This is a genomic window from Dongia sp. (assembly GCF_041905885.1).
GTDB lineage: Bacteria > Pseudomonadota > Alphaproteobacteria > Dongiales > Dongiaceae > Dongia.
Map to the genome: position 1 here is coordinate 1 of NZ_JAYRKD010000025.1, position 86,831 is coordinate 86,831.

At 65.8% G+C, this 86,831-nt stretch carries 81 protein-coding genes and 1 tRNA gene; 60 read left to right on the forward strand and 22 right to left on the reverse strand.

Annotation, left to right across the window (positions count from 1 at the left end):
* Positions 1 to 123: 123 nt before the first annotated feature.
* From ACH2CY_RS21270 to ACH2CY_RS21280, 3 genes are all read right to left on the reverse strand, one after another.
* Positions 124 to 336 carry a hypothetical protein gene (locus tag ACH2CY_RS21270; RefSeq protein WP_395021523.1) on the reverse strand — a complete coding sequence of 71 codons (213 nt, stop codon included), beginning with the start codon at positions 334 to 336 and terminating at the stop codon, positions 124 to 126.
* Positions 337 to 358: 22 nt separating this feature from the next.
* The gene (locus tag ACH2CY_RS21275; RefSeq protein WP_395021524.1) at positions 359 to 949 is read right to left on the reverse strand and encodes a tetratricopeptide repeat protein; all 591 of its coding nucleotides are present in this window, start codon (positions 947 to 949) and stop codon (positions 359 to 361) included.
* 192 nt (positions 950 to 1,141) lie between these two features.
* Complete coding sequence (locus ACH2CY_RS21280) at positions 1,142 to 1,435, reverse strand: hypothetical protein (RefSeq protein WP_395021526.1); 294 nt, start codon at positions 1,433 to 1,435, stop codon at positions 1,142 to 1,144.
* A 53-nt stretch (positions 1,436 to 1,488) separates the two neighbouring features.
* Between ACH2CY_RS21280 and ACH2CY_RS21285 the strand changes: the two genes are divergently transcribed.
* The 21 genes from ACH2CY_RS21285 (at position 1,489) to ACH2CY_RS21385 (ending at position 21,278) form a co-directional block, all read left to right on the forward strand.
* Positions 1,489 to 1,821 carry a hypothetical protein gene (locus tag ACH2CY_RS21285; RefSeq protein ID WP_395021528.1) on the forward strand — a complete coding sequence of 111 codons (333 nt, stop codon included), beginning with the start codon at positions 1,489 to 1,491 and terminating at the stop codon, positions 1,819 to 1,821.
* A 137-nt stretch (positions 1,822 to 1,958) separates the two neighbouring features.
* Positions 1,959 to 2,035: transfer RNA gene (locus ACH2CY_RS21290), tRNA-Asp, on the forward strand.
* Positions 2,036 to 2,294: 259 nt separating this feature from the next.
* Entirely contained in the window at positions 2,295 to 2,660 is a 366-nt protein-coding gene (locus ACH2CY_RS21295; protein ID WP_395021531.1) for an NADH-quinone oxidoreductase subunit A, read from the forward strand.
* Positions 2,630 to 3,202, forward strand: a complete 573-nt coding sequence (locus ACH2CY_RS21300; protein WP_395021532.1) for a NuoB/complex I 20 kDa subunit family protein — start codon at positions 2,630 to 2,632, stop codon at positions 3,200 to 3,202. The genes ACH2CY_RS21295 and ACH2CY_RS21300 overlap by 31 nt, the downstream gene beginning before the upstream one ends.
* Positions 3,203 to 3,387: 185 nt before the next feature.
* The gene (locus ACH2CY_RS21305; protein WP_395021534.1) at positions 3,388 to 4,104 is read left to right on the forward strand and encodes an NADH-quinone oxidoreductase subunit C; all 717 of its coding nucleotides are present in this window, start codon (positions 3,388 to 3,390) and stop codon (positions 4,102 to 4,104) included.
* A 3-nt stretch (positions 4,105 to 4,107) separates the two neighbouring features.
* Positions 4,108 to 5,286, forward strand: a complete 1,179-nt coding sequence (locus ACH2CY_RS21310) for an NADH-quinone oxidoreductase subunit D (RefSeq protein ID WP_395021535.1) — start codon at positions 4,108 to 4,110, stop codon at positions 5,284 to 5,286.
* A complete protein-coding gene (gene nuoE, locus ACH2CY_RS21315; RefSeq protein WP_395021536.1) occupies positions 5,283 to 5,903 on the forward strand; it encodes an NADH-quinone oxidoreductase subunit NuoE in 621 nt (206 codons plus the stop codon). Before ACH2CY_RS21310 ends, nuoE begins: the two co-directional genes overlap by 4 nt.
* A gap of 2 nt (positions 5,904 to 5,905) precedes the next feature.
* On the forward strand, positions 5,906 to 7,207 hold the full coding sequence (nuoF, locus tag ACH2CY_RS21320; protein ID WP_395021537.1) for an NADH-quinone oxidoreductase subunit NuoF: 1,302 nt from the start codon (positions 5,906 to 5,908) through the stop codon (positions 7,205 to 7,207).
* A 4-nt stretch (positions 7,208 to 7,211) separates the two neighbouring features.
* Positions 7,212 to 9,272, forward strand: coding sequence for an NADH-quinone oxidoreductase subunit NuoG (gene nuoG, locus ACH2CY_RS21325; protein WP_395021538.1), 2,061 nt, complete (start codon positions 7,212 to 7,214; stop codon positions 9,270 to 9,272).
* On the forward strand, positions 9,265 to 10,347 hold the full coding sequence (nuoH, locus tag ACH2CY_RS21330) for an NADH-quinone oxidoreductase subunit NuoH (RefSeq protein WP_395021540.1): 1,083 nt from the start codon (positions 9,265 to 9,267) through the stop codon (positions 10,345 to 10,347). The genes nuoG and nuoH overlap by 8 nt, the downstream gene beginning before the upstream one ends.
* A complete protein-coding gene (gene nuoI, locus ACH2CY_RS21335; protein WP_395021542.1) occupies positions 10,344 to 10,832 on the forward strand; it encodes an NADH-quinone oxidoreductase subunit NuoI in 489 nt (162 codons plus the stop codon). Before nuoH ends, nuoI begins: the two co-directional genes overlap by 4 nt.
* 10 nt (positions 10,833 to 10,842) lie before the next feature.
* Positions 10,843 to 11,454, forward strand: a complete 612-nt coding sequence (locus ACH2CY_RS21340; RefSeq protein WP_395021543.1) for an NADH-quinone oxidoreductase subunit J — start codon at positions 10,843 to 10,845, stop codon at positions 11,452 to 11,454.
* 4 nt (positions 11,455 to 11,458) lie between these two features.
* Positions 11,459 to 11,767, forward strand: a complete 309-nt coding sequence (nuoK, locus tag ACH2CY_RS21345; RefSeq protein WP_395021544.1) for an NADH-quinone oxidoreductase subunit NuoK — start codon at positions 11,459 to 11,461, stop codon at positions 11,765 to 11,767.
* Between the two features lie 7 nt (positions 11,768 to 11,774).
* A complete protein-coding gene (gene nuoL, locus ACH2CY_RS21350) occupies positions 11,775 to 13,712 on the forward strand; it encodes an NADH-quinone oxidoreductase subunit L (RefSeq protein ID WP_395021545.1) in 1,938 nt (645 codons plus the stop codon).
* 7 nt (positions 13,713 to 13,719) lie between these two features.
* Positions 13,720 to 15,240, forward strand: coding sequence for an NADH-quinone oxidoreductase subunit M (locus tag ACH2CY_RS21355; protein ID WP_395021546.1), 1,521 nt, complete (start codon positions 13,720 to 13,722; stop codon positions 15,238 to 15,240).
* Position 15,241: 1 nt separating this feature from the next.
* The gene (gene nuoN / locus ACH2CY_RS21360; protein WP_395021547.1) at positions 15,242 to 16,693 is read left to right on the forward strand and encodes an NADH-quinone oxidoreductase subunit NuoN; all 1,452 of its coding nucleotides are present in this window, start codon (positions 15,242 to 15,244) and stop codon (positions 16,691 to 16,693) included.
* Entirely contained in the window at positions 16,690 to 17,484 is a 795-nt protein-coding gene (locus ACH2CY_RS21365) for a biotin--[acetyl-CoA-carboxylase] ligase (RefSeq protein ID WP_395021548.1), read from the forward strand. Before nuoN ends, ACH2CY_RS21365 begins: the two co-directional genes overlap by 4 nt.
* A gap of 12 nt (positions 17,485 to 17,496) precedes the next feature.
* Positions 17,497 to 18,270, forward strand: coding sequence for a type III pantothenate kinase (locus tag ACH2CY_RS21370; protein WP_395021549.1), 774 nt, complete (start codon positions 17,497 to 17,499; stop codon positions 18,268 to 18,270).
* 256 nt (positions 18,271 to 18,526) lie between these two features.
* On the forward strand, positions 18,527 to 20,122 hold the full coding sequence (locus tag ACH2CY_RS21375; protein ID WP_395021631.1) for a ribonuclease J: 1,596 nt from the start codon (positions 18,527 to 18,529) through the stop codon (positions 20,120 to 20,122).
* 16 nt (positions 20,123 to 20,138) lie between these two features.
* Positions 20,139 to 20,828 (forward strand): hypothetical protein, encoded by a 690-nt coding sequence (locus tag ACH2CY_RS21380; protein WP_395021550.1) that lies wholly within the window; start codon positions 20,139 to 20,141, stop codon positions 20,826 to 20,828.
* A 54-nt stretch (positions 20,829 to 20,882) separates the two neighbouring features.
* Positions 20,883 to 21,278 carry a hypothetical protein gene (locus ACH2CY_RS21385; RefSeq protein WP_395021552.1) on the forward strand — a complete coding sequence of 132 codons (396 nt, stop codon included), beginning with the start codon at positions 20,883 to 20,885 and terminating at the stop codon, positions 21,276 to 21,278.
* Here ACH2CY_RS21385 and pgaD read toward each other — a convergent pair.
* The 4 genes from pgaD to pgaA are packed head-to-tail and all read right to left on the reverse strand — an operon-like array spanning position 21,217 to position 26,851.
* Complete coding sequence (gene pgaD, locus ACH2CY_RS21390; protein ID WP_395021554.1) at positions 21,217 to 21,696, reverse strand: poly-beta-1,6-N-acetyl-D-glucosamine biosynthesis protein PgaD; 480 nt, start codon at positions 21,694 to 21,696, stop codon at positions 21,217 to 21,219. The two genes, ACH2CY_RS21385 and pgaD, sit on opposite strands and share 62 nt — an antisense overlap.
* Positions 21,693 to 22,955 (reverse strand): poly-beta-1,6-N-acetyl-D-glucosamine synthase, encoded by a 1,263-nt coding sequence (pgaC, locus tag ACH2CY_RS21395; RefSeq protein ID WP_395021555.1) that lies wholly within the window; start codon positions 22,953 to 22,955, stop codon positions 21,693 to 21,695. Before pgaC ends, pgaD begins: the two co-directional genes overlap by 4 nt.
* On the reverse strand, positions 22,952 to 24,646 hold the full coding sequence (gene pgaB / locus ACH2CY_RS21400; protein WP_395021556.1) for a poly-beta-1,6-N-acetyl-D-glucosamine N-deacetylase PgaB: 1,695 nt from the start codon (positions 24,644 to 24,646) through the stop codon (positions 22,952 to 22,954). The genes pgaC and pgaB overlap by 4 nt, the downstream gene beginning before the upstream one ends.
* A 3-nt stretch (positions 24,647 to 24,649) precedes the next feature.
* Positions 24,650 to 26,851, reverse strand: a complete 2,202-nt coding sequence (gene pgaA / locus ACH2CY_RS21405) for a poly-beta-1,6 N-acetyl-D-glucosamine export porin PgaA (protein ID WP_395021557.1) — start codon at positions 26,849 to 26,851, stop codon at positions 24,650 to 24,652.
* Positions 26,852 to 27,120: 269 nt separating this feature from the next.
* Between pgaA and proS the strand changes: the two genes are divergently transcribed.
* The 7 genes from proS (at position 27,121) to ACH2CY_RS21440 (ending at position 36,692) form a co-directional block, all read left to right on the forward strand.
* Positions 27,121 to 28,440 (forward strand): proline--tRNA ligase, encoded by a 1,320-nt coding sequence (proS, locus tag ACH2CY_RS21410; protein WP_395021559.1) that lies wholly within the window; start codon positions 27,121 to 27,123, stop codon positions 28,438 to 28,440.
* Complete coding sequence (locus ACH2CY_RS21415; protein ID WP_395021560.1) at positions 28,437 to 29,747, forward strand: lipoprotein-releasing ABC transporter permease subunit; 1,311 nt, start codon at positions 28,437 to 28,439, stop codon at positions 29,745 to 29,747. The genes proS and ACH2CY_RS21415 overlap by 4 nt, the downstream gene beginning before the upstream one ends.
* Positions 29,740 to 30,447 carry an ABC transporter ATP-binding protein gene (locus ACH2CY_RS21420; RefSeq protein WP_395021561.1) on the forward strand — a complete coding sequence of 236 codons (708 nt, stop codon included), beginning with the start codon at positions 29,740 to 29,742 and terminating at the stop codon, positions 30,445 to 30,447. The genes ACH2CY_RS21415 and ACH2CY_RS21420 overlap by 8 nt, the downstream gene beginning before the upstream one ends.
* Before the next feature lie 105 nt (positions 30,448 to 30,552).
* Positions 30,553 to 32,421, forward strand: a complete 1,869-nt coding sequence (locus ACH2CY_RS21425) for a PhoX family protein (RefSeq protein ID WP_395021563.1) — start codon at positions 30,553 to 30,555, stop codon at positions 32,419 to 32,421.
* A gap of 140 nt (positions 32,422 to 32,561) precedes the next feature.
* Complete coding sequence (locus ACH2CY_RS21430) at positions 32,562 to 34,505, forward strand: PhoX family protein (RefSeq protein WP_395021565.1); 1,944 nt, start codon at positions 32,562 to 32,564, stop codon at positions 34,503 to 34,505.
* Positions 34,506 to 34,796: 291 nt separating this feature from the next.
* The gene (locus ACH2CY_RS21435) at positions 34,797 to 35,951 is read left to right on the forward strand and encodes a DUF3047 domain-containing protein (protein ID WP_395021566.1); all 1,155 of its coding nucleotides are present in this window, start codon (positions 34,797 to 34,799) and stop codon (positions 35,949 to 35,951) included.
* 285 nt (positions 35,952 to 36,236) lie between these two features.
* Positions 36,237 to 36,692, forward strand: coding sequence for a DUF411 domain-containing protein (locus tag ACH2CY_RS21440; RefSeq protein ID WP_395021567.1), 456 nt, complete (start codon positions 36,237 to 36,239; stop codon positions 36,690 to 36,692).
* Between the two features lie 183 nt (positions 36,693 to 36,875).
* Here ACH2CY_RS21440 and ACH2CY_RS21445 read toward each other — a convergent pair whose 3' ends face one another.
* The 3 genes from ACH2CY_RS21445 to ACH2CY_RS21455 form a co-directional block, all read right to left on the reverse strand.
* Positions 36,876 to 37,100, reverse strand: a complete 225-nt coding sequence (locus tag ACH2CY_RS21445; protein ID WP_395021568.1) for a DUF2158 domain-containing protein — start codon at positions 37,098 to 37,100, stop codon at positions 36,876 to 36,878.
* 75 nt (positions 37,101 to 37,175) lie between these two features.
* Complete coding sequence (locus ACH2CY_RS21450) at positions 37,176 to 37,634, reverse strand: LexA family protein (protein WP_395021569.1); 459 nt, start codon at positions 37,632 to 37,634, stop codon at positions 37,176 to 37,178.
* Positions 37,631 to 38,563, reverse strand: coding sequence for an AAA family ATPase (locus ACH2CY_RS21455; RefSeq protein ID WP_395021570.1), 933 nt, complete (start codon positions 38,561 to 38,563; stop codon positions 37,631 to 37,633). The genes ACH2CY_RS21450 and ACH2CY_RS21455 overlap by 4 nt, the downstream gene beginning before the upstream one ends.
* A gap of 239 nt (positions 38,564 to 38,802) precedes the next feature.
* Here ACH2CY_RS21455 and ACH2CY_RS21460 point away from each other — a divergent pair, with 239 nt between their 5' ends.
* Genes ACH2CY_RS21460 through ACH2CY_RS21475 form a run of 4 tightly spaced genes read left to right on the forward strand, consistent with a single transcriptional unit; the run spans position 38,803 to position 42,770 of the window.
* Positions 38,803 to 40,257 (forward strand): circularly permuted type 2 ATP-grasp protein, encoded by a 1,455-nt coding sequence (locus ACH2CY_RS21460; RefSeq protein ID WP_395021571.1) that lies wholly within the window; start codon positions 38,803 to 38,805, stop codon positions 40,255 to 40,257.
* A complete protein-coding gene (locus ACH2CY_RS21465; protein ID WP_395021572.1) occupies positions 40,251 to 41,192 on the forward strand; it encodes an alpha-E domain-containing protein in 942 nt (313 codons plus the stop codon). The genes ACH2CY_RS21460 and ACH2CY_RS21465 overlap by 7 nt, the downstream gene beginning before the upstream one ends.
* Positions 41,189 to 42,019 carry a transglutaminase N-terminal domain-containing protein gene (locus tag ACH2CY_RS21470; protein WP_395021574.1) on the forward strand — a complete coding sequence of 277 codons (831 nt, stop codon included), beginning with the start codon at positions 41,189 to 41,191 and terminating at the stop codon, positions 42,017 to 42,019. Before ACH2CY_RS21465 ends, ACH2CY_RS21470 begins: the two co-directional genes overlap by 4 nt.
* A 13-nt stretch (positions 42,020 to 42,032) precedes the next feature.
* Positions 42,033 to 42,770, forward strand: coding sequence for a peptidase (locus ACH2CY_RS21475; RefSeq protein ID WP_395021576.1), 738 nt, complete (start codon positions 42,033 to 42,035; stop codon positions 42,768 to 42,770).
* On the opposite strand, the gene ACH2CY_RS21480 is transcribed toward ACH2CY_RS21475, so the two are convergent.
* Positions 42,767 to 43,525, reverse strand: a complete 759-nt coding sequence (locus tag ACH2CY_RS21480; RefSeq protein ID WP_395021577.1) for a sulfite exporter TauE/SafE family protein — start codon at positions 43,523 to 43,525, stop codon at positions 42,767 to 42,769. The genes ACH2CY_RS21475 and ACH2CY_RS21480 overlap by 4 nt on opposite strands.
* A gap of 76 nt (positions 43,526 to 43,601) precedes the next feature.
* On the opposite strand from ACH2CY_RS21480, the gene dnaE reads away from it, so the two are divergent.
* From dnaE to gloA, 15 genes are all read left to right on the forward strand, one after another.
* A complete protein-coding gene (dnaE, locus tag ACH2CY_RS21485) occupies positions 43,602 to 47,027 on the forward strand; it encodes a DNA polymerase III subunit alpha (protein WP_395021578.1) in 3,426 nt (1,141 codons plus the stop codon).
* 65 nt (positions 47,028 to 47,092) lie between these two features.
* On the forward strand, positions 47,093 to 48,448 hold the full coding sequence (locus ACH2CY_RS21490; protein WP_395021580.1) for a DUF4910 domain-containing protein: 1,356 nt from the start codon (positions 47,093 to 47,095) through the stop codon (positions 48,446 to 48,448).
* Positions 48,438 to 49,328: a class I SAM-dependent methyltransferase gene (locus ACH2CY_RS21495; protein ID WP_395021581.1), complete on the forward strand. Its 891-nt coding sequence runs from the start codon at positions 48,438 to 48,440 to the stop codon at positions 49,326 to 49,328. Before ACH2CY_RS21490 ends, ACH2CY_RS21495 begins: the two co-directional genes overlap by 11 nt.
* A gap of 250 nt (positions 49,329 to 49,578) precedes the next feature.
* Positions 49,579 to 50,370 carry a 30S ribosomal protein S2 gene (gene rpsB / locus ACH2CY_RS21500; protein WP_395021584.1) on the forward strand — a complete coding sequence of 264 codons (792 nt, stop codon included), beginning with the start codon at positions 49,579 to 49,581 and terminating at the stop codon, positions 50,368 to 50,370.
* Between the two features lie 94 nt (positions 50,371 to 50,464).
* Positions 50,465 to 51,358 (forward strand): translation elongation factor Ts, encoded by an 894-nt coding sequence (gene tsf, locus ACH2CY_RS21505; protein WP_395021586.1) that lies wholly within the window; start codon positions 50,465 to 50,467, stop codon positions 51,356 to 51,358.
* A 119-nt stretch (positions 51,359 to 51,477) separates the two neighbouring features.
* Positions 51,478 to 52,230 (forward strand): UMP kinase, encoded by a 753-nt coding sequence (gene pyrH, locus ACH2CY_RS21510; protein ID WP_395021587.1) that lies wholly within the window; start codon positions 51,478 to 51,480, stop codon positions 52,228 to 52,230.
* A gap of 45 nt (positions 52,231 to 52,275) precedes the next feature.
* The gene (gene frr, locus ACH2CY_RS21515) at positions 52,276 to 52,833 is read left to right on the forward strand and encodes a ribosome recycling factor (protein WP_395021589.1); all 558 of its coding nucleotides are present in this window, start codon (positions 52,276 to 52,278) and stop codon (positions 52,831 to 52,833) included.
* Between the two features lie 100 nt (positions 52,834 to 52,933).
* Complete coding sequence (gene uppS, locus ACH2CY_RS21520) at positions 52,934 to 53,605, forward strand: polyprenyl diphosphate synthase (RefSeq protein ID WP_395021633.1); 672 nt, start codon at positions 52,934 to 52,936, stop codon at positions 53,603 to 53,605.
* Positions 53,589 to 54,287 (forward strand): phosphatidate cytidylyltransferase, encoded by a 699-nt coding sequence (locus ACH2CY_RS21525; protein ID WP_395021590.1) that lies wholly within the window; start codon positions 53,589 to 53,591, stop codon positions 54,285 to 54,287. The genes uppS and ACH2CY_RS21525 overlap by 17 nt, the downstream gene beginning before the upstream one ends.
* Positions 54,278 to 55,492, forward strand: a complete 1,215-nt coding sequence (locus tag ACH2CY_RS21530) for a 1-deoxy-D-xylulose-5-phosphate reductoisomerase (RefSeq protein ID WP_395021592.1) — start codon at positions 54,278 to 54,280, stop codon at positions 55,490 to 55,492. The genes ACH2CY_RS21525 and ACH2CY_RS21530 overlap by 10 nt, the downstream gene beginning before the upstream one ends.
* A gap of 139 nt (positions 55,493 to 55,631) precedes the next feature.
* Positions 55,632 to 57,038, forward strand: coding sequence for an RIP metalloprotease RseP (gene rseP / locus ACH2CY_RS21535; protein ID WP_395021594.1), 1,407 nt, complete (start codon positions 55,632 to 55,634; stop codon positions 57,036 to 57,038).
* Between the two features lie 73 nt (positions 57,039 to 57,111).
* Positions 57,112 to 59,364, forward strand: a complete 2,253-nt coding sequence (bamA, locus tag ACH2CY_RS21540) for an outer membrane protein assembly factor BamA (protein ID WP_395021595.1) — start codon at positions 57,112 to 57,114, stop codon at positions 59,362 to 59,364.
* Between the two features lie 58 nt (positions 59,365 to 59,422).
* Positions 59,423 to 60,055, forward strand: coding sequence for an OmpH family outer membrane protein (locus tag ACH2CY_RS21545; protein ID WP_395021596.1), 633 nt, complete (start codon positions 59,423 to 59,425; stop codon positions 60,053 to 60,055).
* Between the two features lie 27 nt (positions 60,056 to 60,082).
* Positions 60,083 to 60,583, forward strand: a complete 501-nt coding sequence (gene fabZ / locus ACH2CY_RS21550; RefSeq protein WP_395021597.1) for a 3-hydroxyacyl-ACP dehydratase FabZ — start codon at positions 60,083 to 60,085, stop codon at positions 60,581 to 60,583.
* A gap of 2 nt (positions 60,584 to 60,585) precedes the next feature.
* Positions 60,586 to 60,975 carry a lactoylglutathione lyase gene (gloA, locus tag ACH2CY_RS21555; RefSeq protein WP_395021599.1) on the forward strand — a complete coding sequence of 130 codons (390 nt, stop codon included), beginning with the start codon at positions 60,586 to 60,588 and terminating at the stop codon, positions 60,973 to 60,975.
* Between the two features lie 2 nt (positions 60,976 to 60,977).
* Here gloA and ACH2CY_RS21560 read toward each other — a convergent pair whose 3' ends face one another.
* The 3 genes from ACH2CY_RS21560 to gltX form a co-directional block, all read right to left on the reverse strand.
* Positions 60,978 to 61,448 carry a hypothetical protein gene (locus ACH2CY_RS21560; protein ID WP_395021600.1) on the reverse strand — a complete coding sequence of 157 codons (471 nt, stop codon included), beginning with the start codon at positions 61,446 to 61,448 and terminating at the stop codon, positions 60,978 to 60,980.
* A 79-nt stretch (positions 61,449 to 61,527) separates the two neighbouring features.
* Positions 61,528 to 62,964, reverse strand: a complete 1,437-nt coding sequence (gene gltA, locus ACH2CY_RS21565; protein ID WP_395021601.1) for a citrate synthase — start codon at positions 62,962 to 62,964, stop codon at positions 61,528 to 61,530.
* A gap of 160 nt (positions 62,965 to 63,124) precedes the next feature.
* Positions 63,125 to 64,507 (reverse strand): glutamate--tRNA ligase, encoded by a 1,383-nt coding sequence (gltX, locus tag ACH2CY_RS21570; protein ID WP_395021602.1) that lies wholly within the window; start codon positions 64,505 to 64,507, stop codon positions 63,125 to 63,127.
* 121 nt (positions 64,508 to 64,628) lie between these two features.
* Here gltX and ACH2CY_RS21575 point away from each other — a divergent pair, with 121 nt between their 5' ends.
* Positions 64,629 to 66,845: a ComEC/Rec2 family competence protein gene (locus ACH2CY_RS21575; RefSeq protein WP_395021603.1), complete on the forward strand. Its 2,217-nt coding sequence runs from the start codon at positions 64,629 to 64,631 to the stop codon at positions 66,843 to 66,845.
* A 142-nt stretch (positions 66,846 to 66,987) separates the two neighbouring features.
* On the opposite strand, the gene lexA is transcribed toward ACH2CY_RS21575, so the two are convergent.
* The 6 genes from lexA to ACH2CY_RS21605 form a co-directional block, all read right to left on the reverse strand.
* Complete coding sequence (lexA, locus tag ACH2CY_RS21580) at positions 66,988 to 67,719, reverse strand: transcriptional repressor LexA (protein WP_395021604.1); 732 nt, start codon at positions 67,717 to 67,719, stop codon at positions 66,988 to 66,990.
* A gap of 179 nt (positions 67,720 to 67,898) precedes the next feature.
* A complete protein-coding gene (gene glp, locus ACH2CY_RS21585) occupies positions 67,899 to 69,110 on the reverse strand; it encodes a gephyrin-like molybdotransferase Glp (RefSeq protein WP_395021605.1) in 1,212 nt (403 codons plus the stop codon).
* The gene (gene moaC, locus ACH2CY_RS21590) at positions 69,110 to 69,586 is read right to left on the reverse strand and encodes a cyclic pyranopterin monophosphate synthase MoaC (RefSeq protein WP_395021606.1); all 477 of its coding nucleotides are present in this window, start codon (positions 69,584 to 69,586) and stop codon (positions 69,110 to 69,112) included. Before moaC ends, glp begins: the two co-directional genes overlap by 1 nt.
* Positions 69,587 to 69,703: 117 nt before the next feature.
* On the reverse strand, positions 69,704 to 70,528 hold the full coding sequence (trpC, locus tag ACH2CY_RS21595) for an indole-3-glycerol phosphate synthase TrpC (protein WP_395021608.1): 825 nt from the start codon (positions 70,526 to 70,528) through the stop codon (positions 69,704 to 69,706).
* Entirely contained in the window at positions 70,525 to 71,580 is a 1,056-nt protein-coding gene (trpD, locus tag ACH2CY_RS21600; RefSeq protein ID WP_395021609.1) for an anthranilate phosphoribosyltransferase, read from the reverse strand. The genes trpC and trpD overlap by 4 nt, the downstream gene beginning before the upstream one ends.
* 1 nt (position 71,581) lies before the next feature.
* Entirely contained in the window at positions 71,582 to 72,196 is a 615-nt protein-coding gene (locus ACH2CY_RS21605) for an anthranilate synthase component II (protein ID WP_395021610.1), read from the reverse strand.
* 46 nt (positions 72,197 to 72,242) lie between these two features.
* On the opposite strand from ACH2CY_RS21605, the gene ACH2CY_RS21610 reads away from it, so the two are divergent.
* The 4 genes from ACH2CY_RS21610 to ACH2CY_RS21625 all read left to right on the forward strand — a co-directional run bounded on the left by ACH2CY_RS21610 (position 72,243) and on the right by ACH2CY_RS21625 (position 76,416).
* Positions 72,243 to 74,207: a hypothetical protein gene (locus ACH2CY_RS21610; RefSeq protein ID WP_395021611.1), complete on the forward strand. Its 1,965-nt coding sequence runs from the start codon at positions 72,243 to 72,245 to the stop codon at positions 74,205 to 74,207.
* The gene (locus ACH2CY_RS21615) at positions 74,208 to 75,383 is read left to right on the forward strand and encodes a divergent polysaccharide deacetylase family protein (protein ID WP_395021613.1); all 1,176 of its coding nucleotides are present in this window, start codon (positions 74,208 to 74,210) and stop codon (positions 75,381 to 75,383) included.
* A complete protein-coding gene (locus tag ACH2CY_RS21620) occupies positions 75,380 to 75,799 on the forward strand; it encodes a hypothetical protein (RefSeq protein ID WP_395021614.1) in 420 nt (139 codons plus the stop codon). Before ACH2CY_RS21615 ends, ACH2CY_RS21620 begins: the two co-directional genes overlap by 4 nt.
* A gap of 77 nt (positions 75,800 to 75,876) precedes the next feature.
* Positions 75,877 to 76,416, forward strand: coding sequence for a PAS domain-containing protein (locus ACH2CY_RS21625; RefSeq protein ID WP_395021616.1), 540 nt, complete (start codon positions 75,877 to 75,879; stop codon positions 76,414 to 76,416).
* Between the two features lie 6 nt (positions 76,417 to 76,422).
* Here the strand turns inward: ACH2CY_RS21625 and trpE are convergent, their stop codons facing one another.
* Entirely contained in the window at positions 76,423 to 77,937 is a 1,515-nt protein-coding gene (gene trpE, locus ACH2CY_RS21630) for an anthranilate synthase component I (protein ID WP_395021617.1), read from the reverse strand.
* 1 nt (position 77,938) lies between these two features.
* On the reverse strand, positions 77,939 to 79,813 hold the full coding sequence (locus tag ACH2CY_RS21635) for a peptidyl-prolyl cis-trans isomerase (protein ID WP_395021618.1): 1,875 nt from the start codon (positions 79,811 to 79,813) through the stop codon (positions 77,939 to 77,941).
* Between the two features lie 157 nt (positions 79,814 to 79,970).
* Here ACH2CY_RS21635 and ACH2CY_RS21640 point away from each other — a divergent pair, with 157 nt between their 5' ends.
* The 8 genes from ACH2CY_RS21640 (at position 79,971) to ACH2CY_RS21675 (ending at position 86,708) form a co-directional block, all read left to right on the forward strand.
* Entirely contained in the window at positions 79,971 to 80,384 is a 414-nt protein-coding gene (locus tag ACH2CY_RS21640) for an MAPEG family protein (protein WP_395021620.1), read from the forward strand.
* A gap of 30 nt (positions 80,385 to 80,414) precedes the next feature.
* Positions 80,415 to 81,152, forward strand: coding sequence for a triose-phosphate isomerase (gene tpiA / locus ACH2CY_RS21645; RefSeq protein ID WP_395021635.1), 738 nt, complete (start codon positions 80,415 to 80,417; stop codon positions 81,150 to 81,152).
* A gap of 240 nt (positions 81,153 to 81,392) precedes the next feature.
* Positions 81,393 to 81,848 (forward strand): preprotein translocase subunit SecG, encoded by a 456-nt coding sequence (gene secG, locus ACH2CY_RS21650; RefSeq protein ID WP_395021622.1) that lies wholly within the window; start codon positions 81,393 to 81,395, stop codon positions 81,846 to 81,848.
* Positions 81,849 to 81,929: 81 nt separating this feature from the next.
* Positions 81,930 to 83,555, forward strand: coding sequence for a CTP synthase (locus tag ACH2CY_RS21655; RefSeq protein ID WP_395021624.1), 1,626 nt, complete (start codon positions 81,930 to 81,932; stop codon positions 83,553 to 83,555).
* A gap of 122 nt (positions 83,556 to 83,677) precedes the next feature.
* The gene (kdsA, locus tag ACH2CY_RS21660; protein ID WP_395021625.1) at positions 83,678 to 84,529 is read left to right on the forward strand and encodes a 3-deoxy-8-phosphooctulonate synthase; all 852 of its coding nucleotides are present in this window, start codon (positions 83,678 to 83,680) and stop codon (positions 84,527 to 84,529) included.
* A 17-nt stretch (positions 84,530 to 84,546) separates the two neighbouring features.
* Positions 84,547 to 84,912: a VOC family protein gene (locus ACH2CY_RS21665; protein WP_395021636.1), complete on the forward strand. Its 366-nt coding sequence runs from the start codon at positions 84,547 to 84,549 to the stop codon at positions 84,910 to 84,912.
* A gap of 9 nt (positions 84,913 to 84,921) precedes the next feature.
* Positions 84,922 to 85,824, forward strand: a complete 903-nt coding sequence (locus tag ACH2CY_RS21670; protein ID WP_395021627.1) for a glycosyltransferase family 2 protein — start codon at positions 84,922 to 84,924, stop codon at positions 85,822 to 85,824.
* 26 nt (positions 85,825 to 85,850) lie between these two features.
* A complete protein-coding gene (locus ACH2CY_RS21675) occupies positions 85,851 to 86,708 on the forward strand; it encodes a glycosyltransferase family 2 protein (protein ID WP_395021629.1) in 858 nt (285 codons plus the stop codon).
* Positions 86,709 to 86,831: the final 123 nt, after the last annotated feature.

The following is an 86,831-nucleotide window of genomic DNA, read 5'->3' on the forward strand; positions in this document are numbered from 1 at the left end:
GACGTACGAGAATAGTGATCCTGCCTGATCGTCCGATCCACGCATCTGATCCCCCAGAAGCTTTCTTCACTTCGAGTGAATCATCTCCAAAGATCGACCGCTATAGGCTTTTTCAACAGCCTGCTAGCGCAGGAACAGGGCGAGGCAGACGCCGGCGAGACCCGCGATGCCGAGGAGCCCGAATGTCTGTTCCTGGCTCAGTCCCGGGATCCGCGGAACTGCGACGTCAAAATGCGTCGCCAGTTCCCGCGCCCGCATGAGGGCAAACATCCCCAGCAGGAAACCGCCGATGCCGGCGGCAAAGACCAGGGTCGCCACCAGCCAGATCTCGTCCATGTCCCATCCACTCATTGCTCTCTCACTCCGGGCAAGTGAAGACGTAGACCTGCTTCTTCGGCGTCAGCGCGCAGTTCCGGGCGAGCCTGGTGGCGCTTTGGATGTCCCCTTGGGCGCGGCCCTCGTCGCGCCTTGCGAGATAGATGCTGGCCCGGAGCGCATAGGCCTGGGCGCTGTTGGGATTGTCGGCGATGATCCGGTCCAACGCGGCGAGGGCGCCGGCGTCGTCGCCGCGATCCCACGATGCCTGGGCTGCCTTCAGCGATTGTTGAAGCGCGCCTTTGGCCGTCGCCCGCTGCGTTTCCGTGGCTTGGAAGGCGGCGGCGCTGTCGGGGTCGAGCCGCTGTGCTTCCGCCGCGTCGGCGGCCGCGCGATCCGGGTCGCCGGTTTCCCGATAGGCCTTGGCCCGGCCGAGCAGGATCCGCGCCTTGGTCTGCGGCGAAGCATCGGCCGGCAGCATTTCCGGCGCGCAGAGATCGATCGCCAGGTCCCAGACCCCGCGCGCGACCGCGTCGTCGCAGCCGGCACCCAGCGGTCGATCTTCGGCCAAGGCCGGGTTAGCCGCCACCCACCCCGCCAGAACCGCCAGTGCCGCAACGGACAACGCCCGCATGGATCCCCCCGAACCGCTCGCCGGGAGAGATTACCGGCGCTCAAGGGCGCCGAACAGCGTCCTTAGGCTTCGGAGCGGAAACGGATCGACGGCTTGTCCCCGTTATCCACCGCTTTGCGCCCCGGAATCGACCGAGGCCGCGGAACGCCAGGGAATTTCACGGTTTGTCGCGCGTTGCGCCGGGCGCTCGGGTCAAAGCGCCTGCCAGGGAATCATCATCAGCACATTGCCGATGATGAAGCCGGCGGCGGCGATCGGGACGATGACGACCGGGGTCAGGTACCAGGCGGGCAGGGGACGCGCCTTCGGTTGCACGGCGGCAACAGGCATGGGCGCGGCGGCCACAGGATCGGCCACCGAAACCAGGTTCGGGGCATCCTGGAATGCCGAGGGATCGATTTGGAGGAGCTGCGCCATGCAGCATGAAAGCAGCGAGTCGGGGTGTTGGTTGCAGCGCTGCGGCAGATTTTCCGCGCGCATCTTCACCGCCACAACCGCCGGTGTTAGGTTGCGGAATCGGCGACGGGGCGTGGGCGGGGATGATTGTAAAAGCGTTGATCGGCGTGCTGGCGGCGACCGTGCTGGTCCTGCTCTACCGCGGCATGCAGCAGGAGCGGGCCTCGGTCGATCCGCTCGCGCCGCTCGACAACAAGAAGATCCATGCCACGCTCCGCGGGCAGAAATATCACTGCGATGCCGTGGACGCCTATACGCCGCTCGGCGAGACCGAGAACGGCAAATGGGACAGCTACCTGGTCCGCTGCCACGACGGCGGGCGCTACATCTACTTCGAGAGCCGGCCCAAGGGCTATGTGGATGCGATGAGCTGCCAGGAGCAGTCGTTCAAATACGCCTACCGCTGCCCGGAGTAGACGGGCCCTCCCCGCGGCCCGATCGGGGGCTGCTGATACATTTGTTGACACCACACCCGGGGACGGGTACATGGGCGCCGCTGCCGGATCGACCCGCTCTGCCGGATCACCGATCTCGTTGTTTAGGCAGGAAATGCGCGGGCGTAGCTCAGTTGGTTAGAGCGCCGGCCTGTCACGCCGGAGGCCGCGGGTTCAAGTCCCGTCGCTCGCGCCATTCTTGATTCCGTAACCGGGAATCATCTTTGATAAACAGAGTCTTGGAAGACGTTCTTCACGGCCGAGTCGGGCCGGATTTGGCGTTTTTGCGCTTTGACGGTGTAAAGCCCGGCTCTATAGTAGCGCGGCTTTTGAGTCGGGGGCTCCGGCGGCGATTTTGCTGGAGTTTCAATTGGCGCGATGCCAGAGAGTGCGGCGCACAAAAGCCTCTCGCGAGCGGGTCCAGGGGGTGGATCACGGCGGGAGAGGGAGTGAGTATGGACGGACTGCTTCGGGAATACCTGCCTATCCTGATCTTTCTGGTGATCGCCGTCGGCCTGACGGTGGTCATGCTCTCGGCCTCGCTGCTTCTGGCCAAGCAGAATCCGGATTCCGAGAAGCTCTCCCCCTATGAATGCGGTTTCGAAGCCTTCGACGACGCGCGGCGCCAGTTCGACGTGCGCTTCTATTTGGTCTCGATCCTGTTCATCATTTTCGACCTTGAAGTGGCGTTCCTGTTCCCCTGGGCGGTGACCTTGGGCGAGATCGGCGTGTTCGGCTTCTGGTCGATGATGATCTTCCTCGGCGTCCTGACCGTCGGCTTCATCTACGAATGGAAGAAGGGAGCGCTCGAATGGGAGTGAGCACCAACCTCCAGCCCCACGGTCAACCACTGGCGCCCGGCGCTGCGCAGGACCAGGCGATTCGCCAGGTGACCGACGAGCTCCAGGACAAGGGCTTCGTCGTCGCGCAAATGGACAAGCTGGTCAATTGGGCGCGCACCGGGTCGCTCTGGCCGATGACCTTCGGGCTGGCCTGCTGCGCCGTCGAGATGATGCATGCCTATATGGCGCGCTACGACCTCGACCGATTCGGCGTGGTCCCGCGCGGCAGCCCGCGCCAGTCCGACGTGATGATCGTGGCCGGCACGCTCACCAACAAGATGGCCCCCGCCTTGCGCAAGGTCTACGACCAGATGGCCGAGCCGCGCTGGGTGATCTCGATGGGCTCCTGTGCCAATGGCGGCGGCTACTATCACTATTCCTATTCCGTGGTGCGTGGTTGCGACCGCATCGTGCCGGTCGATATCTACGTGCCGGGCTGCCCGCCGACCGCCGAGGCGCTGGTCTACGGCATCCTGCAGCTTCAGAAGAAGATCAAGCGCACCTCCACCATCGCGCGCTAAAGCGAGTTCTCTGATGATCCCGACTTGCGTGGCCCCAACCCCAAGCCTCGTCATGGTCCGCGAAGGCGGACCATCCACGAGTTTGTCTCCGCGCAAAGAAACTCGTGGATCTTCCGCCTTCGCGGAGGATGACGACCGAGTGGGTGGCGCGGTCGTGCCACTCCAGCAGCAGTAAGGCAGTATCGATGAGCGACAGCCTGCGCGAACTGGGCGATTACATCGCGGGCGCTTTGGGCCAAGCGGTGATCGGCACGAGCGTGACGCTCGGCGAGCTGACCGTCGAGGTCCGTCCCGCGGACATCGTGAAGGTTTCGAAGTTCCTGCGCGACGATCCGAACTTGTTGTTCAAGATGCTGATCGACGTCGCCGGCGTCGACTATCCGGAGCGCGAGAAGCGCTTCGACGTCGTCTATCACCTGCTGAGTTTGAAGAAGAACATCCGCGTCCGCGTCCGCGCCAAGCTGGGCGAGGAGGAGGCGATCGCCTCGGTCAACGACATCTGGCCGGCCGCGCAATGGTTCGAGCGCGAAGCCTATGACATGTACGGCATCTTCTTCAGCGACAACCCGGATCTGCGGCGCATCCTCACCGACTACGGTTTCGAGGGGCATCCGTTCCGCAAGGACTTCCCGCTGACCGGCTATATCGAGGTCCGCTACGACGAAGCGCAGAAGCGCGTCATCTACGAGCCGGTCGAGCTGCGCCAGGAATTCCGTTCCTTCGATTTCCTATCGCCCTGGGAAGGCATGCTGCAGCCGCGCGTGCTCCCGGGTGACGAAAAGGCGACCCCAGGTCCGAAGGATCCGGCGCCGGCCAATCCGGCGCCGGGTGCGGCGTCGCCCAGCCCGACCGCAAATTCCACCAACAATCCCGGCGCCTCCGGTGCGCCGAAGGCGCCGTAAATCATGGCCGAGACCCAGATCAAGCCGATGACCATGAACTTCGGGCCGCAGCATCCTGCGGCGCACGGGGTTCTGCGCATGGTCATGGAGATGGACGGCGAGGTGGTGCGCCGCGTCGATCCGCATATCGGGTTGCTCCATCGCGGCACCGAGAAGCTGATCGAGTACAAGACCTATCTCCAGGCGATACCGTATTTCGACCGCCTCGATTACGTCAGCCCGATGTGCCAGGAGCATGCCTTCGTGCTCGCCGTCGAGAAGCTGATGGGCATCGAAGTGCCGGAGCGCGGCCTCTACATCCGGACGATGTTCGACGAGATTACCCGCATCCTCAACCACCTGTTGAACGTCCCGGCCTATGCCATGGATGTCGGTGCGGTAACGCCCTTCCTCTGGTCCTTCGAGGAGCGCGAGCTGCTGATGGAGTTTTACGAGCGCGTCTCCGGTGCCCGTCTCCATGCGGCTTACTATCGTCCCGGCGGCGTCCACCAGGATCTCCCGGCCGGCATCCTCGACGACATCTGGGCCTGGAGCGAGAAATTCCCCAAGGTGCTGCAGGATGTCGAGGGCCTGCTGACCGAGAACCGCATCTTCAAGCAGCGCCTGGTCGATATCGCGCCGGTCTCGGCCGAGGACGCGATCGCCTGGGGCTTCACCGGCCCGGTGATCCGCGCGTCGGGCGTGCCCTGGGATCTCCGCAAGTCGCAGCCCTACGCGGCCTATGACAAGGTGCAGTTCGGCATTCCGGTCGGCAAGAACGGCGACTGCTACGACCGCTATCTCATCCGCGTCGAGGAGATGAAGCAGTCGAACGAGATCATCCGCCAATGCATCAAGGCGATGCCGGGCGGACCGGCGAGCTCGATCGACCGCAAGGTCGCCCCGCCCAAGCGCGGCGAGATGAAGCATTCGATGGAAGCGCTGATCCATCATTTCAAGCTCTACACCGAAGGCTTCCATGTGCCCGAGGGCGAGGCCTACGCCGCCGTCGAAGCGCCCAAGGGCGAGTTCGGCGTCTATCTCGTCTCCGACGGCACCAATCGCCCGTATCGCTGCAAGATCCGCGCGCCGGGCTTCCCGCATCTCGCGGCCATGGATTTCCTCTGCAAGGGCTACATGCTCGCGGATTCGGTGGCGATCCTCGGCTCCCTCGACATCGTTTTCGGTGAGATCGACCGATGAGCGCTGCTCCTGCCAACACCGACTTCGTGCAACCGACGAGCTTCGCCTTCAGCGAAGCCAATCTCGCGGAAGCCAAGAAGCATATCGCCAAGTACCCGAAGGGCCGCCAGGCCTCGGCCGTCATGCCGCTGCTCTGGCTCGCGCAATACCAGGAGGGCTGGGTCTCCCGCGCCGCCATGGACGTGATCGCAGGCATGCTCGAGATGGCGCCGATCCGCGTCTACGAGGTCGCGACCTTCTACACGATGTACAACCTGAAGCCGGTCGGGAAGCACCTGGTGCAGATCTGCCGGACGACGCCCTGCTGGCTGCGCGGCTCGGATGGCTTGACCGAGATGTGCAAGAAGAAGCTCGGCGTCGATCTGCACGGCACCAGCGCCGACGGCAAGTTCACCATCATGGAAGTCGAATGCCTCGGCGCCTGCGTGAACGCGCCAATGGTGCAGATCAACGACGATTTCTACGAGGACCTGACGCCGGCGAGCCTGGAGAGGATCCTCGACGAGCTGGCCGCCGGGAAGCAGCCGAAGATCGGCCCGCAGGTTGATCGCCTGAACTCGGCGCCGGAAGGCGGCATGACGACGCTCAAAGACTTGGGCAAGGGAGCGGGGCAGTAATCATGGCGCTCCAGGACAAAGACCGCATCTTCACCAACCTCTACGGCCAGGACGACTGGAAGCTTGCCGGCGCCAAGCGCCGCGGCATCTGGGACAACACCAAGGCAATCCTCGAGAAGGGCCGCGACGCCATCGTCAACGAGATCAAGGCCTCGGACCTGCGCGGCCGCGGCGGCGCCGGATTCCCGACCGGCCTGAAGTGGTCCTTCATGCCGAAGGCCTCCGATGGACGCCCGGCTTATCTCGTGGTCAATGCCGACGAATCCGAGCCGGGCACCTGCAAGGACCGCGAGATCATGCGCTTCGACCCGCACACGCTGGTCGAAGGCTGCCTGGTCGCCGGTTTCGCCATGGGCTGCACCGCCGCCTATATCTACATCCGTGGCGAGTTCCCGCTCGAGTGCAAGAACCTGCAGACCGCGATCGACGAAGCCTATGCGGCGGGTCTGATCGGCAAGAATGCCTGCGGCTCGGGCTATGACTATGACGTCTTCCTGCATCGCGGCGCCGGCGCCTATATCTGCGGCGAAGAAACCGCGCTGATCGAGAGCCTCGAAGGTAAGAAGGGCCAGCCGCGCCTGAAGCCGCCATTCCCGGCGGCCTGCGGCCTCTATGGCTGCCCCTCGACCGTCAACAATGTCGAGACCATCGCGGTCACGCCGACCATCATGCGCCGCGGCGCCGCCTGGTTCGGCGCGCTCGGCCGGCCGAAGAATACCGGCACCAAGCTCTTCTGCATCTCGGGGCATGTGAACAAGCCCTGCAATGTCGAAGAGGAAATGGGCATTCCGCTGAAGGAGCTGATCGAGCGCCATTGCGGCGGGGTGCGCGGCGGCTGGGACAACCTGCTCGCGGTCATTCCGGGCGGCGCTTCGGTGCCGCTGCTGCCGAAGTCGATCTGCGACGAGGTCCTGATGGACTTCGACAGCCTGCGCGCCGTGCAGTCCGGCCTCGGCACCGCGGCGGTCATCGTCATGGACAAGAGCACCGATCTCATCGAGGCGATCGCCCGGCTCTCGCATTTCTACCAGCATGAGAGCTGCGGCCAGTGCACGCCCTGCCGCGAGGGCACGGGCTGGATGTACCGCATCATGCAGCGTTTTGTGCGCGGCGAGGGCAAGCCCGCCGAGATCGACATGCTGCAGGACATCACCAAGCAGGTCGAAGGCCATACCATCTGCGCGCTCGGCGACGCGGCGGCCTGGCCGATCCAGGGTCTGATCCGGCATTTCCGCCCGGTGATCGAGGAACGCATGTTGCAGTACAACTCCCGCCCAATGGCATCCACTCGGGCGGCGGAGTAATCCCATGCCGAAGATGACGATCGACGGCATCGAGATCGAAGTCCCCGCCGGGATTACCGTGCTGCAGGCCTGCGAGCTGGCCGGCAAGGAGATCCCGCGCTTCTGCTACCACGAGCGCCTGTCGGTGGCGGGCAACTGCCGCATGTGCCTGGTCGAGCAGGAGAAGGCGCCGAAGCCGATTGCGAGCTGCGCCATGCCGGTCGCCGAAGGCATGGTGATCAAGACCGACACGCCCGCCGTCAAGAAGGCACGCAACGGCGTGATGGAATTCCTGCTGATCAACCATCCGCTCGACTGCCCGATCTGCGACCAGGGCGGCGAATGCGACCTGCAGGACCAGGCCATGGCCTATGGCCGCGGCTTCTCGCGCTATGCCGAAGAGAAGCGCGCCGTCACCGACAAGGATTTCGGGCCGCTGGTGAAGACCGTGATGACGCGCTGCATCCAGTGCACGCGCTGCATCCGCTTCTCGACCGAGATCGGCGGCGTCGAAGTGCTGGGCGGCACCAGCCGCGGCGAGCATCTCGAGATCACGACCTATGTCGAAAAGACCATCGACAGCGAGCTCTCCGGCAACCTTATCGACGTCTGTCCCGTCGGCGCGCTGACCTCGAAGCCCTATGCCTTCACCGCGCGGCCCTGGGAGCTGACCAAGACCGACAGCATCGACGTCTCGGATGCGTGCGGGACGAACACCCGCCTCGACACCCGCGGCCGCGAAGTGCTGCGCGTGCTGCCGCGCCTCAATGAGGACGTGAACGAGGAGTGGATGGCCGACAAGGGCCGTTTCAATGTCGATGGCCTGATGCGCCAGCGCCTCGACCGCCCGTATATCCGGGTCGATGGCAAGCTGAAGCCGGCCAGCTGGTCTGAGGCGCTCGATGCCATTGCGGCGAAGCTCAAGAGCCTCGACGCCAAGAAGATCGCGGCTCTGGCCGGCGACCTCTGCGACGCGGAATCCATGTTCGCGCTGAAGGAGGTGATGACCTCGCTCGGCTCCGGCAACCTCGACTGCCGCCAGGACGGCGCCGCGGTCGATCCGAAGGTGCGCGCCTCCTATCTCTTCAACACCACGATCGCCGGAATCGAGAAGGCGGACGCGATCCTTTTGATCGGCACCAACCCGCGCTGGGAAGCGCCGATGGTGAATGCCCGGATCCGCAAGCGCTACCTGAAGGGCGGCCTGAAGGTCGCGGCGATCGGCGCGAAATACGATCTGACCTATCCGGTGGATGTGCTCGGCGCCGGCGCCGACACGCTCGGCCAGATTGCCAGCGGCAGCCATGCCTTCGCGCAGGTCTTGAAGGATGCCAAGGCCCCGATGCTGATCCTCGGCATGGGTGCGCTGGCCCGTCCCGACGGCGCCGCGATCCTGGCGCAGGCCAAGGCCGTGGCGGATTCCTGCGGCCTGATCAAGGACGGCTGGAACGGCTTCAACGTGCTGCAGACGGCTGCAGGGCGTGTGGCCGGGCTCGAACTCGGCTTCGTGCCGGGGCAGGGCGGCCGCGACATCACCGGCATCCTCGACGGCGCATCCAAGGGCGAGATCGACTTCGTCTATCTGCTGGGCGCCGACGAGATCGACCCCAGCCATCTCGGCAAGGCCTTCGTGGTCTATCAGGGCCATCACGGCGACCGCGGCGCGCACCGCGCCGATGTCGTGCTGCCTGGCGCCGCCTATACCGAGAAGGACGGCACCTACATGAACCTGGAGGGCAGGGCGCAGCTCGCCATGCTGGCGATCTTCCCGCCGGGCGAAGCCAAGGAAGACTGGGCGATCCTGCGCGCCTTGTCCGAGAAGCTCGGCAAGCCGCTCGCCTATGACAATCTCGACCAGCTCCGGGCCAAGCTCTATCAGGCGAACAAGCGCTTCCAGCGTCTGAACGCGATCGAGCCCGCCGCCTGGGAGGCTTTCGGCAAGGCCGGCGCGACCGATGCGAAACCCTTCGCCTCGCCGATCGCCAACTACTACATGACCGACCCGATCAGCCGCGCCTCTGCGACCATGGCGGAATGCACCGAGGCCTTCGTCAGCCCCAAGAAGAAGACCGGCACCCATGGCTAGCAACTGGTTCATCGAGCAGATGGGGCCGTATCTCGGCACGGCGGTGTTCACGATCATCATGATCGTCTGCATCATCCTGCCGCTGCTGCTGGCGGTCGCTTATCTCACCTATGCCGAGCGCAAGGTGATGGCGGCGATGCAGATCCGCCGCGGCCCCAACGTGGTCGGCCCGTTCGGCCTGCTGCAGCCGATCGCCGACGGCGTGAAGCTGCTGTTCAAGGAAACCATCATCCCCAGCGGCGCCAGCCGCGTCACTTTCATCGTCGCGCCGATGATCACCTTCGTGCTGAGCCTGGTGGCTTGGGCGGTGATCCCGTTTGCCGACGGTTTCGTGCTCGCCAACATCAATGTCGGCATCCTCTATCTCTTCGCGATCTCCTCGCTCGGCGTCTACGGCATCATCCTGGCCGGCTGGGCCTCGAACTCGAAATACCCGTTCCTCGGCGCGCTGCGCTCGGCGGCGCAGATGGTCTCCTACGAAGTCTCGATCGGCTTCGTCATGGTGACGGTGCTGATGTGCGTCGGCTCGCTCAACATCAACGACATCGTCAAGGCGCAGGCCTCGATCTGGTTCTGCATCCCGCTGCTGCCGATGTTCGTGGTCTTCTTCATCTCGGCCTTGGCCGAGACCAACCGGCCGCCCTTCGATCTGCCGGAAGCGGAATCCGAGCTGGTCGCCGGTTATTTCTCGGAATACTCGGCCTTCACCTTCGCGCTGTTCTTCCTCGGCGAATACGCCAACATCTGGCTGATGAGCTCGATGACGGCGATCCTGTTCCTCGGCGGCTGGCAGCCGATCCTGGGCTGGGAGCCGTTCGATTCCGCGATCCTGACCGGCATCTGGCAGGCGCTCTGGTTCGCCGCCAAGGTCGCCTTCGTCGCCTTCTGCTTCCTCTGGGTGCGCGCCACCTTCCCGCGCTACCGCTATGACCAGCTGATGCGCTTGGGGTGGAAGGTGTTCCTGCCGCTCAGCCTTGCCATGGTCGTGTTCTATTCCGCGGTGCTGGTCTACGGACCCTTCGACTGGCTGCCGAACGCCGCGGCCTCTGCTGTCACCACGGGAGCGTCCCAATGAGCGCGATCGACCGCACGATCCGCAGCTTCTTCCTGAAGGAGCTGGTCAAAGGCATGGCCCTGACCTTCTCCTATGTCTTCAAGGAAAAAGTGACCATCAACTACCCCTATCAAAAGGGACCGCTCTCGCCCCGTTTCCGCGGCGAGCATGCCTTGCGCCGCTATCCGAACGGCGAAGAGCGCTGCATCGCCTGCAAGCTCTGCGAGGCGATCTGCCCAGCCCAGGCCATCACCATCGAGGCCGAGCCGCGCGCCGACGGCAGCCGCCGCACCACGCGCTACGACATCGACATGACCAAGTGCATCTATTGCGGCTTCTGCCAGGAAGCCTGCCCGGTCGATGCCATCGTCGAGGGGCCGAATTTCGAGTTCGCGACCGAGACCCGCGAGGAGTTGTTCTACAACAAGGACAAACTGCTCGAGAACGGCGAGCGCTGGGAAGCCGAGCTTGCCGGCAACATCAACGCCGACGCGCCGTACCGGTGAGGGTTAGGGGATGATCATCCAAGCCATCGCCTTCTGGATCTTCGCCGTCGTCGCCGTGATTTCCGGCGTGCTGGTGGTCGCGAACCGCAACCCGGTCTATTCGGTGCTGTTCCTGATTCTGACCTTCTTCAACGCCGCCGGCCTGTTCGTGCTGATGGGCGCCGAGTTCCTGGCGATGATGCTGGTCGTCGTCTATGTCGGCGCGGTCGCCGTGCTGTTCCTGTTCGTCGTCATGATGCTGGACATCAACTTCGTGGCGCTGCGGCAGGGCTTCGTGCGCTACCTGCCGATCGGCGCCGTCATCGGCGTGATCCTGGTGGCCGAGCTGGTCTTCATCTTCGGCGGCTGGGTGGCCCCGACCGCCACCAGCGGCGTCCTGGGCGCGCCCACGCCGGCCCTGGAGCAGGCCAGCAATACCAAGGCGCTCGGGCAGCTGCTCTACACCCAGTATTTCTACCTGTTCCAGGCGGCCGGCATGGTGCTGCTGGTGGCGATGATCGGCGCCATCGTGCTGACCCATCGCGAGCGCGCCGGGGTGAAGCGCCAGCGGATCGCGACCCAGCTCGAGCGCAATGCGAGCTCGGTGGAAATCAAGAACGTGCCGACCGGGAGCGGGGTGTAACGCCATGGAAATCACCCTGACGCATTACCTGACCGTCGCGGCGATCCTGTTCACCATCGGGATCTTCGGCATCTTCCTGAACCGCAAGAACGTCATCATCATCCTGATGTCGGTCGAATTGATGCTGCTCGCGGTCAACATCAACCTGGTCGCCTTCTCGCATTTCCTGGGCGACATGGTGGGGCAGGTCTTCGCCATGTTCGTGCTCACCGTTGCGGCGGCCGAGGCCGCGATCGGTCTCGCGATCCTGGTGGTCTATTTCCGCAACCGCGGCTCGATCGCGGTCGAAGACATCAACATGATGAACGGCTGAGGCAGAGATGGACGCCTGGATCGTATTGCTGCCTCTGATCGGCGCGCTCATCGCGGGCCTCGGCAACCGCATGATCGGCGACAAGCCGGCCATGTACATCACCTCCGGCCTGCTGCTGCTCTGCGCCGTCATGTCCTGGATCGTGTTCCTGGACGTCAATTTCGGCGGCACGCCGCGCACCACCACCTTGCTCACCTGGTTCAACACCGGCTCGTTCAAGGCCGACTGGGCGGTCAGGGTCGACCAGCTCTCCGCCGTCATGCTGGTGGTGGTGACCACGGTCTCGGCGATGGTCCACGTCTATTCGATCGGCTACATGGGCCACGACCATTCGAAGCCGCGCTTCTTCGCCTATCTCTCGCTGTTCACCTTCTGCATGCTGATGCTGGTGACTGCCGACAACTTCATCCAGATGTTCTTCGGCTGGGAAGGCGTCGGCTTGTGCTCCTACCTGCTGATCGGTTTCTGGTTCCACCGCCCGAGCGCCAATGCCGCGGCGATCAAGGCCTTCGTGGTCAACCGGGTCGGCGACTTCGGCTTCGCGCTCGGCATCATGGGCGTGTTCCTGATCTTCGGCTCGGTGCATTTCGAGACCGTGTTCCAGCTGGTGCCGGACCAGGTCGGCAAGACCTTCCATTTCCTCTCCTGGAACCCGGACGTCCTGACCACGCTCTGCATCCTTCTGTTCATCGGCGCCATGGGCAAGTCGGCCCAGGTGCCGCTGCACACCTGGCTGCCGGACGCGATGGAAGGCCCGACCCCGGTCTCGGCGCTGATCCATGCCGCGACCATGGTGACCGCCGGCGTCTTCATGGTCTGCCGGCTCTCGCCGATGTTCGAGTTCGCCCCCGACGCCAAGATGGTGGTGACCGTGGTCGGCGCCTCGACCGCCTTCTTCGCGGCGACGATCGGCCTCACCCAATACGACATCAAGCGGGTGATCGCCTATTCGACCTGCTCGCAGCTCGGCTACATGTTCTTCGCGGCCGGCGTCGGCGCCTATGGCGCGGCCATGTTCCACCTCTTCACCCATGCCTTCTTCAAGGCGCTGCTGTTCCTCTGCTCGGGCTCGGTGATCCACGCCATGTCCGATGAGCAGGACATGCGCAAGATGGGCGGCATCTACAAGCTCATCCCCTGGACCTATGCCTTGATGTGGATCGGCAGCCTGGCGCTGGCCGGCATTCCGATCTTCGCCGGCTATTATTCCAAGGACGCGATCCTAGAATCCGCCTTCGCCGCGCATAGCGGGGTGGGGCAGTATGCCTTCTGGCTCGGCATCGCCGCCGCGGTGATGACGGCGTTCTATTCCTGGCGCCTGCTGTTCATGACCTTCCACGGCAAGCCGCGCGCCGACCATCACACGATGGAACATGTGCACGAGAGTCCCTGGGTCATGCTGGCGCCGCTGGTGGTGCTGGCGGTGGGCGCCGTCGGCGCCGGCATCGTCTTCGCGCCGTATTTCGTCGGCGAGCGTATGGAGGAGTTCTGGGGCTCGGCGATCTTCTTCGCGCCGGACAACCATGTGCCGCAGGAGGCGCACGAGGTCGCCGCCTGGGTCAAGCTCCTGCCGCTGGTGATGGGCATCATCGGCATCGGTTTCGCCTTCATCGCCTATATGAAGCGCACCGACCTGCCGGCGAAGATCTCGGCCGCCTTCGGCCCGATCTACACCTTCGTCTACAGGAAGTGGATGTTCGACGAGCTGTTCGACGCCATCCTGGTGCGCCCGGCGCTGAAGCTCGGCCGGATCTTCTGGAAGGGCGGGGACGGGGCAATCATCGACGGGCTCGGGCCGGACGGCATCTCCAAGCTCACCGTCAAGCTGGCCGGCCGCGCCAGCAAGCTGCAGACCGGTTACGTCTACCACTATGCCTTTGTCATGATGATCGGCGTGGTCGCGCTGGTCACCTGGTACTGGTACCAGTTCGTGTTCCGAGGCTGAGGCTCCTATGACCGCTTTCCCGATCCTCTCCCTCACCACCTTCCTGCCGCTGGTCGGTGCGCTGCTGATCTTCATCACCCGCGGCGACGAGGCTTTCGTGGCCAAGAGCGCGCGCTGGCTGGCGCTGATCACCTCCAGCGTGGTCTTCCTGCTGTCGCTGGCCATCTGGTTCAATTTCGACCGCACCAACCCGGGCTTCCAGTTCGAGGAAAACGCGGCGTGGATGCCGAGCCTGAAGATCGGCTACCGGATGGGCGTCGACGGCATCTCCATGACCTTCGTGCTGCTCTCGACCCTGCTGACGCCGATCTGCATCCTGGCGAGCTGGGAAGCGATCCAGATGCGGGTCAAGGAATACATGATCGCCTTCCTGGTGCTCGAGACCCTGATGGTCGGCACCTTCTGCGCGCTCGACTTCCTGGCCTTCTACGTCTTCTTCGAGGGCGTGCTGATCCCGATGTACCTGATCATCGGCGTCTGGGGCGGCGCGCGCCGGGTCTATTCGGCCTTCAAGTTCTTCCTCTACACCTTGCTCGGCTCGGTGCTGATGCTGCTGGCGATCCTCTACATGTATCGCCAGGCCGGCACCACCGACATCCCGACCCTGATGCAGACCGCCTTCGACAAGGATGCGCAGAAGTGGCTCTGGCTCGCCTTCCTCGCGTCCTTCGCGGTCAAGGTGCCGATGTGGCCGGTCCATACCTGGCTGCCCGACGCCCACGTCGAGGCGCCGACCGCGGGCTCGGTGATCCTGGCCGGCGTGCTGCTGAAGATCGGCGGCTACGGCTTCCTGCGCTTCTCGCTGCCGATGCTGCCCGACGCCTCGGTCTATTTCACGCCGCTGATCTACACCTTGAGCATCGTGGCGGTGATCTACACCTCGCTGGTGGCGCTCGCCCAGGAGGACATGAAGAAGCTGATCGCCTATTCCTCGGTCGCGCATATGGGTTTCGTGACCGCCGGCATCTTCAGCCTGAACCAGCAGGGCATCGAGGGCGCGCTGTTCCAGATGCTGAGCCATGGCGTCGTCTCCGGCGCGCTCTTCCTCTGCGTCGGCGTGGTCTATGACCGGCTGCACACCCGCGAGATCGGCCGCTACGGCGGGCTGGTCAACAACATGCCGCGCTATGCCTTCGCCTTCATGATCTTCACCATGGCCTCGGTCGGCCTGCCGGGCACCAGCGGCTTCATCGGCGAATTCCTGGTCATGGTGGGCGTGTTCAAGGACAACACCTGGGCGGCCTTCTTCATCGCCTTCGGCGTGATCCTGGGTGCGGCCTACATGCTCTGGCTCTACCGCCGGGTGATCTTCGGCGAGTTGACCAAGCCGGACCTCAAGGGTTTGCTGGATCTCTCGCCCCGCGAGATCGCGCTGTTCGTGCCGCTGATCGCGATCGTGATGTGGATGGGCATCTATCCCAGCTCCTTCACCGCGATCTTCGGCCCCTCGGTCGATAACCTGATCAAAACGCACCAGACCGCTTTGCTGCACAGCCAGCAGCAGAGCGTGGCGGACGCGGGAGAGTAAGATGAGCTTCGCCGAACTCAACCTCGCCGCCGCGACGCCGGAGATCTTCCTGGCGGTCGCCTCCATGGTGCTGCTGATCCTGGGCGTGTTCCAGGGCGACAAGTCCACGCGCCTGGTGTCCTGGCTGGCCGCCGCCGCGCTCTGCGTCGCGGCTTATCTCGCGGCCTATGTGGCGCCGGCGACCGGCGCGGAGCCCGCCTTCGGCGGCCAGTTCATCGTCGATGGCTTCGCCGGCTTCATGAAGGTGCTGAGCCTGGTCGCGACCGCGGCCGCGATCCTGATCTCTTTGGGCTACGCGTCGCGCAACGACATGATGCGCTTCGAGTTTCCGGTCCTGATGACCATCGCCGCGCTCGGCATGAGCCTGATGATCTCGGCCAACAACCTGATCTCGCTCTATGTCGGCCTGGAACTGCAGAGCCTCGCGCTCTACGTCACCGCCGCCTTCCGCCGCGACACGCTGAAATCGACCGAGGCGGGCCTCAAATACTTCGTTCTCGGCGCGCTCAGCTCGGGCATGCTGCTCTACGGCGCCTCGATGATCTACGGCTTCACCGGCTCGACCGACTTCACCGTGCTGGCCAAGTCGCTCGGCTCCGACGGCCAGCCCAGCGTCGGCCTGATCGTCGGCCTGGTGTTCCTGAGTGCGGGTCTCGCCTTCAAGATCTCGGCCGTGCCGTTCCATATGTGGACCCCAGACGTTTATGAGGGCGCGCCGACGCCGGTCACCGCCTTCTTCGCGGCGGCGCCGAAAGTCGCGGCGATCGCGCTGTTCACCCGGGTGCTGATCGGCCCGTTCGGCCCGCTGCTCAATCAGTGGCAGCAGATCATCGTGGTGATCGCGGTGCTCTCGATGGTGCTGGGCGCCGTCGCGGCGATCAACCAGCACAACATCAAGCGCCTGATGGCCTACAGCTCGATCGGCAATATCGGCTACGCCCTGGTCGGCCTCGCCTCGGGCACCGAGCTCGGCGTGCAGAGCGTGCTGATCTTCATGGCGATCTACATCGTCACCACGATCGGCGCCTTCGGGGTCATCCTCGCCATGCGCCGCAAGGGCGAGATGGTGGAGGAGATCGCCGACCTGACCGGTCTGGCCAAGAGCCAGCCGCTGCTGGCTTATTCCTTCATTGTCTTCCTGTTCTCGATGGCGGGCATCCCGCCCTTCGCCGGATTCTTCGGCAAGCTCTTCGTCTTCAACGCCGCGATCGACGCGCATCTCTACGTGCTGGCGGTGATCGGCGTGGTCGCCTCGGTGGTCTCCTGCTTCTATTACATCCGGGTCATCAAGGTGATGTGCTTCGACAAGGGCGAGGGCGTGTTCGACCGACCCGACCCGACCTTGCGCGTCGTGCTGCTGGTCTGCGCGGTCTTCGTGCTGCTCGGCGTCTTCGTGCCCGGCCCGGTGGCCGAGGCCGCGACCAGCGCCGCGGCGAGCCTGTTCCCTGGATGACGATCGCCTTCCGGATCACGGAAGTCCCGTCCATCGACAGCACCAACGCGGCCCTGCGTGAGGAAGCCGCCGCGGGCGCATTGGAAGGCCTGGTGCTGCGCGCCGACGAGCAGACCTCGGGGCGCGGCAGGCGGGGCCGGGGCTGGGATTCGCCCGCCGGCAATCTCTATGTCTCGCTGCTGCTGCGCCCGGACTGCAAGCCGGCGGAGGGGGCCACGGTCGGCTTCGTCGCCGCGGTGGCACTCGGCCGGGTGCTGCGCGACCTGACGCCCGCCGACGTGCTGCACAAATGGCCGAACGACCTGCTGATCGACGGCAGGAAAATGACCGGCGTGCTGCTCGAAGCCGGCACCAAGCCGGACGGCCGGCTCGACTGGCTGGTGCTGGGCATGGGTGTCAACATCCGCTCGCATCCGGAGACCGGGCTCTATCCGACCACCGACCTCGTCGCCTCAGGCGGACCGTCGATCGCGCCGCAGGACTTGCTGAAGCGCTTCCTGGCGGTCTTCGGCCCGTATTACGACGCCTGGGCGGAGGGTGGGTTTCAGGCGATCCGCGCCGACTGGCTGGCTTTTGCCGCCGGGATCGGCGAGCGCGTCGTGGCCCGCCTGGAACGCGAGGAAGTCACCGGCAGCTTCGCCGACCTCGACCCCGACGGCGCGCTGATCATGCAATTGGATTCCGGCCAGCAGCGCCGCATCGCGGCCGGCGACATCTTTTTCCCGCACCTTTTCCCTCCCCCGTCTGCGGGGGAGGGTAGGGTGGGGGTGCCCCACAATAGTTCTCTCTGAGCGGACCGGCTCATGCTCCTCTGCATCAACGCCAACAACACCAATGTGAAATTCGCGGTCTACGACGGCGAGAAGCCGGTCGGCGACTGGCGGCTGAAGACCGAAGCCGGCCGCACCGCCGACCAGTATATCGTCTGGCTCGACCAGCTGATGCGCATGGCCGGTCTGGAGCTCAAGGCCATCACCGGCGCGATCATCGCCAGCGTGGTGCCGGCCTCGGTGTTCCACCTGACGATGCTCTGCGAGCAGCACCTGAAGACCAAGCCGCTGGTGGTCGGCGACCCGGCGGTAAAGCTCGGCATCAGCGTGAAGATGGACATCCCGACCGCGACCGTCGGCGCCGACCGCCTGGCCAACGCGGTCGGCGGGCATATCACCTATCGGAGGCCGCTGATCATCGTCGATTTCGGCACCGCCACCACCTTCGACGTGGCGGACGGGGAGGGCAACTACCTCGGCGGCGCGATCTCGCCCGGCATCAACCTCTCGGTCGAGATCCTGCACAGCGCCACCGCCATGCTGCCGCGCATCGCCGTCGAACGCCCGGCGCGGGTCATCGGGAAGAGCACCACCGAGGCGATGCAGTCCGGCATCTTCTGGGGCTATGTCGGGTTGGTAGAGGGCATGGTCCAGCGCATCACCACCGAGTTCGGGTCCGACCTCGCCGTCGTCGCCACCGGCGGCCTGGCGCCGCTCTTCGTCGGCGTAACTCCCGTGATTCATCACCTCGATCCCGACATCACCATGCGCGGGCTGGTCGAGATCTATCGACGGAACAGAGCGTAGTGATGACTTCCGCCTATTTTAGCTCGTCATGGTACGCGAAGGCGTACCATCCACGAGTTTGCATCCGTCACTCGAAAGGAACTCGTAGATGGTCCGCCCCGCCGACGAAGGTCGGCATTCGCCTCCGGGCGGACCATGACGATTCAGTATATTGAAGTCACCCAGCACCACAACCGACAACATCACCAGCGACTTCCATAAGCCGACGGCCGATGAGCTGCTGTTCCTGCCCTTGGGCGGAGCGGGAGAGATCGGGATGAATCTCAATCTCTACGGCCATGCCGGGAAGTGGCTGATGGTCGATCTCGGCGTCACCTTCGGCGGCGACGAGACGCCCTCGATCGAAGTCATCATGCCGGACCCGAGCTTCATCACCGAGCGGGTGCAGGACCTGGCCGGCCTGGTGCTGACTCATGCGCACGAGGACCATATCGGCGCGGTGCCCTATCTCTGGCCGAAGCTCCGCTGCCCGATGTATGCGACGCCGTTCACCGCTTCGGTGCTGCGCCGCAAGCTCAAAGAGGCGGGGCTCGAGGGCAAGGCCAAGATCACCGAGATCCCGATGTCGGGGACGTTCAAGATCGGCCCCTTCGAGCTGGAGCTGATCACGCTGACCCATTCGATCCCGGAGCCGAATGCCGTCGTGGTGCGGACCAGGCTCGGCACCGTGCTGCACACCGGCGACTGGAAGCTCGACCCGGACCCGGTGATCGGCGAGACCACCGACGAGCAGGCCCTGCGCCGGCTCGGCGACGGCAATGTCCTGGCCATGGTCTGCGATTCCACCAATGTCTTCGTCCCCGGCACCTCCGGCTCGGAGGCTGACATCCTCCCGTCGATGACCAAGATCATCGGCGAGCATAAGGGCCGGGTGGCGGTCGGCTGCTTCGCCAGCAATGTCGCGCGGCTGGAGACCATCACCCGCGCCGCCATGGCCAACGACCGCCAGGTGGCGCTGGTCGGGCGTTCCTTGTGGCGAATGACCGAGGCGGCGCGCGAGAACGGCTATCTGACTGATCTTCCGGAATTCATCGAGGAGCATGACGTCGGCTTCTTCCCCAAGGACAAGATCGTGATGATCTGCACCGGGAGCCAGGGCGAGGCCCGCGCGGCGCTGGCGCGCATCGCCAAGGGCGAGCATCCGCATGTGCACTTGGAAGCCGGCGACGCGGTGATCTTCTCGTCGCGGGTCATTCCCGGCAACGAGAAGTCGATCTCGCTCTTGCAGAACAACCTCATCCACCGCGACGTCGAGGTCATCACCGACCATGACGAGATGATCCATGTCTCCGGGCACCCTGCCAGGGCAGAGCTGACCGAAATGTATCAATGGGTCCGCCCGCAGATCGCGATCCCGGTCCATGGCGAGGCACGCCATATCCGCGCCCACGCCGAGCTGGCGCGCGAATGCCAGGTGCCGCAGGCGGTCGAGGCGGCGAACGGCGCGGTGATCCGCTTGGCGCCCGGCCCGGCCGAGATCGTCGCCCGGGTGACCCACGGCCGCTGGGGCCTCGACGGCAAGGCGCTGGTGCCGATGACCAGCGAGGTGGTCCGCCACCGGCACCGGCTCGGCTTCAACGGTGTGATCTTGATCTCCCTGGTGATGAACTGGCGCGGCGACCTGATCACCGATCCCCAGGTCACCCTGGAAGGCCTGCTCGACGGCGACCCGGAAGCGGACGCCAAGGAAGACATCGCCGACGCCGTGGCCGACGCGATCGAGGATCTTTCCGCCGGCAAGCTGGAGAATGACGGCGAGGTCGCCGAATGCGCGCGCCTGGCCGCCCGCCGCTGGTTCCACAAGAACCACGACAAGAAGCCGATCACCCGCGTTCACGTGATCCGGGTCTGACGGAGATGACGCCGACATGATAACGCGCCCGATCACATTGATCGCAATGGCGGGCCTGTTGCTCGGGTTCGGATCGGCGCATTCCTATGCCGACGAGTGCCCGACCCCGGCCGAACCTGTCATTCAGGTCAAGCTCCTCGCACCGGCAGCAGCGACGAATCCAAGTCTGTCGCGCGCGGAGATCACAGAACGATCCAAGCAGCAAAGCCAGGGTGAGTGGGAGGAATGGCGGGTGTCGCTCGGCCGCACTGAGATCGAACTCTCATACGATATGGATGCAAGCGCTGCGACCGCAGGTGACGGGCATGGCGGCTACTGTGCCGCGATTGCTGCCGTCGAGGTCGCCGTCCGCTTGAAGACGACCAAGTACATCGCTTCAGAATTGGTTCCCGGCACGTGCATGTACGATGCTGTTTCTCAGCACGAAGAACGGCATGTGCAGGTCATTCGCCGGTATCAGAGTCAGATCGAGGAGAGGCTTCGCCGGGCGATTTCTGCGACCGCGCGCAGGCCTGCCCAGGCTCCGACTCCTTCCGAAGGCGTCGTGACGGTCAAGGGGGATCTCTGGACCGTGGTGAAGGACACGATGGAAACGCTGGTAGTCGCGTTGGGTCGAGACCAGGCACCGCTGGACACGCCGGAAAGCTACGATGAACCCCGAAAGATCTGCGGCGAGGCTGCCTACAACGCCGCCTTTGCAAATTGACCGGCGAGCGCCCATCTTAAGGGTATGGACATCCGCCGCACTGCGTTAACCATAGTGCTGATCCTCGCCGGCCTCATTTCACCGGGGCCGGCTCTGGCAGAGAGTTCCGTCGCCGTCACGCGCCAGGACTGCGACCGCATCGTCGAATATCAGCAGCCGCCGGGCGTCGAGTACCAGCCCGGGGTCAATGCGCATGGCGAGACGGTGGTCCCGGCCGACCTCAACGGCGGCTACAACCTGAAGCTCCCGGAAACGATCGTCATTCCGCTCGAAGTCGATCTCCAGGACAAGTACGGCATCCCCGCCAACTCGGTGCTGTTTCAGGGCGACGCCCAGGTCGGCACGGTCACGGTCCACGGCAAGCGGGTCTATTACAACGGCCAGGAGCTCAGCGACCCGGAGGAGGCTGCCCTGGCTGACCTTTGCCGACAGCAGCTGCCGTATAAGTAGGATCTTCGAAGCGGAAACTCCCGTCGGGCTCGATCGCCACGGCGATGATCTGCTTCTGCCGCGCCGCGGTGAGTGCTTCCGGTGTCACGCCGAAATGCGCAGCCTCGGCTTCGAGCGACAAAGGCGGCGGCTGCGCCTGCCGCCGGGCGCGCATCGCCCGGCTGTAGGTGAGGATGGCGGTCAGCAGCAGCCAGGCCACCATGATCCCGACCACGGCGAAGAACGGGCCCAGCATGAAGTTCCATTCCGCGCCGGGCGTTGCAAGCCAGGCCTCGACGCGCGCCTGAAACAGCCGCCATTGCTGGATGAACAGCGCCAGGAACAGGATCCAGACCAGGATCGTGAGGATCCGGTCGCGCCACAGCATCCAGCGCGGCCGCGCGGCATCGGTGATCAGCGGCGGCCATGCGCGCTTCATCGCAACCCCCGATCCGGGCTCACCCAGGTGGTGCGCTCCTTGCGCGGTCGGATCAGGGTGAGCGGCAGCGCGGCGACGGTCGTCGCGGCGCTGATCAGCCAGAAGGCCATGGGATACCAGATCACCCAGAAGAAGCCGACCATCATCTGGCGTTCGAAGCGGCGCTCCAGCCAATGGCTGATCAGCGCCTGCTGGAGATAGGTGACGGTCAGGATGACACCCCACCAGGCCGGGATCAGGCTGAAGGTGGGCAGCTGCGGCAGGATCGGGACGCCGATGCTGTGCAGCAGGCCCAGCACCAGGCTCGCCATGATCAGATAGGACCAGACGACGCTGGTGAGATACTCGCAATAGACCGGCAGCAGGCCCAGCGAGCGGCCGCGCATCAGCGGCCAGAAGAAATCCAGCATCATCTGGCTGCCGCCCATGGCCCAGCGCAGGCGCTGGCGCCACAAGCCCTTCAATGTTTCCGGCATCAGGATCCAGCAGACCGCGTTCGGCTCGTAGCCGATGCGCCAGCCGGCCAGCTGAATCCGCCAGCTGATATCGACATCTTCGGTGAGGGTGCGCGGCGACCACCAGCCGGCATCGGCCAAGGCCTGTTTCCGGAAGGCGCAGATGACGCCGGAGATGGTGAACAGGCGTCCATAGCTCGCCTGCGCGCGCTTGATGAGACCGACGATCGCCGAGAATTCCCCGACCTGCAGCTTGCCGAGGATTGAAGTGCGGTTGCGGATCCGGGGATTGCCAGTGATCGCGCCGAGATCCGAGCGCACGAAAATGCGGGCGATCCAGCGCAAGGCATGGGGATCGAGCAGCGCATCGCCGTCGATCCCGACCAGGATCTCGCTTTTCGCCAGGGCGGCGCCGACGATCATGCCAGTGGCCTTGCCCTGGTTCTTCACCAGATGCACGACCCGGAGGCGCGGGTTGCGGGCGGCGATCGCGTTCAGGACCGCGGCGGTGTTGTCGCGGCTGCCGTCATTGATCGCGATTACCTCGAAATCCGGATAGTCGACCGCCAGCGCCGCGCCGAGTGTCTCCTCGGCATTGTCCTCCTCGTTATAGCAGGGGACCAGGATGGTGATCGGCGGCCAATGCTCGAGCACTGGCGGCTGGTCGACCGGTGGGAGATGACGGTCGCGCACCCAGTGGAAGACCGCGCCGCCCACCATCCAATACCAGGCCATCACAAAGGGATAGCCGAAGCAGAACGCGGGGATGGCCAGCAGAAGCCAAGTAACGCTGTCGTTGTTCATGGCTTCAACGGGTAACTGGCCGCGGAGAAGCTGTGCGAAAGCAGCGCCGGGTCTTCCAGCACGGCATCGCCCGGACAGAGCGCGAAAGCCGTGGCACCTTGCGCCTGCGCCGCCCGCATTGCCGCGGCCGGCGAATCCGCGGGGAGGGTCAGCGCGACGCGGCCGCTCTGCCGCGGCTCGAACCAATGCGCCGCTTGGAGCTGTGCCGGGTCCGCCCCGGCGGGGAGCAGCAGGACATCGGCGAGGGGTGCCGGCCAGCGGGTCCGCGCTGCGGCTTCCTTCCCCGTCAGCATCAAGCGCAGATTCGGTGCAATCGATGCGGCCGCGCGATAGGCCTGCCAGGCCTCGGCGTCGGGATTGGCGGCGTTGCGGCGCGCCGACAGATCCCAGCGGGTAGAGGAAGGCTGGTCCGCCGCGTCGTCACCAAATGCAGTCAGTTCCGGCGAGGCGTCGAGGACCAGCCCATCCGCCGGGACGGCACGAAAGAGATCGGCATAGAGCGCACCGACATCGGCGCTGACAGCGGCGCGCGCGGCGGCGAAGGGCAGCCGCAGATAGACCGCGTCGACATCGGCGCGGGTGCGCATCTGCCAGACGACACGGTTCAGCAGGTCGGCGGCGACGGGCCGGAGCCGGGTCGGGAAGAAGACCGCACCCAGCGGCGCATCGGCGGTCGGCAAGGCGGCCTGCGCGTCCAGCACCAGCGTGTTCACGCCGAGTGCCCGCACGGATTCGATCATCCGGCCCAGCGCCGCATCCTGCGCGTCGGGCCCTTTGGCCGCCGCCAGGCGATCGAGCGTCAGGCAGGCGATCCGCAGGGCATCGGCCTTGGGCGGCTCGAAGGCGATCTCGGTCGCGATGTTGGCGAGCTTGTCGGCGGCGACCGGATAGTCACGGCCGATCCGATCGAGCTGGTCCAGCCGGTCCGGCGCGTGCTGCAAGGTGAAGAGATAGGTGAAGCCCGCGGCCTTGGCCGCTTGCATGGCCGGTCCGGTGTAGCGACCGAAGGGCCAGACCAGGGCCCGCGGCGGCTTGCCCAGTTCCTGGGCGAACTGCCGCCGGCTTGCCTCGAGATCCGAGCGGATCCGCAGGCGATAGGCCGCGTCGGCCTCGTAGGTGCCGGTGTTCGGATCGTAGCGCCAGGTTGCCGCCGCCGGCTGCATGTTGCCTTGCGGGTTGGCCTGGACCGTCTCGTGCAGGGCATAGCTGTGCGAAGCGATCTCGACCAGGCCCGAGGCGGTCATCTCGCGCATCTCGTCCCAGCTCAGGAAGCGCGTGCGCGGCAGCCATTTGTTGCCGTAGCGGACCATGCTGCCGGGCGCCCCGGCGACCCAGTCGCCGACCACGGCGACCACCGCCGGGTAGCGATAGGCCAGCAGCAGCGGATAGGCCTGCGCGTAGACGCTTTCATATCCGTCATCGAAAGTGATGAGGATAGATTTCGGCGGCAGCGCCTTGGCGCCGGTTCGTGCCGCCTCGAGATCGTCCAGGGAGATGGCGGTCCAGCCATTGCCCTTCAGCCAATCGAAGAAGCGGATGAGCTCGATCGTCGTGATGGCGTCGCTCTCCAGTTCCTCCTGGCGCTCGACCACCTGATGGAAGACGACCGTGACGAAGTCGGGCGGTCGGTCTTGCGCGGTTGCCGGCGATGCAGCCAAGAGCAAAAGGAGCAGGGCAAGGAGGATCCGCATGGCTCAGAACCTCTGGCTCAGGCCGAAGGTGAAGGCGAGGCTCCGCTCGGGTTCGCCATCGAAGACATGGCGCCCCAGGACCACGCCGTAGCGGAGCTCGGTCCAGGGATCGAACCGCCAGCGATGCTCGTAGCCCAAGGTGCCGATCCAGTCGGTGCCGAAGCCCTTCTGGGCATAGGCGCCGGCGTCGAGGCTGAAGGCCTGGACCAGGCTGTCGTCGTAGTTTCGCCAGAGCACGTGTTCCGCCAGCAGCCCGGCGGTCGCCGTGAGGTCGCGCTCCGGGCTGTAATAGGCGACGTCCTGGTTGCTGTTGGCGGAGGAGAAGAGCTCGATGCGGCCCGTCAGGTCGAAATGCGGGATGTCGACCAGCCGCTGGGTGAAATCCAACCCGGCATTGTTTTGCTCGTTGCCGTCGGTGAAATCGAGATAGGAGGCGGAGAGCGAGATCTCGCGGGATTCATGCCAGCGATAGGTGGCATGGCCGCCGATCTCATTGGCCGTGGTGCCTTCGAACAGGGCACGCAGTGGCGTATTGATCGAGAAGATCTCGCCGCCGATCCCGAGATTGATCCGGTCGTTCGGCCACCAGTCGAGCGTGAAGCCGCCGCCCGGCTTTTCCAGCTCGCCCGTCGAATAGGTTCCGTAGGCTGTCGCCGTGACACCGTCCCAGCGCAGCTCCACGCCGGCCCCGGCATGATGCCGCTCGACGAAGCCTTCCTCGGGATGCGCAAAAGAATAGTCATCGAAGGTGAAGGCGCGCCAATGATCATCGATCGGCGGCGACCAGAGCCGCGTATTGACGCTGAGCTCGTTGCCGGCCGCATTGGTGCCGCCGCCTTTCGACCAGGACGGGCGGATGTCGATCTCGAACAGTACCCCCTGGTCGGCTTCCAGCTGCCGGGCCAGCGCCTGGACCTGGCTGTCTTCGGGATAGAGCGCCTGCAGCTTACGGATCCGTGCTTCGGCCTGGGCATATCTGTGGCGGTCGAGGTCGAGGCCGACCAGGGTCTTCTCGATCCCGGGATCGCTCGGGTCGAGGCTCTGGGCGATGCGCGCCTCGGCTTCCGCATCGCGCGGCCAGCCCCGCGCCGACATGACCTGGGCGTTGCCGGTCCGGTATCCGGCATTGGCCGGCGCGGCTTCGGCCAAGGGCGCCACCCGCTCTTGCGCTGCGCCGAGCTGGTCGCCGTAGAGCCGCGCGAGACCGGACGCCAGGACGGCGTCGGCATAGTCGGGGTTCGGGTGCCGCGAGGGATCGTCCTTGTAGCCGCGCCAGGGCGGCTGCGTGGCGAGCAGCTCATCGATCGTGCGATAGGCGGCGTCGAAGTCTTCCGCTTCGACCTGCGCGTAGAACAGGCCATAGCGCGCGTCGAGGTTCGATGGATCGGCGGCGAGCGCGATCTGGTAGGACGGTATCGCCTGCTTCGGGCGGCGCAGCGTGAGCAGGGCATCCGCCAGGGCCTGCTCGGCATAGGGCGGCAGCGCCTGTCCTTCGGCACGCAAGGCCGTCGCCTCCTGCACCACCGCGGCCATCCGCCGGCGATCCCGCCAAGCGACCATGCGATCGAGGCGCAGACGGCTGCGCAAAGCGGGATCGTCCTGGGCGGCCGCGATCACGCGGTCCAGCTCGGCAAGCGCCGCATCGGTCGCTTGGTAGCGCTGCGCCGGATCTTCCGGGTGGATGGCGCCGCCCCAGCGCACCATTGCGGCGGCCTGGTCGGCCTGGAGCGAGAGCGGCGGATCGGCCAAGGCAGCCGCGCCATGCGGCCCGCCGATCTCCCGCAAGGTCTCGGCCCCGGCCTGGCGCGCCTCGGCATTGTCGGGGGCGAGGCGCAGCGCGTCCATGTAGGCCTTCAGCGCCGGCAGGGGTCGGCCGCCGCGGCGCAGCGCATAGGCTTCCGCCATCTTGCGTTCGATCGGCGTGGCCGCCGTTGCGCCGGCCAGCACCGCCAGCGCCTCGTCGCTGCGCCGTTGATCCGCGAGGATCAGTGCCAGCAGCACCGGCCAGGTGTCGGACGTCGGAAACCGCGCCATGCCGCTGCGGGCAAGGCGTTCCGCAGTCTCGAACTGCTTCCGGTCGCGGGCGGCGCGGGTCTCATCCAGCAGCGCGGCCTCCGAGGCTTGGGCCGTCGGCGCCGGCGCGGGCGGGATGGGCGTTTCGGCAAGCGCCGGCACGGCCAGGATCACGACCAGACAGGCGGCCATCGCCGTCCGGGTCGCGCCGAAGCCGTTAAGTTGCTCGCCCCTCGGTCCGATCGGTCACCCGCTTGCTGGCCGGAGATTGCGTCCCGGGTTTCGCGATTTTGCGGGCTGGGCGGCTGCGCTCCCATCTGGACCTTGGCCCAAGCAGGCTAAAGCCCGGCGTCGGCTGCATTTTTGCCTCAATCCAGGGCCATAGACAGGCCCTTGGGGCTCGCCTAAATTCGCCGCCGGCCCCGTCGTTTCGAAGCGATTCCTCAAGGATTCCCAACCACATGCGTTCGTCCCGTTTCTTCCTGCCCACGCTCCGGGAAAATCCCACCGAGGCGCAGATCGTCTCCCACCGGCTGATGCTGCGGGCCGGCCTGGTGCGCCAGACCGCGGCCGGCATCTACGCCTGGCTGCCGCTGGGCTTCAAAGTGCTGAAGAAGATCGAGCAGATCGTGCGCGAGGAGCAGGACGCGACCGGCTGCCAGGAAGTGCTGATGCCGACCATCCAGTCGGCCGACCTCTGGAAGGAATCCGGGCGCTACGAGGCCTACGGCAAGGAGATGCTGCGCATCACCGATCGCCATGAGCGCGAGATGCTCTACGGCCCGACCAACGAGGAGGTCATCACCGACATCTTCAGGAACGGCGCCAAGAGCTACCGCGACGTGCCGGCCTTGCTCTATCACATCCAGTGGAAATTCCGCGACGAGGTCCGCCCGCGCTTCGGCGTGATGCGCGGCCGCGAGTTCCTGATGAAGGACGCCTATTCCTTCGACCTCGACTATGCCGGGGCGAAGCGCGCCTATAACAAGATGTTCGTCGCCTATCTCCGCACCTTCGCCCGCATGGGGCTGAAGGCGATCCCGATGGCGGCCGATACCGGGCCGATCGGCGGCGACCTCTCCCACGAGTTCATCATCCTGGCCGAGACCGGCGAGAGCGCGGTGTTCTGCGACAAGAGCTTCATCGAGCGTGACGTGCTCTCGATGGGCATCGACTACGAGAGCGATCTCGAGCCGATCGTCAAGGCCTGGACCACCGACTACGCCGCGACCGACGAGAAGCACGATCCGGCGAAGTTCGACAAGGTGCCCGCCGACCGGCAGGTCCAGGCGCGCGGCATCGAGGTCGGCCATATCTTCTATTTCGGCACCAAGTATTCCGAACCCTTGAAGGCCCAGGTGCAAGGCCAGGACGGCCAGAACGTCACGCTCCACATGGGCTCCTACGGCATCGGCGTCTCGCGCCTGGTGGGCGCGGTGATCGAGGCCAGCCATGACCCGAAGGGCATCATCTGGCCGGAGAGCATCGCGCCGTTCAAAGTCGGCCTGATCAACCTGAAGGTCGCCGACGCCGCCTGCGGCAAGCTCTGCGACGACCTCTACGCCAAGCTGCAGCAAGCCGGGGTCGAGGTGCTGTATGACGACCGCGACATCCGCGCCGGCGAGAAATTCGCCGAGATGGACCTGATCGGCTTGCCCTGGCAGGCGGTGATCGGGCCGCGGGGTGCGGCGGCCGGCAAGGTCGAGTTCGCCAACCGCAAGACCGGCGAGAAGCAGGAGATCTCCGCGGAAGAAGCCCTCAACCGGCTCACCGCAAAATGATCTTCAACGCCTTCGAGCGCATGGTGGCGATGCGCTATCTGCGCGCGCGCCGCCAGGAAGGGTTCGTCTCGGTGATCGCCGTGTTCTCGCTGCTCGGCATCACGATCGGCGTCGGCGTGCTGATCGTCGTCATGTCGGTGATGAACGGCTTCCATGTCGAGCTATTGAACAAGATCCTCGGCTTCAACGCGCATCTGACCCTTTCCAGCAGCACCGCCCCCGGGGTGGTCACCGATTTCGACGCCATCACCGAGAAGCTGCGCAAGGTGCCGGGCGTCGCCTCCGTCACGCCCACCGTGCAGGGCCAGGTCTTTGCCACCGGCACCCGCAGCGGCGGCGCCGGCGCGCTGATCAAGGCGGTCCGGCAGGATGATCTTCAGTCCCGCAAGCTGATCGCCGCCAATATCGTCGCCGGCTCGCTGGACGATTTCGTGCCCGACGACGACGTCGCGGTGATGGGCGCCAAGCTGGCCCAGTCGATCGGCGCCGGCATCGGCAGCGAGATCACCGCGATCACGCCGATCGTCCAGACCACCATGGCCGGGCCGATCCCGCGCATGAAGAACCTGCGGGTGGTCGCGCTGTTCGACGTCGGCATGTACCAGTATGACAACAGCATCATCTTCATGCCGCTGGAGACCGGCCAGATCCTGTTCCAGAAGAAGGACGGCGTGACCGATGTCGAGATCATGGCCAACAACATCCAGGACGTGCCGGCGCTGAAGCCGCAGATCTGCGCGGCGCTGGACACCAAGCTCGATTTCAACGCCGGCCGCGCCGCCTATTGCATGGGCGACAAGCAGGCCTATGTGATCGGCGACTGGGAACAGGCCAATGCCGACTTCTTCACCGCGGTCGAGGTCGAGCGCAACGTGATGTTCCTGATCCTGACCCTGATCATCATCGTCGCCGCCTTCAACATCATCTCCGGCCAGATCATGATGGTGAAGGACAAGGGCCGGAACATCGCCATCATGCGCACGATGGGGGCGAGCCGCGGCACGATCCTCAGGATCTTCCTGCTGTCCGGCGCCAGCATCGGCATCATCGGCACCGCCCTGGGCTGCCTGCTCGGCACCGCCTTCGCCTACAACATCGAGACCATCCGGCGCTTCCTGGAAGGGATCACCGGGACCTCGCTGTTCAACGAGACGATCTACTTCCTCTCCAAGCTGCCGGCGATCGTCGATCCGATGGAGGTCCTGCTGATCTCCGCCATGTCGCTGGTGCTGACCTTGCTGGCCTCGCTCTATCCCGCCTGGCGCGCCGCCAGGCTCGATCCGGTGGAGGCGCTCCGCTATGAGTGACCCCGTAAACCCTGGGCCTGTTCTCGAGCTGAAGGGCATCCAGCAGAGCTTCAAGGAAGTGGGCGGGGGACGCCTCGACGTCATCAAGTCGGCCGAGCTAGCCCTCTATCCCGGCGAGATGGTGGCCCTGATTGGCCCCAGCGGCGCCGGCAAGTCCACGCTGCTGCACATCACCGGCATGCTGGAGAAGCCGCTGGCGGGCGAGGTGATCGTCTCCGGCCAGTCCAGCCGCGACATGTCCGACGACCGCCGCACCGCGCTCCGCCGCAACACCATGGGCTTCGTCTACCAGTATCACCACCTGCTGCCGGAATTCTCCGCCCTGGAAAACGTGGTCGTGCCGCAGATGATCGCCGGCAAGTCGCGGAAGGCCGCCCGGCCGCGTGCGGTCGAGCTCTTGACCCGGGTCGGCCTCGGCGCCCGGCTGGAGCATCGCCCCGGCAAGCTCTCCGGCGGCGAGCAGCAGCGCGTCGCCATCGCCCGCGCCCTCGCCAACGCCCCGAAAGTCCTGCTGGCCGACGAGCCGACCGGCAATCTCGATCTCCACACCGCGGACGACGTCTTCGCCATGCTGACCGAGCTGGTGAAGGGATTCGGTGTGGCCTGCCTGATCGCCACCCACAACCTCGAAATCGCCCGGCGCATGGACCGCGTGGTGACGATCCGCGAGGGCGTGCTGGAGGCAGTCTCGGTCGGCTGATCCACAGCAAACGCCGCCCGTCATAAATCCATCACGGACCTGTCCGCGCCCTGACGCAGGCGCCGCTCCATAAGCCTCTCCTCAGCCAAACGGGAGGCCTGCCAGATGAATGCCGATTCGCGCATCTATGCCGAACTTGTCGATACACGTCTCAGCCGCCGCGCCGCTCTGCTCGGCCTGGCCAGCGTCGCGGCCCTGGCGGGCATCGGCGGCCTCGGTCGCCAGGCCGCGGCCGGGCAGGTGGCCTCGTCGCTCACCTTCGATGAGCTGACCAAGGTCTATGACGACAACCACCATGTACCCGCCGGCTACACCGCCTCGCCGCTGGTGCGCTGGGGCGATCCGATCCTCGCCGGCGCCAAACCCTTCGATCCGAAAGCGCTCTCCGCGGAATCCCAGGCCGGCCAGTTCGGCTATAACTGCGACTTCATCGGCTATATGCCGCTGCCGGTGGGCTCGAAGACCAGCGACCACGGCCTGCTCTGCGTCAACAACGAATACGCCAATCCGCATGTCATGTTCCCCGGCATGACCGAGGACGACGCGGCGAAGAAGGTCAGCAAGGACCAGGCCGACGTGATGCGCGCGGCCTGGGGCCATTCGATCGTCGAGGTCAAGAAGACCGACGGCAAGTGGGCGATCGTCGCCGACAGCAAATACAACCGCCGCATCAGCGGCATGACCGCGTTCGCGATCAGCGGCCCGGCCGCCGGCCACAAGCTGCTGCAGACCAGCGCCGACCCCACTGGCACGAATGCGATTGGCACCGGTTACAACTGCTCGGGCGGCATGACGCCCTGGGGCACGATCCTGTCCTGCGAGGAGGGCCTCTCCGACACTTTCGGCGGCGACGCCGCCAAGGCGGCGAACCCGGAGCTGCTCGAACGCTACTCCTACGACGGCTCGGATTTCTACGGTCTCGCCCGTTTCGAGGATCGGATGGTGCTGGACCAGGAGCCGAACGAGCCCAACCGCTTCGACTGGGTCTGGGAGCTCGATCCCTACGACCCGGCCGCCAAGCCGGTGAAGCGCACCGCCCTCGGCCGCTTCTCGCATGAAGCCGCGAACTCGATCGTCAACAAGGACGGAAGGGTCGTGGTCTATCTCGGCGACGACGACTATTTTGAATATCTCTACCGCTTCGTCACCGCCGGCAAGTTCAACCCCACCGACCGCGCCGCCAACATGAACCTGCTGGACGAAGGCGAACTCTCGGTCGCCAAGGTCAACGCCGACGGAACCTTGCAGTGGATACCGCTGCTGCATGGCCAGAACGGTCTCACCCCGGAGAAGGGCTTCGCCGACCAGGGCGAGGTGCTGATCAAGGCGCGGCTGGCCGGCGATGCGGTCGGCGCGACCAAGATGGACCGCCCGGAAGACTTCGAGCCCGATCCGGTGAGCGGCAAGGTCTATGCCGTCATGACCAAGAACAAGAAGCGCAAGGCCGACCAGGTCGACGCCGCCAACCCGCGTGCTGAAAACCAGTGGGGCCATATCCTGGAGCTGCTGCCGCCCGATGGCGACCATGCCGCCGCCGGCTTCACCTGGGACGTGTTCCTGCTGGCCGGGAATCCGGCCAAGGCGGAGCAGGGGGCGAAGCTCAACCCGGGCACCAGCGCCAACGGCTGGTTCGTCTGCCCGGACAACATCGCCTTCGACCCCAAGGGCCGGATCTGGATCGGCAGCGACGGCGCCAACGATTTCGACATCGCCGACGGCCTCTATGCCGCCGACGTCGATGGCGAGGGAAGGGCGCTGACCAAGATGTTCCTGGCCTGTCCGACCGGCGCGGAATTGACCGGTCCCTGCTTCACGCCGGACGGCAAGACGCTGTTCGTCTCGATCCAGCACCCGGGCGAAGATTCGGAGACCCTGGAGAAGCTGACCTCGCATTGGCCCGACGGCGGCGACAGCATGCCCCGACCGACCGTCCTCGCCATCACCAAGGACGACGGCGGCGAGATCGGGTCCTGACATCATTCCGTCATGAAGCTGAAGTAAACGCGTTACATCACGCTTCTAGTCTCCGGGACGCGCGCCTCCTGATTCCCCCTCGAGTGCCGCGCGTCCCGCCCAGAACCTGCCGCCTGCCAGACATAGGGAGTGCCCCCGTCATGAACCAGCCGATCCAAGCCACCCGCCGCCAGGCCTTGAAGGCCCTGGCCTACGCGCCGCTGCTGCCGCTCGCCGGCTCCGCCGCTTCCGCGCTGTTCTCGACCACCGCCTCGGCCGCCATGCCGGCCATCGCCTCGGCCAGGTTCATCCCGATGCCGGCGCCGGGCCTCGACAACCCGGCCGCCATGTCGACGGTCACCGTCGGTTCCTCGATGCAGGTGAAATACGCCGACGGCACCGAGCAGCTGTTCAAGCTGCAGTATCAGCCGTTCTTCGTCACCGGCGCCGAGGTGCCTGACGGGAAGGGCGGCACGGTGATCGCCGGCGGCTATTACGACATCAACGGCAAGCCGATCCTGGACCCGAGTTCCACGGAAGCCACCAAGCCGCAATTCTTCTCCGACGCCCCCGACGGCATGAGCCTGATCAAGCTGGACTCCCCGAAGGTCGACGGCGTGAAGGGCAACCCGCTCTTCGCCGTGGTGCAGTTCGAATACTGCTCCACCGACGCGGCCGGCGGCGACATGTACGGCAAGCTGCCCTCGCAATACGCGGTCTTGACCCTCGACCAGGACCCGAAGACCGGCAAGCTCGACCTGGTCAAGTACAGCCATGTCGATACCGCGCCGGTCAACGGCGTCTGGATCACCTGCGGCGCCAGCCTCTCGCCCTGGAACACTCATCTCTCCAGCGAGGAATACGAGCCGGACGCGACCAAGAGCGAGGACGAGGAATTCGCCGGTTTCAGCCAGAATCTCTACGGCGACCCCAAGCAGGCCAATCCCTATCACTACGGCCACCTGCCGGAAGTCACCGTCAATGCCGACGGCACCGGCACGGTCGTGAAGCACTACAACCTCGGCCGCATCTCGCATGAGCTGATCCAGATGATGCCGGACGAGCGCACCGCGCTGATGGGCGACGACGCGACCAACGGCGGCCTGTTCCTCTTCGTCGCCGACAAGCCGCGCGATCTCTCCGCCGGCACGCTCTATGTCGCGAAGTGGGGCCAGAAGACCAAGGAGAACGGCGGCTCGGCCGATCTCGCTTGGATCAACCTCGGCCACGCGACCAGCGACGAGATCGAGGCGCTGGCCGACAAGCTCACCGCCAAGGACATCCTCGAGGTGAAGAAAGAGGACCCGAACGACGCCGCCTTCACCAAGATCATGTTCAACGGCAAGCCGAGCTGGGTGAAGATCCTGCCCGGCCAGGAGAAGGCCGCCGCCTTCCTCGAGACCCATCGCTACGCCGCAATCAAGGGCGGCAGCCTGGGCTTCACCAAGATGGAAGGCACCACGGTCAACGTGAAGGACAAGGTCGCCTATTCGGCGATGAGCGCCGTCCGCAAGGCGATGACCGAGGGCACCGGCGGCGTCGCGGTCGACAAGATCGAGGCCGGCGTGGTCTATGCGCACAACCTGAGCGGCGGCCAGAAGGACGATACCGGCGCCGCGATCGACAGCGAATGGGTGCCGGTGCACATGGCCGGCCTGATCGCCGGTGAGGACCTGAAGGAGCCGGATGCGCTCGGCAACCTCGCCCATGCCGACAAGATCGGCAACCCGGACAACCTCAAGTTCTCGGAGAAGCTCCGCACCCTCTTCATCGGCGAGGACAGCGGCATGCACGTGAACAACTTCCTCTGGGCCTATAACGTGGACACCAAGGAGCTCTCGCGCATCCTCTCGACCCCGTCGGGCGCGGAATCGACCGGCCTGCACGCGGTCGATGAGGTGAACGGCTTCACCTACATCATGTCCAACTTCCAGCATGCCGGCGATTGGGAGCTGAAGAAGGACGACGCCGGCAACGTGACCAGCGGCCTCCACATCAAGGTCTATAAGGAGCTGGAGCCGCTGATCGCCAAGAACTACGGCGATGCCCGCGGCAAGCTGGGCGGCGCGGTCGGCTATCTGACCGGCCTGCCCGCGACCGCTTAGGTCCGACCGCTCCCCCTGCCCACCGAAGCTTCAGCGTAGGTGGGTCTTATCCCCTAGACTGAAGGGCCCGGTCTTCCGACCGGGCCCGCTTTGTTTGCGGGAAACATTCCCGGCCCGTTGCGGGAAACCGGCTCTAACCCGGCAACCCCAGGCTGTGACCTAGTTCGCCCCACGTCCATTGCCGTCATCGAAAATGTCGAGGGGGTCACCATGTGCACATTGCCTCACCATACGGGGCCTCACCATGCCGGCTGTTCCCACGACCCTGCCGAAGGCAGCAACCGGCGTGAGATGATGAAGCGGCTCGCGGCACTGGGCCTCACGGCGCCGCTCGCCGCGCTCATCCTCGATCGCCCGGCCATGGGCATGAGCTTCCTCGACCGTGCAGAGTTCCTCGACGGCCTGCAGGCGCTGGTCGACCGGGCGAAATCTCCGGAGCTCCGCGAGGTCCGGGTCTTCGAGCTGACCGGCAGCGAGCTGCCCTGGAAGGATCTCGGGCTCACCCTCGAGAAGGGGCAGGAGGCGACTTTCCTGCTCGGCGGCCGGGTCTGGCTGGCGCGCGCGCAGGACCTCTGGGTCGAGCCCGGCGTCGCCTTTCACGTGCGCACCCGCGGCAGTCGCCCGATGTTCAACCCGATGGCCAATACCGGCACGATGACCGCGGTCGAAAGCGGTCCGCTGGAGATGGCACGCTCGCTGGTCGAGTTCCAGGACGACAAGGGCGAGCTGGCGGTGCCGAAGGAGGCCTATGCCAAGGCCGACGCGCAGATCTACGGCATGGCGCTGGTCTGGCGCGGCAAGGCTGAGGCCGGGCTGGAAAGCCTGCTCGGCCATGGCGACGTCGACGGCGTGGTCGCCGCGGAACTGGCGCGCCTGCGTTCGCCGCGCAAGCTGCCGTCGAACTGGCACAACTTCTTCATGCTGGGCGGTGGCCCGGTCATCTTCAACGACGTCGGCAACGGCACGATCGCCGTCGAGCCGCTGAAGAACGCCGGCATTCTGCAGCGTCAGGTCGATATCGCGCTGCAGCCGGGGACCAAGCTCAGCTGGGACTGGATCGTCGAGGAGCTGCCGTCGCGGCTGCCGGAAAACCAGCTGACCTCGCACGACTATCTCTCGATCGCCGCCGAGTTCGACGACGGCCAGGACCTGACCTATTTCTGGAGCTGCAGCCTGCCGGTCGGCGAGGCCTTCCGCTGCCCGATCCCGCGCTGGACGCCGCTGGAATCGCATATGGCGGTCCGCAGCGGCCAGGCCGATCTCGGCAAATGGGTCAGCGACGAACGCGACATCTACGAGGACTACAAGCAGCATATCGGCGGCGCGGCCAAGACCGTGACGCGGATCTGGCTGCTCGGCGTCTCGCTGTTCCAGCGCCACCCCGGCTCGGCCCGCTTCGGCGAAATGCAGATCTCCCAGCCGGGGGCGACGACGTTGAAGCTCTGAGTGCGATATGGGATCAGGTTCGATCAGATAACTCCGCCGTCATCCCGGGACTTGGTCCCGGGATCCACGCCTTTCTTTCTTCGAGCCCCAAGGCGTGGATCCCGCGGCCTAGCCGCGGGATGACGGCGGAGTATGCAGCGCCGATGAGTCCGCTGATTCGACCATATCGCTTCCCGCTCTAATGCCTTGAAGGGCCGGAACTTGCAGGACGAGAATCCGTCGGAGCGCGCGGCGCGGTCCGCCTCGCCATGGACCCGCGCTGGGAAGGATGCTAGCAAGAATGCCGTGGACAGGAACCGCAGGCATCTGCTCCAGGCCTCCCTGGGAATGGCCGCGCTCGGCGTGCTGCTGCCGCTGAAGCCGGCCGCAGCGGCGCCGCAAGCGCTGCGCCTCATCAAGCATCCGGGCTGCGCCTGCTGCGAAGGCCACGCGGCCTATCTCCGCCAGAACGGCTACGCCGTCACCGTCGAAACCTCGGCCGACCTCGATGCCTTCCGCCAATCGCTCGGGATTCCGCGGCAGTTCTTCGGCTGCCACACGATCCTGGGCGGCGACTATGTGATCGAGGGCCATGTGCCGGCGGCGGCGCTGGCGAAGCTCTTCGCCGAGCGCCCGGCCGTCAAAGGCATCGCCGTCCCCGGCATGCCCCTCGGCTCCCCCGGCATGAGCGGCCAGAAGACCGCGCCGCTGGTGGTCTACGCGATCGCCGAGGGCGAGCCGGTCGTGTTTCTGACCGAATAGGCCGGCCGCTGCGCCGGGCTTGCATGTGCCCTTCTCCCCTCGTGGGAGAAGGATACGGAGGCTTGGCGAGGCATAGCCGAGCCTAGCCGCAGTTGGATGAGGGGGGCGCACCGCAGGTGCGCGCGCGCCTGCGGCGCGCAACCCCTCACCCAGCTACGGCTAAGCTGAGATCGAGTCGGGCACCTACTCGCCGCCACCGCGTCTCATCCTCGGCTTCGCCGCGACGATCCCCCCGTCCGGTCCCGGCGCCGCCTCGACGGATTGGGATCCGAAGTATCGGCTTATCTGATGGCCATAGGCGAACCACATCGCCTGGAGGCCATCATCTCCCACCAGCTGATCCACCGTCATCACCGGTCCGCCGGACTTCAGGCGCACCAGGTCTCCGGGTTTGAAGGCATCCGCCATCGCTCGCTCCTTTCCTGCATCTTTCCATGAAACCGCGCGCAGACCCCCGCGGCCTCGGCCTGCGCCGGCAAGGGTTCATGCACCGCAGCTTTGGTGCACGGCACGCTCCAGCACGCGCGATGTCTCCCGGATCAAGTACTGGATTTCAGACGGCGTCAGACGGCAGTGCTCCGGAAGCATTGCCAGCACATCGGTGAGGGCGTCGCCAAGGAGCTGATCCCCGGGGGCAGGGGCAGCCCCTTGCTTCCAGTAGACGACCTGGACCGATCTCCGCCGCAGCGGCGTGCGCCGGACATGGCCGCGCTCTTCCAGGCCCGCCAGCAGGCGATGCACGCCGCTCTTGGATTTGAGGCCGAGCGCGGCGGCCATTTCCTGAAGCGACGGTGCCGGCAAGTCCTGCGCCTCTCGTTCGTACAAAAACTGCAGCAGGCGATGCTGCTGCGGCGTCATGCCGGCCCGCGCCGGCGTGGCCCGCGCAGCCGGCGCGGCTTCCTGCGGTTGGAATGCGTCTGCCGTTTCGCGCAAATCCATCATGTCAGTCTCCTTGGTTGATTGTGGGAACGCGTGCGTTGCCCCCGCGTCTGGCGCGCCGCGACGTCGTCCTGGCCGACCGCGACGAACACGCCGCCGCGGCGTTTCAGGGTGATCCGCTCGCCGGTGCGGGTGTAGTTCGCCTTGATCGTGGTGAGGATCCGGATCTCGCTGCCCTGCGCCGCTGTCTCGGGCCGGGTCAGGTAGAGGCGCGAGCGCACCGCGTTGTTCCAGGCGGTCGAGCCCGAGGTCCCGATGCCGCGGTCGAGGCCGGCGAGGCTCGGATGCGCCAGCACCACGACCGCGCCGTTGATCGCGGTCGCGATGTTGGCCATCGCCTGCACGAAGGCCCGCGCCTCGGGCCGGAAATTCTCGTTGCCGGTGAAGACATCGTGCAGGGAGTCGAGCAGCACCAGCCGCGCCCCGCTGGCCACCGCGAGGGCGCGCAGCTCCTGGCAGAGCTCGGTGGTGCGATAGCCGGTGTGACGCTCGCCTTGCCAGGTGCTGTAGGTCAGCGTGTTGTTCTGGCCGACCCGGCAGATGAACTGGGCGGCGCCGAGCCGCGGGTCGTCGCGCGCGACCTTGAGCGCGTCGCAGATCGGCAGCGCGCGGCGGCGGATCTCATCGACCTTGTCCTCGCAGAACATGGAGACCGAGCCCAGCTGCCGGACCGGCTTGCCGCACCAGCTCGCCCCCAGCGCCGCCGCCATCACCAGCTGCTGGGCGAGCAGGGTCTTGCCGAGCCCGCCGTCGCCGGAGAGCAGGGTGACGGTGCCCATCGGGATCAGCCCCTCGACCAGCCATTCGCGCTGCGGAGGGTCGCCGGCCGACCAGTCCGCGAAGCTCTGCGGCTCCAGCCGCGGATAGGGCCGCGCCGCGTCGGCATGCGGCAACACCCCGGAGACCAGCTCCGGCAAGGCGGTGGGATTCATGTGGTTTGCCTCTCGCTGCTCCTGAGGTCGTCAAGACCGTACACAATGGTGTGAGTAAAGTCAAGCCCGGGGCTAAGCTGTTGATCCTGCGCCAAATCCGGTTCGGCCTGGACGCAAGATTGTTGCGCGGTGGCGGGAAGCGGGTTTCCGGTGCACAATGCCCAAAAATGCGGCAGCCAGGCTTCAGGGAGAGCCGGCTAACCAATTGATCCTGCGATAGATTTGTTTCGGCACAGGGCATGCAAAGTTGCCCGAAGGACGGACGCGGAGGGGAAGCGCGGGTGGCCTTTGACGAGATGACGGAAGGCGGGGGCAAGGTCCGCACCCCCTACGAGAAGATCGCGGCCTGGCTGGATGCCGTGCCGCGCGAGCAGCTCCAACAGCGCCGGCTCGAGGCCGAGCTCTTCTTCCGGCGCGGCGGCATCACCTTCGCGGTCTACGGCGACGCCCAGGGCGAAGAGCGCATCATCCCTTATGACATCGTGCCCCGCGTGCTCTCGCGCGCCGAATGGGAGCGCCTCGCGCGCGGGTTGGAGCAGCGGGTGAAAACCCTCAACCTCTATCTCGCCGACGTCTATGGCGCGCAGACCGCGATCAAGGCCGGCATCGTGCCGCCCGACCTGGTCTGGCAGAATCCGGCCTATCGCCCCGAGATGGCCGGGATCGAGGTGCCGCACGGCGTCTATGTGCATATCGGCGGCATCGACGTGGTGCGGGTCGATGCCGAGGACTTCTATGTGCTGGAGGACAATGCCCGCACGCCCTCCGGCGTCTCCTACATGCTGGAGGGGCGGGAGATTTCGATCCGCCTGATGCCGGAGCTGTTCGGCCAGCACCGCGTGGCGCCGATCGAGAACTATGCCAATGAGCTGCTGTCGTCCTTGCGCTCGGTGGCGCCGCGCAATTCCGCGTCCGATCCGACCGTCGCGCTGCTGACTCCCGGCCAATTCAACTCGGCCTATTACGAGCATTCCTTCCTCGCCGACAAGATGGGTGTCGAGCTGGTGGAGGGGCGGGACCTTCAGGTCAAGGACGAGGTCGTCTATATGCGGACGACCGAGGGACAGAAGCGGGTCGACGTCATCTACCGGCGCATCGACGACGAGTTCATCGATCCGCTGACCTTCCGTCCCGACAGCGCGCTGGGCGTGCCCGGCCTGTTCGCCGCTTATGCCGCGGGCAACGTGACCTTGGCCAACGCCATTGGCACAGGGGCGGCCGACGACAAGGTGATCTACTCTTACATTCCCGAGCTCATCCGCTTTTTCCTCGGCGAGGAGCCGATCCTGAAGAACGTGCCGACCTGGCGCTGCCGCGAGGCCGAGCATCTGCAATATGTGCTCGACCATCTGGGCGAGCTGGTGGTGAAGGAAACCCACGGCTCCGGCGGCTACGGCATGCTGGTCGGCCCGCATGCAAGTTCTGCCGAGATCGAGGCCTTCCGCGCGCGGTTGAAGGCAAACCCCGAGGGCTATATCGCCCAGCCGACGCTCGCGCTCTCGACCTGCCCGACCTTCGTCGAGAGCGGCGTCGCGCCGCGCCATGTCGACCTGCGCCCCTTCGTGCTGAGCCGCGCCGACGGCGTGCGGATCGTGCCGGGCGGGCTGACGCGGGTCGCCATGCGCGACGGCTCGCTGGTGGTCAATTCCAGCCAGGGCGGCGGGTTGAAGGATACCTGGGTGATCGAGTGCTGAGCCGGACCGCCGACAGTCTGTTCTGGCTCTCCCGTTACGTCGAGCGCGCCGATTATCTCGCCCGCACCATCGAGGCGGCGGCGCGTTTGTCGTCGCTGCCGACCGCCTATGCCGGCGAGAACAACGAGTGGGAGAGCGCGGTCGCGACCGCCGGCTGCGGCACGATCTTCCACGAGCACCATGAGATCGCGACCGCTGAGACGGTGGCGCAGTTCCTGATCAATTCGCCGCACAACCCGGCCTCGATCGTCAAATGCTTCGAGATCGCCCGCACCAATGCCCGCGCGGTCCGCACCGCGCTGACCAGCGAGATGTGGGACGCGATCAACGGCGCCTGGCTGGAGCTCCAAAGCCTGAAGCCCGCCGCGCTGACGCCGAGCGCCTTGCCGAAATTCCTCGCCTGGGTGAAGCAGATCTCGCTGCTGGTGGACGGCTCCGGCTATCGCACCATGCTCAGGAACGACGCCTATTGGTTTTCCCGGCTCGGTATCTTCATCGAGCGGGCTGACAACACCGCGCGCATCCTCGACGTCAAGTATCACATCCTGCTCCCCGACGACACGACGGTCGGCGGCGGCATCGACTATTCGCAATGGGCGGCGATCCTGCGCGCCGTCTCGGCGCTCACCTCCTATCACTGGGTCTATCGCGAGAGTCTCAAACCCTGGCTGATCGCCGACCTGCTCATTTTGAACCAACAGATGCCGCGCTCGCTCGCCGCCTGCTATTCGAACATCGTCGCCAACCTCGACGAGATCGCCGGCGCCTATAACCGCGCCGGTCCCGCGCAGCGCACCGCGCGCGCCATCAACCGCCAGCTCGGCGCCACCAGGATCGAGCAGGTGTTCCAGAGCGGCCTGCACGAGTTCATCACCAACTTCATCGGGGACAACAACAAGGTCGGCTCGGCCATCAGCACGCAGTACCTGGTATGAGAATCCGCATCCATCACGAGACCGCCTACACCTATGACCGCCCCGCGCAGTCGGTGATCCAGATCCTGCGGCTGACGCCACGCGACCATGAAGGCCAGTATGTGCGGCGCTGGCGGATCGATCTCGACCATGGCGGCGTCTTGCGGCAGCGCGAGGATGCCTTCGGCAACATCATCCACGTGCTCTCGGCCTCGGGCGAGTTCACCAGCTTCAGTCTCTCTGTCGATGGCGAGGTCGAGACCCAGGACACCGCCGGCATCGTGCGCGGCGCCACCGAGCATTTCCCGCCGGCGCTGTATCTGCGCGAGACCGCGCTCACCAAGCCGGACGCGGCGATCATCGACTTCGCGCGCTCGGCGGCGGGCAGGGCGAAGAACGGGCCGCTCGACCGGCTACACAAGCTGCTGGTCGATCTCCACGACCACATGGCCTTCGAGATCGGCTCGACCGATGCCGCCACCAGCGCGATCGACGCCTTCGCGCGCGGGCGGGGGGTCTGCCAGGACCTGGCCCATGTCTTCATCGCCGCGGCGCGCGTCCTCGGCATTCCCTGCCGCTATGTCGGCGGCCACCTGTTCCGCTCCGACCTGACGACGCCGCAGGAGGCGGGGCATGCCTGGGTGGAGGCGCATGTCGGCGAGCTGGGCTGGGTCGGCTTCGACCCGGCCAATGGGATTTCGCCGACCGATTCCTATGTCCGGGTCGCGATCGGCCTCGATTACCTGGGCGCGGCGCCGGTCCGGGGCGCGCAGGTCGGCGGTTCCGACGAAAAGCTGGCGGTCGCGGTCACGGTCGACCAAACTGCGCAGCAACAGCAACAAGGCTAGAGTCGCCCCGGCCATGACCTACTGCGTCGGCCTCCTGGTCAAGGAGGGCCTGGTCCTCATCTCCGATACCCGCACCAACGCCGGCATCGACAATATCGCCTGCTTCCGCAAGCTGCACCTGTTCGAGGGCCCGGACCGGATGCTCGCGATCTCGACCTCGGGCAATCTCTCGATCTCCCAGGCGGTGCTGGGCCTGCTGAGCGAGGGTTTTTCCAACCCGGAGACCGGCGAGACCGAGACGCTGGCCAAGGCGACCAGCATGTTCCACGCGGCGCAGATGGTCGGGCAGGCGGTGCGCGAGGTCTATCGCGTCGACGGGCCGAGCCTGGAGCAGCACAATTCCAACTTTGACATCGCCTTGCTCCTGGGCGGGCAGATCAAGGGCCGCCGGCTGCGACTGTTCATGATCTACGCCGCCGGCAATTTCATCGAGGCGACCGCCGACACGCCTTATCTCCAGATCGGCGAGCATAAATACGGCAAGCCGGTGCTCGACCGCGCCGTCACCTATGACAGCGAGCTCTACGACGCGCTGAAGATCGGGCTGATCTCCATGGACTCCACAATGCGCTCCAATCTCGGCGTCGGGCTGCCGATCGATGTCATGGTGCTGCGCCGCGACACCTTGAAGCCGGAGCTGAACTACCGGATCGATGCGGAGGATCACTATTTCTCGGACCTCCGCCACCGCTGGTCCGAGGCCCTGCGCGAGGCCCATCTCGCGATCCCGAAACCGCCTTACAAGAACTAGCGCAAGTAGGGATCCAGCACCGGTAGGCTGACGATCACGGCCAGTCCGATCAGCACCACGGCGACCCGCCGGAAGAGTTTCGGGTCCGCCTTGCCGAAGAATCGCCCGCCGAGCGCAAGGCCGACGGCATAGCAGGGAATCATCGGCACCAGCACCGGGATAAGGTCCCGGGTGAAGACGCCGGCGAACGCGTAGGCGATGACGGCGACGGTCGAGGTCACCGCGAAATAGACGAAGATATTGGCGCGGATGGTCTGCGGCGGAAAAGGCCCCGACATCCAGAGCACGATGACCGGCGGGCCGGAGAGCTGGATGAGGCCGGAGAGAAATCCGGACAGCCCGCCCGTCGCCAGCGAGACACCGACCTTCGGGATGCCGTGATAGCGCCAGCCGGAGAGCGTGATCGCCAGCAACCCGGCGATCAGCGGCACCATCGCCCAGCGGATCGGCGTCGGGTCCGCCGTGGTCAGCAGATAGGCGCCGATGGGGATCATCAGCGCCGCCCCCAGGGCGACCGGTGCCACGGTCTTGGGCTCGCAGATTCGGAGCGACTTCAGGATATAAGGAATGGTGAGGATGCCGTCGGCGACCAGGATCGAGCTGGCGCCGATCTTCGGGCCGTAAAGCGCGCTGACGAAAGGGATCATGATCATGCCGGCGCCGAAGCCGGCGAAGCCGCGCACCGTTCCGGCGATCAGCGCAAGCGCCGCCACGATCCAGAAGGCGTGATCCAGGCTTGGGATAAGGTCTGTCACGGGCGGAACCGAAAAAAGATACCCACAGGCGATTCGGGATACACTGACGTCTCGAGTCGCTCACCAGAGAAACCGAATGCCGCACGCCGATTTCGTCCATCTCCGGGTCCATTCCGCCTATTCGTTGTCGGAGGGCGCGATCACGCCCAAGGCGCTGGCGGAGCTGGCGAAGCGTGCGGAGATGCCGGCGGTGGCGGTGACCGATACCGGCAACCTGTTCGGCGCGATGGAATTTGCCGGCTACGCCAAGGATGCCGGCGTGCAGCCGATCACCGGCTGCCTGCTGGGGATCGCGCGGCCGGACCAGGACAAGAATGCGCTGAAGCAGCCGGCGCCGGACCGGCTGTTGCTGCTGGCGCAGAGCGAGGCCGGCTACGGCAACCTGATGAAGCTCTCTTCCAAGGCCTTCATCACCAGCGAACCGGGGACCGTCGCGCATATCGCGCTCGCCGATCTCGACGGCCATACCGACGGCCTGATCGCGCTGACCGGCGATCCGTCGGGGCAGGTCGGCCGCATGCTCGGCGACGGGCAGGGCGATGCCGCCGCCGCGGCACTGCAGCACCTGATGACGCTGTTCCCCGGCCGGCTCTATGTCGAGCTGATGCGCCACGGCACCGAGATCGAGGAGCGGATCGAGGTGCCGCTGATCGAGCTTGCTTACAAATTCAATCTGCCGCTGGTCGCGACCAACGATGTCTATTTCTCCGACGAGGGCATGTATCTCGCCCATGACGCGCTGCTCTGCATCGCCGAGGGCACCTATGTCGGCGAGAGCAACCGCCGGCGTGTCACCCGCGAGCATCGTTTCAAGTCCGCGGGCGAGATGCGGCGGCTGTTCCGCGACATCCCGGAGGCCTGCGACAACACCCTGATCATCGCCCAGCGCTGCGCCTTCATGCCGCCCAGCCGCAAGCCGATCCTGCCGCCCTTCTCGGACAAGGGCGACGAGATCGAGATCATGCGCCAGAAGTCGCGCGAGGGGTTAGACGCGCGCCTCCAGGTGATGGGCCTCGACGACGCAGCGGCCGAGCCCTATCGCGAACGGCTGGAGTTCGAGCTCGGCGTCATCATCCAGATGGGCTTCGCCGGCTACTTCCTGATCGTCGCCGACTTCATCCAATGGGCCAAGGCGCAGGGCATTCCGGTCGGTCCTGGCCGCGGCTCCGGCGCCGGCTCGGTCGTCGCCTGGGCACTCACCATCACCGACTTGAACCCGCTGCAATGGGGCCTGCTGTTCGAGCGGTTCTTGAATCCAGAACGCGTCTCCATGCCGGACTTCGACGTGGACTTCTGCCAGGACCGCCGCGACGAGGTGATCCGCTACGTCCAGGGCAAATACGGCCATGACCGGGTCGCGCAGATCATCACTTTCGGCAAGCTGCAAGCCCGCGCGGCGGTGCGCGACGTCGGCCGCGTGCTGCAGATGCCCTACGGCCAAGTCGACAAGCTCTGCAAGCTCATTCCCAACAATCCAGCCAACCCAGTCAAGCTCAAGGACGCGATCGCCGGCGAGCCCGCGCTGGAGCAGGCGATCAAGGACGATTCCACGGTCGCCAACCTGATGCAGACGGCGGTGAAGCTGGAAGGGCTCTATCGCCACGCTTCGACCCATGCGGCGGGTGTGGTGATCGGCGACCGGCCGCTGGACGAGCTGGTGCCGCTCTATCGCGATCCGCGCTCCGACATGCCGGTCACCCAGTTCAACATGAAGGACGTCGAGAAGGCCGGGCTGGTCAAGTTCGACTTCCTCGGGCTGAAGACGCTGACGGTGATCCAGACCGCGCTGAAGCTGCTGCGGCGGCGGGGCGTCGACATCAACATCGACCTCATTCCGCTCGACGACGCGAAGACCTACCAGCTCCTGGCCAGCGGCGAGGCGACCGGCATCTTCCAGCTGGAAAGCTCGGGCATGCGGGATGCGATCCGCAAGCTGAAGCCCGACCGCTTCGAGGACATCATCGCCATGGTGGCGCTCTATCGCCCCGGCCCGATGGACAATATCCCGAGCTTCATCAACCGCAAGCACGGCAAGGAAGAGCCGGACTATCTCTACCCGTCCCTGGAGCCGATCCTGAAAGAGACCTACGGGATCATGATCTACCAGGAGCAGGTGATGCAGATCGCCCAGGTCCTGGCCGGCTATTCGCTGGGCGGCGCCGATCTGCTCCGCCGCGCCATGGGCAAGAAGATCAAGGAAGAGATGGAGGCGCAGCGCAAGACCTTCATCGACGGCTCGGTCGAGAAGGGCGTCAAATCCGAGAAGGCCGGCGAGATCTTCGATCTCGTGAACAAGTTCGCCGGCTACGGCTTCAACAAGAGCCATGCCGCAGCCTATGCGCTGGTCGCCTACCAGACCGCCTGGCTGAAGACCAACCATCCGGTCGAGTTCTTCGCCGCCTCCATGACCTACGACATGGGGAATACCGACAAGCTCAATGTCTTCAGGCAGGAGCTGCAGCGGCTGGGCATCAAGCTGCTGCCGCCGGACGTCAACCGCTCGGAGCCGACCTTCGCCCCGGAGGAACTGCCCGACGGCAGCTTCGCGGTGCGCTATGCGCTGGCCGCGATCAAGAATGTCGGCGCCGGCGTGGTCCATGGGATGTTCGCGACCCGGCAGAAGGGCGGCGCCTACAAGTCGCTCGAGGATTTCTGCGAGCGGATCGATCCCAAGGGCCTCAACAAGCGGCAGCTCGAGAATTTGGTTCTCGCCGGCGCCTTCGACAGCCTCAACCGCAACCGCCACCAGGTCCACGATTCCGTCGAGCAGATGCTGCGGCAGTCGAACGCGGCCCATGACGCCAAGGGCTCGGACCAGAACAACCTGTTCGGCGATGCGGCCTCGGTGCGGCTGACCCTGCCTTCGGTCATGGACTGGCCGCCGATGGAGCGGCTGCAGCAGGAATTCTCGGCGATCGGCTTCTATCTCTCGGCCCATCCGCTGGATTCCTACGGCATGGGCTTGAAGCGGCTGCAGGTCGTCTCCTATGCCGAGCTGCTGCAGAGCCGCGGCGTTACCCGCGCCAAGATGGCCGGCATCGTCGTCGGCAAGCAGGAGCGCACCTCGCAAAAGGGCAACCGCTACGCCTTCGTGCAGATGACCGATGCGTCGGGCATCTACGAGGCGACGATCTTCTCCGAGCGGCTGGTCGAGTATCGCGAGCTGCTCGAGCCCGGCCGCGCCCTGTTGCTGACCGTGGACGTGAGGAGCGAGGAGGAGAATCTCCGGCTGATGGTGGCCGAGGCCCAGGGCCTGGACAACGCCGTGGCCGCGACCGCGGCGGGGCTCAAGATCTTCCTGCGCGACCCGACCCCGGTTTCCGGCATCAAGCAGATCCTCGATCGGGCCGGGAAGGGGAGGGGCAGGGTGCAGATCTCACTGGATCTCGCCGACCTCGGCTGGGAGACGGACCTGACCATCAAGGGCGGCTTCGCCATCTCCGGTGCGGTCCGGTCCGCCATCAAGGCGGTGCCGGGGGTCATGGATATCCAGGACGCCTGAGGGCTAAGACGCTTGAGCGGGTCGGGGAACTGACCTAGAACCGCTCCCTAAGGCCAGGAGCGAGCATGGATTCATCGGCGGCGATCGGGACGGCAGGGCTGGATTTCCAGGGGAATCCGGGTGCCGCCATGCATGCGCTGGCGACCGAGCTTTACCCGATCTGCCGCAGCATCACCGGCAACGGCGTGCGCCAGACCCTCGAGATCCTGCGCCGCGAACTGCCGGGGCTGAAGAACTTCGAGGTGCCGAGCGGCACCCCGGTCTTCGACTGGACCGTGCCGCCGGAATGGAACATCCGCGACGGCTATATCATCGCGCCGGACGGCAAGAAGATCGTCGATTTCCAGAAGCACAACCTGCACGTCGTCGGCTACTCGACGCCGATCGACACGACCTTGAGCCTCGAAGAGCTCAAGCCGCATCTCTACAGCCTGCCGGAGCAGCCGGACGCGATCCCCTACATGACCTCCTATTACAAGGAGCGCTGGGGTTTCTGCCTGACCCATGAGCAGCTGCAGAGCCTGCAGCCCGGCCAGTACAAGGTGAAGATTGACTCCACCCTGGCGCCGGGCAGCTTGACCTATGCCGAGCTGCTGATCCCTGGCGAGGAGCCGCGCGAGGTCTTCATCTCGACCTATGTCTGCCATCCGTCGATGGGCAACAACGAGCTTTCCGGTCCGGTGGTGACGACGGCTTTGGCGAAGTGGCTGATGGCCTTGCCGCGCCGCCGCTACAGTTATCGCATCGTGTTCATTCCGGAGACGATCGGCTCGATCGTCTATTTGAGCCGCAACCTCGCGACGTTGAAGCAGCGAGTCGTCGCCGGCTTCAACGTCACCTGCATCGGCGACGACCGGGCCTATTCCTACCTGCCGACCCGGCTCGGCGGGACCTTGTCGGATCGCGCGGCGCTGCATGCATTGCAGCAGCAGGCCGGCGATTTCAAACGCTACAGCTATCTCGATCGCGGTAGCGACGAGCGGCAGTATTGCAGCCCCGGCGCCGATCTGCCGATGGCTTCGATCATGCGCTCGAAATACGCGATGTACCCGGAGTATCACACCTCCAAGGACGATCTCTCCTTCATCACGCCGTCGGGCCTCGGCGGCGGCTTCGAGGCCTTGCGCAAGGCGGTGATGGCGGTGGAGGCGAACGCGACCTTCCAGGCGACCACGCCCGGCGAGCCCAATCTCGGCAAGCGCGGGCTCTATCCGACCTTGAGCACGAAGGACACCGCGCGCCAGGTGCGCTCGATGATGAATGTGCTGGCTTATGCCGACGGAGCGCATGACCTGCTCGCCGTCGCCGACATGTTGGAGGTTCCGGTCTGGGACCTCGCGCCGATCGCGGCAACGCTGGAGCAGCACGGCCTGCTCAAGCGTCTCGAAGATGGAAATGGGGGACCGGTCCATGCCCGGTGACGTGAAACAGGATATCGCCAAGCTCTATGACGCGGAGTCCGGCGACTATCACCAGATGTACCAGCGCGAGAACCTGGAGAAGCCGGGGCGCTATCCGGCCAACTATTTCCGCCTGCAGATCCTGGTGCAGCGCCTCGCCTCGGCGAACGTAAAGCGGGTCTATGAGGTGGGCGTGGGCGAGGGCACGCCGCTGATCACCATGGCCAAGACCGGCTTTGATGTCGCCGGCTGCGACATCTCCCAGGAGATGGTGGCGGCGGCCCGCCGGAACTTCAAAGCCCAGGGCCTTGCCGAAGATCTGATCCAGTGGGGCGACGTCGAGGACAGCACCACGCTCGCCGGGCAGCTGGCCGGCGGCCGGTTCGACGCGGTGATCGCCGCCGGCGTCATGCCGCATGTGAAGAACGACCGGCTGTTCCTGGAAAACGTGAAGATGCTGCTGAAGCCCGGCGGCAAGGTGCTGATCGAGTTCCGCAACAAGCTGTTCTCGCTCTTCACCATGAACCGCTACACCAAGGAGTTCGTGCTGGATGATCTTCTGGGGTCGGTCCCGGGCCCGATCCGCGACCGGGTCGCGGCCGAGATGGACAAGCGGCTCGCCACCGACCTGCCGAAGCAGCGCCAGGCGACCGGGGCAGGGCCGAGCTACGACGCCATCCTGGCCAAGTTCCACAACCCGCTGGAGCTGGAAGCGCTCTATACCGCGGCCGGTTTCACGAACTTCCGGCTGCACTGGTACCACTACCACCCGGCCCCGCCGATGCTAGAGGGAGGCATGGAAGCCGCCTTCCGCCAGGCCGCTATGGCGCTGGAGCATGAGGGTTCCTGGCGCGGGATGTTCCTCTGCTCGGCGGGCGTGGTCGAGGCGGATCTGACTTGAAACAGCACAGTCTCGTATCACTCTGAATATAAAGTATTACGGCATCCGCGTATAAGCTGGTCAACAGCTTGCCGCAGTGCGGGATTTGCGCTGGACTTCCCGGCACTTATCCACTACTTAGGCCGCGCTTGAAAACGCATGCGGGTGCGCGCGCTGTCGGGGAGAAATCCCGGCAGACCACGCTCCGGTGCTCGGCGGATCCGCCGGGTCACTCCACCCGCAGAGGCATAACCGGAAAAGGACTAAAACAATGGCTTTGCCATCCTTCACGATGCGCCAGCTGCTGGAAGCTGGCGTGCACTTCGGTCACCACACCCGCCGCTGGAATCCCAAAATGGCGCCGTACCTGTTCGGCGTCCGCAACGGCATCCATATCATCGACCTCGAGCAGACCGTCCCGATGCTGGACCAGGCCGTGAAGGCCGTGCGCGACGTCGCCGCCTCCGGCGGCCGCGTGCTGTTCGTCGGCACCAAGCGGGCGGCCTCGGACAAGGTTGCTGACGCGGCCAAGCGCTGCGGCCAGTACTACGTCAACCACCGCTGGCTGGGCGGCATGCTCAGCAACTGGAAGACCATCTCCAACTCGATCAAGCGCCTGCGCGACATCGACGAGAAGCTGGAGAGCGGCGAAGTGGGCGGCCTGACCAAGAAAGAGCAGCTCATGATGACCCGCGACCGCGACAAGCTGGACCGGGCGTTGGGCGGCATCAAGGACATGGGCGGCCAGCCGGACATCCTGGTGGTGATCGACACCAACAAGGAAGCGATCGCGGTCCAGGAAGCCAACAAGCTCGGCATCCCGGTGGTGGCGATCCTGGACAGCAATTCCTCGCCGGCCGGCATCACCTTCCCGGTTCCGGGGAACGATGACGCGATCCGCGCCATTCAGCTCTATTGCGACCTGTTCTCCGGCGCGGTGCTGGACGGTCTGCAGCAGGAGGCGATCTCCACCGGCCGGGACATTGGCGAGTCGGCAGAGTTGCCGGCTGAGCAGCTCCCGTCTGCGGAATCCGCCGGTAGCGAAGCCGCCGCTGCGAACTAAATATGTCGTCATCAGCGGCGGATTCGGAGCGCTTGATGAGGCTCCGGTCCGCCGCTTCTGACGTGATCAACATCGAGATTTGAGGAGATAAACCATGGCCGAGATCACCGCCGCGCTGGTCAAGGAACTGCGCGAAGTTTCGGGCGCCGGCATGATGGACTGCAAGAAGGCGCTCGCCGAGAACGGGGGCAACCTGGATGAGGCCGTCGATTGGCTGCGCAAGAAGGGCCTCGCCGCCGCCGCCAAGAAGGCCGGCCGCGTCGCCGCCGAGGGCCTGGTCGCCGTTGTTTCCGGCGACAAGAAGGGCGTGCTGGTCGAGGTCAATTCGGAGACCGATTTCGTCGCCCGCAACGACCAGTTCCAGGGCTTCGTCTCGGGCGTCGCCCAGCAGGCGCTGGGCGCCGGCGACATCGAGGCGCTGAAGAACGCCAAGCTGTCGGACGGCCAGACCGTTGCCGAAAAATTGACGCATTTGGTCGCCACGATCGGCGAGAACATGAACCTGCGCCGGATGGCGACGGTTTCCGTGAAAGACGGCGTGGTCGCGACCTACATGCACAACGCCACTGTCCCGAACATGGGGAAGATCGGCGTGCTCGTCGGATTGGAATCGACCGGTGACAAGGCGCAGCTGGCCGCGCTCGGCAAGCAGATCGCCATGCACATCGCCGCCACCAACCCGTCGGCGCTGGACATCAAGTCGGTCTCCCAGGCCGAGCTCGACCGCGAGCGCTCGGTTCTCTCCGAGCAGGCCCGCGCCAGCGGCAAGCCGGAAGAGATCATCGCCAAGATGGTCGAGGGCCGCCTCAGGAAGTACTACGAGGAAGTGGTGCTGCTGGAGCAGGTCTATGTGATCGACGGCGAGAGCCGGGTGAAGCAGATTGTCGAGAAGGCCGCCAAGGAGATCGGCGCGCCGGTCGCGATCACCGGCTTCGCCCGCATGGCGCTGGGCGAAGGCATCGCGAAGGAACAGGCCGACGCCGCCTGAGCGTCGGCTCACGATCCTTCGAGTCGGCGGGACCCGTGGTATAAGGGAACCCGAAGCGAGACTCGGCGCCGGCGGCAGTCCATGCCGGCGCCGACTTAAACGGTGGAGATGGGGCAGCGATGGCAGGGCCAGCAAAACCGGGACTTCTCTACAAGCGGGTGCTTCTCAAGATTTCCGGGGAAGCCTTGATGGGAAGCCGGGAGTTCGGCCTTGAACCCCAGACCGTCAATCGTGTTGCCGAAGAGGTGAAGCAGGTCGCCGAGATGGGCGTCGAATGCTGCCTCGTGATCGGCGGCGGCAACATCTTCCGCGGCATTGCCGGCGCCAGCCAGGGCATGCAGCGCGCCTCGGCCGACTACATGGGCATGCTGGCGACGGTGATGAACGCGCTCGCCATGCAGAACGCGCTCGAGCAGGCCGGGGTGCAGACCCGCGTGCAGTCGGCGATCTCCATGCAGTCCATCTGCGAGCCCTATATCCGGCGCCGGGCGATCCGGCACCTGGAGAAGGGCCGCGTGGTGATTTTCGCCGCCGGCACCGGCAACCCGTATTTCACCACCGATACCGCCGCCGCCTTGCGCGCTTCCGAGATGGGGTGCGAGGCGTTGCTGAAGGGAACCAAGGTGGACGGCGTCTACAGCGCCGACCCGAAGCTCGACCCAAAGGCCGAGCGCTACGAGACGTTGACGCATCATGAGGTGCTGTCGCGCGATCTGAAGGTGATGGACGCGTCCGCGATCTCGCTCGCCCGCGAGAGCCGCATTCCGATCATCGTCTTCTCGATCCACACGCACGGCATGATGGCCGAGGTGCTGCAGGGCGGGGGGCGCTGCACCGTGATCGGCGAGCAGTTGAAGAAGGGCGCGGCATGAGCGCGTTGATTTTCAGACGGGCCTGCGATCGGGGGATAGACCGAAATGGCTGATGCAAGACTGAACGAGTTTAGCCGCCGCATGGACGGCGCCCTGGAAGCGCTCCGCAAGGAGTTCGCGGGCTTGAGAACCGGACGCGCTTCGGCGAGCCTGCTGGAGCCGGTGCATGTCAGCGCTTACGGCAACGACATGCCCTTGAACCAGGTCGGCACCATCAACGTGCCCGAGCCGAGGATGATCACGGTCCAGGTCTGGGACCGCGGCCTGGTCGGCGCGGTGGAGAAGGCGATCCGCGATGCCGGTCTCGGCCTCAATCCCGCCGCAGATGGGTCGACCGTGCGCGTTCCGATCCCGGAATTGTCACGCGACCGCCGCCAGGAACTCTCAAAGATCGCCCACAAATACGCGGAACAGGCCCGGGTCGCCGTTCGCAACGTGCGTCGCGACGGCATGGACTCCCTGAAGAAGCTCGAGAAGGACGGGAAGATCTCCGAGGACGAGCATCACGGCTTGAACGACCAGATGCAGAAGCTCACCGACGAGCACGTGAAGAAGGTGGACGACGCCCTGGCCGCCAAGGAAAAAGAGATTCTGCAGGTCTGACGTGAATCAAACCGGCACGGCCAAGCCGCTTTCCGACACCAGCAAGGAGACCGACGCCGAATCCGGCGCGCGGGGCACGCCGACCCATGTCGCGATCATCATGGACGGCAACGGCCGCTGGGCCCGCGCCCGCGGCCTGCCGCGCACGGCCGGCCATAGCCGCGGCGCGGAAGCGGTGCGGCGCACGGTGAAGGCGGCGGCGGAGGCGGGGGTCCGCTATCTCACGCTGTTCGGCTTCTCCTCGGAGAACTGGAAGCGGCCGGCCTCAGAGATCGACGATCTGATGGGCCTGCTGCGCCACTACCTGAAGCGCGAGATCGAGGAACTGCACAAGAACGGCATCCGCTTGAACGTGATCGGCGATCGCGAGCGGCTGGGCGCCGACATCGTGAAGCTGATCAGTGATGCCGAGCGGCGCACCGCCGGCAACCAGCGCCTCAACCTCACGATTGCCTTGAGCTACGGCAGCCGGGACGAGATCGTCGCCGCGACGCGCAAGGCGATGCAGGCGGCGCTCGATGGGACCTTGAAGCCGGAACAGCTCAACGAGCAGGCTTTCTCCGGATTCCTGCTGACCGCCGACATGCCGGATCCCGATCTCTTGATCCGCACCAGCGGCGAGAAGCGCATTTCCAACTTCCTGCTCTGGCAATGCGCCTATGCGGAGTTCGTCTTCCTCGAGCGGCAATGGCCCGACTTCGACGCCGACGACTTCAACGGCGCAATCCAGGAATATCTCGGTCGGACGCGGCGCTATGGCGGCGCCGGCTGAACCGACCACCCACTGGTCCAAGAAACCGCTGACCCTGCGGATCATCTCCGCGGCGGTGCTGATTCCGATCGTCGTCGCGGTGGTTTTCGCGGGCGGCATCGCCTGGACGCTGCTGGTGCTGTTGTTCTCCGTCGTGATGATCGTCGAGTGGTGCAAGATCGCGTCGCGCAAGCCGGGTGCAATGCCGTGGTATGTGCTGGGCTGCGCCTATGTCTTCATTCCCTGCGTCGCGCTGATCTGGCTGCGCAACGATCCGTCCGTCGGGCTGCAGCAGATCTTCTGGATCGTCGCCCTGGTGATCGCGGCCGATACCGGCGCCTATATCGCCGGCCGCAGCATCGGCGGGCCGAAGCTGGCGCCACGGGTGAGCCCGAACAAGACCTGGGCCGGCCTGGGCGGCGCGGTGGTTTCGGGGGCCATTGTCGGGGCGATCACAGCCCGGCTGATGGACCTCCCGTCTGTCGCGGTGCTGACCGCGATCAGCGCCGGCCTGGCGGTGATCGAGCAGGCGGGCGACCTGGCCGAATCGGCGTTCAAACGGCACTTTGGGGTCAAGGACGCCAGCAATATAATCCCCGGCCATGGCGGCGCCCTGGACCGGGTCGACGGCCTCATTGCCGTCGCGGCCGCGGTGGCCGGCATCAACTATCTCATTGGGAGTAGCGTGCTGACATGGCTGTGACGGATGCAAGGAGCGAGACGCGTCCGCGCGCCCAGAAGGATGGGCCGCGCTGGGTGACCGTGCTCGGCTCGACCGGCTCGGTCGGCACCAACACCCTCGATGTCATCGAACGCTATCCCAACGACTATCGGGTCGATGCGCTGACCGCGCAAAGCAACGTCGATAAGCTGATCGAGCAGGCCTTGCGCCTGAAGCCGCGCTTCGTTGCGATCGGCGACGAGAAGCTCCACGACAAGCTGAAGGACGGCCTGGCCGGTTCCGGCATCAGCATCGGTGCCGGGCGATCCGCGGTGATCGAGGCGGCGGCGCGACCCTCGGACTGGGTGATGTCGTCGATCGTGGGCGCGGCGGGTCTGGAACCCACGCTGGCGGCGGTGCGCCGCGGCGCCATGATCGGCCTCGCCAACAAGGAGACCCTGGTCTGCGCCGGCGCGCTGATGATGCGCGAGCTCTCCCAGCATGGCGCGGTCATGCTGCCGGTCGATTCCGAGCACAGCGCCATCTTCCAGGTGTTCGACTTCGACAAGATCGAGGCGATCGAGAAGATCATCCTGACCGCCTCGGGCGGCCCGTTCCGCACCAAGTCGGTGGCGGAAATGAAAGCCGCGACCCCGGCCCAGGCGGTTGCCCATCCCAATTGGTCGATGGGCGCCAAGATCTCGGTCGACTCGGCCACCATGATGAACAAGGGGCTGGAGTTGATCGAGGCTCACCACCTGTTCCGGATGCCGGAGACTCAAATCGATATCCTGGTCCACCCGCAGTCCGTCATCCACAGCATGGTCGCCTATTCGGATGGCTCGGTCCTGGCCCAGCTGGGGACCCCGGATATGCGAACCCCGATCGCCTATGCCTTGGGCTGGCCGAAGCGGATCGCCGCCCCCTCGGCCCGACTCGACTTTGCCAAGGTCGCCCAACTGACCTTCGAGGCCCCGGACCCGGTCCGGTTCCCGGCGCTCCGGATCGCCCGGGAAGCCCTCCAGGCCGGAGGTACGGCGCCGGCCATCCTCAATGCCGCCAATGAGATCGCCGTGGCGGCCTTCCTGGCGGGCCGGATCGGCTTCATGGACATCGCCGCTTTGTCGGAATCGGTGCTGGCGGCGCTGCCCCAGAGCGATCTCGGCTCGATAGACGACGTGATCGCCGCCGACGCTGAGGCGCGCCGGCTGGCCGAATCCAAGATCGCGACCTTCCGCCACAATTAGCGACCGAATTTTGTCAGCTAACACGTTGGCGTGACGACCTTTTCTGGGCTATTTCAGGGCACCGGACTGTGCTAGACAGGGCCGGCCGGCAACCGGGGCGAAGCCCCCGGGACGACGCCGGAGCAGACCCGGACCGGAAATGGAAATCCTCAGTCAGATTCAGCACTACGGCTTCTGGTTTCTCGTCGTACTGACCGTCCTGGTCTTCATCCACGAGCTCGGCCATTTCGCCGTCGCCCGCTGGTGCGGCGTGCGGGTCGAGGTGTTCTCGATCGGCTTCGGGCCGGAACTCTTCGGCTGGACCGACCGGCTGGGCACGCGCTGGAAGTTCAGCTGGCTGCCGCTCGGCGGCTACGTCCGGATGTTCGGCCAGGCTGACAGCGCGCTCGAAGGCGAGGCGGCGCGGCCGATGAGCGATGCCGAGCGCGCCGTCTCCTTCAAGGACAAGAACGTCTGGCAGCGCATGGCCATTGTCGCTGCAGGGCCGGCCGCGAATTTCCTGTTCGCCGTCCTGGTGCTCGCGCTGATCTACGCAATCGTCGGCAAGGCCCATACCGATCCGGTCGTCGGCATGGTGGCGCCGGACTCCGCGGCCGCCAAAGCGGGGCTGCAGTCGGGCGATCGCGTGCTCGCGCTGAACGGCGCGGCGGTGGACGAGTTCATGGACATCGACCGGATCGTCCAATTGAATCTCGACCGGCCGCTGGCGCTGGAAATCCAGCGCGGCGGCAACCGGCTCCAGCTCACCGCGCATCCCGTCATCGTCGAGGACAAGGACCTGTTCGGCAACGTCCTCAAGATGCCGCAGCTGGGCATCACCCCCCATATCGATCCGGTGGTCGGCGACGTCACCGCCGGCTTGCCGGCCGAGGCCGCGGGCCTTCGGCGCGGCGACCGCTTCCTTGCGCTGAATGGCACGCCGGTGACCGAGTTCGGTGACATTGTCGCGATCATTCGAAAGAATCTCGATAAGCCGGTGGCGATCACCATCGAGCGTGACGGCAAGCAGCTCGATCTGGCCGTGCAACCGAAGATCATCGAGGTCAAAGACGAGTCCGGGCAGACTGTGCGCATACCGCGCCTTGGCATCGGCGCCAGCGATAACCGACCCTTGGTGAGGGAGGGGCCGGTTGCGGCCTTCATCTCCGCCGTTCAGGAGGTTTACACCCAGTCCGTCACGATCCTGACCGGGCTCTGGCAGATGATTTCGCTCGAACGATCCGGTTCGGATATCCGGGGCGTGGGCGGCATCGCCCAGATGGCCGGCGACGTGGCGACCCTCGGCTTCATTCCGTTCTGCCTGTTTGCGGTGATGCTGTCGATCAACCTCGGGCTGATCAACCTCTTCCCGGTGCCGATCCTCGACGGCGGCCACCTGGTCTATTACGCGGTCGAAGCGGTCCGTGGGAAGCCGCTCGGCGAACGGGCCCAGGAGTTCGGTCTCAAAGTGGGCCTCGCTTTGGTGCTCAGCCTGATGCTGTTTGCCACTTGGAATGACTTGGTTTATTTCAAAGTTGTCGATTTCGTGAAATCCCTGTTTACGTGATTGGAAGTCGGGGGAGATGGGGTTTCTGCGTCTAGCTTGCTTCGGCCTGTTGTTGGGGCTGTGCTTTGGGGGTGTGTTCGGGACGGGAAGTCATTCCGCCCTGGCGCAGACCATTACCAGTGGCGATCCGATCCAGCAGGTCGTGGTCGAGGGCAACCAGCGCATCGAGGCCGACACGGTTCGTTCATACATGGAAATCAACCCCGGCGATCCGTTCGACGCCGCGAAGGTGGACCGGGCGCTGAAGAACCTGTTCGCGACCGGCCTGTTCGCCGACGTGCATCTGCGCCGCGACGAGAACAACCTCGTCGTTTCGGTGGTCGAGAACCCGATCATCAACAAGCTCGCGTTCGAGGGCAATGACAAGATCAAGGACGACCAGCTGACCACCGAGGTCCAGCTGAAGCCGCGCCAAGTCTATACCCAGACCCGGGTCCAGGCCGACGTGAAGCGCATTCTCGATCTCTATCGCCGCAGCGGCCGCTTCGCCGCGACCGTGGACCCCAAGGTCATCAAACTCGACCAGAACCGCGTCAACCTGGTCTTCGAGATCAACGAAGGCGACGTAACCCAGGTCGAACGCATCGATTTCGTCGGCAACAAGGTGTTCTCCGACGGCTCGCTGCGCGATGAGATCGCGACCAAGGAGAGCGCTTTCTACCGCATCCTCAGCACCACCGACACCTACGATCCGGACCGTCTGACGGTGGACAAGGAGAACCTCAGGAAGTTCTACCTCTCGGAAGGCTATGCCGATTTCCGCGTGCTCTCCGCCGTGGCCGAGCTCTCGCCCGACCAGGAGGCCTTCTTCATCACCTTCACGGTGGAAGAGGGCGAGCGCTACAAGCTCGGCAAGGTCGACGTGAAGACCACCCTGAAGGACCTCGACCCGAAGACCTTGATGGGCGACGTCACCACCAAGGCCGGCGATTGGTACGACGCCAGCAAGGTCGACGACACGGTCCAGGCGATCAGCAACAAAGTCGGCAGCCTCGGCTACGCCTTCGTCGATGTCCGGCCGCGCATCGACCGCGACGCCAAGAACCACGTGCTGAACCTGACCTACGACATCCAGGAAGGCCCGAAGGTCTATGTCGAGCGCATCGACATCTCCGGCAACGTCCGCACGCAGGACAAGGTGATCCGCCGCGAGTTCCGCCTGGCTGAGGGCGACGCGTTCAGCACCGAGAAGCTGCGCCGCACCGAGCAGAGGCTGCGCAACCTCGGCTTCTTCGAGACGGTCGACATCACCACGGTGCCGAGCACCGCGCCGGACAAGACTATCGTCAAGGTCAAGGTGAAGGAGCAATCGACCGGCGAGCTCACCTTCGGCGCCGGCTATTCCACCAGCCTCGGGCCGCTGGGCAGCATCGGCCTGCGCGAGCGCAACCTGCTCGGCAAGGGACAGGACGCCCGCATCGATCTCACCATTTCCGGCAAGCGATCGGCCGGCTCGATCAGCTTCACCGATCCCTACTTCCTGGATAAGCACGTGAGCGCCGGCTTCGATCTGTTCTATCGCCGCCTCACCCCGGACGCCAACGACGAAGACCAGGCCGGCTTCGGCCTGCGCATGGGCTATGACATCAGCGAGTATCTGCGCAACACGCTGTCCTACCAGTTCCGCGGCGACCGCATTCATGACATCGACAACGACGCCGCGCAGGTGATCTTCGACGAGGAAGGCTGGAAGTTCTACTCGATCATCGGCACCACGCTGTCCTACGACAAGCGCGACAGCGCGATCGATCCGCGCGACGGCTACAATGTCCAACTCGAGACGCATTTCGCCGGCCTGGGCGGCGACGTGAAGTATCTGCAGGGCGTGCTGTCGGGCGGCTACTACTATCCTGTGACCAAGGACGTGACGCTGTCGACCACCCAGGAAGTCGGGTATATCCAGCCGCTGTTCGGCGACTACCTGCACTATCCCGACGGCTTCTTCCTGGGCGGGACGGGATCCTTGCGCGGCTTCGACGACCGCGGTGTCGGTCCCCGCGAGAGAGGCGCCAGCAAGAGCGACGGTTCGATCGGCGGCCAGTTCCTGTGGAGCGGCAACGTGACGACCAGCTTCCCGCTGGGGCTGCCCGAGGAATACGCGATCCGCGGCCGCGTCTTCAGCGATTTCGGTATGCTGACCGGCTACGACACCAAAGACAGCGACGAAGAAATCATCGACCACCGCAGCATCCGCGCTTCGGCCGGTTTCGGCCTGACCTGGGTGTCGCCGTTCGGCCCCCTGGCCGTCGATCTCGCTTATCCCTTCCTGCGGGAAGACGAGGACGAGAAGGAGTATTTCAGCTTCAGCTTCGGAACCAACTTCTGACCGAGCCGGTTACCAAGCCTTTCTCGGTCCAAAACCCACCTTCCTTGGAGATCCTTTAGTGAGCCACCAGAACCTTTCCCCAATTCTCCGTTTCGCTCGCACCGTCGCCGCGGCGGCCGCCCTTTGCGCCTTCGTGGCTGCAGGCCCGGTCCTCGCGCAGACGACTGCGCCCGCGCAACCCGCCCAGCCGGCGCAACCCGCAGGCCAGGTCCCGGCCAACCAGATCCCGGTCATCGTGGGCGTGCTCGATACCCAGGCGATCCTCAACAATTCGAACGCCGGCAAGTCGCTGAACACCCAGTGGGACGCGGCCATGAAGGCGCTGAACGACGACGCGGCCAAGAAGGAGAACACGCTGCGCGCCCAGGCCCAGCAGCTCGAGGCCAAGCGGGGCGCCAACCCGCCGATCGCGCAGGCGGACTACGTGGCCCAGCTCAAGGCGCTGCAAGCGAAGGAAAACGAGTACCAGCAGGCCTTCGGCAAGAACAAGCAGGCCTGGGATGCACGCCTGAACAAGGCCCGCGATGCGATCGCCGTCGCCGCCCGCAAGGCGATGGCGGACGTGGCCAAGCAGCGCGGCCTCACCCTGGTCCTCGACCGCGCCGCGGTGCCCTACTCGCCGTCGCCCTGGAACATTACCGACGACGTGATGGCCCGCTTGAACAAGGCCCTGCCCAACGTCAAACTCTAAGCGACGCCTGCCTGTTCGAGATCGGTCATGGAACATCAAGTAAAGCCTGAAACCGGCGCACCAGCGTCGCCCGAGGCCGTCTCCGTCGACGTGAAGGGGATCATGCGGATGATTCCGCATCGCCCTCCCTTCCTGATGATCGAGCGCATCGAAGGGATGCGCACCGACATCGAGGCGACCGGGGTCAAGATGGTGTCGGTGAGCGAGCCCCATTTCGTCGGCCACTTCGCCGGCGATCCGGTGATGCCGGGCGTGCTCATCGTCGAGGCGATGGCGCAGACCGCGGCCGTGCTCGTGGTCCATACCCTGGGCGAAGCGTTCCAGGGCAAGCTGGTCTACTTCATGAGCATCGATGACTGCCGGTTCCGGAGGCCGGTGGTGCCGGGCGACGAGCTCCGGCTGCATGTCACCAAGGACCGCAGCCGCGGCATGATCTGGAAGTTCAACGGCGTCGGATTGGTCAACGGGCAGAAGGTTGCCGAGGCGACCTTCGCGGCAATGATCCGCGACGAGAAGATCGGGGAGTGACCATGGCGAACCAACTCCTGCACACGATGATCCGGGTGTTCGACATGGACAAGTCGATCGACTTCTACACCCGGCATCTCGGCATGAAGCTGCTGCGCCGCAAGGACTATCCGAGCGGTGAGTTCACGCTCGCCTTCGTCGGCTACGGCGACGAGATCGACCACACGGTGATCGAGCTGACGCATAACTGGGGCCAGAAGACGCCCTACGACAAGGGCAATGCCTTCGGGCATCTTGCCGTGGGCGTCGGCGACATCTACGGCACCTGCGAGCAGCTGGCCAAGGAAGGCGTCTCGATCCCGCGCCCGCCCGGACCGATGAAGCATGGCGGCTCGGTCATCGCCTTCATCGAGGACCCGGACGGCTACAAGATCGAGCTGATCCAGAAATAGGGTCAGCGGACCGGGGCCGGGTTCGCCGCAGGTTTGCGGTCGAACCACCAGGGCAGGGGGCTGTCGCGCGGCCGTTCCGGCTGTTCCGCGATCATCCAGTCGAGCGCATCCGCATTGCTGCCGAACAGCCCGAAATGCCGGTCCGGGGCCGAGGCCTTGGTGACCTTGATCTCGAAGGTCTTCATCGGATCGGCCGAGACGACGGCGGTGCGCACTTGCGGGTCGAAACCGGGCACCAGCTCGGCGCGCAGGCTGATCATCTCGCGGGTATAGCGGTGCTCGAGAAAGCCAGCGAAATCCAGCATGTCGTGGATCGCGTCCCAGCGGCCGATCTCGGGGAATTCCCGCCACAGCGACGGCAGCGTCGCCAGCAGCTCCTCGCCGCGAAAGTCGCCTTCCCAGCGGCTGAAAACCAGGCTGCGATCGCGATCGATGAAATACTCGATCGATCCATTGGCGAAGGTCCTGAGCATGCCTCTCCTATGGTCGGGACATCCCCGAGACCATAGGAGTACAGACTTAAGGCATTGTAAAGCCGGCGGCGCCTTCCGCTTACTTCCGCTTCTCGATCGGCAGGTAGGGACGCTCGCCGTAGCCGGTGTAGAGCTGGCGCGGGCGGCCGATGCGCTGGGTCGGGTCCTCGATCATTTCCTTCCACTGCGCCACCCAGCCGACGGTGCGGGCGACCGCGAACAGTACGGTGAACATCGAGACCGGGAAGCCGATCGCCTGCAGGATGATGCCCGAGTAGAAATCCACGTTCGGGAACAGCTTGTGCGAGATGAAATAGTCGTCCTCGAGGGCGACCCGCTCCAACTCCATGGCGAGGTCGAGCAAAGGCTCGTCGCGCTTGCCGAGCGCGTCCAGCACGTCGTGGCAGGCGGTGCGGATGACCGCGGCGCGCGGGTCGTAGTTCTTGTAGACCCGGTGGCCGAAGCCCATGAGGCGCGTGTTGTCCTCCTTGTTCTTCACCCGCTTGATGTAGTCCTTGACCTTCGACTTGTCGCCGATCTCGGCCAGCATCTTCAGCACGGCCTCGTTGGCGCCGCCATGGGCCGGGCCCCAGAGGGAGGCGATGCCGGCGGCGATGCAGGCGAAAGGATTGGCGCCCGACGAGCCGGCGATGCGCACGGTCGAGGTCGAGGCATTCTGCTCGTGGTCGGCATGCAGGATGAAGATCAGGTCCATGGCTTTCGCCACGACCGGGTTGATCTTGTACTCCTCCGCCGGCACCGCGAAGGTCATGCGCAGGAAGTTCTCCGCGTAGGAAAGCTTGTTGTCCGGATAGATGAATGGCTGGCCGCTCGCGTATTTGTAGGCCATCGCCGCGATGGTCGGCACTTTCGCGATCAGCCGATGCGAGGCGATCATGCGCTGGTGCGGATCGTGGATGTCGGTGCTGTCATGGTAGAAAGCCGAGAGCGCGCCGACCACTGCCACCATCACCGCCATCGGATGCGCGTCGCGGCGAAAGCCCTGGAAGAATCGGGCGATCTGCTCGTGCAGCATCGTGTGGTAGGTGATGTCCTTCTCGAACTTCTTCAGCTGGTCCTTGGTCGGCAGCTCGCCTTCCAGTAGCAGGTAGCAGACCTCGATGAAGCTGGAGTTCGCGGCGAGATCCTCGATCCGATAGCCGCGATGGGTGAGGATGCCCTCGTCGCCGTCGATATAGGTGATCGACGACTGCGTCGAGCCGGTCGAGCCGTAGCCCGGGTCATAGGTGAAATAGCCATGCTCGGTGTAGAGCTTGCGAACGTCGATGACGTCGGGGCCTACGGTACCCTTCAAGACCGGCAGATCCCAGCTCTTGCCGAGGCGATCGTCCTTGACCGAGACCTTGGCGAAAGGCTTCGGCGCCGCCGGCTTAATGCCGCTGTCCTTGACCTTGATCTGCGGCTTCGCGGACCTTTTCGCCGTCTTGGACGCCGGCTTCGACTTCTCCGCCATCCGCTTCTTGGACTTTTTGCTGCTCGCCGCGATCGTGGTCATAGGGGCACCTCGTTGTGGTCCCGCGCGTTCTGGGGCGCGGGGCATCGGCTGGGGGCTGGATCGGCGATGTTGCACCGCCGCAAACTGGCCACACGCTAACAGAAGGATGGTTAAGGGTCCATGACTCCGGCGGCCGAAAAGCCACCTTTAGGATGACCCTCTACCTGACGTCGCCGAGGCGCCCCAGGCATTCGGATCGGCCAAGGATTTCCATGACTTCGAAGATTCCGGGCGAAGTCGTCGAGCCGGTCAGGGCGGCCCGCAGGGGCTGCGCGATCTGGCCCAGCTTCACCTTTTCCTGCTCCGAGAATTGGCGCACCGCGGCTTCCAGGGAAGCGGCGGTCCAGGCGGTATCGGATTCCAGGGCCTGGCTGACCTTGCCGAGCAGAGCCTTGGCCTCGGGGGTGAGCAGGGCGGCGGCCTTGTCGGTGATCTGGACCGGGCGGGCCGTCACGTAGAGCTGCGCGTTCTCGGCCAGCTCCTTCAAGGTCTTCGCCCGCGCCTTCAGGCCCGGCATGCCGCGGCGGACGCGGTCGATCGCGGCGGCATCGGTTACGCCGAGCCGCTCGGCGACGTCCTGAGCCAGCCGCGCGTCGTCCGCTTCGCGGATGTAATGGCCGTTGAGGTTGTCGAGCTTGGTGTAGTCGAAGCGCGAGGCCGAGCGCCCGACCTGCGGCAGGTCGAACCATTCGACTGCCTGCGCGGTCGAGATGATCTCATCGTCGCCATGCGACCAGCCGAGGCGCAGCAGGTAATTGCGCAACGCCTCCGGCAGGTAGCCCATCTCGCGATAGGCATCGACCGCCAGCGCGCCATGGCGCTTCGAGAGCTTGGCGCCGTCCGGGCCGTGGATCAGCGGGATGTGCGAGAACGAAGGATGCTCCCAGCCCATCGCGTCGTAGATCATGACCTGGCGGAAGGTATTGGTCAGATGGTCGTCGCCGCGGATCACATGGGTGATGCCCATGTCATGGTCATCGACCACGACCGAAAGCATGTAGGTCGGCGTGCCGTCGCTGCGCAAGAGCACCATGTCGTCGAGCTGCTCGTTGCCGACCTCGACCTCGCCCTGGACCTGGTCCTTGACCACGGTCCGGCCGGTCTGCGGCGCCTTGATGCGGATGACGGGTTTCACGCCGGCCGGCGCGTCGCTCGGGTCACGGTCGCGCCAGCGGCCGTCGTAGCGCATCGGCTTGCCCAAGGTCATCGCGGTCTTGCGCATCTCCTCGAGTTCCTCGACCGAGCAGTAGCAGCGATAGGCCTTGCCCTCGGCCAAGAGCTGGTCGGCGATCTCGGCATGGCGGGCCTGCCGCGCGAACTGCATGACGACCTCGCCGTCCCAGTCGAGTTCGAGCCACTTCATCCCGGCGATGATCGCGTGGATCGCATCCTCGGTCGAACGCACCCGGTCGGTGTCCTCGATGCGGAGCAGGAACTTGCCGCCGTTGTGCCGGGCGTAGAGCCAGTTGAAGAGGGCGGTCCTGGCCCCGCCGATATGCAGGTAGCCGGTCGGCGAGGGGGCGAAACGGGTGACGACACTCATGATTGCAGAAATCCGGATAAATTCGTGGTGATATCGGGGACGGGAGACAGGTCTAACACATACGCCCCCAAAATTGGCAAGGCACGGGCCTTGGCCGTTCAGGGGATGAGGACGGGGCTGCGTGGATTTGGGGGCGATCCGGGACCGTGGCGAGGCCTTCCTCGCCGAGGAGCGGCCGAACTGGCCGGGCTGGCTGGCGGTCGCGCTCGGCCTCGGGATCGCGGTCTATTTCGCGCTGCCCCAGGAGCCGCCGCTTTGGCTGGGCGCGAGCCTCGCGGTTGGCGGGCTGGTGCTGGCGGTCCTGCTGCGGCGGAATCCGACGGCGGCACTTCTCATCCTGGCGCTGGCGGCGGGCTCGATCGGCTTCGGGGTCGCCCAGTTTCGCACCGCCCTGGTGGCGGCACCGCAGCTGCAGGACCCGATCCGCTACGCCCATGTCACCGGCCGCATCGCCGAGATCGAGCCCTTCCCGAATGCCGCCCGGGTTGTGCTGGACCGGGTCGCGATCGCGGAACTCCCGGCCGAAGCGACGCCGCTGCAGATCAAGATCAGGGTGAACAAGGACGCCGCCACGTTGAAGCTCGGCGACCGGGTCGATCTGCTGGCCAATCTCACGCCGCCGTCGCCGCCCTTGGCTCCGGGCGCTTTCGACTTCCGCCGGCGGGCGTTTTTCGAGGGCGAGGGCGCATCCGGATTTGCGCTGGGTGCGGCGCGCGTCCTGCCGCCGCTGGGCGAGGAGACCTGGCGCGCACGGCTGGGACTCTGGATCGGCCGGCTGCGCGCGACCATCGGCCAGCGCATCGCCAGCCTGGAGCCGGAGGCCGCCGGCGCCATGACCCGCGCGCTCACCGTCGGCGACCAGACCGCGCTGACCAAGGCCGATACCGAGGCGATGCGCACCTCCGGCCTGGCGCATCTGCTGTCGATCTCCGGGTTGCATATCGGCATGGCGGCGGGTCTGTTCTTCGTCGGCCTGCGTTCGCTGCTGGCGCTCATCCCAGCGCTCGCCCTCAACTTTCCGATCAAGAAATGGTCGGCGGCGGCGGCGATCGGCGCCGCCGGATTCTATGCGCTGCTCGCCGGCGCGACGGTGCCGACGCAGCGTTCCTTCATCATGATCGCCATCGTCTTCATCGGCGTGCTGATGGATCGCTCGCCCTTTTCCTTCCGGATGGTCGCCTGGGCGGCGATCGGCGTGCTGCTGCTGGCGCCCGAAGCGCTGGTCGGCGCCAGCTTCCAGATGTCGTTCTTTGCAGTCCTGGGGCTGATTGCGGTGTTCGAGGCGTTGCGGACCCGGATCGCACAATGGCGCGGCGGCCGGGCGCTGGAGACCGACTGGTTCGGCCGCGTCGCCGATACCTTGCGCGGCGCCGGATTCTGGCTGGCCACCACGATGCTGACCAGTGTGGTCGCATCGCTGATGACGGCGCCGTTTGCGATGTATCACTTCGACCGGCTGAGCACCTACGGCGTGGTCGCCAATTTGGTTGCGGTGCCGCTGACCGGCTTCTGGGTGATGCCGATGGAGATGATCGCGCTGCTGCTGATGCCGTTCGGCCTCGACGCGCCGTTCTGGCATCTCGCGGCGCGCGGCTGCGACGGCATCCTGTGGGTCGCCCATACCGTCTCCGCCTGGCCCTATGCCAACCTGATCACGCCGGCGATGCCGTCCGCCGCGATGATGGCGATCGCGCTCGGCATGATCCTGATCTGCCTGCTGCGGAGCCGCTGGCGCGGGCTCGGCCTGGCGCCGGTGCTCGCAGGCCTCGCCAGCCTGCTCTTCGTCACCACGCCGGACGTGCTGGTGGGCGGCGACGCCAAGCTGCTGGCGATCAAGGACGGGCAGGGGCACTATCAACTGAACTCGCTGCGCGCCAGCAAGCTCGCCGCCGAGACCTGGCTGCGGCGGAACGGGCAGCTCGAAGCGGTGCGCTTCGAAGGTGACGAAAACGCCATCCCGGATCTCTCCTGTGACCCGCAGGGCTGCATCTATCGGCGAAACGCGCGAACGGTCGCCCTCACGTTCAACGGCGAAGGCCTGGGCGAAGACTGTGCGCAGGCCGACCTCGTGATCAGCGCGGTGCCGATCCGCCGCGGTTGCCGGAAGCCGATCACGATCGATCGCTTCGATCTCTGGCGCGGCGGCGCGCACGCCGTGTGGATCGGGCCGGACGGACGCTTCCGCATCCAGAGCGTCGCCGCGACACTCGGCGACCGGCCCTGGGTGCTGGACCGGATGCGCCAAGGCATTCGAGACGACCGCCTGGTCGGAGACCCGGATCAGACGGGTGAAGACGACGTCGAAACGCTGCCTGAAAGAGTGGGCGACGCTGACTGATCGCGAACCTTTACGGGGGCGCCCCGCCAAACTCGCCTAAGTCGTTGACCGGAAAACGAAAACCCTTAGGCCCGACCCAATCTATTCCCGCGCCACGTAAAGGCCCTGTAAAGGTTCCGGCAGCGAACCTTCGCCCCGGCCTCTAGTACTTCCGCATCAAGCCGATCAGCTTGCCCTGCAGCTTCACCCGGTCGGGGCCGAAGATGCGGGTCTTGTGGGCCTGGTTGGCGGGTTCGAGCGCAATCGAATCGCCCTTGCGGCGCAGCCGCTTCAAGGTGACCTCGTTGTTGTCGATCAGCGCGACGACGATGGTGCCGTTCTCGGCATTCTCGCAGCGCTCGATCAGCACGGTGTCGCCGTCATGGATGCCGGCCTCGATCATTGAATCGCCTTCGACGGTGAGCGCGTAATGCTCGCCGCGGCCCAGCATGCTGGCCGGAATGTCGACCGCGTTGCTGTTGTCACGCAAAGCCTCGATCGGCGTGCCGGCCGCGATCTTGCCGTAGAGCGGCAGCTGCACCGTCTCCGCCGCCTGGGCGACCATGGCGCCGGGCAGGCTCGGCGTGAAATCGCCGCGGATGACATTGGCGGAAAAGCCGCGCCGCCCGGCGTCGGATCCCGCGGCAGCGGCAGCAGCACCTTTGGCCTGGCCCATCTGGTCGTCGGAGAGCCGGGTGACTTCCAGGGCGCGCGCCCGGTGCGGCAGGCGGCGGATGAAGCCGCGCTCTTCCAGACCGGTGATCAGGCGATGCACGCCGGACTTGGACTTCAATCCCAAGGCGTCCTTCATCTCATCAAAGGACGGGGAGATTCCGGTATCGCCGAGACGTTCCTGAATGAACTGCAGCAGCTCGCGTTGCTTCCTGGTCAGCATGGCCTTGTCCTTTCTCCGGTTCCGCCGCCCGCTCTTCGGGGCGAGTCGGCACCTGCCACTGCTGGTGTCGACGCGGAACAAAGCAAAAACTGTGCCCATGTTCTAGTTTGGTTCATGTGGAAAAGTCAAGCGAGTCTCGACTTCCCGACAGGAATTGTCAGGAGACATCCGAACGCGCACTAACCGAGCCGGACCATCTCGACTTCGGTGCCGGCCTTGATGGCGGGGGAATTCGGCGGGCGGATCACCAGGCCGCCGGACTTGGAGAGCGCCGAGAGCATGGCGCTGTCCTGCTTGCCGAAGGGGGTGGCTACGAAGCCTCTCTCGTCCTCGATGACCGAGGAGCGCAGGTAGTCCTGGCGCTGGTCGTTGGCGGGGAGATCGATCGCCAGCCTTGCTTTCACGATATGTGGGCCTAGCTCGGTTACACCCAGCATGCGGGCGATGGCCGGTCCGACGAACAGGGTCGAGGTCACGATGGCGGAGACCGGGTTCCCGGGGAGGCCGATCACCTTCAGAGCCCCCGCCGCGGTTCCGAGCGTGCCGAACATCAGCGGCTTGCCCGGCCGCATGGCGATCTTCCAGAAGTCGAGCGCCATGCCCTTGGCCCTGAGCACGCTCTGCACCAGATCATGCTCGCCGACGGAGGCGCCGCCGCTGGTCAGCAGCAGGTCGGCGCCGGCGGCGCGGTCGATCAGGTCGGCGAGCGCGGATTCCTCGTCGCGGGCGATGCCGAGATTGATCGCCTCGCCGCCGCATTGCGTGACAAAGGCGGCGAGGGCGAAGCCGTTGGAGGCGATGATCTGGCCGGGCTTCAGGGTCTCACCGGGCTGCACCAGCTCGTTGCCGGTGGAGATGATGGCGACCCGGGGCTTGCGCGCGACGGTGAGCCAGGGCCAGTTCATCGCCGCAGCGAGGCCGATATCCGACGGTGTCAGGCGGCTGCCGGCGGGAATGCCGAGCTGGCCCTCGGCGAAGTCGTTGCCGGCGGTGCGGATATGTTTGCCCTGGATCGCGGCGCCGCCATCGACGATGCGGACGTGGTCGCCGTCCTTCTCGGTATTCTCCTGGATGACGATGGCGTCCGCGCCCTGCGGCAAGGCGGCACCGGTGAAGATGCGCGCGGCTTCGCCGGCGCCGATCGCACGTTCGGGCAAGGTGCCGGCGGCGATCGATGCCACGATCTTGAGGCGCAGGGGTAGCTGCTGCACGTCGGCGCTGCGGACGGCGTATCCATCCATCGCGGAGACAGCCTGCGGCGGATGCGCGAGGCGTGCCGTCACCGGCTGTGCGAGAACGCGACCGACGGCCTGGTCCAGGGCCACGACTTCGGGGCCGAGCGGTGCGAAGGCGGCGAGAATCCGGTCGGTCGCTTCCTTCACCGAAAGCATCAGTCGGCCTCGAAGGTGCCGGACTTGCCGCCGCTCTTGTGGGTCAGGCGGATCTCGGTGATGCGCATGGTCTTATCGACCGCCTTCACCATGTCGTAGACCGTGAGCGCCGCGACCGAGACGGCGGTCAGCGCTTCCATCTCGACGCCGGTGCGGCCCTTGAGCTTGCAGGTGGCTTCGATCGCGACGGCGGATTGCGCCGCGTCGATCGAGAGCTCGACGTTCACCGAGGAGAGCGAAAGCGGGTGGCAGAGCGGGATGAGATCGGGCGTGCGCTTGGCGCCCATGATGCCGGCGAGCTGGGCGACCGTGAGCACATCGCCCTTCTTGACGTGGCCATCGCGGATCAGCGCCAGGGTCTCCGGCGCCATGACGACGGCGCCCTTGGCGACTGCGACGCGCTCGGTCTCCGATTTCTCGGAGACGTCGACCATCCGGGCGTTGCCCTCGGCGTCGAAATGGGTGAGGCGGGTCATGGAGTTACTCTGAAGGATTCATCACGCGGAGAGGTCAACCCCCTCCCTAGCCCTCCCCCATCTTGGGGGAGGGGACTCTTGATGGCTGAGGCGAGAGACGGTTCCACATCCAACCGATCAAGCCACAGCCAGCTGCGGCGCCCGCCCGCCCAGCAGCGTGCGCGTGGCGGCCGCGACGTCGGGCTGGCGCATGAGACTCTCGCCGACCAGGAAGGCCGAGGCGCCGACGCGGTGCATGCGCTCGAGATCGGCGGTGACGTTGAGGCCGCTCTCGGCGACCAGGATGCGGTCGCGGGGGACGCGGGGCGCCAGCTGCTCGGTGACGGCGAGATCGACGGTGAGCGTCTTGAGATTGCGGTTGTTGATGCCGAAGAGCTTCGCGTCGAGCTTGAGCGCGCGGTCGAGCTCGGCGGCGTCGTGCACCTCGACCAGCACGTCCATGCCGAGATCGTCGGCCAGCGCCGCCAGCTCGGCGGCCTGGACGTCTTCGAGCGCGGCCATGATCAGCAGGATGCAATCGGCGCCGAGCGCGCGGGATTCGTAGATCTGATAGGGATCCAGCATGAAATCCTTACGCAGCAGCGGCAGATCGACGGTCGCGCGCACCGCAGTGAGGAAGCCGTCCTCGCCTTGGAAATAGGGGAAATCGGTCAGCACGCTGATGCAGGTCGCACCACCATCCCTGTACGCACGCGCCAGAGCCGGCGGGTCGAAATCGGCGCGGATCAGGCCCTTCGAGGGCGAGGCGCGCTTGATCTCGGCGATGAGGCCGAACTTGCCGGCGCCGACGACCTGCTCCAAGCGCTTGGCGAAGCCGCGCGGCGGGTCGATGCGGTTGCGGCCCTCGGCCGAAGCGATGATCTCGGATGGGGAGACGGCGCGTTTGCGCGCGGCGATATGCTCGCGCTTATCGGCGCAGATCTTCGCCAGGACGTCGCTCATGATTTGCTCGAATTGGTGACGGCGACGAGAGCGGCGAGGGTCGCCTTCGCTTTGCCGGTGTCGAGGGCGTCGGCGGCGAGCTGGATGCCGGCCGGCATGTCGGAAGCGCGCTCGGCGATCACCAGAGCCGCGGCAGTATTCAGCAGCACGATGTCGCGATAGGGACCCTGCACGCCTTCGAACAGGCCGCGGATCGCCTGGGCGTTGGAGGCGGCATCGCCACCTTTCAGCGATGCGCCGTCGGAACGGGCGATGCCGAAGTCTTCCGGTGCGAGGGTGAAGTTGCGGATCGCACCGTGCCTGAGCTCGACCACCTTCGTAGGGCCGGTGGTGGTGATCTCGTCCAAGCCGTCGCTGCCATGAACCAGCCAGGCATGCTCGGTGCCGAGGTTGCGCAGCACCTCGGCCATAGGCTCCAGCCAATCGCCGGAGAAGACGCCGAGCAGCTGGCGCTTGACGCCGGCCGGGTTCGACATCGGGCCCATCAGGTTGAAGATCGTACGGGTGCCCAATTCCGCGCGGGTCGGGCCCACGTGACGCATCGCGCTGTGATGCTTCTGCGCCCAGAGGAAGGCGGTGCCGACCTCATTGATTGCCCGCTCGACCGTCGGGATGTCGGCTTCGAGATTGACGCCGAGGGCCGCCAGCACATCGGCGGCGCCGCTCTTGGAAGAGGCAGCGCGGTTGCCGTGCTTGGCGACGGTGACGTTGCAGGCGGCACAGATGAGCGCGACCGGGGTGGAGATGTTGAGCGTACCGGCGTGATCGCCGCCGGTGCCGCAGACATCGATCGCTTGGGCCGGGGCGGAGACGCGCGTCATCTTCTCGCGCATCACCTTCACGGCGGCGGTCATTTCCTCGACCGTCTCACCGCGCACACGGAGCGCCATCAGGAAGGCGGCGATCTGTGCGGGCGTCACTTCGCCCGCCATGATGGCGCCGAATGCAGATTCGGCCTGCGCTTGGCTCAGCGGCTTGCCCTGGGCGACGATGGCGATGATGCCCTTGAAGTCGACGGAAGACGCCGCGGGCGTCACGACCGGCGCGTTCATCCTACGCGACCCGATCCATTTTAGGGGGGGCCATGCGGAGATTGGTGCCGCAATCCTGCAGGAAGTTGGCGAGGATCTTGTGGCCGTGCTCCGAGGCGATGCTCTCCGGGTGGAACTGCACGCCGAAGATCGGCAGGGTCTTGTGCTGCAGGCCCTGGATCACGCCGTCGTCGCTCTGCGCGGTGATCTCCAGATCCGCCGGGAAGGTTTCGGGCTCGACGGTCAGCGAGTGATAGCGGGTGGCGTCGAAGTCGTTCGGCACGTCGCGGAACACGCCCTTCCCGGTGTGGTGCACTTTCGAGATCTTGCCGTGCATCGGCCTGGGCGCGCGAATCACCTTGCCGCCGAACACCTGGCCGATCGCCTGGTGGCCGAGGCAGACGCCGAACAGCGGCACCTTGGCCGCGGAGGCGCGCTTGATGAGATCGAGGCAGATGCCGGCGGTGTCGGGGGTGCAGGGGCCGGGGGAAAGAATGATGCCTTGCGGATGCTTGGCCATCACCTCATCGACGGTGATCTTGTCGTTGCGATGGACTTCGAGCCTGGCGCCCAGTTCCCCCAGATAGTGGAACAGGTTGTAGGTGAAGCTGTCGTAGTTGTCGATTAGGATGAACATCGTTAAAGAGGCCAATTCAGCAATCGGGCGAGAAGTTTAGCAGGCGATGTTGGAGGAGGGAAGCAAGCCGCGTCCGGAAGCGGCGGCGCCGGAAAGCGCATCCCGGCCGGCCTCTTCCTGGGCCAAAAACCCCTGGATAGGCGTCACGGGCGCGCTGCTGGGCTTCCTGGCCCTGGCCGGCCTGGTCCTGGCCGCGGCCGCCCCGGCCAGCGGCTTCGACCTCTGGCCGGCGCTTCGGCGCCATTACTGGCTGATCGCCGCCGTCTCGGTCCTGGTCTGCCTCGGCTTCGGCAAGAGGGTTCAGACCGACGCGCTTACCGACATCCTGAACGTCCGGGTCTCCGGCCGCTTCCTGCTGGCCTTGGGCGCCGATGCCGGCCTGGTGGCGGGGCTGATGCTGGGGATCAACAGCGACGATTTCTGGCATCTGGAATCCGGCCTTGCCGCCCTGGTCCTGGCCGATGGGATCGTCGCCGGCGCGGTCTGGGGCCGCCGCCTGCTGGCCGGCCCGACCCGCAAGCCGCAGGCCTCGCCGAGCCCGGCGGTCGCCGCGGTTCGTGTCGAGCCCGGCGCGGCCATTCCCTTCGACGGCTTCGTGATCGGCGGGCGCTCCGAGGTCGATGACGGGCTGGTCGGCGGCTCGCCGCTCGGCAGCTTGCGCGGCGCCGGCGACATCGTGCATCGGGGCGCGCGCAACGGCGACGGGCGATTGACCATCGATCCCATGGTGGAAGCGCCGGCGACCGCGCCGGGCTTCACCGCAGCCGCATTGTTTCCGAAGATGATCCATGCCAAGGCGCTGCTGATCTTCATCGGCCTGGTGGTGCTGGCGGTGGTGCTCTCGACCATGGGGACCTCGCTGCCGGCTTTGCGCTTGCCTCTGGGACTCCTGGTGCTCAGCGTTGCGACGCCGGCTGCACTCGGCCTGGTGCGGCCGATGATCCATGCCAAGGTGGTCGCCCGCGCGCGCAAGCTCGGCTGGGTCCTGAACGGCACGGCGGTGATCGATGCCTTGGCCGACATCTCCGCCCTGGTCTGCGGCCGCGGCGGTGTCGTCACCAAGCCGGAGATGGAGATCGTCGCCATCCATCCGGCGATCGACGTCGAGGCGGTCGAGCTGGTCGCCGCCGCCGCGACCATCGCGCAATCGAGCCACGGCGTCTGGGCGCGATCGCTGCTGCGCTATGCGGTGTCGCGCAAGCTCAGGCTCGCCCCGCTGGCGGAATGGACCGACGAGATCCTTGAGACCGGATACGGCATCCGCGCCATTACCCAGGGCGGGCAGGGGCTGATCGCCGGTACCCGCGACTGGGTGGCGGAGCAGGGCATCCGCATCTCGCTGCTGGAGGCGCAGGAGCGCGAGAGCCTCACCGCCGGACGCCGGGCGCTCTGGGTGGCGCAGGTGACGCCGGCGCCGGTGCTGATCGGCGTCATCATCGGCGGCGAGCGGCTGAAGCCCGGCGCCTCGGAGATGTGCAAGAATGCCAAGCGATTCGGTCTGACCGGCGCGCTGCTGGATCGGCGCGGCGCGGAAGGCGGCGGGGAGATCGCGCGCTATCTCAACCTGCGCTTTGTGGAGGACGACACGCTGGCGAGGAAAGCCATGGCGACCGAGTGGAGCACGCTCGGCCTGAAGCCCGTGATCGTGCAGCATCGCGGCGACCCGGTCCCGGATGCGCCGGTCGGGCCGCGGCTGCTGATGGGCATGCGCGCGATCGGCGAGGCGGCGCCGGCGGTGGCCGGCGACTGGGCCGCGGCGACCGCGCGCGAGGACCCGCGGCTGGTCATGGACCTGCTCAGGCTCTGCCGCGACACCCGGCGGCGCGAGAAGTTCGGCTATCTGCTGGCCACCGTCTTCACCGTGCCCGGGCTCTGGCTGATCGCGACCGGGCAGACCTCGGCGGCGATTCTGGTGCTGGCGGCGCTGATCGGGATGCTCGGCGTGATCGCCAATGCGCAGCTCTTAAGCTTGGTGACCTCGACCGCGACCGAGATCGACGAGGAACACTAGATGGCGCGGCGCCGCTCGAAGAAAAGTCCGCTCTCGCGCCGCATCGCGGCCTGGCGCAAGTTGCCAAGCAAGAGCCTCGGCAAGCTGCTCCGCTATCGGCCGCCACATTCCTCGGTCTTCGTGATCGGCATCGGCATCGGGCTTGCGGTCGGCTTGAGCCTCGGCGTCGGCCTCACCTGGCTCGACGGCAAGCGGGCGCCGGTGCCCGTGCAGGTCGCGGAAGTCGCGGCGCCGCCGGTTGCGGAAACGCCGCCTGCTGTGCCGCCGGCCTATGTCGAGCGCACCGAGCCTGCACAGGCGGAAGAGGAGATTCCGGAGCCGACGCCGCCTGCGGTCATCGACAACCGGCCGGTTCCGCAAGCCGCGGCGCCGCAGCCGGCACCGGCGCCGCGCATCGAGCCGACCCCGCTGCCGGCCGAGCCCGACCCCGCGGCCCCAACCCTTGGCGAGCCGGCCTGGCTGAAGAACGCCGTGGCCTCGGTCGATCCCGGCAACCGGCCGATGATCGCGATCGTGCTGGACGACGTGGGCGCCACGCCCGGCGACGTGCCGGGCGCGCTCGGCCTGCCCGGCCCGATCACGCTCTCGATCATGACCTATGCGGCCAATGCTGCGAAGATCGCCGCCGAGGCGCATCGGGCCGGCCATGAGATCATGCTCCATGTGCCGATGGAGCCGATCAACCGCGATGCCGACCCCGGGCCGAACGCGCTGCTGGTCAACCTGGATGCCGCGGAGATCGCCAAGCGGCTCGACTGGGGGCTGGCGCAGTTCCCGGGCTATGTCGGCATCAACAACCACATGGGCAGCAAGTTTACCCAGAACGCGGCCGGCATGCGCGTGGTGCTGGAGCAACTGAAGGCGCGCGGGCTCTTGTTCCTGGACAGCCGCACCATCGCCAACTCGGTCGGCGATTCCCTGGCGGCCGAGCTCGGCGTCACCCATCTGCAGCGCGACGTGTTCCTCGACGACGTGATCGACGAGGCGGACATCATGAAGGAGCTCGCCCGCACGGAAGCCATTGCGCGGAAGCACGGCGTCGCCATCGCGATCGGCCATCCGCACCGCGACACCGTCGCGGCTTTGCGGCAGTGGATCCCGGAGGTGCAGGCCAAGGGCTTCGTGCTGGTGCCGATCAGCGCGGTGGCGAAGAAACGGAATGGGGTGACGGGATGAACGCGCGCTGGATGCCATGGATCGTGTTGCTGGGCTGTCTCGCGGCAGTTCCGGCCTGGGCCGAGCCGGTGCAGCCCGAAGGCATGCCGGCGAAGCCCGGGGAATACACCGGTTATGAGGATTGGCTCGCGAAGCAGAAGTTCACCAAGAAGGACATGCCGGACGCGGTGGTGAACGACTACGTGCAATGCGCCTACCGCGCCGTCTATGCGGTCACGACCCCGACCGAGCGCGATGTGCTCGACCAGGCCGCGCGCAGCAACGGCATGACGGCCCCCGAGCTGCGCGCCTTCGAACGCGCCGTCGCGCGCCGCTACGACAGCGGCGCGGCGACCGTGACGGCGCATATCCTGAAGACCTGCAAGGCGCCCTACGAGCACTTCCTGGCAGCGAAGGCCAAGGCCGAGCAGGGTTGAGCGGGAATCGCTTTTTCCTGACTTGTCTTTGACTTGAGTCAAAGCCGGCTATACCCGAGACCGGGCACAGGGTCCTTATGACCGCGGCAAACCCGGCGACACGGATACTGCTCGATTGGTGGCACGCCAAGCGCGGGCCGCGAGCGATGCCGGCGCGCGCCGATCTGGATCCTTTGGAGCTGAAGGCGATCCTGCCGCAGCTGCTGCTGATCGATGTCGCCGTCGCAGCGGAGCCGCGGCGCTTCGTCTTCACCTGCCGCCTGGCCGGGACAGAAATCGACAGCCGCTTCGGCGTCAACCTGACCGGCGTCACCCTGGACCAGGCGCCGTTCGGCGAGGCGCGCGCGGCGATCCGGCAGGAATACGAGGCCGCGGTCAACGAGCAGTTGCCGGTCCTCTGCAGCCACAGCGTGGTGGTCGACGGCGGCCGCTCCGTCGAGTACGAGCGCCTGGTGGCACCCTTGAGCGGCAAGGACAACGCGGTGACCGCGCTGGCCGTGGCCATCGACTTCAATTGCGTTCACCGGCTGGAGAGCGGCCGTCCGTCGGCCTGCAGCAATCTCGGCCCTTGCGACCGCATCGACCTCTGCCTGATGCGCCCCGCCGCGCCGGGCTGATCGCGCCTACCGGTTCGCGCCGCCCTGGGCGAAGCGCACGGCTTCCTCGGCGGCGCGCATCAGGGCGCGGGCCTTGTGCTGGCATTCCTGGTGCTCGCTCTCGGGCACGGAGTCAGCCACGATGCCGGCGCCGGCCTGGACATACATGACCTGGTCCTTCACCACCGCGGTCCTAAGCACGATGCAGGTGTCCATGGCGCCGTTGGCGGCGAAATAGCCGATGGCACCACCGTAGATGCCGCGCTTCTCCGGCTCCAGCTCTTCGATGATCTCCATGGCGCGGACCTTGGGGGCGCCGGAGACGGTGCCGGCGGGGAAGCCCGCCATCAGCGCGTTCATCGCGTCGTATTGCGGGTCGATCTTGCCATCGACGTTGGAGACGATGTGCATGACGTGGCTGTAATACTCGATGATGTTGCGCTCGGTGACCTTGACCGAGCCGATGCGGGCGACGCGGCCGACATCGTTGCGCCCCAAGTCGAGCAGCATCAGGTGCTCAGCCAGCTCCTTCTTGTCGGCAAGGAGATCGGCGGCGAGCGCGCGGTCTTCCTCCGGCGTCTTGCCGCGCGGTCTGGTGCCGGCGATCGGGCGGATCGTGACCGTCTCGTCGCGCAGCCGCACCAGGATCTCCGGTGACGAGCCGATGATCGAGAAGCCGCCGAAATCCAGGAAGTAGAGGAACGGCGAAGGATTGAGCCGCCGCAGTGAGCGATAGAGCGCGAAGGGCGGCAGGGTGAAGGGCAGGCTGAAGCGCTGCGACAGCACCACCTGGAAGATGTCGCCGGCCAGGATGTATTCCTTGGCCTTGTCGACCATGCCCTTGTATTCGTCGGGGCTCATGTTGGAGCTGGGCGGCGGGAGCTCGAGGCGCGGGTCGATGTCGCTGCGCTGCTGCGGGAGACTGCGGTCGAGGTCGTTGACCACGTCGCCGATCCGCTCGACCGCCTGGTTGTAGGCGGCGCGCGCCGAGAGGCCGATCCGCGGCCAGACCGGGGTCACGATGATCACGATGTCCTCGACATTGTCGAAGATCGCGATGACGGTCGGGCGCAGGAAGATGCTGTCCGGCACGCCGAGCTTGTCGGGGTTCTGCTGCGGCAGGTTCTCGACCAGCCGCACCATGTCGTAGCCCATGTAGCCGAAGACGCCCGATGCCATCGGCGGCAGGCCCTGCGGCACGTCGATGCGGCTCTCGCCGATCAGCGCGCGCAAGGAGTCCAGCGAGGGTTTCTCTTCGGGCGTGAAGGCGTCGGGATCGGCGCGGGCGTTGCGGTTGATTTCCGCCTTGTCGCCGCGGCAGCGCCAGATCACGTCGGGTTTAAGGCCGATGATCGAGTAGCGGCCGCGCACCGCGCCGCCCTCGACCGATTCCAGCAGGAAGGCATTGGCGCGCCCGTCGGCCAATTTGAGCATCGCCGAGATCGGGGTCTCGAGATCGGCGACGCGTTTGGTCCAAACGAGTTGCGGCCGGCCGCTGGAATAGCGCGCGGCGAAATCGTCGAAAGCCGGCTCGGTGCGCATGCTATTCGGAGATCAGGGAGTTGATCACGTCCTCGTTGACCTGCGGCTTGATCTCCTGCTGGAGCGCCGCGCTGAACTGGGCGGCGAGGTCGCCGCGGATCTGGTTGCTGATGCCCTGGGTGAGGGTCGCAACGTCGTCCGGATGCGCCTTCGGGTCGGGCGGCGTGATCGCGGTGACCTTGGCGACGACCGGGCCGTCCTTGCCGTCGCCGACCGCGGTCTCGCCGAGCTTCGCGGCGAACAGGCTGGCGGCGAGGCCCTGGGCGATGCCGTTCTCCGGATCGCCCTTGCCGCGGGTGAACGAGCCGGATTTCTTCACCGTGAGACCGAGCGCGGTCGCTTCCGCCTCGAGGTCGCCGGTCTTCGCCTTCTCGGCGATCTCCTTGGCCTTGGCTTCCGCGGCTTCGTGCTGTTTGTCGGTCATCCAGTCGGCGGTCAGCTGTTCCTTCACCTGGTCCATCGCCTTGTCGGCCGGCGGGGTGGTGGCGGTGGTCTGCACCACGGCATAGGAGCCGTCGTTGAACGGGGTCACCGAGCTCTGGTTGCCGGAATCGGTGCTGAAAATCAGCTGCACCACGTCCGGCGTCAGGCCGGTATCGGCGCCCTTGTCGTCCTTGCCGGCGGAATCGACCGCGGCGACCTTGGTGACCTTCATCTTCAGCTTGGCGCCGGTCTCCTCGAGCGTGGCGCCGCCGGCCAGGCTGTCGTCGAGCTGCTTGATGATCGAATCCAGGGATTCGGTCGCCCGGGCGAGCGCGATGTTGTGCTTCAACTGGTCCTTCACCTCGTCGAGCGTCTTGGTGGTGGCGGGCTCGGACGAGATCACATGCACGATGTGGATGCCGAACGGGCTCTTCAGCGGGGCGGAGACGCCGCCCGCCGCCACCGCGAAGACCGGCTCGGCGATTTCCTGGGGCAGGCCTTGCTTCTGCAGCTTGCCGAGCACCACCGGGTCGCCGCCGGTGACCTGCTTAACCGCATCGGCGAAAGCGGCGCCGCCCTTGATCGCTGCCTCGATCTTGTCGGCCTGGGCCTGGTCTTGGACCACGACCTGCTCGACCTCGCGGATGTCGGGGGTGGAGAAGCTGGCCTTCTGCGCCTCGTACTCGGCCGCGATCTCGTCGTCGCCGACGGCGATGTCGGCGATCAGGTCCTCGGGTGAGACCGTGAGCACGGTGGCGGCGCGGTATTCCGGCGCCTTGTAGCGGTCGGCGTGATCCTTGCGGTATTGCTCGAGCGCGGCGTCGTCCGGCATCGCGATGTCGGTCATCGCGGTGGCGGGAATCTCCAGCACGTCGGCGCTGCGTTCCTCGGCCTGGCTGAGATAGATCTGCTCGGCATAGGTCTGCGGCACGGCAATGCCGCTGAGCGCCGCGCGGTAGAGCGCCTGGTTGACGAGGTCGGTCTGCACCTCGCTCACATAGCCGGCCTCGCTGAGGCCGAGGCGATCCAAGGACAGCATGAAGCGGTTGCGGTCGAACTGGCGCTGCTCGTTCTGGAACTGCGGGTCGGCCTGGATCTCGGCAACCGCGGTCGCCTGGCCGACGCCGAGGCCCTGCTCCTGGGCGAAGACCTTCAGCGAGTTGCGGTTGACCGCCCCGGCGACGACCTGGGCCACGCCGCCGAACTGCGCGAATTGCTGGGCGGTGAAGTTGACGCCCTGCATCTGGGCGGCGAAGCGATCCATCGCCTGCTTCAGGTCGCGGCGGAACTCGTTCTGCGAATACTTGATGCTGCCGATGGTGGCGACCGGCTTCGCCGCCTGGTCGCGGCTGAAGATGTCGCCGATGCCCCAGAGGGCGAAGGCCACGATCAGGAGGCCGAACAGAATCTTGGCGACGAGGCCGGTGCTCTTGCTACGGATCGAAGTCAGCATAAGAAGGTCAGGTCCATCACTTTAAGGAAGCCCGGCAAAAGGCCGGAAATCGGGCCGCATCATAGGGATGCACCCTTTTGACCGCAACCCGCCGCACCACTGGATGGTTGTCCCGCCGGGTGGCCGCATCAGGACGCCGAAAAGCTCGGGAGGACATATGAAAATCACGCCGGGACTGATCTGGATCGGGTGGATAACCCTGGTCACTTTGGTCTTCTACCTCAGCCTCGCCATGCACACGGCCATCCTGCGGGGCCGGCACAAGGTCATGGCGCCGGCCGCTGCCGGGCATCCGGATTTCGACCTCGCCACACGGATCCACGCCAATACCCTGGAATACCTGGTGCCGTTCCTGGTGGCGCTGTGGATGTGTGCCGTCTTCTATGAACCGCTGCCGGCGGCGATCCTCGGCATCGTCTGGCTGTTCGGCCGGGTCATCTACGTCTTCGGCTATTGGAGCGCGCCGCCGCGCCGGCAGCCGGGGTTCATCCTGGCGATGTTCGCCCTCATTCTGCTGCTGATCCTCACGGGCTATGGGCTTTTCCGCATGGGACTGGTAATGGGCGTCTGACGACGAACCAAGGGGGCGGGAATGGCCAAGCTGCGGCATCTGGTGGCGGGAAACTGGAAGATGAACGGCAGCCGCGCCATGGCGGCGCAGCTGATCTCGGAGCTGAAGGCCGCCAGCGCCGGCCTCAACGCCGACCTGCTGGTCTGCCCGCCGTTTCCCTACCTGATCCATGCCCATGAATTCCTGACCGGCAGCACTATTGCCCTGGGGGCGCAGGACTGCGCAGCCCAGGAGAGCGGCGCCCATACCGGCGACGTCGCCCCGATGATGCTGAAGGATTGCGGCGCCACGCATGTGATCCTCGGCCATTCCGAGCGCCGCAGCGACCATGGCGAGAGCAGCGCCGAGGTCGCCGCCAAGGCCAAGGCGGCGCAGGCGGCAGGCCTGGTCGCCATCGTCTGCGTCGGCGAGACCGACAGCCAGCGCGTGGCCGGCGAGACCCTGAAAGTGGTCGAATCCCAGATCGTCAATTCGGTGCCGCAGGGCTCGAGCCCGGCCAACCTGGTCGTCGCCTATGAGCCGGTCTGGGCGATCGGCACCGGCAAGACGCCGACCGCCGGCGACGTCGAGGTGGTGCATGCGCATATCCGCAAGCTGCTGGTTTCCAGCCTGAAGGACGGGCAGGGGGTGAAGATCCTCTACGGCGGCTCGGTGAAACCCTCCAACGCCGCCGAGCTCATGGCGGTGCCGGAGGTCAACGGTGCCCTGGTCGGCGGCGCCAGCCTGAAGGCGGCGGACTTCCTGGGGATCGCCGCGGCCTGCGCCTAGCCGTGTCGAGGTGACCCGCTGCCCCCACCCTAACCCGCCCCCGATCCGGGGGCGAGGACCAGACCGAGCATGCCTCTTCCCCCTCCCCGGATACGGGGGACGGTCGGGGTGGGGGTAAGAGACACCGCCTCCGACAGTCCTCTAACCCACTCACCGAGCTCTGGAAATCGCCGCTGGAAATCCCATCTCAAACGGTTTAGAAACCCGGCCGCAACCGTTTCGGACCCAAAAGCGCATCCAATGCCCGAGATCATCTACACCGTCGTCCGCTTGATCCAGATCTTCCTGGCTGTCGGCCTGGTCGCCATCATCATCCTGATGCAGCGCTCCGAAGGCGGGCTGGGCGGGCTTGGCGGCGGCGGCGGCGGCGCGGGCGGCATGGGCGGCTTCCTGACCGGGCGCGCCCAGGCCAACGTCATCACCCGCACCACCGCGATCCTGGCCGCGGGCTTCCTGGCGAGCACCCTGATCCTGGCCTATGGCGACCATGCCGGCCGGGGCAAGCCGACCACGCTGGTTCCGGCGGCGACCACGGTCCCGGCGGCACCGACCGAGCCGGCCGCGCCGGCGGGCACGGCGCCGGCCACCACCGGTCCGGAAGCACCCGCGGGTACGTCCTCCGGCGGCGACTCGGGCGCGACTCCACCGGCCGCACCCGCGACCCCGGCGGCACCCGCCGCACCGACCGGCCAGTAATCCCTTGAAAAGGAACCTCTCGCACCCGGCAAGTCAGCAGCACTTGCCGGGGTGTCCCGACTCGTTCCATAAGGACCGCCCATGACGCGTTTCATTTTCATCACCGGCGGCGTGGTCTCCTCTCTCGGCAAGGGTCTTTCTTCGGCAGCACTCGGTGCTCTGCTGCAGGCACGCGGATTCAAGGTCCGTTTGCGGAAGCTCGACCCCTATCTCAACGTCGATCCGGGCACGATGAGCCCGTATCAGCACGGCGAGGTCTTCGTCACCGATGACGGGGCGGAGACCGACCTCGATCTCGGCCATTACGAACGCTTCACCGGAATTTCGGGCCGGCGGTCGGACAGCATCACCACCGGGCGCATCTACCAGAACGTGATCACCAAGGAGCGGCGCGGCGACTATCTCGGCGCGACCATCCAGGTGATCCCGCACGTCACCGACGCGATCAAGGATTGGATCAAGGCTGACGTCACCGACGAGGATTTCATCCTCTGCGAAATCGGCGGCACGGTCGGCGACATCGAGAGCCTGCCCTTCCTGGAAGCGATCCGCCAGCTCGGCAACGAGCTTGGCTCGGAGCGCACCATGTTCGTGCACCTGACCTTGATCCCGTGGATCCCGGCGGCCGGCGAGCTGAAGACCAAGCCGACCCAGCATTCGGTGAAGGAGCTGCAATCGGTCGGTATCCAACCCGACATCCTGCTCTGCCGCTGCGACCGCGAGATTCCGGCGGAGAGCCGGCGCAAGATCGCGCAATTCTGCAACGTCCGCCCGAGCGCCGTCATCCAGGCGCTGGACGTCGATACGATCTATGCGGTTACCGGCGCCTATCACAACGAAGGCTTCGACGACGAGGTCTGCCGGCATTTCAATCTCGACGCCCCGCCGCCGAACTTGAAGCCCTGGAACGAGAAGGTCGAGCGCATCCGCCATCCGGAAGGCGAAGTGAATATCGCGATCGTCGGCAAGTACACCTCGCTGCTCGATGCCTACAAGTCGTTGGCCGAAGCGCTGCGGCATGGCGGCATCGCCAACAACCAGAAGGTCAATCTGAACTGGATCGACAGCGAGATCTTCGAGCGCGAGGACGCGGTCCAGCATCTTGACGGCGTGCACGGGATTCTCGTCCCCGGCGGCTTCGGCGAGCGCGGCTCGGAGGGAAAGATCCAAGCGGCGCGCTTCGCCCGCGAGCGCAAGGTGCCGTATTTCGGCATCTGCTTCGGCATGCAGATGGCGGTCATCGAGGCGGCGCGGAATCTGGTCGGCGTGAAGAATGCAAGCTCGACCGAGTTCGGCGAAACATCCGAGCCGGTGGTCGGCCTGATGACCGAATGGCTGCGCGGCAACATGCTGGAGAAGCGCAAGGCCGGCGGCGATCTCGGCGGTACGATGCGGCTCGGCGCTTATGAATGCGACGTGACGCCGGGCAGCCTGATCGCCGGCATCTACGGGAAGACCCGGATCAGCGAACGGCACCGCCACCGCTACGAGGTCAACATCAACTACAAGGAACGGCTGGAAAAGGCCGGCCTGATGTTCTCCGGCATGTCCCCGGACGGCGTCCTGCCGGAGATGGTGGAAATCCCGGATCACCCCTGGTTCGTCGGCGTCCAGTTCCACCCGGAGCTGAAATCGCGGCTGTTCGAGCCCCACCCGCTGTTCACATCGTTCATCGGCGCGGCTTTGACTCAGTCGCGGTTGGTGTAGTTCCCAAAGTCGTCATGGCCGGGCTTGACCCGGCCATCTGCGCGACGCCTGATACAGATGCCCGGCCCCGCGAACGAATGTTCGCATACGCGAACGGAGGCCCGGGTATGACGGAGATTGAAATGGCCAAGCCACGTCACGTCCGCATCGGCAACCTCACCATCGGCAATGACCGGCCGCTGGCGCTGATCGCCGGGCCCTGCCAGCTCGAGAGCCGGGCGCATGCGCATGAGATGTGCCATGCGCTGACCGAGCTGACCGGCAAGCTCGGCATTGGCCTGATCTACAAGACCAGCTTCGACAAGGCCAACCGCAGCAGCATCACCACGGCGCGCGGCATGGGGCTCCAGGACAGCCTGCCGATCTTCGCCGAGCTGCGCGACAAATACGGCGTGCCGGTGCTGACCGACGTCCACACCGAGGAGCAATGCGCGCAGGCGGCCGAGGCGGTCGACGTGCTGCAGATCCCGGCCTTCCTTTCGCGGCAGACCGATCTCCTGATCGCCGCGGCGAAGACCGGCCGCGCGATCAACATCAAGAAGGGCCAGTTCCTGGCCCCTTGGGACATGAAGAACGTCATCGCGAAATGCTCCGCCGCCGGCAACGACAACGTGCTGGCCTGCGAGCGCGGTGTCTCCTTCGGCTACAACACCCTGATCAGCGACATGCGGGCGCTGCCGATCATGGCGGAGACCGGCTATCCGGTGGTGTTCGATGCGACGCATTCGGTGCAGCAGCCGGGCGGGCAGGGGACGACCTCGGGCGGCCAGCGCGAGTTCGTGCCGGTGCTGGCCCGCGCCGCCGTCGCCGTGGGTGTCGCCGCCGTCTTCATGGAGACGCACCAGGATCCGGATCACGCGCCGTCGGACGGGCCGAACATGGTGCCGCTGAAACACCTGCCGAAGCTGCTCGAGACCATCATGGCCTTCGACAAACTGGCCAAGGACCGGCCGGTCGAAAGCATCCAGCCCTGACCCAGAGCATCGCCGCGCTGGCGCTGCTGGTCGACGATTACGACCGGGCGATCGCCTATTACACCGAAGTGCTCGGCTTCCGTCTGGTCGAGGACACGCCCCAGGGACCGGATAAGCGCTTCGTGCGCGTGGCACCGCCCGGCGGCGAGACCGCGCTGCTTCTCGCCAAGGCCAAGAATGCGGAGCAGGCAGCGCGGATCGGCGACCAGGCGGGCGGGCGCGTCTTCCTGTTCCTGAACACAGACGATTTCCGGCGCGACTACGCGGCCTACAAGGCCAAGGGCGTCGACTTCACGGAAGCGCCGCGCGAGGAAAGCTACGGCAGCGTCGTGGTATTTCGCGATCTCTATGGTAACCTCTGGGACCTCGTGCAGCACCGTTGAGGGGACAGCGTGCCGCGCTTCTCGATCGTCACCACCTGTAAGGGGCGGTTGCATCACCTTAAAGACTCGCTGCCGCGCTTCCTGAAGCAGCGCGACACCGAAGTGATCGTGGTCGACTATGATTGCCCCGACGGGACCGGAGATTATGTCCGGCGGGTGCATCCCGAGGCCAAGGTGGTGTCCGTCGCGGACGCGCCGGTGTTCAACATCTCGCATGCCCGCAACCTCGGCGCCGCAGCGGCGACCGGTGAATGGCTGGCGTTCCTGGATGCAGACGTCATGGTCGCGCCCAACATGTTCCAGCGCATCGCCGCGATGCTCTCGGCCCCGGGGAACAAGGCGCAGCAGCGAAAGTACTTCCGATTCCAGTCCGGGATGCTGAGCCTGTTCGGCAGTTGCCTGGTGCGGCAGGAGGATTTCCGCGCCGTGCAGGGCTATGACGCGGTCATCCAGGGCTATGGCGGCGAGGACAACGACCTCTATGCCCGGCTGGAGCGAAACAAGGTCGCGCGCGGCCGTCTCGACGCCAAGCTGGTCGAAGCCTGCCTGGACCATGGCCAGGAGGAGCGGGTGCAGTTCTTCAAGCGCAAATCCGTCCCCGACAGCATCCGGATCAACACCGCTTACCGCGTGGTGAAATTGGCCCTGCTGGAGCAATATGGCGTGCCCGAACTGCCCGAGGCGATGCGGCAATCGCTCTACGTCCTGGTCCGGCGATCGGTGAAATCGGCGCTGCGGTCCGGGCTCACCAGCTTTCGTCTCGCACTGCCCCTGCCCGCGCTCCATGGCCATATGCCGTTCAGTGAATGGGAAGCCAAGCGCGAGCTGGTCCTCCAGCTCACGCTGAAGCAGACCGCAACCGAGGCGGAGATCAAGAGCGGCCGAGGCTTGCAGAAGTTCCTCCGGCAATAGATCCCGCAATCGACCAAGGGGGCAGGGTGCCGCGCTTTTCCATCATCATTCTCTGCAAGGATCGGCTGGAACACCTTCGGCAATCGCTGCCGCGCGCCCTGGCACAGCCGGACGCCGAGACCATCGTCGTGGACTACGACTGCCCGGCGGGGACAGCGGCGGCGGTAGCCCGCGACTTTCCGGCCGCCCGCGTGGTGAAGATCGACGACGCGCCGATCCTCAACATAGCAATAGGACGCAACCGTGGCGCGGCGGCGGCGCGCGGTGAGTGGCTGATGTTCATCGACGCGGACATCCTGCCCGCGCCCGACTTCCTGGCAAGCATCGCGCCTCAGCTGCGAAACGGCCGGTTCTTTCGTTTCGGCCCGGCCAAGGTCGGGATCATCGGCACCAACGGCAGCTGTATCCTGCACCGCGACGATTTCAAGCTGGCGGATGGATACGACGAGGCGTTCGAAGGCTATGGCTGCGAAGACACCGATTTCTACATCCGCCTGGATATGCTCGGGATCCGATCCGAGCGGCTCAGCCTCGATCTCATCGACATCATCGCGCATGATGACGCGACGCGGGTTCGCTACACCCGCTACCCGTCCAAGCTGCGTAATCAGCGGGTGAATGGCGCCTATCTGATGGTGAAGACAAGTTTGCTCCGAAGCCTTGGGTCCAAGAGCATGGCGCCCGAGCAATGCAAGCAGCTCTATGGGTTGATCAGGGATGTCGTGGAGCAGGCCGACGAGACCTCCGACAAACCGATCCACTTCACCCTGGACCTTCCGCCCGATCAGACCTTCATGCCGGTACCGGGATGGGACTGCGCGCGGCGTCTGACCTTCGACCTCAGGCCTCAGGCGGTGACCCGGGGCGTGGTGAACTCGGTCTAGCAGGCTGTTGAAAAAGCCTATAGCGGTCGATCTTTGGAGATGATTCACTCGAAGTGAAGAAAGCTTCTGGGGGATCAGATGCGTGGATCGGACGATCAGGCAGGATCACTATTCTCGTACGTC

Bases quoted from the DNA above. Each gene is read 5' to 3' on its own strand.
- ACH2CY_RS21270 (WP_395021523.1), bottom strand. From the start codon at position 336: ATGGACGAGATCTGGCTGGTGGCGACCCTGGTCTTTGCCGCCGGCATC.
- ACH2CY_RS21275 (WP_395021524.1), bottom strand. From the start codon at position 949: ATGCGGGCGTTGTCCGTTGCGGCACTGGCGGTTCTGGCGGGGTGGGTG.
- ACH2CY_RS21285 (WP_395021528.1), top strand. From the start codon at position 1,489: ATGATTGTAAAAGCGTTGATCGGCGTGCTGGCGGCGACCGTGCTGGTC.
- ACH2CY_RS21295 (WP_395021531.1), top strand. From the start codon at position 2,295: ATGGACGGACTGCTTCGGGAATACCTGCCTATCCTGATCTTTCTGGTG.
- ACH2CY_RS21300 (WP_395021532.1), top strand. From the start codon at position 2,630: ATGGAAGAAGGGAGCGCTCGAATGGGAGTGAGCACCAACCTCCAGCCC.
- ACH2CY_RS21305 (WP_395021534.1), top strand. From the start codon at position 3,388: ATGAGCGACAGCCTGCGCGAACTGGGCGATTACATCGCGGGCGCTTTG.
- ACH2CY_RS21310 (WP_395021535.1), top strand. From the start codon at position 4,108: ATGGCCGAGACCCAGATCAAGCCGATGACCATGAACTTCGGGCCGCAG.
- nuoE (WP_395021536.1), top strand. From the start codon at position 5,283: ATGAGCGCTGCTCCTGCCAACACCGACTTCGTGCAACCGACGAGCTTC.
- nuoF (WP_395021537.1), top strand. From the start codon at position 5,906: ATGGCGCTCCAGGACAAAGACCGCATCTTCACCAACCTCTACGGCCAG.
- nuoG (WP_395021538.1), top strand. From the start codon at position 7,212: ATGCCGAAGATGACGATCGACGGCATCGAGATCGAAGTCCCCGCCGGG.
- nuoH (WP_395021540.1), top strand. From the start codon at position 9,265: ATGGCTAGCAACTGGTTCATCGAGCAGATGGGGCCGTATCTCGGCACG.
- nuoI (WP_395021542.1), top strand. From the start codon at position 10,344: ATGAGCGCGATCGACCGCACGATCCGCAGCTTCTTCCTGAAGGAGCTG.
- ACH2CY_RS21340 (WP_395021543.1), top strand. From the start codon at position 10,843: ATGATCATCCAAGCCATCGCCTTCTGGATCTTCGCCGTCGTCGCCGTG.
- nuoK (WP_395021544.1), top strand. From the start codon at position 11,459: ATGGAAATCACCCTGACGCATTACCTGACCGTCGCGGCGATCCTGTTC.
- nuoL (WP_395021545.1), top strand. From the start codon at position 11,775: ATGGACGCCTGGATCGTATTGCTGCCTCTGATCGGCGCGCTCATCGCG.
- ACH2CY_RS21355 (WP_395021546.1), top strand. From the start codon at position 13,720: ATGACCGCTTTCCCGATCCTCTCCCTCACCACCTTCCTGCCGCTGGTC.
- nuoN (WP_395021547.1), top strand. From the start codon at position 15,242: ATGAGCTTCGCCGAACTCAACCTCGCCGCCGCGACGCCGGAGATCTTC.
- ACH2CY_RS21365 (WP_395021548.1), top strand. From the start codon at position 16,690: ATGACGATCGCCTTCCGGATCACGGAAGTCCCGTCCATCGACAGCACC.
- ACH2CY_RS21370 (WP_395021549.1), top strand. From the start codon at position 17,497: ATGCTCCTCTGCATCAACGCCAACAACACCAATGTGAAATTCGCGGTC.
- ACH2CY_RS21375 (WP_395021631.1), top strand. From the start codon at position 18,527: ATGAATCTCAATCTCTACGGCCATGCCGGGAAGTGGCTGATGGTCGAT.
- ACH2CY_RS21380 (WP_395021550.1), top strand. From the start codon at position 20,139: ATGATAACGCGCCCGATCACATTGATCGCAATGGCGGGCCTGTTGCTC.
- pgaD (WP_395021554.1), bottom strand. From the start codon at position 21,696: ATGAAGCGCGCATGGCCGCCGCTGATCACCGATGCCGCGCGGCCGCGC.
- pgaC (WP_395021555.1), bottom strand. From the start codon at position 22,955: ATGAACAACGACAGCGTTACTTGGCTTCTGCTGGCCATCCCCGCGTTC.
- pgaB (WP_395021556.1), bottom strand. From the start codon at position 24,646: ATGCGGATCCTCCTTGCCCTGCTCCTTTTGCTCTTGGCTGCATCGCCG.
- pgaA (WP_395021557.1), bottom strand. From the start codon at position 26,851: ATGGCCGCCTGTCTGGTCGTGATCCTGGCCGTGCCGGCGCTTGCCGAA.
- proS (WP_395021559.1), top strand. From the start codon at position 27,121: ATGCGTTCGTCCCGTTTCTTCCTGCCCACGCTCCGGGAAAATCCCACC.
- ACH2CY_RS21415 (WP_395021560.1), top strand. From the start codon at position 28,437: ATGATCTTCAACGCCTTCGAGCGCATGGTGGCGATGCGCTATCTGCGC.
- ACH2CY_RS21420 (WP_395021561.1), top strand. From the start codon at position 29,740: ATGAGTGACCCCGTAAACCCTGGGCCTGTTCTCGAGCTGAAGGGCATC.
- ACH2CY_RS21425 (WP_395021563.1), top strand. From the start codon at position 30,553: ATGAATGCCGATTCGCGCATCTATGCCGAACTTGTCGATACACGTCTC.
- ACH2CY_RS21430 (WP_395021565.1), top strand. From the start codon at position 32,562: ATGAACCAGCCGATCCAAGCCACCCGCCGCCAGGCCTTGAAGGCCCTG.
- ACH2CY_RS21435 (WP_395021566.1), top strand. From the start codon at position 34,797: ATGATGAAGCGGCTCGCGGCACTGGGCCTCACGGCGCCGCTCGCCGCG.
- ACH2CY_RS21445 (WP_395021568.1), bottom strand. From the start codon at position 37,100: ATGGCGGATGCCTTCAAACCCGGAGACCTGGTGCGCCTGAAGTCCGGC.
- ACH2CY_RS21450 (WP_395021569.1), bottom strand. From the start codon at position 37,634: ATGATGGATTTGCGCGAAACGGCAGACGCATTCCAACCGCAGGAAGCC.
- ACH2CY_RS21455 (WP_395021570.1), bottom strand. From the start codon at position 38,563: ATGAATCCCACCGCCTTGCCGGAGCTGGTCTCCGGGGTGTTGCCGCAT.
- ACH2CY_RS21460 (WP_395021571.1), top strand. From the start codon at position 38,803: ATGCAAAGTTGCCCGAAGGACGGACGCGGAGGGGAAGCGCGGGTGGCC.
- ACH2CY_RS21470 (WP_395021574.1), top strand. From the start codon at position 41,189: ATGAGAATCCGCATCCATCACGAGACCGCCTACACCTATGACCGCCCC.
- ACH2CY_RS21475 (WP_395021576.1), top strand. From the start codon at position 42,033: ATGACCTACTGCGTCGGCCTCCTGGTCAAGGAGGGCCTGGTCCTCATC.
- dnaE (WP_395021578.1), top strand. From the start codon at position 43,602: ATGCCGCACGCCGATTTCGTCCATCTCCGGGTCCATTCCGCCTATTCG.
- ACH2CY_RS21490 (WP_395021580.1), top strand. From the start codon at position 47,093: ATGGATTCATCGGCGGCGATCGGGACGGCAGGGCTGGATTTCCAGGGG.
- ACH2CY_RS21495 (WP_395021581.1), top strand. From the start codon at position 48,438: ATGCCCGGTGACGTGAAACAGGATATCGCCAAGCTCTATGACGCGGAG.
- rpsB (WP_395021584.1), top strand. From the start codon at position 49,579: ATGGCTTTGCCATCCTTCACGATGCGCCAGCTGCTGGAAGCTGGCGTG.
- tsf (WP_395021586.1), top strand. From the start codon at position 50,465: ATGGCCGAGATCACCGCCGCGCTGGTCAAGGAACTGCGCGAAGTTTCG.
- pyrH (WP_395021587.1), top strand. From the start codon at position 51,478: ATGGCAGGGCCAGCAAAACCGGGACTTCTCTACAAGCGGGTGCTTCTC.
- frr (WP_395021589.1), top strand. From the start codon at position 52,276: ATGGCTGATGCAAGACTGAACGAGTTTAGCCGCCGCATGGACGGCGCC.
- uppS (WP_395021633.1), top strand. From the start codon at position 52,934: ATGGACGGCAACGGCCGCTGGGCCCGCGCCCGCGGCCTGCCGCGCACG.
- ACH2CY_RS21525 (WP_395021590.1), top strand. From the start codon at position 53,589: ATGGCGGCGCCGGCTGAACCGACCACCCACTGGTCCAAGAAACCGCTG.
- ACH2CY_RS21530 (WP_395021592.1), top strand. From the start codon at position 54,278: ATGGCTGTGACGGATGCAAGGAGCGAGACGCGTCCGCGCGCCCAGAAG.
- rseP (WP_395021594.1), top strand. From the start codon at position 55,632: ATGGAAATCCTCAGTCAGATTCAGCACTACGGCTTCTGGTTTCTCGTC.
- fabZ (WP_395021597.1), top strand. From the start codon at position 60,083: ATGGAACATCAAGTAAAGCCTGAAACCGGCGCACCAGCGTCGCCCGAG.
- gloA (WP_395021599.1), top strand. From the start codon at position 60,586: ATGGCGAACCAACTCCTGCACACGATGATCCGGGTGTTCGACATGGAC.
- ACH2CY_RS21560 (WP_395021600.1), bottom strand. From the start codon at position 61,448: ATGCTCAGGACCTTCGCCAATGGATCGATCGAGTATTTCATCGATCGC.
- gltA (WP_395021601.1), bottom strand. From the start codon at position 62,964: ATGACCACGATCGCGGCGAGCAGCAAAAAGTCCAAGAAGCGGATGGCG.
- gltX (WP_395021602.1), bottom strand. From the start codon at position 64,507: ATGAGTGTCGTCACCCGTTTCGCCCCCTCGCCGACCGGCTACCTGCAT.
- lexA (WP_395021604.1), bottom strand. From the start codon at position 67,719: ATGCTGACCAGGAAGCAACGCGAGCTGCTGCAGTTCATTCAGGAACGT.
- glp (WP_395021605.1), bottom strand. From the start codon at position 69,110: ATGCTTTCGGTGAAGGAAGCGACCGACCGGATTCTCGCCGCCTTCGCA.
- moaC (WP_395021606.1), bottom strand. From the start codon at position 69,586: ATGACCCGCCTCACCCATTTCGACGCCGAGGGCAACGCCCGGATGGTC.
- trpC (WP_395021608.1), bottom strand. From the start codon at position 70,528: ATGAGCGACGTCCTGGCGAAGATCTGCGCCGATAAGCGCGAGCATATC.
- trpD (WP_395021609.1), bottom strand. From the start codon at position 71,580: ATGAACGCGCCGGTCGTGACGCCCGCGGCGTCTTCCGTCGACTTCAAG.
- ACH2CY_RS21605 (WP_395021610.1), bottom strand. From the start codon at position 72,196: ATGTTCATCCTAATCGACAACTACGACAGCTTCACCTACAACCTGTTC.
- ACH2CY_RS21610 (WP_395021611.1), top strand. From the start codon at position 72,243: ATGTTGGAGGAGGGAAGCAAGCCGCGTCCGGAAGCGGCGGCGCCGGAA.
- ACH2CY_RS21615 (WP_395021613.1), top strand. From the start codon at position 74,208: ATGGCGCGGCGCCGCTCGAAGAAAAGTCCGCTCTCGCGCCGCATCGCG.
- ACH2CY_RS21620 (WP_395021614.1), top strand. From the start codon at position 75,380: ATGAACGCGCGCTGGATGCCATGGATCGTGTTGCTGGGCTGTCTCGCG.
- ACH2CY_RS21625 (WP_395021616.1), top strand. From the start codon at position 75,877: ATGACCGCGGCAAACCCGGCGACACGGATACTGCTCGATTGGTGGCAC.
- trpE (WP_395021617.1), bottom strand. From the start codon at position 77,937: ATGCGCACCGAGCCGGCTTTCGACGATTTCGCCGCGCGCTATTCCAGC.
- ACH2CY_RS21635 (WP_395021618.1), bottom strand. From the start codon at position 79,813: ATGCTGACTTCGATCCGTAGCAAGAGCACCGGCCTCGTCGCCAAGATT.
- ACH2CY_RS21640 (WP_395021620.1), top strand. From the start codon at position 79,971: ATGAAAATCACGCCGGGACTGATCTGGATCGGGTGGATAACCCTGGTC.
- secG (WP_395021622.1), top strand. From the start codon at position 81,393: ATGCCCGAGATCATCTACACCGTCGTCCGCTTGATCCAGATCTTCCTG.
- ACH2CY_RS21655 (WP_395021624.1), top strand. From the start codon at position 81,930: ATGACGCGTTTCATTTTCATCACCGGCGGCGTGGTCTCCTCTCTCGGC.
- kdsA (WP_395021625.1), top strand. From the start codon at position 83,678: ATGGCCAAGCCACGTCACGTCCGCATCGGCAACCTCACCATCGGCAAT.